The organism is Paenibacillus sp. (genome assembly GCF_048976745.1).
Taxonomy (GTDB): domain Bacteria; phylum Bacillota; class Bacilli; order Paenibacillales; family Paenibacillaceae; genus Paenibacillus.
The window spans coordinates 1-115,343 of the sequence record NZ_JBHGUU010000011.1; the positions used below are offsets into that span (position 1 = coordinate 1).

Below are 115,343 nucleotides of genomic sequence, written 5' to 3' on the forward strand. Positions count from 1 at the left end.
TGCCGCCAGCGTTCGTCCTGAGCCAGGATCAAACTCTCCAATAAAGTATTGAAAAGAGCGATAAGCTCATTTTGAATCTGACGAGATTAAAAATCTCATTTGTGCTCCAGTCGATCCAAGCCAAGGCTTGTTTCAAACTTTCGCGTTCATTCTGCAAGCAGAATGTTTACTCACTCGTTGTTCAGTTTTCAAAGATCAAACTTGTTTTGTTACTGAATGTCGTTCTCTTCAGCAACTCTTATATAATATCATGTCCGAACCAACTTTGCAAGCTCTTTTTTTAAGTTTCTTTCGAAGCTTATTTCATTCGCTTGCCGCACCGTGTATCTCGTGTTTTTTTGGCCGGAAATAGAATATACCATGCATCATAGGCACTTGTAAAGAGTTAATTTCAAAAAAAATATTCATTCAATAAGTTAACCAGATTAAGGACTTTTAATCTACAATGGAATCTAAGATTCCATTGTAATATCCTGCAGCTGATCTCCTCTATTAATCTGTCTTTCTTCTATTATATAAGAAGGTAACCCTCTCAACTCTTTTATTCGAGACGAAAGGGTTACCTTCTATAGTAATCTATATTTATTTACGTTCTACTTTATATCCTTTATCCTCAAGCAGTTTCACGATGCCGTGATCGCCCAGGTAGTGTGCCGCGCCAACAACAATGAAATACTCCTCGCCTTTGCCGCTTTTCAAGTATCCATCGATCTTGTCCGCCATACCAATGTTACGATCAACCAGCATTGCTTTGTTGTACTCCTCGTTAGTGGAGAAGCTGTTTGTCAATTCAAGCAGTTGCTCGTCATTACCCGTTTTCCACATCTCCGCCATCTGATTCACACTGTTATCCAGCACGTCAAAGTTCTCGATTGTCGCTTTCAGTGTTTCCTCTTGTGTTTCTTTGGAGAAGTCGTTAAACATGCCAAGCTGAGATTGATAACTCTCCAACTCAATAACTGGAAGTTTGCGCTCGATCGCTTTCTGGATGAAATACAGATCCACTCCTGCTGACGCTTCGTATCCTGCCGTTGCGGACTTCAAACTTGCGAGTGTACTCTCTACTACCCAAGGCTTAAATGCATCCAAAGCATTAGGTTCCAGACCATTTTTCTTCAATACATCCCCCAGCTTAGTATACGTTTCACCGGAAATATGATCTTTCAATGTTGTTCCATCCTGATACGAACCCAGACTTAGAACCAGCTTTTGCTGCTCTTCATCAGCGGCTTTGCTAATATCAATCTCTACCCCAAGATAGTCAGCTTCCGCAAATGCTTCTTCAAACTCCGGACGTAGTGGATAGAAGCTCTCATCGGCAATATGCATGGAACCTACCAGATATACCGTGTTTCCGTTGCTTTGCACTTCCCACATAAAGCCGCGCCCACCGGTTTGAGCAGTTTCAGTTGCTCCACCTTTGGATACCAACAACACGGTGCGCGTTGCAGCATCCCAGCGTACTTCATAACCCGTAGCATCACCAACGATGCGAATTGGCGCATACGTTACACCGTTGATACGTGTAAGTTTGCTTTTGAGAGTGATAGTTTTGCCATCTACCACTGCAGTAATCGTATCATCTGTCGCAGTTGTTAGCTTCACATCCATAGCATCCAGCGTAGTCCGCAGTGGAACCAATGTCGTACCTTTATCCAGAATTGGTGCTCCAGTAGCATATTGTACAGCCTGGTCATTGACCTTGACGGAAGTCCCTTGTGGAGCTGCCATTGCCGGTACCGCAGATGCGAGCAAACCCACCGAGATTGTAAGAGATAGTAGTGTGCGTTTCCAATTCTTCATATTATGTATTCTCCTTTATTGAATATAGTTGCCAATCATTTTAATAGAACGGACATCTTCAGATACTACGGATAAAGTGGGAATTGGTGCCACTCCACAAACGGAGCAGCACTTAGCCAATCCCTCCCCCTTCAAACACTCGACTTAGATCTTATATGCCTTCATGGCTTTAAACAATTCCTTAAAGGTTGGGCGTTTACCGTACATCAACACACCTGTGCGATAGATTTTCGCTGCAAGCCATCCGAAGATGATAATGGATACGATCAGAATCGCTAAGGACGTTAGAATCTCCCAAGTTGGCGCAACTCCTGCGCCGATTCGTACCAGAATCGCGGTCGGCGACGTGAATGGAATGAAGCTTGCGATTTTCAACAACAGAATGTTCGGCGTAGAAATGCTGAAGATCGCAATATAAAAGGATACAAGCGACAACATCGTAATCGGCAGGACAGCCTGACCGAGTTCTTCCGTACGACTCACCATTGAGCCAATGGCAGCGAACAAGACGGCATACAGGAAGTAACCCAGAATGTAGAATATGAGTCCGTACACAATAACCGCAATATTCACGTCACTCAGATTCATATTGAAATCACCTAACACTGCACGGTTATGCGGCAGCAAGATATTGCCGGCAACCACAGCTCCGAAGATCCCGATTTGCAGCATGCCTACCATGAAAATCCCGATGATTTTACCAAACATCTGACTGAGCGGTGACACACTTGTAATCAGAATCTCCATAATACGTGAGCTCTTCTCGGCCGTGATCTCGGAGGCAATCATGTTACCTGTCATCATGGTCGAGGTGAACAACAGGATGATCAACAAGTACACTACAATATAGTTAATTGGGCTCATGGCACCTTCTGACTCTGCACCGGCCCCATTTTCATCTGTGCTCAGGCTTTGCTCAGTAAGCTTCACAGGTGTTGTAATCAGTTCCTTCTGCTCTGCTGTGAGTACATCCTTCACAACCACATCCAGCTTCACACTCTGCAACGCAGCTTCAATGGATGCAATGATCTGAGGGGATACGTCTTCTGCTGAATATAGAATGGGCTGTGGAAACTCCTGTCCGGCAACAGTCTCAAACTTCAGATAACCATCGGTTAGTCCTGCTTCCGCATCCGCTGCAAGAGCCGCCTCATCTTTGTCTCCACTGGCAATGAATCGATAGGCCTGATCCCCTTGAGCTGCAGAGAAGCTCTCCAGTTTCTGAGAAACTTCAGGCTGTCCTGTACTCAGAAGACCAATATTTACAGGATTACTGCTCGAAGCTCCGCCAATGGAACCTCCATTAAATAAGGTAATGAAATATGGAACATTGAGTCCGATTGAAATTAAGAGTGCAAGTACAATGGTCGTCACCATGAATGATTTCGTTTTGACTTTGTTTTTGAATGTAAAACCCGTAATCGTTCCCATTTTATTCATTCGACTCACCTACCTCACGAATAAAGATTTGATTAAGCGTTGGTTCCTTCAGTTCAAAATGTTCCACTGTCGTCTGGGTCATGGCTGTTCTCAGAATCTCCTGAGCCGCTTCCACCTGACTAATATGTATCAGGTACCCGCGCTCATTCCGCTCGACTTTCTTCACACCAGACAATTGTTCGAGCCCTTCCACACTTCCGATCGTACCCAGGAATACCTGTTCACGCGGATACCGGCTCTTGATCTCCTTGATCTCTCCTTGTACCACCGTGTTGGAACGATGCAGAATGGTGATCTGACGACACAACTCTTCAACGTGCTCCATGCGGTGTGTCGAGAACAGAATAGCCGTGCCCTCGTCACGCAATTCCTTGACGGTGGACTTAAGTAATTCCACGTTCACAGGATCCAGTCCACTGAACGCTTCATCCAGAATAAGAATCTGCGGTCTATGCACTACCGCTGCGATAAAGCCCATTTTCTGCTGATTACCTTTGGATAACTCCTCGATCTTCTTATCGTAATACTCAGGTACCTCAAACCGGTTCAGCCAGTACTTGAGGCTCTGATCTGCGTCCTTGCCATTCATGCCACGAAGTCGTGCCAGGTAATTAATCTGTTCGCTGACTTTCACCTTCGGGTACAATCCGCGCTCTTCCGGAAGATAACCCATAATCTGTTGCAGCTCCGTATTGTAGGGCTTGCCGTTGTACAGGATATTGCCTCCGTCAGGGTGAATCAGTCCGAGCACCATGCGCATTGTTGTTGTTTTACCTGCACCATTGGCTCCGAGCAGTCCGTAAATCTCCCCCTCTTTTACATTGAGCGTGACTCCATTAACGGCTGTTTTGTCTGCATATTGCTTGACGACTTGCTTCAATTCCAATCGGTTCATCATTTATCGTCTCCCTTCGGTTATTTCCACTGTATCGGTGCATACCCGGCAATCCAGAACGCCAGCACTTCATCCAACTCCAGGTTACGGATTTTCAATACCCGGTTGCCTGCCAGTTCCAATCTTTCCTGCGCCTCAGTGACGCGGGTTGTTATCACCCGAATCAAACCACTCTCTTCCAGATGCGACTCTACAATGCCAGGAATACTCTCGGGCCGCAGATCGCCTTCATACCAGATCTCTTTCCACTGATCGAGCACCATATCTTTCTCGGCCATCCCCAGTGACTGACCACGGTGCATCAATACAATGTAATCCGCAAGCCGTTTGACTTCGTCCGCAATATGTGTAGCAATCAGAATCGTGGTGTCTCCCCCCGCCATGTAAGTACGGAACTGCTCCACCATCACTTTCCAGGCAAAGGGGTCAAGTCCCGAGGAAGGCTCATCCAAAAGCAATAGCCTTGGGCGAGCTGCAAGTGCAGCTGCAATCTCAAATTTTCGTCGTTCTCCCTTGGACATCTTGTTCAGCTTCACATCAACAGGTACTTCCATATCATGAATCAGTTGGTCAAACAACTTCATATCCCAACGTGGGTACCAGTACGCCCGGAAATGGGCTGCTTCCTGTGCTGTTATCCGATTCTCTTCCGAACCAGCGTTATCTGCCACAAAACCAATCTGTTGTCTCAGTTCGATGGGAAGAGGACCATCATGTTCCTGACCAAACCATATAATCTGCCCAGCATCTGGAAGAACCACTTGTTGCAACATGTTAAGAAGTGTGCTTTTGCCTGAACCGTTGTGACCGAGAATAGCAACTACATACCCTTCCGGGATGGAGAGATCAATCGGGCCAATAACTCTGCGTTTTCGCATTTTGGATACACCGTTCAACTGAACTGCTATGGGTTCCATGTATGAATCACTCCCTTACTTCGCGTAAATAGCCTTCAGGACTTCCCGGAACAGGCTCTCCATCTCTTCTTCCGTGCACCCTACCGATTTGCCGGACTGCACCGCGGCCTGCATCGCATCCTTTGCGGCCTTCAATCTATAATTTTCTCTATCGCCGGCTTCTACCTGAGCCACAAATGTACCTGTCCCCTGCTTCGTACGAAGCAAACCTTCATTCTCCAGATCCTGATAGACCCGTCTAACCGTAATAACACTGCAATTCAGCGCTCCGGCGAACTCACGAATGGACGGCAAATGTGTTCCCTCTCCCAACTGACCCGTAATTATTAACGATCTTAACTGATTTTCAATTTGGTGGTATAAAGGTTCAGCGCTATTTTCATTAATTTGAATGGGTATTTTCACATCTTGCACCTCGCCCTCCGGTACACTTCAGTCTGTTACCTGACCGCGCCGGTTTCATCCTGTATTCGTACATAAGCTCAATTCTCATATTAATTCAAATCTCGATGAACCAGCTTCTTCAGCGTTAAGCGACTAATCAGCCATAATCCCGCTAAGCCAGCCACCAGAGAAATCCACATGATTGGGGAAAGCAGACCCCCTGATTTACTTTCATCCATCACCATTCGAAAGCCATAACTGCCTGACATTCGAATCAATAAGGATATGCCAACGGCAAATGGTACAAAAAGCGTGCTGAGAAGCAAGTATTTCTTGCCGCTGTTCAGAAACTCTCCATAAATATAGAATCCTGTTACCAACAGTCCATAACCTGTACAGGTCAGGCTAAAGGCCAGATATTGATCCCATCGGAATCCTTCGGTATGAAGGTTAATCACGTATAAGGATCCGTAGAAAAAGATACCATTATACGAGAACGCCAGCAGAGATTGCTGTAACCTGGACCACATCACCGTTTGTTCAGGGATCGGGATTCTGCGATAGTAGGCCAACATCTGCGTATAGGAATCCTCGTGTATGTAACGGAAGGAGCGCCTGCAGAACATGAACCCTTGAAATGGCAACATGATCAAAAAGAAGGCATCCACTACCGGATTAATGTAATCTGTCTGTTGTTGTCCCACTAACATCACACCGCACATGCTGCCAGTGTATATCATGAATAGTGCAGACCATAGCCACTGGAGCTTATCCTTACTCATCTGGTTGCGGGTCAACCACCACGCCTGCTTCCATTCGTTCATCTGTATGCCTGCCTTTCACCTGTCATTCACTCATCTTGCTTACTGTGATCACTGTGTTTACTGTATATATCAATATACACAGTATACAGACCAGATTCTTATCCCGTCAACCCCTAATTTTCCTGAATCAGGAAGACGGATGGGACACAGCTCGAATTTACGTTAAAATAAAGTATAGTAACAAATCAAAGAAAGGAAGGTTACAGCTATGGATTGGTTGGTGGAGATCGGATTTGTCCTCCTTTTCCTTATCGTTGTTATCTGGTTAATCCTACGGGACGAACCTCATCGTCATTCTGCCAAAAAAGGCAGACACCGCATCCGCCGGAACAACGGTTATGCCGACTCTGCTTCGGGGTATCCAGTCATTACAGGGGATGACTCCCATGATCGTCATGCCAGACACACACCAGATCACAAATATCATGATTCGGATTCTTCATCAGATACACACTCTCATCACCACAGTGATAGTGCCAGCAGCAGCGACAGTGGTGGGGATAGCGGCGGCGGAGACAGTGGCGGCGGCGGGGATTAAACAACCTTCCCCAACCACAAAAGAAGGGCTGCACCCGTTATTGTGTAAACACAATTCGGGTACAGCCCTTTGCCGTTCTCTAGCACCTGTTAGAAGAAGAGGCCTTACATTTAAACGAGGGTATAACCACTAGGCAGACTACGGTTGCTGCGGATTGCACGAATCTCGGCCAAAGTCAGCCGCTCATTCGTGGAGATCAAAGATTCCACGTCATTACCACGGATCAGATCATCCAAATCTCTCAAGTTGGTGTTGCCACGGAATACGCGGAACCCACCTTGAAAGTTAGGACGTGTAAACACAACGAGTGTTGCATTGGAACTTGTTGAGAAAAAACGCAGGCTCTCTACCCCGTCCAAAATATTGTCCAGGTTACGAAGACCTGTGTTGCCACGATAGATGCGGCTTCTCCCTCTGTAGTTCTCCTCCGCATACACGGTAAGGCGTGGATACGTTTGACTGACACTGACTGTTTTTTTCAATTTGTTTCCCCCTCTCGAAATCATTCTATGAATGAATGCGAGAGGGGGCGTGGACGAATCATCTGCTAGATTCGTCCATTTTCATATTTTCAGAATATTATTGTGATTCACGCACGATTAACCTGAGGTTGTGTCTCTACTTTTACACGCCGAGGATAGCTTCCCATACCGGACGTGTATGACCACCAGGATATAATATATATAGCAGAACATACACAACAACACCCGTTAGCGCTGATCCGAACCAGATCATGGACGTGAACTTGCCCCAGCGACGATGTTTTCCAAACTTCTTTTTGAACCCCAGCACCAGTGTGGAGATGCCGAATATTGCTGCCACGGTAGCCAGAATAATATGAAAGATCAGAAATATCCGATAAAAGATCTCCAGATCCGGGTCCCCACCCCATGCTGTATTACCTACAAACACTGTACGAGACATGTAGATTACAAAGAAGATTAGAGCTGCAATCGCACCTGCTACCATGGCGGACTGATGGGCCTCACGTTTTCCCCGAATAATCAGTACCCATCCAATCCCCACCAGTACTGCACTAATCACAATGAAAGAAGTACTGATCGTTGGTAGCCAAAAATACATATCCATCGTGTGTTCCCCCTCTTGTCAGAACATTGACTTAATTATTTGGCAGCCGGATTGAGTGGCCCCCCTGCGCCCCCTGCAGGATACGAATCATCATCGTCTTCCTGTTTCTCTTTCCGATACCATTGGAAAAAGACATAAGCCAGCATGGAAGCGAAGATCCCTTCCTGAATAAACTTCATTACAATGCCACCAACCTGCTGATCTTCCTTCGCGGAAGACAGAAAGTTGAAGAAGGCTGGCCCACCAAATGAGCGAAGTAAAGCCGTAGAATCTCCTGACACACAATACCGCATTGCTTCAGCCCATACTGCCGGGTTGCTGTACGTCTGATACAACGGTTCGGACGCAAAAATAATCAATCCACACGCAGGCGTGAGCAGCACCATATTCAGAAAAATAAAACCAATCTTGGATAACCCCGACGCTTGTCTACCCTCTGGTAATGGATTCAGCAATGTCCACCACATGAGCATCGAGGTGATAAACAGTGCAATATAATACAACCGGTGAACGGTAAAATTCAGCATGACATAATCATGTACAATCGGTAGGTGATACAGTGAGAAAAGCCCGTTAAAGATCACGGCCGCAACGATCGGATGAGCCAGGAACGATAGCTGGCGTGTTGGCAACCAGCGTACGATTCTGCGCCATACCCAGATCGGCAAACCTTTCATCATCAGCGGCGGCGCTACCAGGTAGGATAACGCCATGCTCACCATGTGGAAGCTAAACATGACGTGACCGAGCAGATTAAATGGCCCAGCTTGAGCGAGATACAGGACAAACAGCCCTGTGATAAACATGATTTTCTGCCCCGCAGTCGCAGGCTCTGCATCCTTGATTTGCTCGCTTAACGGTCCCACAAGCACCAAATACGCCGCCGCAATGATCAGAAATAAAGCCAATACAAGCGGACTCCATAAGTCGTTGAAGCTAAAATATTGCAACCCGAGCATACGGGAAACCTCCCCGTGACCTATTTTGGTTGTTGCCTTCATTTCTTCGTGAAGATTCTTTCGCTAAAAAGGGGAAAAGACGGCGGCAATGCGCCGCCGCCATCTCTTTTACCACCAGACCCAATAAAGTGCCATAATGATGCACGTAAAGGCTACGAAAAAACCAAAGGCCATGAACAGGATTGGCATCAAGTGCCCTTTATCCTTCATGTGCATCCAGTAACCCAATTGAACGAATACTTGAAGAATAGCCATCACGAGCAAAATAACAATGGTAAAGGTTGTGTTAACCCCTCCGGCAGAAGCAGCCGCAAACGCAATCAGCGTGAGAATAATGGAGAAGATAAACACCACGACGTGTTTCTGTGGCCCTTCCGTCCGGTGACGATGTTTTACAGGCTGTTGGTCTGTCTTATCCTGTGCCGACATGTATTACCCCACCTTTCCGAGCAGGTACACGACCGTAAAGATAAACACCCAGACCACGTCAATAAAGTGCCAGTACATTGCGGAGACGTATACTTTAGGTGCAGTTACGACCGTCAATCCCTTTTTGAACAGCTGCCCAATAATGATTCCGATCCACACAATACCAAAAGCAACGTGGGCTCCGTGGAACCCGACCAGTGTATAAAATGCTGAACTGAAAGCACTGGTGGTCATGCCAAACTCTTTATGTTTCACATACTCATAGAACTCGTATATCTCCAGCGCGAGAAATCCCATACCCAGTACCACTGTGATACCAAGCCACAATGCCAATGCATCCCGCTTGCCCTTATGCATGGCTTGAATGGCAAATACACTCGTCAAACTACTGACCAGGAGAATGAATGTTGCAGCGGCCACGAGTGGCAGGTGAAACAGTTCATTCGCCGTAGGTCCATCATTGGTTTGGCCACGAAGAGCCAGGAAGGTAGCAAAGAGTGTACCGAACAGTACCGTCTCGCCGCCAAGGAACAACCAGAAGGCGATAAGCTTGTTACGTCCTTCCAGCGTTGCTTTCTCCGGTTCATGCGGCAATTTGTCGTTCACCGGTTCGGCATGTGAGGTTGTCATGTTCTAGCCCCCTTCTCATCCTGATCCTCCGGTTCAATATGCCAGCCATGATCATCATAAAGTGAACGCAGTGCCATTGATCCAAATGTGATTACGAGACCAATAATAACTACAATATAATTGTTGAAAATGACATTCATAAACGCATTTCCAAATTCATCCTTGCTGAACATCAAGCCAAGTCCGGCGATAAAGATACCTACGGACATTACAAACGGCAACGGCGTTGCTGAAGGCATATGAATCGAACCTACAGGTTCTGCCGGTGTCATCTCCGTATGTCCTGCCATCTTTTCCTTCCAGTAGGCATCAATTCCACGTACCAGTGGAGTCTGCTTGAAATTGTATTCCGGTGGTGGTGAAGGAATGGACCATTCCAGGGTACGACCGTCTTCCCACGGATCGTTTGGTGCACCAGCCGGTTTTCTCATGGTGATTACGATGTTCGCGAGGAATAGGATAACCCCCACACCCATCAGAAATGCACCGACGGAGCTGACCAGATTGAGCAGATCAAAATCCTGATTCGGTAAATATGTAACGATCCGACGCTGCATTCCCATCAAACCGAGGAAATGCTGTACAAAGAACGTTAATTGGAAACCGATCATAAATGTCCAGAATGTCCATTTCCCAAGTGTTTCACTCAGAATACGTCCGAACATCTTCGGCCACCAGTAATGCAGTCCCGAGAACAAGCCAAGCACCAGTCCCCCTACAATAACGTAGTGAAAGTGGGCTACAACAAAGTACGTATCATGGAACTGGAAATCCGCTGGTGCAGATGCCAGCATAACACCGGTAACACCACCCATAACGAAGGTTGGAACGAATCCAACAGCAAACAGGTTCGCCGCTGTAAAACGGATTTGTCCACCCCACATCGTAAAGAGCCAGTTAAAGATTTTGATCCCGGTAGGTACGGCAATCAACATCGTGGAGATGGAGAAAAGCGCGTTGGCTACATTACCCAGACCTGTTGTAAACATGTGATGCGCCCATACCATGAAGCCCAGGAAGGCAATCAGGATGGTGGCAAATACCATGGAACTGTATCCGAACAACCGTTTACGCGAGAAGGTCGGAATAACCTCCGAGATGATACCAAATGCCGGCAAAATCAGAATGTATACTTCCGGGTGCCCGAAGATCCAGAAGATGTGCTGCCAGAGTACGGGGTTACCGCCACCTGCGACATCGAAGAAATTCGCTCCCAGTATACGGTCAAACGTCAAAAGTACAAGCCCTACCGTGATGGCAGGAAAAGCAAAAAGGATAATGGCAGATGTAATAAATGTCGTCCATGTAAACATCGGCATCCGCATGTAGGACATGCCTGGAGCACGCATTGTAATAATCGTTGCAAGAAAGTTAATGCCCCCGATGAGCGTTCCCAGACCCGCGATCTGAAGGCCGATGGTGTAGAAATCCACACCATGCGTTCCACTGTACTCACTGCCCGAAAGCGGCGTATATGAGGTCCAGCCCGCATCCGGCGCTCCGCCCATAACCCAACTCAGGTTCAGCAGCAGTCCACCAAAAAGGAACGTCCAGAAACCAAGCGCGTTAAGAAACGGAAAAGCAACGTCCCGTGCCCCGATCTGCAAAGGCACAACAGCATTCATAATGGCAAAAATAAGTGGCATGACACCAAGGAAAATCATCGTTGTTCCGTGCATGGTAATCAATTCGTTGAAGACCTGTGCCGATACAAAATCATTCATAGGCTTCATCAGTTGAATTCGAATCAAAATGGCTTCAATGCCGCCGATACCAAAGAAAAATCCACCCGCAACCAAATAAAGAATGGCGATTTTTTTGTGATCGACGGTGGTAATCCAATCCATCAAGCCCCTGTACCTCTTGACGCTATGCGCATGAGCCAAGGTTGTGTACCCCCTTCTTCGTCCTTGCTGTTCTATTCATAGTCCAATTTGTAGTTGGCCAGATATTCGGCAATTCCGTCGATTTCTTCATCCGTCAACCCAAGATCTTTGGGATTCGGCATGGTATTGCCCGGCTTCACGGATTGTGGATCATGGAGCCATTCTTTCATGTTATCCAGTACCGGACTACCTTCTTCCTGGCCCTCACGAGAATTCAGCAGAATGCCTGCGACAGATTCCTTGCCGCCGATTCCCGTCAGGTTAGGTGCAACCGGTCCACCTTGATCACCAACAGCGTGGCAAGAAAGGCAGTTTGTTTTGAATTTCTCGGCCAATTGAGTGTCTTCAGGAAGGACTGCAGGTGCTTTCATCTGATTCACCCATCTGTCAAAAGATTCCTGACTCACTGCTTTTACCTTAAACTCCATGAAAGCATGCGATCTGCCACATAATTCGGCACATTTACCGCGGTAAACGCCTTCATTTGGTGCAGAGAAACTGAACTTGTTAAGTGTTCCATCCGGGTTTGTGTCCATTTTGCCCGCAAGTGACGGCACCCAGAAGGAGTGAAGCACGTCCGCGGTTTTTAATTCGAATGCGATTTTTGTTCCGGTCGGGATGATGAGATCTTGAGCGGTGGTTACGTCATATTGAGGATAAGTGAATTCCCACCAGTACTGATGCGAGGTGACTTGGACCTTAAGTGCATTTTTGTCATTGGACAGATCTTCGCCTTGGGCAAAAATCGTTTGGACCGTCGGTACTGCCAGCACAATTACCAGCAATAACGGAATGGCTGTCCATATTACTTCCAGCTTGAAATTACCTTCAACCTGTTCAGGCATATCAGTCTGCCCGGCTCGTCTACGAAACCGGATCAGAACATAGGCCGCTATGGCAAATACAATGATGAGCACCACGATCATAATCGCGATGGATAACTTCATCAGATCATATTGGCCTTGCGCTACAGGACCCTGAGGTTTCATTACCGACAAGTCTTCCCGCCCGCATGCGGATAGCAGCAAAGAGAACACCGCCAGCAAGGGGAGAATTCGCTTTGCAACCTGCCACTGTTTCATCATTGATCTACCCCACTTTTTTACGTTTTCGTAGATTACCGTTGTCGTTCGGTAGAAAGGCAGCAAAAGATACGTTTCAGCACGATACGCATAATCCTCTTCATCATACAGAATGCTTACAAAAATAACGCTTCCAGTACTCCCGTGATTTCCTGCTCAGGGCATGTCTGCGCATTCTTCCAATTCATTCTATATGCTTCAATCACTTATTAAATATAAGTTGAGGGTATGATTTTGTCAATCTTTGGACACATGTTCACAAATTGTTCACTTTATGTAAAAAACCGCTCTACAACTTGATTTGCAAACGATTTCAGTTAAAAGTATTACACTCTACATTTGAAAATTTTTGCCAAATTTCGGTGATAAAACTTGATTTATTGGCGATTTTTCTCACATTCAAAACATGCGCTATTATGCAAAAAAAAGATCCGATTTTATGGAATCCCTCTTCCATATCCATTCACAAGACACGCCTATCGCTCCATACCGCCACATTCAAGCTGAAAACAGCATGGAGCATTCCTGAGAACGTTCAACTCAAGTCCACATCTTCACCGACTGATTCTTCTCATGTGCCATTGGTCAGAACCAAGGGGCCATCCCCAGTAATCGCAACCGTATGCTCATACTGTACTCCCCAGCTGCCATCTACCGTCCTTACTGTCCATCCGTCTTCATCCCACACAACGGCCCCGGAACTGCCTTTCGTAAAGATGGGTTCAATGGTAATGACCATACCCTCGGTGAGCATTGTGCCCGTTCTGCGTTTACCATAAGGCAACACATTGGGCGGTTCATGAATATATTGTCCAATGCCATGACCAATGAGAGGTTTCACAATACCGTACCGATACAGTCTGGCTGTTCGTTCAATGGCACTTCCAATATCTCCGAGCGTATTCCCTGGAACTGCCTGGGCAATCGCCCGCTCAAGTGCCTTCTCCGTGCGCCTCATCAGCTTGCGAATGGATCTGCTTGGTTCACCTATGCCATATGTCCAGGCCGAGTCAGCAAGCCAGCCGTTTTTGTTTACCACCATATCGATGGTCACTACATCCCCGCTCGCCAGTTTCTCTTCACTCGGAAATCCGTGGCAGACCACTTCATTAACAGAGGCACATGTCGCGTACGGATATCCTTTGTACCCTTTTTGCTCCGGTGTGGCCCCATGTGCTGCCAGAAACTCTTCCACCCGCTCGTTGATCTCCACTGTCGTGATACCAGGTAACATCCACTGCTCAATATGCTGGTGACAACTTCGCAAAATTCGTCCAGCTTCCCGCATGTAGCCAATCTCTTCTTTGGTTTTCAAAATAGGGTCCACATGCATTCATCCTTCCCGCTGTAGGTGTACTCCCATATATATGCAGCAGGAACGCAAAAAAAACCGCCTGCCGGAGCTTATTGCCCGGGAGACGGTTCTATTCATTATCGGAACAGTATAATCAGAGTTGTGTGTTGTTTCAGGACACGGAAGAATCCATCTTGACAAGCTCATGCTCAACCACAGAAGTCAATTCTTCCTCGTATCCACCCGTAATCCGGTATTTTCTCACGTACTCCTTCACGAATTTTTTTGGATCTTTAGGACGGAAAATCCGAGTCATTTCCCTCAAACTTTCTTTGACCTCATTGTGACCTTTCGTTGCCATTGTAATTCCCTCCCAAAACGTTGAAAGTGAATGCTCCGTTTAGAGAATGCCGAATAAGTCTTAAATGCCATCCATGAAGTTGTGTGCGCGGCTTAAAGCAAGCTTTAGGTCGGGAACCTCGCTAGAAAGCAAGTACCTGACACTATAAATACCCGATATGATTCGGAATGAATCATAATCTTATTGTAGCATATTCGGAAGTATCTTACGACTTGACGATTTCCTCTAATAAATATAACGGTTTTCATGCCCAAAAAGTTTAAGTCCGAATCATATGTTATGAATGCCGCCATTCTATACGGAATTAATATATCCAGCATAACACTGAACTATTCGGGGGATATTATCACGGACAACCCATACAGTTAAATTAATGGTATCTAAAAGGAGGCGCCGTTTCATGGAACGCAAAGAACAGGATATGCTGCCCCTTTCTCATGAAAAGGTGGAAGTCGACGGAGTATATATCAACGAAGCCGGACGTGAGGAACATTTGCACCGCGGGCAACACTTCCCGGCAGATCCCGTTCTCGGCAAGTCAGAATGGAAGCTGACGGAGTATGCTTTTGATAATCACCACGATGGACGTACCGATGAACGATTGGTTCCCAAAGAAAACGATACTGATAAAATGGGCAAGATCACAAACCCACGCAGACAGATTGAGGGCGGAAGATAAATTTCGTTTGATTGTTAGTCAGATAAATTAACCGGTTCAGTTCTGTCCACCTCCTTCATAACCTAGTAAAAAAGGTTAAAGGAGGCTGGACCGGATGTCCCCCATGAAATCGTCTAGCGGTCTGGATGAAAATATTGCCGGTATGCTCTGTTACCTGTTTACCTTTGTAGGCGGGATTGTTTTTCTCGCTGTAGAGAAGCGGAGCCGGTTTGTTCTTTTTCACGCTCTTCAATCCGTAACCGTCTTTGGTATCATTATGGTCGGACATGTACTATCCGCTTTTCTTCCATTGTTTGGACCACTGATCGCATCGCTGTTATCTCTGCTCGGTGTGGTGGTCTGGCTCATCATGGTGGTCACCAGCTTGCAGGGAAAATGGATAAAGCTGCCTTGGGTTGGCGATTTTGCAGAGAAACAGATGCGTCATCTGTAACTTTAGGAAGATATGATCCAAAAGAAAAGACGATCCATCCCTTTTCAAACGGGTGTGGATCGTCTTTTTGTAATTATATTTTAGGCTTCAACAGTTCTTCGCTGTTTCACATGTAAAGGTGGCTTGTTCATGGGATTGAACGTTCACAACATAAATGATGTATGTCATAAACCATTCATGCTGTATATCACCATGTATTAACCTGCTTAAATTAAATGTTCATCTTGTTAAAGATGTATTATAAACAGTTAACATAACAATCGTGCTGGATGATAGGTCTAATCCGGTTATTAGGCCGACTTGCCCGTCTCTCCTAGAATGGCATCTGCCTGTTGTTCAGCCATCTTGGCAGCTGTTTCCCTGGTGCCCAGACCATTAAACAGCAGGTTCATGAAGATCGCCGTGAAGCTGCCTGCAATGATGCCGTTGCCGAGCATGATCTGAGCCCAGTCCGGTGCACCGGCGAACAACTCAGGTACGACGGTAACCCCCAGCCCCATACCAACAGAACAAGCAATGACAAAGAGATTCTCATGACGGTTCAGATCGACCTGACTACCGATAATTCGGATACCGGATGATACGACCATGCCAAACAAAGCCACCATGGCTCCGCCAAGAACCGCCCCTGGAACGAGCTGTGCGAGCGCTGCAATCTTCGGTACAAATCCGATGACTACCAGGATCCCACCAGCCACAACAATGACATCACGTGTTTTCACACGTGTCATTTGAACGAGCCCTACATTTTGCGAATACGTTGTATACGGGAACGAGTTAAAAATACCACCTAACACAATGGCCAATCCTTCCGCACGATAACCACGGGCCAAATCCTTGGAAGACAGATCTTTGTCCAGGATTTTGCCCAGAGCCATAAATACACCTGTAGACTCGGCCACGCTGACAATCGCCACCAGAATCATCGTCAGGATTGGGACAATCTCAAATGTCGGTCTGCCAAAATAAAACGGCTGAACAACATGGAACCAGCTTGCATCGCGAATAGGAGCAAAATTAACCTCGCCCATAAATCCGGCCGCCACAGTACCTACGAGCAAACCAATCAGTACCGAGATGGAACGGATGAATCCAGTTGTGAAACGAGTCATCAGGATGATAAAGAGCAGTACACCGAAACCAAGCAACAGGTTCGTTCCACTACCAAAGTCCGGTTGGCCCTGACCGCCACCCAGATCATGGAAAGCAACCGGGATCAGCGTCAGACCAATAATGGTCACAACAGAACCTGTCACGACAGGAGGGAAAAGCCTGATCAGCTTTCCAAAGAGACCCGAGAAGATCAATACAAACAATCCTGAAGCAATAATCGCCCCGTAAATGGCAGATACGCCACTGTTCATCCCGATGAGAATCATCGGAGACACGGCCTGGAATGCACAACCGAGCATAACAGGCAGCCCTACGCCGAAATATTTATTCCCCCATACCTGAAGCAGTGTAGCCACACCACAGGCGAGCAAGTCAATGGCAATGAGATAGGTTAATTGTTCCTGTGTGAAGCCTAATGCGTTACTCACGATCAGTGGAACGACAACGGCTCCTGCATACATGGCAAGCACATGCTGTAGTCCGAGTGAGAAGGTTTTAATTGGATGCCGATGCCGCTGAAAAATACGTTCGCGTGCCATATTAGTTCGTGCCCTCCTCGTCCGCAAATGTAACCTGTCCATCCGACAGTGCCCCAATGCGAACCAGCGATTCTACACGGTATCCTGCTTCTTTCAGCAAGCGACCTCCCGGCTGGAATGCTTTTTCAATCACGATACCGATCCCAACCACTTCAGCTCCAACCTGCTCCACAATGCGAGCCAGACCAAATGCTGCTTCACCGTTTGCCAGAAAATCATCAATGATCAATACACGATCCCCAGGCTTCATAAATTTCTTGGCAACCGTAATTTCATTGGTTTCCTGCTTCGTGAAGGAGTAGACCTTCTCCACCAGAATGTCTTCCGTCAGTGTGAGCGACTTCTGCTTCCGAGCAAAGATCAGCGGTACGTTCAACTCCAACGCGGTCATGATGCCTGGCGCAATCCCGGACGACTCAATCGTTAGCACACGTGTGATGTTCTCTCCTTCAAAGCGGCGAATGAATTCCTTGCCTACTTCCTTCATGAGAACCGGGTCCATCTGGTGGTTCAGGAATGAATCCACTTTGAGTACTTGCTCGGACAGGACAATGCCTTCCTGTCTTACCTTGTCTTTTAACAATTGCATTGCAATTCTTCCCCCTGAATGCCCTCTGCACAGAAACCCACATGCCTCTTCAATCTCATGGTAAAAAACAAAAAGCCCGCCTTTTCACACGCTGCGGAATAACCGGAGACGGGAAAGACGGACTTGTACGTATATGGACAAGCCGTATGGATGCTGCAAGTGTACTAGCAGGAGTTCACTCCTGGCACGTCAAACGCCAAAAAGTCTATCCAGAATCGGAAGTGAAGTTCCTGAACCTGCTTTTCAAGCAAACTGTCTGAGAATAATCTCATGCCAGCCCTACAAAATGTTGCAGCATCTTTCCCGTAGTCCGATCATTCCGGTGATCGGGTAGAGACATGCAGGCCTATTCCTGCACATATACGAGTAACGGCATATTAAATTTTTGGCTCCATGATTCGTTACAATGTATGATCGCGAACCTGAATGTAAAAGGTTAAACATAACTGACAATGTTAGAAGTATACCGAATCGGCGGCGTGAAATAAAGAAGTATTTTCATGGAAGTTGCGGAAACTTGTCTTAATTTGCAAACAGGGGGTGATTGGAATCACTTTTTTATGTACAATATGAGAACGGAAGCGCGGATCTGAACGGAGAATGGATGGAAACGCGGCCTACATTATGAATAAATGATCAAAGGAGATATGCAGACATGAAAGGCGTATTTAAAGAATTTAAGGAATTTGCCGTCCGCGGCAACGTCATCGATCTGGCAGTCGGTGTCATTATTGGAGCTGCTTTTGGTAAAATTGTCACATCCCTTGTGAATGATATCATCATGCCTCCGGTTGGAAAACTGCTGGGTGGAATCGACTTCAGTCAGAAAATCTTCAACCTGGATAGGGACATGAAAACAGCAAACGGACAGGAGATCACCACACTTGCGCAAGCCAACGAAGCTGGGGCTACCGTGATTGCTTATGGTCAGTTCATCAACGTCATGATTGATTTTCTTATCGTTGCGTTCTGTATCTTCATGCTTGTGAAAGGGATCAACTATCTCAAAAGCAAAGAACACAAAAAGCCCGAGCCGCAAAAAACGACCAAGGCTTGCAAGTATTGCCTATCTGAAATCCCAGCCGCGGCTACACGTTGCTCGCACTGCACTTCAGAACTGGAAGCAGAAGGAAGCGGCGTAACAGCGTAAATACAATTAGCGTTTAATCGTACATGGAATTGAATTCCTAGTAACCATACTGATGTGAATGCCGGGAACAACTTCCCGACTTGTTAGGGTTTATGTATGAAAAACGAAGCACAAAGGCTTGATTGATACGATATTTCGTAGCTTGAAGGTTCCACCGTAAAGGTGGGGCCTTTTTTCATGCCTAACATACATGTGTTACATGTGCCGCCCCATGAATTTCGTTCGTCCCCATGTTTATAAACTAGAAACGCCGTGGCAGCAAATGCTCCAGAATCGACTTCAGATCCTTATCTTCCTTGTAAACCTCTTCCCCGGTATCCAGTTCTGTCACGCGAATATATTCAAAGTTTGCCGAAGCATCCACTGGCTTGAACAACAATTGGGCCTCATCTTCCAAACGTACATTAAATCCCATATCCTTAAACATGCTGCTTAACTGACTGTTAGCCGGTTCCTGACCTTGCCCTACAAATATAAGTCCTCTAAGACTTTTACGTTCCTGAGGTTGCGGATAAATCACCTGAAAGTGTACAATGCATTCCATACGATCGTTCCCCTTTCGTTTAAAAACATACTTTGTGAAATTTTGAACTTTAAAAACTGCTATATAAGGAGATACGTTTCATGACCCCAGAACGTTTCGACATTTATGATGATCAGCAACATTGGATCGGTACAGCGCCGCGTAGCGAAGTCCATGCCAAAGGATATTGGCACCGTTCATTCCACTGCTGGATTGTGCGTGACGAAGGCAAGCAGCGACGGGTTCTTTTTCAGCGGCGGCGTGATATGAAGGATACCTTCCCCGGATGTTACGACATTACAGCAGCAGGTCACCTCACTGCAGGTGAACAACTGCAAGATGCCAATCGTGAGCTGGAGGAAGAATTGGGTGTACATGTACCTTTTGATGCACTAACCTATCTACTCACGGCCACACAGCAGCTCCAAGGAGAGGTACGTGGCATTCCATTCGTAGATCGGGAATTCAGTGCGGTCTATGGAGTATGTCTGAACCAGCCGCTCGAAGCCTATGTTCTGCAACCCAGCGAGGTGGATAGCCTTTATGAAGTGGCGCTGGATGATCTACTCGCTATGTTCCGTGGCGAGATCGACGTCATTCAAGCTACTGGAGTTCAGACACAACCGTTGATATCACCACCACATTCCATCGGTCATGAGGGCCCATTAAGCGATCAGGCAGCTTATGAACCTGAGCGTATCGTTCGCGAGATTCGGGCAACGGAATTTGTGCCCCATGGCACAGCTTATTATACAGACGTGCTCGAAGCTCTATATCACGTACCCAAAGAGTGATCATGTACAATCCTGTTCAACCCGATCCAGTTCAATCGAATGTTCATAGCTTCATTTTCTCAAAAATAGCATAACTTCATACCTTTACTATTGACCTGACTGGGAACAGATGCTGTGACGAACATCACTGTCATATCCCCGACCAGCACAAACAGGCGTCTGCCTCTGGGGCAGCGCCTGCTTTATGTACATACGTATTCGATTTACCAAGAAAGATGAAAGATACCTTTGTGCTGGCATGTTCACTCCATCACATGTCGAATAGTCGCCGATCTTTCTGGCTTTATTCACCCTCTTCTGAAGGAGAAGACCAGTAACGTGCTGAGAGTTCTTCGTACCGGTGCCCATAGCGGGACTCCAGTTCCTCACCCATATCCTGTTCCAGTTCATACAACACCAGCTCTTGAGCAAAATGATTCAGCAGCAGTCCGGTCATGACCGGATGCTCCGTCACCACTGCCTGTGTGGCACATGATTCACCACGCATCCCCAGCATGCACCAGCGCCGGTCTACCACCAGAGAGAATTTCCGACCGTTACCTGTGCCATACAAAGGCAATCCCGGCAAAGGAAGCGGCTGGTCAAGCATGCCTTCTCCGCCATCACACGACCATAACAGCCTTACACCGCGAGCCTCAGCCTGCTGTAAGTCATGACGCAGCAGCTCCGCCTCTTCACGCCAAACGTCTACGACAATCTCGTGCTGAGCCTCGGCCAATTCACGGCTCAGATTCTCAAACACATTTTTGTCACCCTCGATGTTATAGAAGACAGGCTTCTCCGGTTCGCTCTTGGGCATGCTGCTCTGGACATAATCCAGAGAGGTACGCATTTGATCGGAGATCATGCGTGTCATCTCCTCAGGCTTCAGTACACTGTACTTCGCGGGCTCCCCCGGACTACACCGCAAAAATCCACGCTGTTCCAGCCGCTGCAGGGTCGCATATACATTGGAACGGGACACGCCAAGACGTTTCGCAACCTCATATCCTGAGGCTGATCCCTGGCGGGCAAGTTCCACCATAATTTTAGATTCCATCTCGGTAAAACCGAGATGACGCAAATGATGCAGCAGTTGGTCCATATTCCCGTCCCCCCATGCTGTCAGCAACCCGCACTGCCTCACACTGATGCGGCAGAGCTTCTACTGCATCAGATCTGTTCGGCACCACAGCGCGGGCACCATTTCGAACCTTTGGGCAGCTCGGCTGCACAAATCTGACAATTCACCATTTCACGTGACACTTCGGTCTGTACGTCCACCGTGTTCACGATGGGGTTATTTTCTTTCCAGTAGCGGATGCGTTCGTCCAGTTCTTGCTGACGCTCACGTTCCCGTTGCATCTCTTCATCTCTGCGACGTTCCCACTCTGCATCGAATGCTTCCTTCTCTTCCTGCGTGAATTCCGTACTGTTATATTCCGATTCCGTCTCCAGATCGGCTATGGACGGAATGACCGTGTGATACGGCTCGTCTTCCTCCAGTTCCAATTCAGGTGGGGCATCGTAGAAGTCCGGCTCCGGATTTTGGGTTTGAGCTACAGCTGCTTCTTGTCTCGCGGCTGTGGTCGCTCCTGCAACTCCTGCAGCTCCTACTGTAGGTGCTGATTTCTTGAGTTCACCCAACTTGCGTCCGCATTTAGGGCAGAAGTTGGCATCCAGGGAAGCGACGTGTCCACACTCGCACAACCGTTCGTTCTTGAGCTGTGCAATCTTGTTGCGCAGACCATCAATCTCGTCCTGCAATTCGTCGCAGAGCTGCGACAGATCCACCATTTCTTTTTCCGCGCGCGTCATATCCTGTGCCCGATAACCCTCATAGAAGATGCGACCCATATCTGTAAAATGGACTTCCTGTTCCTGTTGCAAGCCCACAATCTGGTTGTTCAATTTCCCAATCTCAACGGCGTGCTGGGCACGCTCTGTTGCTTTGTTCGCTCCGTCTTTGATGCGTTGAAGCAGTTTCATGACCATTCCTCCTCTGTCCCGTCAAAACCAATATTATCATTTTGAATTTTAGTAAATTAGCATATTACATCCTTCATGCAAAATGCTCAGGCATATAACTTATACGATATCATGCCAAAAAGTTGCGTAATCTCGTGCAGGTGCCCGTTTTATACCGATACTGGATGAAATCGGGGGCTTTCGTCAAGACCATATGTTCGGGTATAATGAAGCTTTGACCATACTTAACCGCCTGATTAGGCAACTAACTCTATCATACCAATTTACAATGCGATTGTGAAAAGGGCAAATGGTTTACTTTTAGCCGGGATAGTCCTATCCCTGAATGCATACAGAGGTGGATGAAACATGTTAAGTCCGAACTCAACGTTCTACCCCCGTCCGCTTGGGGTTACCCCGGCGGCGTCCCTGCCCCAGTCCCCGTCTGCTCCCCTGGAGACCAGCCGGCAACTCGTGGGCAATGATCAACAGGATGCCTTTTATTTTCGCTCTCTTGAAGAGTCCGGCATCAAGCTGAATGCACCACAAATCTCGGCAGTCCGTCACGGCAGAGGACCTATTCTGACGCTCGCCGGAGCCGGTTGCGGCAAAACCACTGTACTGGCTGCAAGAGCCGGCTACCTCATAGAGGTCAGTGGCGTACATGCTGGCAGTATCCTGCTGGTGACGTTCACCAACAAAGCCGCCACCGAGATGAAAGACCGCATCGCCGCATTGCCAGGCATACGCCCGGCAGCTGCAAGAGCTGTGCAGGCTCGTACCTTTCACTCTTTTGCCCTGACATTGCTGCGTCATTACGGTGTACAGGAAGAGATCTTTGGCGAGTCACGAGCACAACATACGGTGCTGAAGATGCTTTTGCGCCAAAATGGCATGAGTGAAGCCTTCCAACCCGAAAGTCTGCTGGCGATGCTGTCTGCATGGAAGATGCAAGGATCGGAAACAACCGACTTGCCTGAAAAATCGCAGGAAGAACGCGATGCCAAACGTGTTCTGCTTGGTTACGAAGCCTGGAAGCAGGAGCGGGGCAAAATGGACTTTGACGATATTTTGCTGCGTGCAGCCGCTCTGCTTCGTGATCCTGCTGTCCTGGGTCCACTTCAGAAGCGTTTTCAGTACATTATGGTGGATGAGTTCCAGGATACGAATCATCTGCAATATGAAATTGTGCAAAAACTGGCTTCCGCTCACCGCAACCTGATGGTTGTGGGAGACGATGACCAGACGATCTATACCTTTAATGGCGCACGCCAGGAATCGATTTTGGAATTCGATAAAGTATACCCCGGTGCACGTATCGTGACGCTGGATATCAATTATCGCAGTGATGCACGCATTCTCGGACTCGGAAGCGAACTGGTCGCCCGTAATAAACGCAGACGTGACAAACGGCTGCGTGCCGCCGGAAACCGCGGAGATGCGCCCCGTTTCGCCACACCATCCAATGCGGAGGAAGAAGCGGCATGGGTCGTGAATCAACTCTGCCAACAGGTTGAAGAAGGGCAGCACACCTATCGTGATATAGCGATTCTTCACCGAACAGCCAGCAGCAGCCGAGCTGTATTTGAGCAGCTTGTGTTGAAAGACGTGCCTTTTGTACAGCATGGTGCTTCCCCGGTGTTCTATGACCAGTCTCTCATCAGACCCCTGATGGATCATCTGCGTCTGTCCCTTGATCCAAGATCCATGGATGCTCTTCCCAGTGCGCTGGGACCACTCTACGTTTCACGGGATGCTGGCCTGGAATGGATACAGCGCTGCGAACAACAACAAGCCAAGAAATATCCGCTTATCCATCTGGTGAAATGGGACAAGCTGAAACCTTTCCAGCAGGAGCAGGTCAAAGAACGCATCAAGCTGATCAAATCACTGCACAAACTAAAGCCCATCATCGCCATTCAGGAGATGCGCAGGCAGTTCTACGACAAGTATATGGAAAGTGGTGACCCCAGCATCTTCACCCATTATAAGGAAACGATGCTGGAAACGCTGGATGAATTCGAAGCTGCCGTCAAAAAATTCGAAACGGTGGAAGAGTTCATTCAATTCGCGGATGAGCTGTCCCGCAGACACCGTGAGATGGAATCTTTGCGTCGTGCGCAGGACAGTGATGCCGTACAACTGATGACGATCCACCGGGCCAAAGGATTGGAGTTCCCTTGTGTGTACTGGATTGGAGCCAGTGAAGGCATTGTGCCCCACAGTACCGCGTTGCGCCAGGATATCCCTGAGGATCAGAAAGCTGCGCTTGCTGTGCAGCAGACCGATGCGGAGCTGGATATGGCGCTGGAGGAAGAACGTCGGCTGGCCTACGTTGCCATCACACGGGCCAAGCAGTATTTGTATGTCACCTCACCCGCATCTCATCATGGAAAGCCAGCGGATGTGTCCCGTTTCCTGCTTGAAGCCTTCGGCATGGAAGTTCCGGACAAACGCAAACCGCGTGAGGAGAGCCGGACGACTAGCCCATCTTCATATGGCAAAGGAAATGCACCGTATGCCCGCTCAGGCTCAGGTACCCGTTCCGAAGGTCGGGATATGGCACAACGCCGTGCCATTAGCCACAGTGACCGTCGTGACTTCGAGGTTCACAACGAACGTGACGAGGATCGCCTCGGTGAACGGCGGGGCAGTGGTGAGATTCGCAACCATAAGGCGTTCAGTACCACAGGTATAAGTCCGACAGCTGCGAGTTCCTCCCGTTCACAGTCCCACAGTTCAGGTTCAGGCAATGTGGAGCGTACGGAGACCGTTGCGATCTGGAAATGCAGTTCGTCCACCTGCAAAGCGTGGTTAAGACAGAAACCGGCTGTGCCTTCTACAAAAACAAACAAGAAGGCTTCATCCGGTCCACCCGCCTGCCCTCTATGTTCAGGATCGATGGAGGCCGGTACCCGCCAGGTTCCCGTAACGGGGAGATTTGGGAAATAAAATAACACGAGCATAGTCGCTCGTTTCATGGCGCTTTTTGCTGTTTATTAACAGTAGAAGCGTCTTTTTTCCATTTCAGAATGGGGGGTTGGATTATGCAGGACGACAAACAACATCTGTATGTATCGGTAACTCATAACCTGATTGAACGAACCAAGAACGAATCTACACCCTTTGAGGTGTTGGTGGATGATGAACAGTTGGGCCGATTAAAAGATCTGATGAAGGTGCTGGAGGATGACGATGCCTATACCTTGCAACGAGCTCCGGTACCCTACAAATCAGCAGATCATGATGAGGCTACAGAGCAATTTTCGGATGGCATGACCTTGCTCTATACCTTTCTCTATGACCACGGCACGCCTGATTCCCGGCAGGCCATTGAGAGCATGAACGTACTTCCGAGGCTGCAGGATACGGATTACGATGACCCAGGATATGAGAATTCACCACTGAATAAATGACAGGACAGGATGCCAAAAAGCATGCGTAGCCGCAGATCACGCGGAAGACGCATGCTTTTTAATATGATGAAGGACAACTGCCGTGTAAACCGGACTCAATCCAGCCTGATCTCCTGGCCTTTCTCAGCGGATTCGTAGATTCCGCACAGCATGCGTGTGGAAGCCACCCCATCCGCAATTGGACTGATCGGCTCTGTACCGTTCAGGCAACAATCCACGAAGTGGTCGATCTGGTTCTGAAATGCGCTATGAATATGGAGACCCGTATTGTCCGTCTGGGGTTCAATATTCAGGATGGTATTATTTTTCTCCGTGACGATGATTGTCTCCGGCTCCAATTCGAACCCACCACGCTCACCGTATAATTTCACTGAAGATTCATCTCCGCGTGCATGCAGGGTAAAGCTCACATCCACCGCCAATGAAGCCCCATTTTCAAACCGAATGAGCGCATTCGCCATATCTTCCACATCATTCACAGCTGCGCTGTAGTCGGCTGCTTTGTAAAAAGAGAGATGTTCGATATGGGCACGATTGCCCAGCTTCCGATACGTATTACCACTGACCGAAACAGGTTTCGGCCTACCCATCAGATACCAACATTGGTCGATAATATGTACGCCCAGGTCAATCAGAGGACCTCCGCCGGAACGGCTTTTGTCAGCGAACCAACCGCCTGGATTGCCGTGACGCCGCAGAATGGAAGCTTTCGCATAATACAGTTCACCAAATTCCCCGGCATCAATGAATCTGCGCATCATCTGCATATTGTTATCATAACGACGCACAAATCCAACGATAAAGGTACGTCCGCTCTTCTTCACCGCTTCTTCAATCCGCAGCGCATCTTCCACATTGGTTGCCACCGGTTTCTCCAGTAACACATGTTTGCCTGCCTCCAGTGCAGCAATGGCGAATTCCGCGTGTGTATTGTTCCAGGTACAGATACTGACAGCATCCACATGCGGGTCCTCCAGCATCTCCCGATAATCGGTGTACACGGATTGGGCATCATACTTCTGCGCCGCAGCCTTAGCCCGCTCTTCGTTCAGATCACAGATGGCATAGATGACGGCATCCTCGTTTTTGGCATAACACCTCATATGAAGATCCGATATGGATCCTGTACCGATCATTCCGATGTGTAACATTTGTTTTGTGCTCATCATCGTCCTCCCTTCCTTTTCCACAACTTCCAGAACATCATTATCGTCTAGTCTGCCCGCAGCATGCCTTCGTAAATACCCGGCGTTGAATTTTCAATCTTCACTGCACCCAATGTTCGGGCATAGAAATCCACAGGTCCCGCTGATCCGATAATGGCATAACCATACCCATCCGCCTTCATCGCATGCATACAGGCCAGTAACAGGGCTGTACCTACCCCTTTGCCCCGTGCATCCTGGCTCACGCCAGTCGGCCCGAAGAAGTTGCGATATGTCGCTTCGTAACAGGCAAAACCAATCATTTTCCCATGTTCAACCGCAATGTAACAGGACACGGGCTGACGTGCAAAAGCGACCTCACATTCATCCACCCAAGCCTGGCTAAAATGTGACCTCACCCAATCCAGTACAAGCTGCTTCTCTGGTGCAATGGCTCTTCGAATCACAATGGAAGATTCCTCCAATGATCGCAGTCCACTCTCTTGTTCCGGCAAACGATAGAGCGCTACCAACATATCACTCATCTAATCCGTTCCTCCTCGTACTTGAATGTGAAATAGGGAAAGACTTGGCCGCTTACCTGAAATTAACCCGATCCTGCTGCCGATAACCTGCAATACAAGCGATATTTCAAAACTAAACTAACATACCGTTTACATTCATTACATACCAACTGCAACACTGAGACGATTTGTCCCGTCTATTAACTTGAAGCGGCCCTAAGGAAGATTTTACCGCGACAGTCCAAAGATTAGAAGGGATGAATATTGATGAATAACAACATGAAAAAAGTAAGTGCTCTTATGGCCCTATCCATGGCACTCGGCGGTGGAGCCGCTTATGCAGCAACACTGGACAACACACAACCAGGCCATCAAACATCCGTTTCAGCAGATAGTAAGGCAGCTGATGCAATAAACGTATCCGTGAATGGTGCATCCATCTCCGATGGTTATTGGAACAAGGATGGCAAAGTAGCCATGATCCCGCTGCGTGATCTTACCGAAGCACTGGGTATTGAACTGAAATGGAATAAAGAAAATAAAACTGCAGAGCTGACACGAGGTGTACTGTGGACACAGGTAATCACAGGCAAGGATCAGTATTCCGTCAATAAAATGCTGCTCACGCTGGGTACAGCACCCGAAATCACAGGCGGCACATTGTATGTACCGGCTTCTTTTGCCGAAAAGGTACTTCATGGACAAGTGAACACAACAGGAAATCAGGTGACGATCTCCAGTGAAGAGGACGTGAAGACGGTTACTGAACGTGGTGTAATTACCAGCATCTCGAACCAGGACAAATATAAGTCCATTCAGATTGGCGGTGCAGGTACGGATGGTATCGTCCTCAATCTGAGCGATGAGACAAAATTCATCTCCGTTGAGGGAAAAGAGATTGCATTGACTGATCTGGCCATCGGCATGAACGTGGAAGCTGAGCATTCCCTGATCACCACCCGCAGTCTGCCACCACAAACACCGACTTATAAAGTCACTGTACTGGATGCAGCTACAGCATCTGAGGCACAACCTGAAGAGGTACTGGGTACAGCGGGTACAATTGAAAATGTAACAACAGCTGAAGGCAGTATCTCACAGATTGAGATCACAGGTACACGATTAACTGAGACGGCTCCTGACCATGTCGTGCTGAATATTGCTAAAGACACACTGCTCGTGAACCACGAAGGCGAGACGGTGAAAGCTGAAGAACTGACTAAAGGAACTAAAGTCATTGGGTTCTACAGCCCCATGCTGACACGCAGCCTGCCTCCGATCGGAACGGCTTGGAAAGTGGTTGTTGAAGCACCAGCAGCACAACTGGAAGCGAAATAAATCGACCAGATGCGACTTGCCGAGCTGAGGCACATGTTCTATGTTGCAGACCGCGTGCATCTCTTGGCATGGCTTGGTTTGGTGACATGAGTATGGAATATCATAATGACCAGCCATCCGCATGTATGTCCTGGCGCGCGTTGTCATGAGTGTGGCGCATAACGAGCTCAGCCGTGCGGCCAGGTGACGAAGTCAAATTCAAAAAAGACCTTATCCGCTTGTCTTCTGACAAGCATGGATAAGGTTTTTTGGTTTTTTTAGAGTGTGTCTTTACACACTTGCTTCAAACCGAAGCGCACCTGAATTTGTCCGGGGCAGGCACGTACATCGTGCGCTACATACGACATACACTGCATACGACTTGCGTTGCATACGGAATGTAAGAGCAAGCAGAAGTAGCGCTTACGAATCTGAAGCGTCTTATTCTAACGTTTGAAGCGCTTGGTCCTGTGTTCCTTAGAAAGTCTTCTAGTTATCTGTCAGGATCAGACGGCTTGGACTTCGTCTTCAACAATCGCTTCCACTTCGATCTCAACCATCAACAAGGGATCAATGAGTGCGCTAACTTCAACCATCGTGGCTACAGGCTGAATCTGTCCAAAATATTCACCGTGGGCCTTGCCAACTTCCTCCCATCTGGATATATCGGTCACAAACATTCGGGTTCTCACGACATGCGACATGTCAGCCCCCAAGTCTTTCAGTGCATTCTCGATCGTCTGCAAAATAAACTTCGTCTGTGCATACGGATCACCTGCACCCACAACTACACCATCTTGCATCGCAGTTGTACCCGCCACTTCGATTCGGTTCCCTACACGGATGGCACGGCAATATCCCACGAGTGGTTCCCATGGGGAACCGGTAAATACCTGCTGTCTACCCATTCTCTCGTCCCTCGCTTTGGTTATATTTATCTCATCTGATTAAACCTGAATTATATCAGTCCACCTCATCTCGGACAATAGAATAGATTTTAATTCTACCTTAGTGCAGCTCCCGGCACGCGGTGCCCTGCTTTATGACAAGGTGGTCAGCCAACATCATTTTTTGAACAGAAAAAATCCCCTAAATGACTGCTCAAGAGCGGTCTATTCGGGGATTTCAGAAAAATTAGCGTTTTTTATTTAAAGATAAATCATCCGCATTACAACTTGATATTAGCTTCATCGAAGTATTCTTCCAGGGTTAATCCACTTTTCGCCACATCCGGTGCCAAATCGGTACCGATGTACCGGATATGCCAAGGCTCATAGACGTAACCTGTTATATCTTCTTCACCTTGCAGATAACGGATGACGTATCCATATTCTGCAGCGTGTTCAGCCAACCACTGGCCTTCCTTCGATGTGCCAAACACCTCTTCCAGCACATTGCCCACACTTGGACTGGATACATCAATAGCAAGACCGGTCTGATGTTCGCTTCTGCCCGGAACAGAGCTTACACGATCCGTGTATTCCTGACCTTTGGTTTTGACATTATTGTTGTAGATGGACACCTGACGCTGATATGAACGATAGCCTGACACCGCACGAAGCTCAATGCCGTCCGCCTTGGCACCTGCAAACAACTTCTCCAGTGCCTCGGCCGCTTCCTTGCGCATATGTCGCTTCTCGTGAGGTTCGTCGAAGGAGAAAGGTACATTCGGTTCAACCAGATCGTCCGGCTCATACCCTTCAGGCAGACTGCGTTGTTTGTTCACAATGACGGTCATGGATTGGGCATTGGTCACTACGGATTCTGCATCAATCGTTGTTTGCAGTGCGCTGATACTGCGTTTCTCCATCAGAGGATCTTCCGCTGTCGCCCCGTTACCATTGTCTGAAGAACCCTGTTCGCCAGCCGAAGCATTCCCAGACTCGCTATCCGTACCTTCACCGCTGTTGCCCGAAGATGATGTGTCATCCCCGCCAGCATTGTCACCGTCTGTCCCCTTGTCCTCCGTAAAATGAACCGTTGTGCCGTCCGACTCCTGTTGTGTGTTACCTGTTCCACTCGGATTCTGGCTCTCCTCTGTGCCTGAACCGTTCTGGCACGCGGCAAGCAATGCTCCGCATATCATCAATGAGGACAGCATAACCACGATGCGGCGCTGTCTTCCTGTATGTGATTTCATGTAAAAACTCCTATCGCAATAATATAAATGTTGTCTAGTTGTCTGCGTGTAATGTTCCCTGCGACAGTATACCTTAATTGGGAGCGAAGCTCCACCGGTAAAGACGTCCTTTAGAAGAGATCCGAATGAACATATCCGGGCTGTACAGCCTGTATGAACGTTTTTTGGACTTTTAGAGCAACACCCCCGTGCTGTACACAACAGAAATAAAAAGGGCATATGTCCTATCCAAAAAGTGATTATACCGAGATGTACTTTACTAACTTATGAGCATTTTCAATAAAGACAAAGAGCGTCTTGTACCCGGAAATGATATGAATTGAATTGAATAATTCAAAATGCTGCAATACAAACAAGCAGAGGTGATCTGAGATCTCCCCCGCTCTGATTGTATCATTTGGTTGCCGGGCTGTCCGTCTTTTTCCGGACAGCCTGCCACATCCGCGCGGCTACACGCTCGCGGATCAAATCCAGCCCTGCGGTGGCCGGCAAGCCTTGCAGCAACGCCGTCAGCTCCGGCAAGGCCGGCGGCTTGCCCGGCTGCGTAAGGCGCACTTCAACGGCGCCAAAGCCCGGCCCTGGCTGGTGCATGGCGCCGTCCGCGGCTGCCTCGGCGATCCACTCGCCGACGGCCGCGCCGCCTTCGCCGCCCCGCACTTGCGGGCGGCCAGCCGTTTCCGCTGCGCGGCCAGGGCCGCTGGGATCATGGGCGAGTTCCTCCGCCCATGCCCCCAGCACGCCGGCGAGCAGCGCTTCGCGCGGCAGGCCGGCGTGCGCCAGCTGCAGCAGTGGCTCGGCCGCGAGGCGCGCAGCTACGGCGCGCTCAGCGGCCGCGGCATGCGCGCAGCCAGTGCGGCCGCAGGTGCACGCCACGGCCACGCTGGCCGTTGCTGCGCCTGGCAAGCCATCGGGCGCTTGCGCAGCCGGTAGCAGCCCGGCAAGCTCCTCAGGCGCCGGGCCGCCGCGCAGCAAGGCGTACAGCGTCAGCGGGCGCTTGCGCAGCTGAGTCAGCACAGCCTCGCGCTCGGCTTCGCTCAGCCGCGCCGGCGTTCCCGTGACCGTGAACACGCCTGCGGCTGATCGGGTCTTGCCCACAGCAGCGGAAGTGGAAGCAACATGGGCTTCATCCGCTGCTGTATTTACTTCTGCTGTCCATCCACTGGGGGACATATGCAGCTCGATCTTCCATTTTTCGCTCACAACAATCCCCCTTTCTCAACATCTATATTCCCCTGAATGTTCAAGGTCACAGCCACGTCTCACCCTGAAGAGAAATCAAGCCACGCAGCTCATCATCCGACATCTCGGTCAGCCAATTCTCGCCTGAACCAACAACCTGCTCGGAGAGTGCCTTCTTGCTCTCAATCAACTCATCAATCCGTTCCTCCAGTGTTCCCTGACAGATCAACTTATGCACTTGCACGTTCCGATTCTGTCCGATTCGGAATACACGGTCCGTCGCCTGATTCTCAACCGCAGGATTCCACCACCGGTCATAGTGAATGACATGACTCGCCCGTGTCAGATTCAGTCCTACACCTCCGGCACGAAGAGATAGAACAAACATGGACGGACCCTCTCCTTTTTGGAAAGTCTCCACCATATCATCCCTTTGCGCCTTCGACACACCTCCATGCAGGAAATAAGGTTCTTCCTCATATCGCTGTTTCAACCTCGACACCAGCAGATCTCCCATAGCAACATACTGCGTGAAAATCAGGGCCGATTCCCCGTTATCACGGATGGCGTCAAGCAGTTCAAGCAATCGTTCCATCTTACCGGATGCCTCAGCCTTGCCATGGTCTTTCCGATTGCTGTCCGCCAGCACCGGATGATCACAGATCTGCTTGAGCTTGGTCAGGGAGGACAGAACAATCCCCTTCCGGGCAATGCCATTTCTGCCGTCCAGACCACCCATCAGATCATCCACCACACGCTGGTACAACACCGTCTGCTCCGGCGTCAGAGAACAATAGGATTTCAGTTCAAGCTTCTCTGGCAGATCCTTGCGAATATCGGGATCACTTTTCAGCCTGCGCAGCATGAATGGAGATACCAATCGATGAAGCTCACGCAAGGCTGCTGCATTTTCTTCGGATGGCCCCAGTCCCGTATACCGCTGGCGGAACGATGAAGCTGTGCCCAGATACCCCGGATTGAGAAACTGGAAAATCGACCAGAGTTCGCTCAATCGGTTCTCTACAGGTGTTCCCGTCATCGCAATACGATGAAGTGTAGACAGGCGCATCACGCTTTGCGCTTGCTTGGTACGGTAGTTCTTAATATATTGTGCCTCATCCAGCACAATGGTGGACCAGTGCAATGAAGCCAGATCCGGACCATCTCTGCCTGCCAGATGATAGGTCGTCAGTACAATGTCATGCGTCTGCGCTTCTGCCTGAAAATCATTGCCGTGCAACCGTTGTCCGCCATGATGAATGTACAGCGACAGATCCGGGGCAAACCGCTTCAGCTCACGCTGCCAGTTTCCAAGCAGCGAGGTAGGACACACAATAAGTGCAGGCAGATGAACAGGCTGCTCATTCGTGTGCTGATCCGCCGGGAAAGAATCATCTGATCCATCCAGCATCTCATTCTCACGCGCTTCCTCTTCAGCCGCCTGGCGTTCCTCGTGTTTGCGGTCCAGCAGACAGGTAATTACCTGAATGGTCTTCCCAAGTCCCATATCGTCCGCAAGACATACGCCAAAGCCCAGCTCACGCATCGCGGATAACCATTGGTAACCTCTTTCCTGATAAGGTCTTAGTTCACCATGCAATTCTGCCGGAACCTGACGAGGCTCAATGCTGCGAAGCACCTGTCCATCGAGCAGGAAAGCAAGCATCCCATCGGATTCGGCACCGAAGACGGAAAGGCCCTTCCATGCGGAATCCTCCCCTTCATCCGCTGCCAGATGCAGCCATTCGGAGAGAGGCATATATTGTTCTTCTTCTTTTTTCATATAACGCAGGACTTGGCGAATCTCTTTTGTATCCACTTCAATCCATTCACCGCGGAACATGACATAGGGAACTGTGGATTCAGCCAGTGCTGCCAGTTCCTCCGCCGTTACGGGTTTACCGTCCAGCATGGGCTCTGCTTTGAAAGCAACCAATTGTTCCATACCAAGTGCCGATGTAGCTCCAGGCAACCGTTCTGTTCCCCGATTCAACATCTGCAGACGGAGTCCCGCACGACGTTTCCCGGCTCGACTCCACCTTGAAGGCATGAGAACGGTTATCCCAGCCTTCTGCAAACGTGGAACCGCATGCGTGAGAAATTCAAAGAAACCCTGCTGCTCCAGCTTAATTCCCTCTGGACGAGCGGTGAGCAGCGCCGTCTCCAATTCAGGTGCCAGTTCTGCTGCTTGCCCAAGCGCCATCAATAACTGCTCTGCCGCCGAGGTATATAACACTTTCCCTCGGTCCAAATCTCGCTCCGGATGTGCCCAGATGGTCCGCGCAGGCAACCTCAGGCTTGGTTCCTGCTCACTGTCCACCCAAAAGCTGATTCCCCAGATCGTTTCATGCTCGCCCAGCGGTGGCTCCAAGCGGAGCACCAGTTTCAATTGACCTTCGGCAGGCGCCATTTCTTCCGCTCCCACGATTGGCATTGTCGTTCCACCGGCTTCTTGCAATGTATGAATAAACGCTGTCATGTCGTCTGTCGGTCCTTGCACCGTTACGGGACGAAACATCGAGATCAGACTGTTCCACCAGAGTTCGGCTACTGGCGAAGATCCGCGTCGATATGGCGTACGGTAACGGGACAGTTCACTGTCCATACCCTCCAACTCACTTGTCACTACAGCATGAATCATCCCACTCATGAATGAAAATAAAACCGCAGCTCCTGCTTCTTCACGCGTTTCCGGTTCCAATGAAGCATAAGCTCCAGGCGCAGAAAGTCCAATCGGAGGCATCGCTTCAGCAAGATCGCGGAAGCGTTCAATGTCCTCCTCCTGTTCCAAACGTGGCCGCCATACTCCCGTCAATGTCTCTTGCCCGGTCCGTCGCCGTGCTCCGGTCTTTGCTGCGAATTCAGCTGATGGAGCAATTGCTCCCCGCAACAGCAGCTCCTGTGTGAACTGCGCCGCTTTGATCCAGTAACGCATCTCTTCTCCAACCTGAATTCCGGCTGCATTGAACAAACGGTCATCCCATTGCAGCAGCAACCTGAAAGCATCCTTAGGCAAGACTGCCAATCCTTCCAATGTGCGTCCCAGCAGTTGACGCCGCTTCGTGTTCTTGGCTTCAGCCGTGTTCCTCAGCGGATTCGGCCAGCGCAGCTCCGCAAGACGCAGAGCGGCAGGCTGAAACAGACGACCCCCGTCGCCAAAATTCAACCTTCTTACCACGTGGCTCCATGCATCCACACGTGGTTCCGATGTTTCACCGGAAAAACAAAAAAATACGTCACCAAGCCATACTCCATACAGCGATTGCATCATTAAAGTCTCCCGTCATCCCTTCGCATTGTTACTCTCCATCATATACGAAAATGACCGGATTTAAAAACCTTTGCCCACAAAAAGTGGTTATTTCGTTGTTTAGAAAGACAAAAAAATGTCCCTTCTCCCGAAAAGCGGATGAGGAACATTTGGGTCAACCGAAGGATTGTACTGAATATTAAAAAAATTACGGATCGTTATATTACTATGATCTGATCAAGCTGCCCAGCAATACATCCAGGTTCAAAATGCCTGCACGGTGATCTGCACAGAACCCGATTTTGTCAAAAACGCCAAGCATAAAACGGCGGTGTTCCTCAGCAGGTTCCTCGAAACGATCGTAACTTACGACAGAATCAACCATATCGACGATCAGAGGTACAAATCCTCCTTTGTAAGGCACCACAATAATACGTGTAGAAGAGGTATCCTCCTGGTCCGGCATGCCCAACAATACACGAAGACTCACCACCGAAACCACCTTACCGTACAATGAAGCAAAACCTCTGATCTCCGGACTTCCAAACGGAACCGTAGTCACCTGCACCATTCTGATGATCTCATGAACTTCATCAATTCGTAGTGCAAAAATCTGGTCTCCTACCGAAAAATTAATATATTGCATTCCCTCATCCATAGTTATCCCCATACCCTCTCATTCCGTATAATCAGACTACTTTCGTCTCATTAGATGTTACTTTGGTGTATCGGTTATTTTTGGTCAAATGTTTAGGCTTCAGATCAATTTTGCCAACTTCAACAAGATTCGTTTCCTTGTTTTAATATTGAGCGTAAGTAACCTGACATTCGATTGATGATTTTATATTCAAAAAAAGACCAAACATCGGCATAGAGCTGATCTTTGGTCTTTTTTATCCCCAAATATTATGGATCTGTTTCTATGTTTTCAAATACTTGGAACAAAACAACGATATTCCTGTGGATAACTTGTTTTATCACTACAAAACCACTGATTTATTGAATGAAAACATGAGTTATATCTGATTTGTGGATAAGTTGTGCACATATTGCACACATGCTGTGGATATGTTTGGCGTTTCATGTGGATATTCATTATTTTAATGTGGACATGTTGTGTATTTGTTTGTAAATCTGACGTAAAATCTGAATTTCCACTCGACTTATCCATCACTGTGGACACGTTGTGGACATGCCCGCTTCCCTTCAATGCAGATACGCAGTTATTCAGTTATTCCACCAATTCACCCTGACGCATGATCAGCCTGTCGTCGATATATACGTCAGGCTTTTGCACAACTGCATCGATATGAACACCCGCGGCAATCGTTCCACCGAATGTGTTATTGCTGCCAAAGGCTACATGAATTGTGCCATACACTTTCTCATCTTCCAGCACTACACCCGTGATTCGTGCCTTGTTATTGGTACCAATACCGAATTCGCCGAGAAAGCGACCATCGCCCTCACCAAGCGTTGCGAGTAATTGAGCCCCATCTGGTCCTTCGACTGACACCAACCGTCCTTCCTTGACAGTTAATACCATCGGTTCACGAAGTGCCCCAATTCCAGCAACCGAACCATCTACAACAATACTGCCCTCGCCCTTGCCCTCAACGGGAGCAATATAAGCTTCTCCTGACGGCAAGTTGCCCGATTCACCAGGGTTCAAATACATGCCTGTGCTTGGTACGCCGTCACGATTCTCTATAGAAAAGGAAAGACTATGGCCCTGCTTCTCTATTCGCACATGGCGACCTGCGGTTAATAGAGCCGTTACCTTCTCCGTTAATGCCTTTACTTGCGAATATTCAGCAGTAATGGCTCCATTCATAAACATATCCTCTGTCATGCCGGGCATCGTTGCCACTCGGGTCCCTGATGCTGCGGCTTGTTTGCGTGCCTGGGTATGAGTTAATGAAAACTTTGTTACACACACGGCTACATCTGCCCGAATCATGGCCTCTGCAATCGGCGCAGGTGGCTCTTCTCCGGATCTGCTGCGTTCCTCCATAATTAACAGGACCGACTCTGCACCGAGTGCCTTTCCTGCCTCATAGATGGATTGGGCCAAATCCCGTTTCATATCATCTGCGACAACCACCAGATTCTCTCCGCTGCGCAGTCCGAGACATTCGGTTAGCACATTTTTACTGATTTCCACACGTTGTTTGCTCATACATTCATCTCTCCTGTCTAGGTTTCGGCTCTTCACAACTCGACTTGACCCTTTCGACAATTGACCCGGGATTCCTGCATGTCCAAATCTGAACTCACTTCAAGGTATCGGACCATTTGGCGAGAATTGAAGCCGTTTCCTTGTATTGAAACGTTGGAAAGTAATGTCCATAGGGTACATCTATCCGTTGGACCTGTGAGTTCATATCCCGGGGATAGTAATATTCCCGATCTTCCTTGCCCCAAACGACTAAAGTATTCTTGGCGTGGTCATCAGCCCACTCTTTCATCCAGGAAAATGAACGGACGCTTCCCTGCTTGCCAGAGTGGATCCACCGCAACAAATCCGCATTCGCTCCCGCAATTCGAGGGGATTGGAGACTGGAGCGTATTCTTTTGGCAATCGTATGGGTCGTAAAACTGCTGTCGCCCGCACCACTATATGCACTGAACATTTGATTCCAATTCGTCTCCGATCGGAAACGAAGCAAAGATCGCATCACACCTCTTGGCAAACGGGAAAACCATTTTAGCACATTCGGATTCGAATTGTTGGCAACTGGCTGAAGCAAAACTAACCGAATGTCTGTCCGCCCACTACGTATCAGTGCCGTAGCTGCAATAGCAGCCCCAATCGAATGACCCACCAGCTTCGCGGGGCCTTCAAACTCACCAAGCGTCTTGAGTAATGCATCCACCTGACCTTCGAATGCCTCATCTCCCTGATGTACAGGGGACCGTCCGAATCCTGCAAGATCCATTAACCATACCGGGTTCCCTGTCCGTTCCCTAAGTTGTTGTCCCAAAGGTAACATCTCATCCGCAGATTGAAGCAAACCATGCACGATAATCCACGGCTCTCCTTCACCCTCCCAACCAAGCATAGCCATATTCCCGCTCCGTGACCGGATATAATCTGCCGGAACCTCCTCTGGTAACGGCGTATACCGGAGACGATAGTCCAGATCGGCTGTGACTAGAGGTAGCTGTTCCCGGATGTCCGGCCAGGATTGCCCCATACGCGTGAACAGCGCCTCCGTCTCTTCGACCGGGAATGACCTGTCGGTAATAAAAGCAATCGACTCCGCGGGAACACCAGTGAGTCGTGTGCCTCCTGATTTCATAGCCCATTGAATCCAGGGCAGGGGCACAGCCCCTTTGGGTTTGGGTACATCCAAATCATGTGCCAGAAGATGCAGCAGTTCCTTTATATTCGGGCTGTCTTCCTTCCGCGCCAACAGCGGATAGGTTCCTCCGGCTGGATCTGCTTCCCTGGATAGAAAAACAAGTGTCTGTGCAACAACATCATTCTCAACAAGGGGTAACCAGTAGGATGCCCCTCCCGGCACTACGGGCATAAGCCGTTTTTGCATCGCCTGAATGAGCAGCCCAATCCCACCCGTTTGCTCCGTTTCCCCGGTGGGACGCGGCCCAACCACGGTACTCGGATTCACAACGGATAAGGGATAGTTATGCTGTTCTGCATGTTCGCGAATTAGCAGATCGGCATGAAACTTCATCTCTTCATACGCGCTTTCATTGTTATCCACATGCTCAACCTGTAGATAATTCCCCTGTTCATTCCGCTCTCCATAAGGGCTCATATATCCAACAACGTGGATAAAGTGTCTCAGTCCTCGGGTATGGTGGATTTCTTGTGCAATTTGAGCCACTTCTCTGGCCCCGTTCATGAATATCTGCTTGGCTACCTTTCGTTCCAAGGTAACGTCCATCGTTCCCCCGGCATGAATGATCACATCTGCTTCAATAACACGTTCCCGATCTGCCGCGGTAAGTCCAAGACCTGAAATGGACAAATCACCTGTAATAAAGGTAATTTGGTCGAAATTTTTCACGCCATAAGCCTTCAGCACCGTTCTGGCACGCTGTTCCGAACGAACCAATAAGAGCAATTGAGCGTCTCCCTGCGTGAGCTGTTTGACCGTTTCTTTGCCGATAAAACCGGTGCTGCCTGTCATGAAAATGACGGTTGGCTCCATATCAGACTTGCCCATCACCTGATTTAGGTTTGTTGAATTGGATGCTGTGTTTTCTTCATTGGATACTTGGATCTTATGTACGTTCATTCCGTTATCGCCCCTTCTAGTACTATATAGTACTAATCATATTCAAAAAAAGAGCTTCGTTTACCGAAGCATCTGACAAAATGTACGTGCCGATTGTTCAATAATTCCTACATCACGCGCAGTTCCCGCAAGGATCAGTGAACCTTCCAATGCTGCAATAAATAACAACGCAGCCGGTCCCGGTTCGATTTTCTTGCGGAATTCACCACGATCCAAACCTTGCTGAAACAACTTCTCCACCATTGGTCTAAGTTCACAAAAGAATCGTGATATGCTCTCCTTCACTTGGGGTGCACTGTCGGGTGTCTGCATATATAACGTGACAAAAGGGCAACTCCCTTCGTAATTTCGGCCCTCAATGCCTGCCGACAGCAATGCCATGAATGAATAGATACGCTCCTCCACTCCTCGCTCCCGCTGGCTGAGAAGCAGATACAGCTCCGATTCATACTGGGCAATCCAGTACTGTACCACGGCCTGAAGCAGTTCCTCCTTGTTTTTAAAATGATAATAAATATTGGACTTGGATACCCCACTCACTCGCACGACCTCATCCATACTGACGTAACTGTACCCCTGTCGCAGAAATAATTGTGCCGCCACTTCGACTGCCTTGGTCCGGTTCACTGGATTGGAACTCTTGGATTTGGCAGCTCCCGTGTTCATTTTTTGAGTTTTCATATTTAGAACTATACAGTACTAATAAGTTGATAACAAGTATTTCTGTTAACCAAAGATCAACTTTCGCTTAAACCAATCCATACTTGTCCACATTTAGATCATTATACAAACAGGATATCCACATATAGTATTAACTCTGTGTTAAATACATCATGGGATCGTTAAACCGCTTCGGGTTATCCACATCAGGGATAATACCATCTCTCATTTTCCAGCGAGCAGTATAGGCTCCTCGGTAAAACAAAAACAGGCCCACCAGAATGACATTTCTGGTTGACCTGTTTAGACTGACTAATTTACTTATCTGAACACTTCAGAACGTTTATATTAACCTGTGGATACTATTTTTTTGTGGATAAGCTAAGGTTTATTTTTTCAGACTATCCCAGTTCTGTTGCAACGCATCTAGCAATCCGGCTTTATCCGATTTGCCTGCAACGTAAGCTTGAATCGTGCTGCCAAATTCCTGTGGGACACCTTCCGGGAAACGGTTGAAGTTCCAGCTGAGTGTTTTGTTTTCCTGGCTATACTTCATGATCTCTGTGGCAAGGTCACCCAGATCCTCCTCAGATGCCGTGATGGAACTGAACGCCGGGATGAACTTGAATTCTTTGGTCATGTATTGTTTCCCGATATCCGAAGTTACGAGCCACTCCAAAAACTCTTTGGCTTCCGTTTTCACTTGAGAGTTTTTGTTCACAACCCAATAGTTCGGCACACCGACAAACAATTTGTCATTCGGTTCATTGTTAATTGGCATCGGCAGGATACCCAGATTCAGATTCGGATCGATTCCATCAATCTGCACTTGAGTCCAGTTCCCTTGCTGCATCATCGCCGCTTCTCCACTCGCAAACAATGTAACTTGCGTATTGTAGTCGGTTGTCAGCGGGTTTTTGTTGCTGTATTTCAGCGTTAAGTCGAGCAAGTTAATCCAGTCGTTAAACACCTGATTACCAGGAATTTTCTCCTTGCTTTCGTTCAAACCCTGAATGAATTTCACTGGATCTGCCTGATTAGCAAATGCCACGTTTACGTTATGATTGCCCAGCACCCACCACTCCTGATATCCGTTCGAGAATGGGGTAATGCCTGCGGCTTGAAGTTTCTGTGCAGCTTGATCCAATTGTTCCAATGTCGTTGGAATTTCGGTAATACCTGCTTTTTGGAAGAGGTCTTTGTTATAAATGAAACCATAACCCTCCAGTGCCAGCGGCTGTCCATAGAGCTTGCCGTCTTTGGTCATCGGCTCTTTGGCTACTTCGAGCGCATCCTTGGCCCATGATTCTCCAGACAGGTCTTCCAGATATTCAAGCCATGTATCCAGCTCACGATAACCACCTACGTTGAAAATATCCGGTTGTTCGCCAGCGGCAAACTTGGCTTTCAATGCAGCACCGTAGTCACTGCCACCACCTACGGTTTGAATGTCCAGTTTGACGCCTGGATGGGAGGATTCATACTCCGCTTTGAGACGATTGAGCGCTTCCGCAATTTCGACTTTAAATTGGAAGATTTTAATGGTCTTATCTCCTGCAGCAGCCTCGCCACCACCTTGAGCATCCGTATTGACCGGACTGCCACTCTTGTCCCCATTGCCACAACCCGCAAGCATTACCGAAAAAGCAATCAGCATAAGCAACGTCAACTTCGTCATTCTTTTCATACATACACTCTCCCTATAGTAGTTTCAGTATAACAGTTCCACTAATGAATATTTACACTGGCACTCCGATGACAGCGCCCCTTCCCTCGCACACTCCCCTTCTACCTCACCGATCCGATCTTTAAATCTTTTTTTCTTGGTCTTTTCCCTTTATTGCTCTTTTCTCTTTATCGATGCTTTCTCTTCCCCAGGAGTCATGCCCAAGCTATGCGGGCGTGACTCCCCTTTGCACACCTCCATGCGAGGTGGGAGCAAAGGGATCAGGATGCGATGCAGGAGCGGAGCGTTCGCCTTTGATACTCGGTGGCTTCCTTACCCTAATTCATTCAGGCCACCGAGGAGCAACAGCGACCGAAAACGCAACTTGATCCCTGCCGCGACCCTGCCCTCGCACTTACCCTTTAACTGATCCAGCCGTAATCCCCTGAATGATATACTTCTGCATCAGCAGGAAGAAGATAATGATTGGCATAATGCCAAGCACAAGTGCCGGCAAGGCCAGATCCCATTGCTTCGTATATTGACCAAAGAGTGCAAAGGTCGCAATCGGGATCGTACGCAGGTTGGAACTCTGCAGGATCAGGGATGGGAGCAGATAATCATTCCAGATCCAGAGTGTGTTCAAAATGATGACGGTTACATACATCGGTTTCATGAGTGGAAATACGATCCGGAAGAACACTCCGTAAACAGAGCTTCCATCCACCCGAGCGGCTTCCTCAATTTCCAGTGGGACGGATTTCACGAATCCATGGAATAGGAAGATAGACATCGGTGCCCCGAAACCAAGATAACAGATGATGAGTCCACCGAGGCTATCGATCAGTCCCAGATTACTGGTTACAGTAACGAGTGGAATCATGATAGACTGAAACGGAATCACCATGGCGGCAATGAACATGCCGAACAAAATACGGTTGAACCGGGTATTACTGCGAACCATTCGGTACGCGGCCATGGAACTGATCAGCACAAGCAACAGGTTGCTGACTACCGTAACGATAAGCGAGTTCATCAGCGCGGACGGGAAGTTAATTTTCTCCCAGGCGTTTGCATAATTGCCCCATTGGAATACTTCCGGCCATGCAGCCGAATTGGTGAGCAGGTCACCGAAGGTTTTAACGGAATTCACAAACAGGAAGTAAAACGGAACCAGGAATAAAAGTCCAATGAGCACCATGACAATCTCGGTTAAAATGGTACTGAAGCGGTAATTTTTCGTCGTCTCCATTAGGCTTCTACCTCCTTGCTCTTCGTCAGACGCACCTGAATCATGGTGATGATGGCAACGATTACGAAGAACACAAGCGCCTTGGCGGTTCCGATGCCATATCTGTTATTCACAAAGGCTTCATTGTAAATATTGAGTGCAACCGACTCTGTTGATCCGAATGGTCCACCTTTGGTCAGTGACAGATTGAGATCGAACATTTTGAACGACCAGGAGATCGCCAGGAACAGACAGATCGTTACACCCGGCATAATGAGCGGAAGAATGATGCTCCGCAGTACCTGCCAGCGGCTTGCACCATCAATCTCGGCAGCTTCCAGCAGATCAGGGGATACATTGGTCAGAGATGAGATGTAGATGACCATCAGATATCCTGCGGTCTGCCATACAAACACAATCACGATTCCCCAGAAGGCGGTTGGTTCATCTCCCAACCAAGGAAGGTTGAAGAAGGACCATCCTGTTACATCGCCTACTGCTGAAAACCCTTTCACAAATATGAACTGCCAGATAAAGCCGAGCAACAACCCACCGATCACGTTAGGCATGAAAAAGATCGTACGCAGAATGTTTCTCGTCTTAAGCGGTTTGGTCAGGAAATACGCCAGGAAAAAGCCAATCACATTGGTCAGTACCACACCAACCACGGTGAAGCGCACCGTAAACCAAAACGCCGTTTGGAACTTGGGATCATTCGCAAAAACATGCACGAAATTATCAATCCCTACCCAATTAATGTTCTCGGATACCCCGTTCCAATCCGTGAAGGAATATACCATGCCAAGCAGGAAAGGGACCACGATGATGAGAATAAAAAACACGATGGAGGGACCCACGAACACGAGCTGCTGTAACAGCTGTGAAGATTTGCGATGCTTCATATCGTTCTCCCCTTCTGTAGATGGATGAAATTGGTCTCTTTTTCTATTAAACTCCAATATCGCCGAGGGAAACACCGACCCTTGTGAACAGTTGGGGGTAAAATATTGTCCTATCTTAACCTGCAACCAGAAGGGGTGTTCCGATGTCCAAATACTACAGTATACGCACCAAATTGATTGCCTTTATGCTCATCGCTACCACACTTCCGCTGCTTGCGTCGATCAGCATGACGTTTATCCAGACCAAGACGGCCCTGCGGGAACAAGCTGTTGAGGAAAATAAACGCCTGATCTACCAAGCGTCCACGAATCTCAATAACTATGTGGATAATGTGGCCAGAGCGTCGCTTGCTGTGTATAACGACCCGAACTTCCTTCGTAATCTGGCGAAGATTCCTGGGGATTATCGTGCAGTGGCCGAGGTGTATACTACTTTGCAGACAATTCGCGCTGCTGTGCCGGATGTGTTCCAGCTGTATTTGCACTCTTTTGCCGCCAATCAATCGACCCTCATTACCAATCCCTTTCCGAAACGGGAGGAACGCAAACAGGCCTATTCCGGCTCGCTTCATGGAAAAACAGGCGGTGAGAGCCCTGATATCTGGGTGGAATCGGCCCATATGAGTCACACATACGGATTCAAGGCTGCCTCCCCCGATGATCCTGCAAGAACGGTCATTACCCTGCATCGGGTGATCAAGGATATTCCGTCCACCGAGCGTCTGGGTGTCCTCGCCATTGATCTGAATATGAATACCATTGCAGCCATCTGTGGCAGGCTGTATGATCCGGCTAAGGAACAGATCTATGTTGTGGATGGTCAGAATCAGATCATTTACCAGGGACGTTCCAAAGTCAATCATACGGATGCACTGCGAGAGGAAACAGCCAGTGAACTGAATAGCGCACGTTCTGGCGCTGGTACAGCCCAGAATGTCGCAGGACATTTTGAACAGGATCGTTCCATGTATGTATACCAACAACTTGGCAGCACGTACGCCGACTGGACCATCGTCAAACAGATTCCGAATGAGACTTTATATGCGAGAGCCACCACACTCACGTGGAATAACGCGATGATTGCCATCGCAGCACTTGTATTGGTCATTGTTGCAACCTTGTTCATCTCCATCCGAATCACCGGTCCACTCAAACAACTTATGCGGTATATGAACCAGATCCAAGCCGGGCGTCTGCATGTGGATATCCATCTATCCAGCCGAGATGAATTCGGGGTGCTCGCTCGTCATTTCCGAGATATGATGGATACGGTAAATAATCTGATTTTACGGGAATATCGACTCGAAATCGCCAATAAGACGAATCAGCTCAAAGCGCTGCAAGCGCAGATTCATCCGCATTTTCTGTATAATACACTGCAATCCATAGGTACACTTGCCCTTCAACAGCAAGGACAACGGGCGTATACCCTACTCTCTTCCCTGTCCAAAATGCTGCGCTACAGCATGCGGGATCAGACCTCCGTGACCTTACGCGAAGAGGCAGAGCATGCCCGGTTATATCTGGAACTTCAGCAGGAGCGGTTCGGTGACCGTCTTGAGGTAGATTTGGATTTTGCCGAAGATACCCTGTCTGTTGAAATGCCACGAATGACGTTACAACCTTTAATTGAGAATTATTTCAAACATGGGGCAGATATTCAGCCAGGCAAAGGTCACATCTCCCTATCCAGCCGTCGGATCAATGATCATTGGATTGAAATCGAACTGAATAATAACGGACCCTCTATACCTGACGATAAATTACTGGAGATTCGGGGATGGCTCCTTCCAAATCACACATCAACCGGGTTAGCCACACAAGAATCCGATGAGTTCGAGTCCATCGGTCTACGAAATGTGATGCGCAGACTTCAATTGAACTCACATCCCGGTCACTCAGCCAGACTCGAGATCAGCAATCGGGAACCCAATGGTGTGAAGATCAGGGTTAAACTACACGCGGGAGAGTGAACAACATGAAGGCACTGCTTGTAGATGATGAAAAACATGTCCGCGATGCCATAAGATTGCTTGGTCATTGGGAAGACTTTGGTATTGATACATTACTTGAAGCAGCAGATGGGGATGAAGCCATTGCCTCCATCACGGCACATCAGCCTCAAATCATTCTTAGTGACATGCGTATGCCGGGCAAGGACGGTATGGCATTGCTTGAATGGATATCGACTCATGCCCCACACAGCAAGGTGCTGGTTATCAGCGGATATGATGATTTTGAACTTGTGAGGCATGCCATCAGACATGGTGGTATGGACTATCTCCTGAAACCTGTGGAAGCAGATGAGCTGAATGCATCTCTATTAAAGGCCGTTACCGCTTGGGAAGAGGAGGACGCCATTCGAATACAATCGACCAGGCAATCCATTGTTGTTAATCGGATGCGCCCTCACTACCAGGATCGTCTGCTCACCGAACTTGCCGTTGGCAGAGGCAGCAGCCCATCACACATGCAGCGATTGCAGGATGAGTTGAATCTCCCCTGTGATATCCCCGTCTGTAGTGTCGCTGTCACCAGCCTCTCCCATCTGGATGCAGGTTGTCTGGCAAAATATCGCAGTCAACCCGACCTGCTTGTGTTCTCGGTACTTAATATCTGTGCCGAAATGTTATCTACACCAGACGAAGGCGTAATGTTTCGTCAGTTAGACCAGCCAGACGAGATTGTTCTGCTGCATTGGGGTCCCTCCACTTCATTGGAACTTATTCTGGACAAGGTTAATCATGGATTGGAGCAGACGATTCAGCGCCGGCTTCATTATGGCATCTCCACCTGTGAGTCCTACCCTGGCGGAATCTCAGCGGCATATATGGAAGCCAGTTCAAGGCTGTGGAGACGTAATGCTGTGCAAACCAAACAGCGAATCCATGCTTCAGTGGAATCATCAAACGGGAATAAAATCAGGCGTTTAACCGCCCATGAAGAACCTCTGCGAATGGCAGCCATGAGCTGCAGGGCTGCCAGTGTATCTGCTGCGGTCGCTGAATGGCTTGACCCGATTACTGATCTTGAAGTGGTCAGTGCTGAGCAGATCCAACAATGGATTGACGAGCTGGAATGGATGCTGAGTCGCTGGCTTGATGACACGGCAGGTTCGTCACCCCAAGAGGAAGAAGTGACGGAGGAGCAGTCTATTCCCTTTGCCGAGTTACCTTTTGACGCTGAAGGACTGTTATCCGCCCCCCTGCTTCGCTCCTTGTTGGAACAACGACTGCTTGCCGCAGGAAAGGCGCTCACCACTCATCACCACGCCAATCCCGATCCCATGAGTGAGATTGCACGTTATATGGATGCCCATTATCAGGAGGACCTGTCCTTGCAGCAGATTGCCGCGCGTTTCTACCTGAGCCGGGAGTATATTTCCCGTAAATTCAAACAGCAATTTGGCCTAAACTGGTCGGAATATCTGGGTAAACTGCGGATCAACAACGCGAAGCTATTACTTCAAAACCCCTCTCTGCGAGTCGCCAAAATCTCGGAGATGGTTGGATTCCAGGATGAAAAGTATTTCAGCAAAGTGTTCAAAAAAATGGAGGGCATCACGCCAGCGGAATATCGTAAAACATTATTGGAGGCTGGTACGTAACAAGTACCAGTTCCGAATTTAAAAAGAGTACTCCCGGCATGGATCAACGGGAGTACTCTTTTTAAATTTTACTTTTACAAAGAATCGCTTATTTCATGACGACGGTTTCGCTCTTTCTTCTCTAAGATAGATACGATCCGAAGATCATCACATAGATACACCCTAGTCCGCTCACCTATCCCGCAAAATCACCGCAGGTACAAGTCGAATGTAGATAAGCTCCCCAGCAAGCTCCACCAACGTCTGTGTAACAATAACAGCCGCAGCTATGGTTGCCCATTCTGGCGGGAGTGCAAGCGCCAGCGGCAGAACAACCAGTGAATTCCGTGTGGCTGAACTGAAGATCAACGCCCGCCCGGCGCCTGGATTCAATCCAAACCAAGTAGCAATGAGCCGAGATATCCAAGGCATAAGGATTAGAAAAGCAACATAGATCGGGATCACGTTCACGATGGTCGCGATATCATTGTAGACTTTGCCAATCTGGGAAGCGACAACCACGAGTAGCGCAAGTGCCATCATCGGAACCGGGAGCCAAGCCGCCGCATTCATGACTCGCTCACCGCTCGCTTTACCTCTGGAGAGAACTTGTGTAACAACAGCGAGCAGCAGTGGAATAACGATCAGGAACAGAAGCGCCTCCACAAACGGCCCTACCTGCATGACCTGCGCTACCTTAGCACCCATCAATAACCATAAATAAAACGGCAACAGGATCATTTGTATAGCAAATAAAAGGGGGGTTGCGGCCAGCATCAGTTTCTCATTTCCCCTGCCGAGCTGTGTGAACACAATGACGTAATCAATACAGGGCGTTAACAGTACCAGATAAACTCCGATCAGAACCCCTGGTGATTGTGGAAAGACCAGTGTAAGCAACCATACGACTACAGGTACAACGATAAAATTAGCCACCAGTAACGCGCCCATAAATCGAAGATTCGACCAGGACTCTTTTAACTGTAAAAAGGGAATCTGTACAAACATGCTATATAACAGAACGGCAAGTACCGGAGAAACAGTGTAGTGTAAACCATTCCCCCATGACGGATTACTCAGCCCAATCACTGCTCCTAAGAACAGTGCAGCTACATAAAACCAGGTTTGCTGTTTCTCCATCGTTTCTCTTCTGAGCATTCTCCTCCTCCTCTTCTAATGGGACATCGTGGGCATGGACATATTTCTGCTTTGCTTCGCGTACATTGGGACAGAGTACCGTTCCAACGTAGCGGCAGAGCATAAGATCTGAAAGATCAACTTGTGAATTTTTTGCGGCTGTTATTAGAATGTGCAAGAACTGGGTATATTCATTGTAGACTGACCCGTGGTTCATTCATTCGTTAAACCAAGGAGGAAACACAATGTCACGTAACAATCCGTACAAGTGGTTAAACGCCATTGGTTTTATCGCTGTAATTATCGTGAACTACCTTTCCAACGCTCTGCCAATCGGGGGCAGAACCAACAAGGAAGTATCGGATATGTATCCTGTGCTACTCACACCCTCTGGCTATGCCTTCTCTATATGGGGTTTGATCTACTTGCTGCTTGCAGGTTTTGTGATCTATCAGTTCGTGCCTGCTTCGTGGAAAAGGGACTCCATCACCCGTCTCGGGTATTGGTTCCTGGCAAGCTGTGCCTTTAACGTAGCCTGGATTTTTGCTTTTCAAAACTTGCAGACCGGTCTCGCTTTACTGATTATTGTACTGCTTCTGTTGTCTCTGATCGTGCTGTATGTCAAAACACGTACCATTACGGTTCCAACCACTGCTGAGATCTGGCTTGTGAAGCTGCCATTCAGTATTTATCTGGGATGGGTTAGCGTGGCAACGATCGTCAATGCAGCTGTGCTGTTATATAAAATCGGTTGGGATGGTTTTGGTCTCAGCGAACCGACCTGGACGATCATTATGTTGATTGTGGGTATGGTGCTAGCTGTACTCGTTAGCTTCCGTTATCGGGACAGTGTATATCCACTGGTATTCACATGGGCATACATCGCCATCGCTCTTAAACAAAAGGACGTCACTTCCGTATATTATACGGCAATCATCATTGCGATCGTACTGGCAATCTACGCGGTATGGCTGTTCTTCGCCCGTAATCAGGATCGCGATTGAGCGGCTTCCATCATATCGCAAAACCATAAGCAAAAAGCCGATTCTGGTCATTCGACCTGAAATCGGCTTTTTATGTATAACGCAGCGAATGAAGGTTGTCCTATTTCAGGGCAATAACCTCAATCTCCACCAGTGCATCTTTTGGCAAACGCGCAACTTCCACTGCACTGCGTGCAGGATACGGCTGTTCGAAAAACGTGCTATACACTTCATTCACAGGGACAAAGTCGTTCATGTCCTTCAGGAACACCGTCGTTTTCACGATTTTATCCATACTTGTGCCTGCTGCTTCAAGGATAGCCTTCACATTGCTCAAGGACAGACGTGTCTGCTCCTGTACATCTGCACCGAATTCTCCCGTTTGGGGATTCAGGCCGAGCTGTCCGGAAGTGTAGATGAAATCGCCTGCATCAACGGCTTGACTGTATGGACCGATGGCGCCTGGCGCCTGATCGGTAGAGATTGGTTTTTTCATGGACGAGTTCTCCTTCATGTTCGTTATCCTGCTGCCGCAAGGAGTCAGGGTTCGAACTCATTTTTGTTGCCTATTATACCACGATCTACCTCAAGCGAGAAACGCTCCTCACTTACCATATGAAGTAAACAGCTCGTTCAAAGGTGTTTAGCCCCCGTCCACACCAAGGACATGAATGACTTCATTCGAATACACATGGTTTCCCTTGGCTTGCACCAGTGCAATATTTGTCATGGCCTGTGCAATGGTTGCTGCGTGAACCGCCCGGTATTTATCGGCTCTGCCTTTCATCCAGCGATCCAGAAACTTCATGGCATGGGCAGCCATCTGTTCACCGAACCGTTTCTCGTTTCGATCTCCCAGAATTAAGGAAGGGCGGAAGATATGCAATGATCGAAAACCGATATCGGACAATGCATCCTCCATCTCCCCTTTGGTCCGACTGTAAAAGACCCGGGAACCTGCACTCGCTCCCATGGAGGAGATCACCAGCATCTGTAGTACCCCATGTTGCTTCGCAATCGTAGCTGCTCGAACCGGGTAATGATAATCCACCTGACGGAAATTGTCCTGACTGCCTGCTTTTTTGATCGTGGTACCCAAACAACAGTACAGGTCATCTATTCCTTCAAATAAGCGGCCCTGGCTCTCCAGCTGTTCCCAGTCCACTACATGCTGTTCCAGTTTGGGATGTTGCAGCTCAAGCGGACGTCTAACCAGAACGCGAACCAGACTGTATTCCGGGTGTTCCAGCAGTTGATGAACCAGTAATTCGCCTACAAGACCCGTGGCTCCAATCACCATGGCTTTCCGATCGAGACGATTCAAATACATCCCTCCACTTCGCCATCTTTATATTACGTCATGCGATATCATATCTATTTTAACAGTACACGACGCCCAAGGGTAAATGTAAGAATCAACATCACGACACCAACCCCCACCTGAAATCCATAGGCTGAGATCCAGGCCAGCGCATCGGACCAAGTCTCCATCTTTTCATACAACCAGCCGCCCAACAGCGGCCCAAGAAACGAAGTTACTCCGGTCAGCGCCGAATACACGGCGACAAACATAGGTCTTTCACTTTTGGGTGTGTCTCCGATGGTAAAGTTAAATGCCAGCTGATTGAATCCACCTACACCGATCCCAAGGAAGATATGCGATAGAAATAGTGCGATCAACACGGGCATGAACGACATTAACCCCCACGACAGACAGGAGAGTGCAATGACGGGCAATGTCCAGAATAGGAGGGTTTTGTTGCTGAATCTGGCATTCAGATTGCCCCAGACATAGAAACCGGCCATCATAACCAGCGTCTGAACTACCGTGATCAGGGATACCGTCTGATAATTAATATTCAATAGATCCAACATAACATAGGAATAGAGCGGAACAATCAAGGTCTGGATCAATAACCAGACAGCCAGGAACAGCGTTGCTTTCAGGAAAGAACGATCCTGGAACGGCTTGATGAACATCCGCCAGAAAACCTTTTCGGTAGAACGTTCAAATGGAACATCCGGATAGAAGAAGTAGATGACGGTGTTGGCAATGGCACAGATCCAAACCGGAATAAACAGGATCAGAAAACCCATTTCTCCGGGGTAACGGTCCAAAACAATACCACCTGCGAATAAGCATACGCTTCCAAGCGCATTCAGAATCGTATTTCGAATTCCAAAATAACGCCCTCTCACCTTGGCAGGTACGATGTCGCCAATTAGTGAAGTCCAGATCATGCCGCCAATGGTATTTGAGATGAAAGCAACCGTATACACGACAATATATACACTTACCCACCACTCTTTGGGAAATATAAACGGGATCAGTCCCGTCGCACTCCACAAGATACGATGTGTGCCCACAAATAACAGCAGCATGCGTTTTCGACTGCGAATACGCTGCATCCAGTAAGCTGCTCCGATCTGGGCAATGTTTACGAATGTCGTAATCGCGAGCACAAAGCCGATATGTCTCGACCCGGCCCCAAGGTACAGCAGAAATCCGGTTAAAAACGGGCCTCCCAGCAATGTCTGTAAAATAATTGCCGGTACACCCTCCCATGTTGCAATCGATAAATTCGTGCGTTGTGTCGAACCCTTGCGCCGTGGTTTGCTTGCTGACGGGAGAGGGTTAACGTTGACCGTCTTCTGTATGGGGATACACTCCTTAGACCGGGTCTCAAAAGCCGGTCGATGCTAGTTGTCATCCCAAATTCTACTCACGGCGCGAAGGTTGTCAACTCATTTTTTCACGGTTCAACGGAAGATAAAGATGGAAGGTGCTTCCCTCGCCTTCAATGCTCTCAAGTTCAATCGATCCTCCCAGTAATCTCGCCAAATCCCGACTGATCGACAGGCCAAGTCCAGTACCGCCAAATTTTCGACTAATCGACCCATCCGCCTGCTGAAAAGCTTCAAATATGGAATGATGCTTGTCCTCAGCAATACCAATGCCTGTGTCCTGAACGGAGAAAACAAGCCATCGATTCTGAATACCTGCATTCTTCATCTGCTTGGTGCTTACGGTCAGCGTGACCTTCCCCCGGTGAGTGAACTTGATGGCATTGGACATCAGATTCCGCAAAATCTGTTGAACCCGTTGGGGATCAGACCAGAGCGTGTCGGGCAGTCCCGGTTTTTTATCCATTCGCAACTGAATACCTTTTTTCTCGGCAACCAGTTGAAAGTGATTCATGGCATCTTCTGTAAGTTGTGCCACACTGATATCCTCCAGTACAATATCCAGCCGACCTGCTTCCACTTTGGACAGATCCAGAATATCGTTAATGAGCGTGAGCAGTTCCTGCCCGGAGTGGTCGATCATGGTGGCGAAACGTACAATATCCTCCTGATCCATCGTGTCAGCGTTCTCACTGATCATCTGGGCAAAGTTAATGACACTGTTCAATGGTGTCCGCAGCTCATGTGACATATTGGCGAGAAATTCGGATTTGTACTGTGAGGCAATCATCAATTGTTTTGCTCGATCCTCCAGTACAATTTGGGCTTTCTGTAACTCTTCCTTTTGCACAGATAATAACCGGTTTGTACTTTGGATAAGCAAAATTCGATTCTGTTCATTCTGAAAATCACGTAAAATAAATGCAAAAATAAGACTTAACAAAATGCCTGTAGGAAGTGTGTAAGGCATAATATGGGAAAAGAAATATGTAGCCGGGATAACACCAACGATTGCGATGTTTATACTGTTGACGACATTGACAATAACTGTAACAAGTATGCCTTTAATAATCAGCCTGTAGTTGCTGCGTCTCATCCATATATTCAAACCTGCACATATCACACCCAGAATAGACATGTTAAGCACTGCCGCCAATGTAGCATCCGTGATGCCAAAAGTCAGCCTCGACAGCCCAATTCCAATACCCACGATAATTACGCTATAGGGTTGTCTATACGTTAGAACGGCAACAATTAAAGGAACATAACGCAGATCAAAGACCACTTCATCGGTGAGTTGAAACCCAAAAACGGTGCTGATCCAACCTGCAAATATAAGGACAAGCACTGAACTGATCTGCTTCACTCGGGAAGAGGTACGTATTACGACATATTTATAGAACACACTAGCAAGATATGCAATGGTAATAAGCATCCCCATATTCAATACGAACATTTTTGAAAATTGCATTCACTCACTCCTGTTGTCCCGACTTTACTGGCCAAATTACCTTCGTCCGTATATGTTTCTATCATATCATGCCCTTTGAAACTTCTGCATTCCTTCTTCGCCAAAAAAATACACAAATTGGGATTCAATTTGTGCGCTGAACGTAGTAAAATATATTGTTGTTTAAATTTGAACTACTATATAGATTGAACTAAAGAATAATTACACTTGCTACTCCGATGACAGAACAACCTTCTGACCGCTGTTATCCCAGATTTTTCCGATTCCCTTTTCTGAAAGGGAAAATCCGTGGATAAGGCGAAGCGTATGCTTTCGATGCAGCTTTCTTTCAGAAAGCTTTTAGCTCCGCTTCTTCAGGTCATTTCTGTCCTCAGTTCTCGTGAAAATGAATGTATAGTGCAACTTATATAGATATTTGCTGGGGGCATGTTCGTCGGAACATGAATGAAAGGAGAAAGATGTTGTGCAATTGTTAAAAAGTAAATCCTATTGGCTGTCATTAAGTCTGATGCTGTCTTTGGCCGTCATGGGGCTCTTCTATGATATTCTTAATAGTCCGGAACGCGGGTTCGTCATACTTGATTCCTCGCTTGACCGGATCATCCCCTATGTACCTGCCATGTCCATTCCATATTTGGGTTGGTACCCGTTTGTATTCGGTGTGCTCGCCTACCTGTGTGCCAAAGACCGGCTGACGTATTACCGCGTGTTGTTATCCATGAATATCTGTGTCTGGATCTGTTATCTCATCTACTTCAATTTTCAGACCATGGTACCGCGCCCGGAACTAACGGGTACAGGCCTTGGAGCATCTGTTCTCGGATGGCTTTACAGCCAGGACCGCCCTTATAATTGTTTTCCAAGTATTCATTCTCTTCACTCTTATCTCGTGATGCGTGCCGTTCTCTCGGTTCCAAGCATCCGCAAACCCATTAAGATTTTGGTGGTTGCCGGTGCCGCAACCATTATTGTATCCACGCTAATGATCAAACAACATGTGATCTATGATGCCTTGGGTGCAGTTATACTGGGCGAATGTGTTCTTACCATCATAACAGGGCTCGCTCTACATCGGAGACGCAGAAAAGAATCGAAGTGGACAGAGGGGATCAACTGATCCCTCACTTCGATCTTTTCTGAAGATGATGTTGTCGTCTCCATTCATCAATAAACAAACCTGCAAAATAGGGGTCCCATTGGGTCCCTTTTCCTTCTTCCAAAATCGTTAGTGCTTTCTCGTGACTCATCCCATTCCGATATGGTCGATCCGACGTCATGGCATCAAAGGCATCCGCTACCGCAATGATGCGGCCAAAAAGAGGGATATCCTCACCAGCCATCCCATCCGGGTATCCTTTGCCATCATATCTCTCATGGTGAGAACGTACACCTGGCAGAAAGTCCGCCATGGCATCAATAGGCTCTATCTGTAACAAAATACTCTCTCCCTGCACGGGATGTGTGCGAATAATCGCGAATTCTTCTTCGCTTAATTTTCCATCCTTCAGCAGTACCTCATCAGGTATGCCGATTTTCCCGATATCGTGAAGCAGAGCTGATTTGTACAACAAATCCGCCTGTTCCTCATTCATTCCGCTTAACTTGCCAATCATCAGCGAATACTCTGCCACCCGCATGGAATGCCCTGCTGTGTATTTATCTCGGGCGTCCAATGCAGCAGCCAGCGTAGAAAAATAACTTTGCAACAACTGCCGATTGCGTTCCTGTCTCATCTCCAGCCGATTAATCATCATATTGAAACCAGAGATGAGTGCCGAAAATTCATCCGCATACAGATCCGGAGCTCGTCTGCCAAGATCTCCCCCCTGAATTCGGTTCATCTCATGCGTCAGTTCAGCAACGGGATCACGAACATCACGAATCAACAGCCAGCTTCCCACCAGTGCAAACCCCGCGCCCAGAAACACGATGAGAATTCCCCAAAGAATGTACTCTTTCGCAAATTCACTGTCCAAATACTGAAGCCGAATGTATGTAGCCAGGAAAAATAGAAATAGAGGAAATAAGCCGATCAGTGCCGTACTTAGCTGAAATTTACGTTGAATCGATACCAGAATACGTCCACCCAGTGAAGGTTCCATCCCATATTGAGTTTTGCCTCGTTGACGAATCTCTAGTAACAGGGGTCTAATCGCCCTCACCGCTAGGTAATACTCAATCAACGCATGCATGGTAGCAATCAGAAAAGCACATGCCGCGGCCACAATAATATACAAGTAAGGGAATTCAAGTCCCCCTGTGGATATCATCCATATTGTTAATCCAGCTGCCGGAAGCGAAAAACCAAGCATGTGCGGACACATAATCCGATATATGGTCTGTCCAGGGAAACGATGAATTTTCTCATACATGATGTTCAATTCGTCTCTCTCGTGATGCTCGGAAGCGAAAAATTGTCTTATGGGTCCTAACTGCACCCACAGTGTAATTAATTCTGCAACCAGCATGAACAAAAGTGAAATCAGTACAATGAAGATGAGTCGAACGAATTGAATATTGGGTATTTGCAGGGTAGATACCATAACCACTGTACCGACAACAAAAACAGCCGCCAGTGAACCGATCAGATAATTGCGTATCAGGCGAAAGATAAATGAACGGTATGCTTCCAACTGAACCCCTCACTCTCTTGTGTGCAACCAGTTCTCCCTTGAGACACGGGGAGATTAAGGGTATTGTCTTCTATTTGTTTATCGGTTGCTCCGACCAAAAAAATTAACCCTGTACCGATCTCTGGTAATAATCTGCAAAGCACAAAAAGGCTGCTCCACAACGGAGCAACCTTTGGTGATATATCCTATATTTATCCTTTAATTTTGGCAGCCAGAATCATTGTACCCCGCGGCTCATCTCCCATTGCATCCGGTTCAAGCGTGATGGCGACCGTATCATAGTCGTTGGCCGAATCCAATGTGTAGTATACCGCTCCCGTCCCATCACGACTAAGGAACGTACCGGCATTCTGAGGGGTATCTCCTTTGATCAACCACACCTGAAAAGCCTCGTTGCCTTCCAGGTTCGGCAGGTTCTCCGCCTGCACAACCAGGTGAGTGCCTTTGCTGTCAATCACGATGGTTGCGAGACCCTGAGCTACAATATCCTGCGTTGCAGGATTTAGCTTCACTGCCTCGCCGGTCTGCATGCCCTGTGCAGGTTCCAGAGCTGATGCCAGCTGCTCTTGCAGCTGCGCATTCTGCGCCTGTGCCTGCACCAATTGCTCTTGCGCAGCCGACGAGCTCGCCGCTTGCTGTGTCAGCGAGTCGATCTGGCGCTGCAGCTGCGCCGTGTACACGCCAAGCAATAGCGCTGCTGCCGCAAGGCCTGCACTGGCTATGCGCCAGGCGCTGCTGATGCCTGCACGCGCGTGCGCTTGTGGCTGCCATGGCTGTGCCTGGGCAGCCTCTTCCACCCGGGCCGCAGGCACCGCCGTTACCGGCGGCAAGCCTGGCCCGGGCTGCGCCGCACGTTCGTGCTGCGGCGCAAGGTCCTCCTGAAGCACCACGGGTGCTTCAGGCTCTGCAGGAGCCGCCGCCAGCTTCGCCTTGGCGCTCTCCTGCACATGTCCGAGCACGTTGCCCAGCACACGTGCTCGCATGCCTTGCGGCGGTGCTACAGGTTCCGCCGCAAGTGGCAGGAAGCCAGTCACTTCCTGCAATTCCCTCACCTCCTGGCGACAAGGTTCGCATGTTGCCATATGCGCTTCAAACGCCGCCACTTCCTCTGCTTCCAGTCCGCCCAGCACATACATCGGTGCCAGATCAGACCACTCCTCATGTCGTTCTATCATGGATGTATGCCCTCCCTTCCCGCGTCCGGATGCAATTCAGCATCGGCCAGCAACTTTTGGAGCTGTCGCATGGCAAGCCTGACACGGCTCTTTACTGTACCCAACGGAATCCCGAATCGGCTGGATACTTCCTGCTGGGTTAATCCCGCATAATAAATCGATTCTATAACTTGTTGCTGATCACCGTTCAATTGGGACAACGCCTCTTTAATTCGGGTGCCTTCCCATTTACGCTGCACTTCTTCTTCCGTATTCGTATGCTCATCGGCATAGGCCGCCAGTGTCTCGTGTTCAACTGAAGTAGCCGCTGCCCCTTTCGATTTCCGCCTCAGCATGTCCACTGCTATGTTACGCGTGATCGCAAACATCCATGTGGTCAGCTTCCCCTGTGAGGCATCGTATCGTTCAGCATTATTCCAGACCCGCATAAAAAGCTCCTGAACGGTTTCTTCTGCCGTCATGGGATCGCCAACGATCCGATAGGCAAAAGAATACACCGCTCGCTCATAACGGTCATATAAAAGCTCCAGTGCGGAGGAATCACGTTCCGCAATCTGCCGCATTAACCTGCTGTCCTCCATCGATTCAGTCATGCGAGGGCCCCTTTCTGTTTCTTCCCTCTTATTATAACCTACGCAGAATCTTTTGAAGAGGATTACCTCCATGAAGAAATAAACTGAAAATTTTCTGTCTTTTTTCAACACAAACATTCACCTACGGAAAGAAAAATTACTCCCATAACATATTATTCTGGTCGTGCTTTCCTTTTTATTGCAGAAAATTACAACCTGTGGTATACTATAAAAGTTGTATTAACAACCTCATATGATTTCTGTCTTCTTTAAACCCCGGAATATTTTCTTCATGCTGCGACCGCAGCGAATAAGTACAATCAACCTATGAAGATTGAAGAACCTGAATCACAATAACCCGGTATTACAGAGTTTCACAAGATGTTCCCATTCACACTGGCGCGGTCATCGGAGCCGCAAGGACAAAAGAGAGGTAGGGCTTTTGTTGTTTTGGATATCACTTATTCTTGAGAAGATTGAAAACATACACAAGCACCCGGAATTGGGTTCCGGGTGCTTATTCATGTCTACATACACATTTCAGCACCATCAACAGACTGTCGGGACACCATTCATTCATGGAGCCAAAACCCCTGGCTTCTAAAGCAACTGTTTACGTTCACCAGACGCTAACGAATCCTGCACACCCCACAGATGCCCGATCCAGATAATAGGACATCTACGATTCCTTAAACTTTTGAAATGGCAGAAATTCATGGAATAGGGGCTGTGGAGTTCGTTAAAATACCATCCCAAAACAAAAAAAGGAACAACGCAGGATAATTCCCTACGCTGCCCCGCTCTGTATCATAGATCCGTTATGCCTCAACATGGAACTCCGTGTTTATTTAGAGCACCAATCGTAACGCTCCACGACCAGCAAATTCTCCTTGCATCCACAAATGCTTAGATAAACATTGTTTTGGAGATAATCACCAGCAGGATGAACAGCACAAGAATGGTGCCCATGGAGCCCCAGCTTCCGCCGCCATAACCATAAGATACTCCACAACCCTTTTGATAACCATAACCATGCATCATCGGAGCTTGATTTGGCTGGTGTCCGTAACCGTAGCCCATCGGCATTGTTCCACAACCATATCCATACCCATGCATTTCATGACCTGTGTATTGGTATCCTTGCATATGATCATAACCTCCCATATGTCCGTATACATGCCCCTGTCCGTTCGGTGAGTTTGGTTTTACTTCGCTCATTGTTCATTCCTCCTTAACATTTGCCTACACCCCTAAGCTATGTATTTAGCCTACCTCTGGACCGGGCTATTGCCCTCATTTTGACAAAATGGGCGTTTAGCCGTTAGGTAACCTTCCCTATTTTCGAACGATACGCCGCCCTTTCATTTCTTGAAATCCATCCAAATCTTCCGTTCACCGTAAGCTATTCGCTCTCCCTGACTCTCCCCCATGCTTGTCCTCTAGAAAAAAAACCCCACCGGTTGCCCGGCAGAGTTCGCCATATTATACCCAGAATGATTTAGTGATGATTACGAGAAGAATGAACAGAACCAGGATTGCTCCAGTTGATGTCCAGCCGCCGTATCCTACGCCTTCAACTACTTTGCTCATGCAGAACCCTCCTTTACGAATATGTTAGGGTCCAAGCGGTGTATTAGATCAAGAATGCTTTAGAGATGATGACCAACAAGATAAAGAGAACCAAGATCGCGCCAGTCGATGTCCATGCGCCGCCGTATCCACCTACTACTCCACTCATGTAAACCCCTCCTTTGATTTGAGGTACAGTTCACTATATGCACCAATCACACATGGGACCGGGCTCAGGTCGAAAATGGGCTGTTTTTCCCACCAACTATTCTCTAATTGCAAATCCAAACAGGTTAGTTCTTAAGCCTGACGGTTATGTTCACATACGTTTAAGTCATAAAAGATCTAACGGTTACATCAACCAAATGTATGTACTATCGTTCAAAATGGATACCAATACGGTGTATTATTAGACTTCAACTTGTTAAATACAGATAAATTACCTTTTAGTAATTATGAATACTGAAAACTTTATTTATGTTATTATTTTACTAATAAAGCAGAAAGGAGTTTCCATGCCCACCACCTAAACTAGATTATCCCAAACGAATTGATGACCTTAGAAAAAATCCCAACCGATGGGAAGCATATTAGGAGACATTAGACATAATGAAGAAACTTATTACGATTTTGGCACTAGCCGCATTGCTTAGCGCGTGTGGTAATTCAGAAACCAACTCTACAGCCGATAGCCAAACTTCAGAAGCAACCAAGGTTACCGAAACTGTCTCAACAGAAGCAAACACTACGAAATACACTACATATAGTGGAGAAGGATTTTCCTTTGCATATCCTGAATCCTGGAAAAGCGTCGATACAAGTCAAATGAACGTTCCGTCCATTAAAGCTGCTTTTTCAAACCAATCTTCATCAGCCACATTTGCAGATAATATGAATCTGTCGATTGAGGCCAACTCAACCGGTTCAATCAATCCTGAAGAATACGCCAATAATGTGGTTGATTATTACACACAAAACGGTTCAAGTATCGGCATTACCGATTATAAAAAAACCAGCTACACAAGCAAGCCTTATAAAGAATATAGTGCAGGTGTATTGGAGGGTACGTATAAGCACTCCTCGGATACAGCAGTTGTCCTTGTCCAATATCTGATTCCAACTAATACAGAACTTTATACCATGACGTTGACCTACGCCAAGGATACGTATAATCAGGATGAGATCAAAGATATCTTGGATTCCCTAAGCATTACTGTTCCTCTGGAGCAAACAGCAACAACCGCAACGACTGGAAATACATCTGCCACAGCATCAGCTGCGGATTTCTTTAATGAGTTAACTCCCTACATTACAGAAGACACAGCCTTTATGGAGCAGGCATCTTATGATTTCTTTGGCAAGCATAGCGATGTATTCCCTGCCAGCACGGCAGAACTCCGCAAAAAGGCGAAGGAGCTCGTGGACACCAATGTAACGACTCGTCATCTGAATAAAAATGTGGCTAACTATTATGATCAATTCGTACAAGTCAGCGGTGAAGTCATTTCCGTTGAAGAAGATAGCTCTCTCGGAGCAACTTTCTCTATCGTTCATGTCATGGATGAGAACGGAAACGATATTATAGCGTTATATCCTGCCACGACTGGAGATTTGCTTGACGGTGATTATGCTACTGTTATCGGTGCACCAATTACCAACTTCTCTTTTGAAAATGTTGGTGGTGGTTACACCAACGCTACTTTGATTGGAGCCTCATTGGTAGTTGCAGATTAAACAGTTAAATAAGCATTACAAAAAGGCCAGTTCTTTAAAAGACTGGTCTTTTTGACATTCGATTTAGGGATGTAGAGTATTTACATTAGGAATTAATTAGGTCTTGCCTGAAGGGACGTCAGTTTATCCTGAACCGATTGTAACTTCTGTATACTTGAGGCATCCGGTTTATCACGACGGTCGTCAATTTTGACGGATGTGGAAACACGCTGAGCTCCTGACAAAAACGGTGCTTCATGCAGAGCCGCAATTGCTGTAAAGATCTCGTTAAGCGGTCCCTCAATAATGGTGCTCATGGAAGTTAACTGATATGTAATGCCCCGTTGATGTTCCAATACCTTTTGCATCTCTGCCACATAACTGCTTAGACTTGTTGTACCCGTTCCGATTGGAATCACAGTCACTTCTGCTATTGCCATTTTTCTCCGCCTCCTCTGGGCCCCGTGAACAACCGCTGCCGCTTAATTTAGTTGATTTTTGACTACTTTTATTCTACCAGTTGAATACGTTACAATTCAAACTGACGTGAAGACGTCATTCAAATTGGTCAAAATTTTTTTTTGATAATTCTTCAAATCTTCCAGTCCTTTTCCTTTGCGGATTCCTGGCTTAAATGGTATACTCGGAATTACGTTTTACTGGTTCTGCCCACTTTACAAACACAATATGTTGGGTTACAGTATGTTGACAGCTACAAAATGTAGTAACACTAGATTTCTCCGCTTCTATTAGTCACCTTCTGCATTCTCGCGAAAAACAGGATGAAATCACCTCCAAAGGCACGTCCCTGTAGGTGTAAATCGCTTTCTCGAAACAGAGTTGACACGGAGGTTAACGGGGCTGTTTGGACTGCATCCGGTATCCTCAAACTACAGGCACATCTGCATATAGACAAAAGCTTACATAAGCACCCTTCTCTGTCGATATTCTGAACCTCTAAGACAGTAAGGAAGCCAGAGCATCCATGGGCATTTTCAGCCGCGAGGCGGGAGAATGCTTTTTATATGAGCATGTTCTGCAATGTGCTGCTTTGTGCTCTCTAATTGAGCGATCTAAGACATGATCTGTCGCCGCCGTTTCAGTCCACAAAATGCAATCCTATTTCTTTTTCTCACCGTAAGAAAGACACTCAATTCTTTATATAAAGAATTTCTCCAATTTATCTCTTAAACATGCGAAAGCGAGGAATATTCATGCCACAAGTTGTGACCAAGCCGAACAACCGCCAGCTTGCCTTTGATGATATGCGCATCTCGGTATATGCCGACCGTATTCTGGAAGGACTGGACATGCTCGACAAGGAACGTCTGGTACGCGGGGTAAACAGCAAGCTCCGCCGTGATGAAGTTACCGGAGACGAAATCAGCAACGCTTTTATGATGAGCGCACTGGAACTGGTAACCAAAGAGGAGCCTAACTGGAAATTTGCAGCGGCACGCTCCCTGCTCACATCCCTGTACAAAAAAGCGGCTACCAACCGCAGATACAAGTCTTACCCGGACGAGCCTTATGGCGCATTCCACCCTCTTCTTGTGGATCTCGTGAAAAAAGGCATCTACCGTGAAGAACTGCTGGAATATTACACTAAAGAACAGATCGACGAACTTGCTGAGTGCATTGACTACCGCAACGATCTGCTCTTCGATTACATCGGCTTGCTCACACTGGCAGAACGTTACCTTGCTCACGATTTTGACGGAAAAGTGATGGAGTTGCCTCAAGAGCGTTACATGGTTATCGCGATGTACCTGATGCATCAGGAGCCTGCTGAGAAACGTATGGACCTTGTCAAGGAAGCATACTGGGCAATGAGCAACATGTATATGACAGCAGCTACACCTACGATGTCCAATGCGGGTAAAAAAGTGGCTGGACAACTCTCAAGCTGCTTCATTGATACCGTGGACGATTCACTGGAAGGTATCTTCGATTCCAATACGGATGTAGCTCGTCTGAGCAAAATGGGCGGCGGTATCGGCGTGTATCTCGGTAAAGTCAGAGCACGTGGATCGGATATCCGTGGACACAAAAACACAAGCTCTGGAGTAATCCCTTGGATTCGCCAACTGAACAATACAGCGGTCAGCGTAGACCAGCTTGGTACACGTAAAGGTGCCATTGCCGTATATCTGGATGTATTCCACAAAGACATTCTGGCCTTCCTTGATCTGAAGCTGAACAACGGTGACGAGCGGATGCGCGCACATGACGTATTCCACGGCATCTGTCTGCCTGACTTGTTCATGGAGCGGGTATCCAACCGCGGCGAGTGGAGCTTGTTCTGCCCGCACGAAACGAAGAAAGTGATGGGCTGGAAAGACGAGAATGGTCGTCCACTCGGACTGGAAGATTTCTATGATGAGTCCTTTGGTGCAGGTGCGTTCCGTGAAAAATACGAAGAAGCAGTTAATCACCCGCTGTTGTCCCGTATCACCGTTCAGGCGATTGATATTATGAAACGTGTAATGAAGTCCCAGCTGGAAACAGGTACGCCGTACATGTTCTACCGGGATACCGTCAACCGTGCGAACCCGAACCGTGCACACGGTATGGTCTACTCTTCCAACCTTTGTACCGAGATCATGCAGAACCAATCTGCTACTGTAGTAGAAAAAGAAGAACTCGTAACCAAAGATGGACAAACTCGCATCGTGATTTCCAAAGTACCTGGCGACTTCGTTGTCTGCAACCTGAACTCCATTCACTTGGCACGTGCCGTGCCTCACAATGTACTGGAGCGTCTGGTACCGATTCAGGTACGTATGCTGGACAACGTTATCGACATTAACAACATTGAAGTGCTGCAGGCCCAATACACCAATAGCCAATATCGTGCAGTTGGCCTGGGAACGTTCGGACTTCACCACTTGCTTGCCCTCGAAGGCATTCGTTGGGAGTCCGAAGAAGCGGTAACGTATAACGATAATCTGTACGAGAAAATTAACTACCTGCTCGTGAAAGCCAGCATGGAGCTGTCCAAGGAAAAAGGACATTATCCGAAGTTCAAAGGTTCCGATTGGGAAAGTGGTCACTACTTCGATCAGCGCGAGTACACGTCAGGTGAGCGCGTAGGGGAGTTCGTGACAACGGAACAGTGGAAAGAACTGCAAGCCCAAGTACAGCAAAACGGTGTGCGTAATGCTTGGTTGTTCGCCATTGCACCAAACGGTTCCACGTCCATCATTGCCGGCTCTACAGCCAGCATTGATCCGCTCTATGAGCTGTTGTCTTATGAAGAGAAAACAACATACAAAATTGCCAACCCGGCACCGGACCTGTCCGAAAAAACGATCTGGTATTACAAAACAGCATTCATGGTTGATCAACATGCTTCCATCAATATGGCCGCTGCCCGTCAGCGCCACGTCGATCAGGGACAGAGCTTCAACCTGTATGTTCGTCCGGATATCAAAGCAACGGAATTCCTGGAACTGCACTTGCACGCCTGGAGAGCCGGCATGAAATCGACGTATTACGTCCGTAGCCGGGCATTAACCATTGAAGAATGTGATTCTTGCGCAAGCTAAGTTTTATCCGTGATAGAGAAAGCTGACTAGATTCACGATGACCACCAGGGCATCCTGTTTTGATTGCAAAATGGCGTTGCCCTGGTTCTTTTTTGCCTAAAACACGATCACAGCATCGCAAGATGTTGATATAGATGCCACAGTATAGAACCCTAATATATAAAAGAATTAATGATTACACGATAACAAAGAGGACAGTCGTTATACAGTGTAAATTCATTCAAGGAGTGAACGGATTATGCAAGTACAGAAAATTTTCAACACCGAAGCCCCTAACCAATCAACCCGTATTATTGAAGGTGAATGCTCGGGTATCCTGAACTGGAACGACATTCGCATGCCTCATATGTACAAATTGTACAAAGTACTGCTGCTCAACCACTGGATCGCAGACGAGATTCCAATGTCCAAAGATGCTTCCCAATTTGCTCAACTGGACGAGGAAGAGCAACGTACATTCAAAATCAACATCTCCCTGCTCGCGGTACTTGATTCCATGCAGACGATGTTTGTGGGTGACGTAAAACGTTACTTTACCGACTCTTCACTCGAGGCGATCTCGGCCATTATCGGACAACAGGAAGTTGTTCATAACCAATCGTATTCCTACGTCCTCTCTTCCATCGTATCGGATCGGGAGCAAAAGGAAATTTTCGAATACTGGAAACATGATCCAGTCCTGCTTGACCGTAACCGATTCATCGCTGATATCTATCAGAACTTCCGGGACGAGCCGTCTCCACAGACGTTCTTCCAGGCGATGGTAGCCGATCTGGTACTCGAAGGTATCTTCTTCTATAGTACGTTTGCCTTCTTCTATAATCTGGCCCGTGACCAGAAAATGATGGCAACCAGCCAGATGATCTCATATATCCAGCGGGATGAAAACCAACACTGTTATTTCTTCGCTGAAGTGTACAAACAGTTGCTGGTAGACTTCCCTGAACTGAACACACCTGAGAACATGGACTACGTATACCAAACAATCCATCGTGCGGTTGAGCTTGAAACCAACTGGGCACATTACACACTCAGCAACGTACGTGGGATTGACCTGAACGAGTTGGAAGACTACATCAAGTACATCGCCAACAAACGTCTGCGTCTGATGGGTATGGAAAAAGCATATGAAGGTGTGGATGTAAACTGCATGCCTTGGATCAAACCATTCTCTGATGAAGCACTGAATGCAACCAAAACCGACTTCTTCGAAGCCAAATCCCGTAACTACGGTAAAGTTGGCGACGATAACGGATTTGACGATTTGTAAAATCTTCTGATCAGGTATTTCGATATAAATAAGCACATATTAAAGCACTCCCTTTGATAGAATGCCTTCATGGCTATCTGCATGCGGGAGTGTTTTTTTGTCTCTTAACCTTGTAAAATAGTTTGAAAGAGATTCACATCCCTTCTAACGAAGTGAGGTCTATTCATGGAAAGAGAACTGCTGGAACAAATCAACTTGTGGCATGAGCAGGACCAATTCAGACTCATTATTGAACGTATTGAACGTATCCCCGTCTCAGAGCGGGATTATGATCTGATTGGTCAACTCGCCAGAGCCTACAACAATGACGCACGTTACCGCGAAGCCATCCAACAACTGTTGTCTGTCAAGGAGCAAGGGGTAAACGACCCGCTCTGGCAATATCGCTTAGGGTACGCGTACTGTTATATCGCCAACTATGAACAAGCACTATTGGCGTTTGAGAGAGCTGACGAACTTCAGCCACATGATGAATCAACCCTTGAATTTCTAAGTCAGATTCGACCTTTCGCCGAGAAGATGCGGCGGGATCAACAACGCCATGAAGAACAAGTGAGAGAATGGGAGCAGCGTGGCACGTTGAACCATCTTCGTGCTGCATCAGGAACGTACGACCCAGCGACATTCTGGAAGCAGAGTGATTATGCACGGGACAACCATGTGTCGGCTCCCTTTGACGAAGACATGATTGTATCGCTTGAACACGAATTTGGTTACAAGCTCCCTGCCTCCTATATTCAGCTTATGCATACCCAAAATGGTGGAATCCCTACACGAACGGTGTTCCCAACCGAAGAAGCAACCTCCTGGGCTGTGGACCATATTGAGATTTCAAGTATTTTGGGGATCGGCCGGGACAAGATGTATTCCCTTGGAGGAGAGTTTGGAAGTCGGTTCATGATCGAAGATTGGGGATACCCTGACCTGGGGATTGTGATCTGTGATTGTCCATCCGCTGGCCATGATGTCGTTATGTTGGATTATCGCTTCTGTGGTCCTGAAGGCGAACCCTGTGTCGTTCATGTGGATCAGGAAAATGATTATGAGATTACATATCTTGCGCCGAATTTTGAAGCTTTCATCCGTGGATTGGTCGATGAGGATTGGTATGACCTGTCTGACGAAGAGAATGAGGACTAAACTTCAGGAGGGTCCGGCCATATGACAACCCGTATCTATTTTGGTTCCAATCAACTTGGCGAAGTGGCTGCCATTTCATTGCAGGACGCGCTGAATGAACTTGAACTGGGAACCCTTGAAGACTATCAACGAACGGATAAAGGGGTTATGGGGCAGACCTTGCTCATTCGAACTTCCCGTGGAGAGTATATTCTGAAAGGCAATCCTTTATATACAGGACAGTTACAGGAAGAAAAGTTCTTTGTAGAACAACTGGCGAAACATACGTCCATTCCTGTCCCTAACCCCTATTTATTACAGGAAGATACCGAACTTCTAGGCTGGAGTTATGCCATCATGCCGCGCCTGCCCGGAAATCACCTGTATGATCCGGCATTCCAGGCTTCACTGTCACAGCAGGATCAGGAAGAGATTGCCTGTATGCTTGCCCATACTTTGGCTGAGCTGCACCGTTGGAAGGTGCCTGATGCCGGGGAATATGATCCTGTAGCGCAGCAGATTGTTTCCTTTGCAGGAGATTACCTGGACTGGTTGTACGGAACCATTCGCCACTGGCTACATGATGCCGAACAGTACTCGGTGATTACGGATGAAGATGTCCAGTGGGTGGACGAGCAATTCAAGAATGCTGAACCTGCCTTTCGTTCCAAAGCTGTTCCGGGTTTTGTCATGGGAGACTTCAAAGTCGAGAATATACTGATTCAAAATGTGGACGACCGTTCTTCAGGTTGGCAGATTAGTGGCCTGTTCGATTTTACAACCGCCTATTTCGGAGACGGCACAGCCGACCTAACCAAAATATCCACCAGGTATGTTCGTGAGGGTCAACCAGAGCTGGCTACACAGTTCCTTCGCTGCTACCGGGATCTGATCTGTGCAGCAGATGAGGAGAAATGCCAACACTTCCGTACACGTCTCAGCATACATCTGCTCTATCAACGTATCTTGTGGTGGGGCGAAGCCAAAGCGACAGGACAAGTGACGTGGGCAGCCGACCTGCCTTTTGCACAGTGGGCTCAGCAGTCCATCGATTCAATTCTCGCATTGCTGGATAAGTAGATTGGGACAGATTGCTCAAGGATAGCAGCCTTCCAAACTAACGTATGTATCACTCCATATATGCCGCCCAACATCTGGACGCACGAATATAACCGCCAAAGATCAAGAATGATCTCTGGCGGTTTTCGTAATACCACGATATATTTCGATCAACGATGAACCCCCGCTCAACTTAAGCCTGTGCGACGGGTGACTCCTGATGTTTCTGCAAAAACTCCAACATCCGGCGATATACGAGAATCTCATTTGTCTTTCTGGAGAAGCCATGGCCCTCATCATCGAGAACGATGTATTCCACATCAAGTCCCTTCGACTGGAGCGCAGCCACGATCTGATCGGATTCGGCCTTCACGACCCTTGGATCATTGGCACCCTGAATGACCAGCATCGGGTTAACCATCTGATCGAGATACGTAATCGGTGAATCCTTCGTTAAGCGTTCACGGTCACGGACCGGGTCACCAAGCCACTTGTCCATCATTGGCTTCCAGTCTTCCGGGACGGATTCCAGGAATGTGAACAGATTGCTTGGTCCAAAAATATCGACCGCAGCCCGGAACAGCTCCGGATGGCGCCCTGCCAATAACAGGGTCATATATCCACCATAACTTCCACCTACCACGAACAACCGCTCTGGTGAGGTGATTCCCTGATCAAACAGCCAGTGGATCCCGGCAACACAGTCCAGCCTTGGCCCTTCTCCCCAATCTCGCTCCACCAATTTGACGAATTCCGCACCATATCCGGTACTGCCACGGAAGTTCGGTGCAAAGATATGATATCCCTGAGCAAGCATCATCTGAAACATCGGCCGGAAAAACTTCGCTTCCGATGCTTGCGGTCCACCATGAGGCCAAAATACGGTGTAACCATTGGCCTGCTCCGGCTTTGCTTTGAACAAGAGAGCTTCGATCTCCAGTCCATCGTAGGAGTTATACCGAATAACGTCAGGGTACACGAGATCACTTGGGTCAAGTCCTGTTACCCGATTGGCGGTCAGCGGCTCCCATGACTCAGTACCTGCGATTTGGCGATAAATGTTATGCGGTTGGATCGCCCCACGTCCGAGGACATACACATTACCAGCCTTCGTAACGTTGACTTGCTCTATCGTATCCAGCGGCATCTCTACGCGCCGAGGTTCATCGGCATTTTTGCCCAATACGTACATACGATTCTCGGGCCCTGTAAGGGTCCAGAAATATAAGGTCTCGGAAGCCTTATGCCAGCGGATAAACTCTACATCTTCCCCTGCGATATGGCACAATAGACGGAATTCACGGGTATCGATGCGATACTCAGCCACATAGGAATATGCCGAGTCATCATTGGTAATGAACAGAAGGCGATTATCATCTGCAAAAATCAGATCAGATACCTGACTATGACGTTCTGAGGCCGGCAGAATTACCATTTCTTCATCGTTACGATACAGATGTGCCGTCTGATACGTATTGGAGTACATTTTGAGAATGACATAACTTTTCTCGTCAGGACTTACAGCAACCAGGCTGCTCGTAACCTCTTCTCCACTATATAACAGTTCATCTTCCCCTGTATCCAGATCGATGCGGCGTGAATTCAGATAGTTCGGATTGCCCGCGCTGGTGACATAATAGAGGCGCTGTCCATCTTCGGACAACTCAGAGAAATAACAACGATCATTCGGATCGGCTGGAACCACAGGCAGTGGAACACCACCCTCGGGTGGAAGTGCATACAGATGGTAGTTCTCATCTCCATCCCGATCAAACGCGGTAAGCAGATGACGTCCTTGCGGGTCTGCTTTGATAAATTGACTGCTCTGATTCAGGTACGTTAAAGGATACGGGTATCCTCCAGGCAAATCCATCGCCCAAATATTCGGCTGACCATTCAGATTGCTGTCCATGAACAAACGTTTCTCGTCTGCCGATACGGCAAAATGTGAAATGCGGTACGTCTGAAAATATTGTTCAACATCCGGTTTAGGGAACTGAATCATGACAAACCTCCTTGGAATTGAACCAACGAATTTAACATTGGTAAATTAAGGTACCATTTGTCTATATTATAGGTAATGCCAATGTTTAGACAATAGATATGTTAGTTATACTTTCTAATTTAACCTTGGCTTCGTTTATCATCAGCAACTTTCAACCACCGTATTAGTGGTCTTGTCTTCCCCGTAGTGCATAGAGTGGCGGAATAATTCGGACCTACGTTCAAAGACTGCAAATGATAATATTGCCCTTCCCGTTCCACAACGGGATACCCGTCTCCCCCTTCTCCCCTCGTATTCAGATTTCGCCACTGTCCGCACAAAGATTGACCACATGCCTTAATCCAGGCCTCTTTGTGTGTAAGAACTTGCCAAACACGCCGGATCGTTACCTGTTCTTCCTCCTGGTGATCCAGTACATAACACTGCTCCTCTTCTGTCATAAATCGCCTGATCACTGCACTCATCCGCAGCAACGGACGTACATGCTCAAGATCAATTCCCAGCTCTGTATGAGCTGCTAAAGCCAGTACACAACAGCCTTCCGTATGAGAAAGGTTAAACTGTGGTCCGCTCTGAACATAGGGTTTGCCTGAAGTCCCATATTCAATATGAATATCTGACGCTGATTGACCCGTGTACATGGCCAGTACTTCTCTGAGAAATGTACGCGACATAACCAGCTTCTGAGCATCATGCATGGATTGTTTCTGTTTTCTCTGTACACGTTCACGTTCATCCTGGCTCAGTATGCAGGTGTCTATATCCAACCTTGACAAAAAATCCTCTCCCTTGTTTGGAAGAGGCTGTGTCCAGATATGTACTTCATTTGCCGCAAACTGAACCGTAGGGGATTCCTTCCATCCTGTGACGGATGTGAAGTCCTTACTTTTCAAGATTGAAGATTCCACAAACTGCTCACTCCTCTCCCTATCCTTTCTTGCTCAACGAACAACGGACATCCTTAGATCACCCGGTTTCGCTATACGTTTAAGGTGGATTTCGATCTCCTCAACTGTCAGTTTCATAGCACATTCACCCATTTGCATATAATCCAGCCCGATAACGCCATATTCAGACATATGCATGCAACGTTTTCTCAATGAATCCATATTTGCATAATGATTACCGATCCACTTCATCCGCGCATAGTGTATATCTTCGGAAGAGAGCATACGGTCCTGAATGCGACTACATTCTTCTTTCACTCGTTGGTGTAATTGAACGGGATCAGCGGAATACCCACAGACATTGGAGAAAGCAAATTCCTGCCTGTAATAGTGATCCCAATGACTCCCCTTCCCCAGCAAACCTGCCTTCATACTCTCTGTGTAGAATGTTGAAGTCTCTCCTAGAAGGGCTTCGATACCAATCATGGTTGCAACCTGAGTCTCCAATTGCGTAACCGGCCTTTCTTCCTTAAAGCCAAACCGGACAAGAGGTATTGACGATCCACCATTCATTTCCTTATACGTCTCGTCCTGTTCCTGCAACGGCTGAATGAATGGATCAGGGGACATGATCTTGGCTTGAGTCATTGAATAGTTCTCCAACCATTCGAATATCTCCGTTGGTTCAACAGGACCCACTACAGCGACAGACATTCGAGAAGCCGTATAATGACTTGTATAGGCATTATTCAGCCACTCTACGGTAATATCGGCAATACTCTCTGGTGTGCCTGCTACATCCAGAATGATTGGGTGGTCGTTACCATACATCATCTGTAACAATTGCTGGAGTGCAAGCCAGGAGGGTTGATCCTTGTACATCTCCAGTTCCTGATGAATCGCCGCCCGCTCATGTTCAATGTTTTTTTTCGTGAAGTAGGGAGTTGCAATCATATGCATAAAAAGTTGGAGGCTGCTCCTTAGATTGCCTGTACAAGCAAGTTGATACGTCGTTACATCATAACGCGTCAGCGCCGACGTTGAAGCCCCTTCGGCATGAAGAAGTGATTTGACCGACTGACCATCGGGATTGTAAAACATCATGTGTTCGAGAAAATGTGCCGTACCCGCAAGCGTAATATCGTGAATGGACCCATAGGGCACAGAACAGGATACAAACGTGTGATTATACTGGGGTTGTGGCAGTATAATCACGTTCAGGCCGTTGGATAAACGCTTGCAGACATAGGAATGCTCTGTTGTACTATTCATGATATTCACCTCCTGTAACTATGCGGAATATTCACTCTCAGGGTACAAAATCCATGTGACCTCTTTCCTCAACCTGGTAGCAACGAAAGCTACTTCTTCAGGAGTCACTCTCGCTATCTCTTCAAGGAATTGTGCAGTAGTCATCTGACTTCCGCTCAACATCTGATCCATATGATTTGTAATGACCTGATGTGGCAGATCGAATCCGACCTGAACATAATGCATCACATTCTGCACAGCGGTATATAACTCTCTCTCGGATACATCTCCGTCACAGATTCTCTTCCATTCCGTATCGATGCCTTCGAGGACATCCGTCACGTTAGCACTACTGGTGCCCGTTGTAATGTGAAGGGTTTCCCGAAAATCATCCAGTGTGGTGGTAACCTGATATACCAACGGGGAACGTTCACGTAATCCAACCTGCAACCGGGATGCGGGTGTCGCTCCAAATAAGGTATGGAATACAAACAAAGCCGGATACCAAGCAGAGCCATATCGAATACCTGTACGATAAGTAACATTGATTTTGCACTGGTGAATTTCCAACAGTTCCATCATCATGGCTCCAGCCTCACGCTGCTCTCCAGGATCACCTTGTCGTTCCTCCACTTCTTCCTCTCTCGGATATGGTGTGTTTACACATCCAAATTGTTCCCAAATCAGGTCCTTAATTCGTCCGGGATGAATATCACCAAGAACATGAATATGGATCGGATTATGAATTAAAGTCTGATAGTGCTGATACAGCTCATAAGATCCTACAGAATGCTGCAGTTCTTCCAGAGCAAATTGACGGTTCTGCCCTTCATATCCCATCCATTCCAGACAACGGCTTTGGACTACCTTGTCCCAATCCGTTCCATCATGCGCAATATGATGTTCGGTCCAAGCCATTTCCTCCTGTACTTGCATCTCTTCGAACATGCCATGATCATCAACCGCTGGGTCATACAACAAGCCTGCGAGCAACTGCAAAGCGCTATGTATGGCTTCAATCTGTGTTCCGGTTATTAACTTATCATCTGTTATATGAGGTATGCGCATCGTGATCGATGCAATCTGAGTATCGCCTTTGTAATCAAAACGACAGGTCAGTTCTGCACCATACAGAGACCATAACTGTTGCTGAAGCAGCCTGTTCGATGGAAAGCGACGACAGCTGTTCATTAACAAACGGACTATCATGACAAATATTGCAGAGGGTATGGTTTGCTGTGTATTGATCAGATTGATCTGTACGTAATGATTGGCATATTGTTGTGTTGGCAGCATATGCACCGACAGATTGTTCCGCCGCTCAGTTGTAAAAGATTGCATCCCCACTCCTCCTCTCACCTCAATCTACGAACCGATATTATAGATTGCTCCACTGTCCGTGTTCAGACCAAGCTGTCCAAAACCATCAAGTGGCTTGGATATCCAATCCACCCGACTGTCCGCTTCAGCACCAATAGTTACTTCATCATCTCGCCAACGAATGACCTGCTGGTGATGCCTGTCCCAGAAACGCCACAATGCTGGCTGGCTTAACAGTTGCTCGCGAAATGGCTCATATATCCTATTAGCAGAAGCCTGAATATCCTGATCCAATACAACCGGTGGCAGGAAAACGATCTTGGAACGAAAATCCTCCGTGAGGGTCATAAAGTACACACATACCGGCTTCTGCGTTTTGGCTAAAATACGAAAAATACCACTTCGAGTGCGAATTTTCGAACTTAGAAAAGGCAGTTCAACAGCATGGTTATCCGTATTGAATCCGGTCTGTCCATCTACAAACAGACTGAATGATCCACCTTTTCGCAAATGGGAATACAACCTGATGCCAATCATCTCATCCTCTGCATTGAGCAGTTCCGCACCTGCATACTTGCGGATGGCCTCCCAACCGGACAGTTTCTTCTCTTGTTCCACTGTTTCCTGCTCGGCAATCAGATAGAATGGAAGCTTGGCAGACATATGACCTGCACGTATTTCCTGTCCGATCGTAATCATATTGTGCCTCACAAAACCATAATGCCAGGTTAATAATGCACCACCTTCACGCAATGTTGCCTGCAGATGTTCCCGCCCCTCTACCTCATCCCACTCCATAAACGAATAGGGGCTTTTCTTGTGTTCGTTAATCGTACGAAGAAATGCGAGATAGTCCATCCAGATGGACTCAGCAGACTGCTTCGGCTTGAGCGGAGCCATCTCCTTGATAATGTTCATTAGTGCATAAAAGGACCCCAAATGAATGCCATCCTTCCGCTCCTTATGAAGTTCATCTCTGACCTGTTCACGGTACATATCATATAAAGATCTAAAGTTCGTCATCTATGTGTCCCCTCCAAGGCTTGAGATACTCTAAGAGCACCCTTTCCGTGTCGCAGGTAATTTCGGTGCATGCCATCCATCATATACGTAAGCATTCGGAGGGCCATCTCATATTGCCCCGGAATGCATTCTTCCAATTCTGCTTCCTGCCCTTCCACCATATCAAAGCCCACATAGGGCAAGGAAGATTCCAGTGCTGCGATCACACAGTTTCGAGTGTTAAACCATGAGGGGCCTCCACTGATAGGAAAATCAACATAAGGGAAACTTCCAGGATCAAGGCAGTCCAGGTCAAACGATAAATAGGCCGCTTCCGCCTGAAACTTGTGCTGTACTTCAAGCAGAGCTGTCGTTACTCGTTCCGGGGTCATCTGTTCTGCAGGAATCTGAACCAATTTGGGATGTTTGTACATCTGATCTACAGAACGCAGGCCGCGCAGGCCAATCTGCACAACTGCGGCGATACCGTCCTCCTTCAGTAGATGCCTTACAAAATTGGCATGATGCATCTCATCCTGATGAATGGCATCCACCCCACAATCATGGTGGGCATCGAACTGGACAAGTATGATTCTTGCATTGGATCGACTCAATATGGATTTCAGAACGGAATACGTAATGGAATGATCACCACCAATGCAGCACAGTAGCGCCTCTTCCCTTTCGGTATATACCAGAGCTGAGTTAAGACCCTGGGCGTAGGATAAATCCGTATCATCTGTTTGGCAAGTACCCAAATCCTGCATCATTACAGATTCAAGTAATCTCTGGCCACTGCCAATGTCATATAGTCCTGATGTGCGGGATTGCGTCAGAGCTGGATACATTACCTTTTTCCATGATTCTGCCCGAAGCGATTGCTCAAATCCCGCGACTTTTGATCCCTCCATACCTGATCCTCCGGAATAGGGGATACCCAGCATATAGAGATGCGGTGAATCTTGACCTACAAGAGGTTCAAATGAAAAAAAAGGGACATCCGTAGGGTTAACGCCATCTAGCTGGGGGACCGGACGTGTCTCCAACTCTGCAGCGGGTTCAATCTGATAGAACTGGCTGAACATCTCATCGGCTGCAATCAATGTATCACCGATGCGGCGTACCAGGTAGGCAGGTTCCGGAGCTTGCATAAAGAGACCTCCTTTATTTGATATGGGTTATATCTAGGTCGAATAACTCTGAGCAGCCAGACCCTCCTGCTCCTCCACGTCAGTTGATTTGTTCCCGGATGAATCTGTATAGTCCTTTTTGAACATCCTGATCACGGGTAAAATGCATAATAAACTCGCTGCATTAACAAAAGCAATGACACCGTAGAAGTATCCCACATGATCAAAGATTCGTGTCAGCCCCCAGCCTGCAACAATAATAAGCAGAAAATACGCAGCATTCATAAGCAGGGCCTGATAGCCGCGTCCGCTCTGTTCCATGGTAAGCAGCGTTGTCATCATAGGTCCCATGGTCAGATAGGAAAGGGCAACCACTGCCAGATATCGGGCCGCTTCTGCACGGGATACGGGGTCCGCAATCAGGAAAGCTGTCAGCGGTTCCCGCCATACCCAGATGGATACGGCAATTACGATATAAAGAATGAATGACTGTATCAGACCTCTGCGATAGCTTTCATATGCACGTGGTCGATGAGCCTCCTTGAGATTATGATTAATCATGATTCCAATAGCCGATCCAATAACAATTCCGGGCAGTATGGCCATCGTCTGAATTCGGTATCCAACTCCAAATCCAGCAACAACCCCTTCGCCAAAGCGACTGACGATTTTGTTGAAAAAGAAGGTACTCAAAAAGATAAGACAATACGAAATAAATACGGGAATACCTACCTGCTGAAGTGCAATGAGATGTTTCCACACCAATGTTATCCGTTCATACACAAATTCCTTCCGTAATATCAGTATCAGGAGGCTTATGAGTAAAGAGAGTGTAGAAGAAATAAGATTGGCGTACACAATTCCCTTCAATTCCATTCCAGCCACTGAAACGAACCAGTACACCAGCATAATGTTGAGCAATGCCGTACCTACGGAATTCCACGCTGCCGCTTGAGCCCGGCCCAACCCACGCAATGCGGCACCACCCACCGCTGCGAGCACAGCGGGTACACCCGCTGCCATCATGCCTGCTACATACATGGTAAACAAGGGCCTTACATCAATAGGAACAGCATAGAACCAGGAAAGAAGTGGTGACACGAGCATAACTACACCGCCAGCAACAATCGAAAAAATAGCTGCGCTGCCAAGCATATGTCCCAGTAGCGAGGTAAAAGCCCGAGAGCCCTCCCCTCTGCTCCGGGAGACAGCAACCTGAACCGACAATTGCATGGCTTCCACAAGCGCAATCATGATAAAGGAAATGGGAATATACAGTGATAGCACATATAACACGGTCTGACTGGTATGACCCATAAAAAAAACATTGACCAGCTGCGTCGTTACGTTAACTAAAGAAGCAAGCAGCATCGGGATTGCAGTGCGGATTAACAGCCGGTTAACCGATCCCGAAGTGTAATCCAGACCTTTCAAATTCAATCCCCTCCTCCATTCATGATGTCTTCACTTCCTGATGTAGTGTGAGACGACTTAGGACAGGCAGATGTACTACGTGTACACAGCACGCTGATAACAGCCGTTCGCCATCCCAGGATATCAATAGAACATGATCATCTACCTTGATGTTTCCGTTCTGTAATTGTACAGCGAGCTGTATCCACACATCGCCACTCTGGTAATCGATGGTCTCAGGTATATGGTAGACTGGCTTACTGAAGGACATGCCTGGCTTCAAATAAGAGATTATGTGTCTACGCAATCGGGATTGAAGAACAATATTCTCCGTCTGACCAGCACCCATGAACTCATCTATAATGGATATCATCTCTGAAGCCACAGCATTCCCTTCGATATCATCAACCGTTCTCTTTCCTATATAATTCACGGCAAGAGCACCGGACTGACCGTTTAACTCCAAGGCAACAGCCATATCGGACAGATCGTTGGGAGAGTTGTGCTCTTCAATCACACGTTGTTCGGACAGAACAAACATCCCGCGTTCCTTTCTCCCTAGTGTCCATGCCGCAACCTGCATGCCTTCCGTAGCAGCGAGTGGTCCCATATGGGAAAGTGCCAGTGGATAATTCACCTTCCAGGAAGGAGACTCCAGAATTCGGGCCAAAGGTGGATTCATGGCGTAACGTTCAGGATAGGTCTGGGCAAGAATCAGCAGATCCCAGTGCTCACTTGTACCCGAAGCCAAAGGTTCCATGACAACCATGGCAAGATCACCGGCAGTTATCTGTTGATCACCGGATCGCAAAGATCGGGTTCGCACAGTGAATCTGTCATAATAGTTCTCTTCCATATATATATGTGGAGATAAGTAATAGTAATCTTCCACATCGAGCATGTCTGTGGTGTACAAGTGATCTTCAGCCGTAACCCAACAGATATGATTAACATAGACGGACATCGCGCGAGGGTTATTCAGCGTATCAGGCATGCTTCATTTTTCCATTGGCATAGGCTTGGAAAACGTTGATCTTCTGAATGGAGGTCGTTCCTTCCATGAATTCGAAGGCACGCGCATCCCGATACCATTTATTCAACAAAGGATGGTCAATCATGGAACCAGGTCCCATCAGGTCAAGCGCCAGTTCCGTGGCCTCCTCGGCCAATGCTCCGGCACGAATTTTACTCAAGGAAGCGAGATAGCCTTTCTGCACATCCGCATCAATCTCCGCCGCTGCGCTGCGAATCATGTTACGGAGTGAATGCAAGCGCATCTCCAGTCGCTCCAGCTCCATCTTCTCCCTCTCCGAGAAAACAGACCTCTGCTCCTTCACATAATCATATGCTGCCCGTGCCACGCCAAGCGCAAGTGCAGCGACACCAGGCCGCATGCGATGAAAGGTCTGAAGCGCACCCCATAATCCACGCTTGGTTGGACTGAGATGACGCCCGATGATATCTTCCTCAGCCAGCGGAAAACCATCGAACGTGAGGTGACTTAATTGCACACCTCTAACCCCCATCGTATCCAGAGGTGTAGCACTGAATCCCTGCACAGACGTGTCTACCAGCGCAATCTGGATGCCGAGAGGTGTACGATTGGTCTGAGCAAATACCAGTCCGATGCTGGCACGACTGCCATTACCAATATAGAACTTCTGTCCGTCAAGGTTCAGTCTGCCTTCTCCATTCCGCGAAATTCGTGTGCCAATTCCGGTAGCATCCGAGCCTTTTTCCGGTTCAGTAAGTGCGAAGAATGACCACGCAGGTCCCTTGAGAAAATGGGAATAGTACCTCTCCTTCTGCTTTGAATCAGCCAGGGCTGATATGATTACACTGGACATCGATGGACCCGGACTCCCGAGGAATACACCGGCATCTCCTGCCGACAGCTCCTCAATCGCGATAACTCTTTCCAGACAGGAAAGACCATAATATCGTTCCTGACCTACCGTAACGATCGGTTCACCGCCATATTCCGGCGGGATCATCATGCGATTGATGGCTCGCAGAGATGCCAGATGTGTAAACTCAGCTATACGCTCAGGTTCACGGTCAATGACCAGGCCAATATCACGTAATTCCGTGGCATATTGTTTCATTTCCTGCTCAAAAACAGCAATGGTGGATCGTGTAATCATCAGAAGGCCTCCTTCGGAATGAGCAGCATATTTTTGACCATTTGACCTACATACACGTAGGCCGAGATCGCATGGCGCAAATATCCAAACCCTCCTCCAAGACGCTGCAATTGGCGGAAGGCCTCATCCAGTTCTTGATGAACCCATGTACTTGTACGAGCCTCGGAAATGCCTGATTGCTCTAATACGAATTCATCCGACTGAATGGTCTCCGCCATATAGAGTACAGTCAAAACATCAGCAATCATACCCTTGACCAATTGATGCTGAAGAGTGGATTGCCCGCCTGAGTTGCGACTGGATAGATGATGACGCACTTGCTCCAACCCCGCGCTGCACAGTTCAGTACGGAAATAAAGCATGCGGTTTCGGAGATCAGCTATATCGGCTGTTACTTCATCTTGTCTTTCAACACATGCCACATCTTCATTCCCAAGTTCCGATATTCGATAGAGTACCAGACCAGATGGCTCCAACATCCGATCTTCCACCCGATCCGCACGTACCTGTTTCCATTCGTAGATCCGGCCTGTCTCTGCATGACATATCCATGGCTCACTTTTCACGAGTTCAGGTGTCGCCAGTATTATCCCTCCTTGGCAAAGCAAGACGGGACGTGTATCCAAACGCAACATCGCTGCTTCCAGCAGATCTGTTACAGCCGGAACTGGACGACCTGCCGCCTCTGTACCCATCGGCACAGTGCCTACCGCATCAGAATTCAAGACTGACATATGCACTCCTCCTATTGACTCAAGATCAACAATCTCCATGCTCGATTAACGCAAAACCAAAAAAACTGCCCAGCCCAATGCTGACCAGTACGGACCTTTCGCCCTTATGCACCCATTCATTGTCTAGCCCGGAGCTTAGATTGATGAACGCATCCGTGGAGAAGGTATGTCCAATCTGCGGGATATTATCCAGGTAAATTTGTTTTTGATCCATGCCTGTACGCTTTGAAAATTCCTTCCAAGTAGTCCAATTCACATTGTGGGGAAAGATATGATCTACATCATGAAGTGTCAGGCCCTCTGCTGACAGCAGCTCTTCCATGCCTCGAATGATATGATCCACATACAGCTTGTTAAATGACGTCATCTCTTCCACTTCCGCATAGTATCCAGTATGAAACCTCGTATCCCGAAGAACATGCGCTGCCTGTAAGACGTGCTGACCATGATTTCTGGATAGAAGCATGGCAACAGCCGCGTCACCCAGAATCGTAGACTTTCGAATATATCTCCAGTCGGGAGGCATGAAATTAAACTGATCGGCACATACCAATAAAACATTACAAATATCAGGCTGTGTACGGGAGATTCGTTCAAGCCATTGAAGAGCGGCTATCGAGGACGCACAATTCATCTGTGAAATACTATAAAAGGGGATATGCTCAAGCCCATATTCACTCAGAGCCCGCTGCAAGGGCCTATAATCCCCTGGTGCTTGTACATGTGCAGAATGGGCATAGATCACAAGGTCAATGGCAGGCAAGGGTTGTCTGTCAACAAGCTGTCCGATCGCGCGAACGATAGAATGATCCAGGTGCTGACCTGGAGGGGTAACGGGAACACCGTTCAGACGATGATATTTGCGCAGCAACTGCAGCTCCCCTTTACCCAATCCCAAGGATTCGAGGATAACCTCGGGCTCTTCGATCTGATCAGGTAAATACACACCAATATTGACTATACCCAGCCCCATCACGTTTCCCTCCTCTCGATTACAACTCTTCGTACCCACCTGTATGAATGAGAAGTGCATAAATAAACTTGTCATCTGGTTCCAGATGCATCAGACATATGTATTCATCTGTGCACCGTTCTTCAAGAAGTTGCTTCAGACCAAAGAATGGTGCAGCGCTCCAGTGGGCAGGATCGTAACTTCCTTGCCAGCCTGTAGCATGGAACCACTCGGTGCCGGACACTTCCTGCTCCAACAACGGATGAACAAGAAGCCTGATCTGAGACAGATTAACGGATACCTGCACGCAAAGCCTGTCCAGCAGTAATTCTGCTGTCTCGGCAATCGAACTCTCAGCATATTGTATTTCCACACCAACAAGGGATGACCCGCCTTCTGCCAACCGATCCAGAACCAGTACAGCTCCCGTGTCGGGTTCTACAATCTCGCCCACTCCTTCCGCCTCGTAGGGAAGAGACGTCTGATCAAGCACAAGCAGCATACCTCGATCGTAGTTACCACTGTTCAGATAATGCTGGAGCATGTGGAGTGCCGCGAACGGTGCCCCAAATCCCATATCGTTCACAGCAAAGCTCAGGAACCGTGCCTGATAACGGTCCATCAGGTAGTTAACGATGGATATATCCGGTCGAATATTGGGAAAATGATAGGCCAGCAGGAGAACATCCACGTCTCCCATGATCTGATCCAGCCCCGACTCTTCGAGCAGTAGTACACTCATATCATGATAGGCATTGTTGTAACGACCCTCCAACAGATGAAACCGGGGTACAACGGGGGAGCCAGCCAACAAATCATTGTGAAATCTTAACAACTCCGGATGTTCGAACGGAGGCTGCTTGTCCGTAAACAGCCTGACCTTCATGTCCCGGATGGTAACAGGCGCCGCCATCAGGCAGCAACGAGTTGCTTTTCGATATATACGGCCAGTGAACCCACGGTATTAAATACATCCGGCTCCAATTCATCTGGGTCGATCTCCAGGCCATCAATACGGTCTTCCAACGTCATCAATAGTTCCAGAACAGACGTTGAATCCAGATGAAGTTCATCAAATAAGGATGTGTCCCATGTAACAGCTTGGTTCTCTTCCATATTCAGCACTTCGGCAAGGGCACCTTTGATTTCTTCAAGCAATACTGCATCTGTCATGATTATCATCTCTCCTCATCTGTTAATTACTGCGGAATGTGAAACAGGGATCAAACGCTGTTTGCCCAGTAGATCTTCGGGAGTATCCCTTTCCCGAATCAGATGGGCTTCTCCACCACTAATCATCACTTCAGCAGGACTTCCATGACTGAGGAAGTGGGTTGGTGAAGCAGTAGGACCGTAGGCACCGGAATGAAATACACCAATCAAATCCCCTTGCTCAACGGGAGGCAGGTTTACTTTTTTGCCAATGACATCATTCGGAGTACACAAGGGGCCAGTAACATTAAACTCTGCAACCGGGGATTCTCCGTAACGTGACAGCGATGCGATTGGGAAATTGCGCTTCACATACGAGCCAATTCCGACCGCAGCCATATGACAATTGGTACCCCCATCGGTCACGACAAACGTCTCTCCATACGACTCCTTGACATATAAGGCTCGACTGACCAGCATCCCACTGGTTCCCACCAGATACCTTCCCAGTTCCATGAACAGTCTGATGTCAGGGTGCTTCTCCTTGAATTGCTCAAACAACGGGTTCAATTGTGCAGTCAGGGCACTCACAGACAATGGCTGCTCCCCCTCGTAATAAGGAACTCCGAGACCACCGCCCACATCCACCATCTGCAGCTGAATGCCCAGTTGCTCCTCCAGTCGTTCCGCCAGTTCCAGAATGTGACGTGTGTTCTCCACAATAGGTTCCACATCAAGCATACGGGTTCCCATGTATACATGCAGACCGATAATATTCACATGTGAGCATCGTTCCAATTGCTGTCGCCCCTGCATCACAGTATCCTCATCCATGCCGAACTGGCGTGGTTTGCCACCCATCGTAAGCCGTGATCCCTTCACGGCAAACGAAGGATTGATTCTCAATGCCACGGGGACAATCCGTCCCTCTTCCGCTGCAATGGCTTCAATGCGGTCAAGCTCCTGAAACGATTCACAGACGATCGCATAGATGCCATGACGAACGCACGCGGTTATCTCCGCGTCGGTCTTGCCTGGTCCGAGGAAGATTATACGCTCCGGCTTCGTGCCCGCCTGTAGTGCGGTATGTAATTCGGCCATGGAACAGACCTCTGCCTGTGCTCCAAGCCCCTGAAGCAGGTGAACAATTGAAATATTGGGATTGGCCTTTAATGAGTAGAACAGTTCCACCTTGGGAGTCAGCAGGCTACGAAGTTCTTCATATACTCGCTCTAATACCTCCGCGTCATAGACGTATAACGGTGTACCGAATCGTGCAGCGATGGCCGAAATTGCAAGCCCTTGAATGTGATAATCTCCAGACATCTACTTCACCTCGTTTATGAATGATAGCTTGGCTTCAACCGCAGCATCCGTCGCCCGCAGCTGCTCAGCCGAATGAGCAATAATGACACCATAGAGACGACCAGAGAACACAAGATCTTCACCTTTGAAAGCCGCATTGACCGTTGCAAAATTGTTGATAAGGATCCCCTCGCCCTTCAGTGGATCAAATAACAGAGGACCTAGTGCTGACCTTAACTTTGCATAATCCAGGCGGCGATTCAAACGAAGTGTATATTTTTTGGCCAAAGCTAACATCCCCTCAGGAATCCACCGGTTCTGGATCTCGGTCTGATACGTCGACATGTTAAACCTTGCATTAATCTCCAGATTAGGCCACACACTTCCGTCCTTATCCAGAATGGCATCGATCCCGGCTACACCGTAGTATCCGTCCCGATGGAGCGCAGCACCTATCTGTAACGCAGCATCCCGAATTACCGCGATCTGCGAATCACCAAGGTGTGGTGGCATGAGATGCCCCTGATGAACGCCCTGTTCGACCAATGATTCCTTCACACCAAGAAATTCAACTTCGCCGCTTCGATGAATCAAAATCTGATAATTCAGATCACATGTCTTGTTCATCCACTGTTCGAGCACATAATTCACGGCTCTTGTCCCATTCTTGCTTGCCTGTTTCTCCAGTAATTTCATACATTTGTGGAAACGGGCTTCATCTGCAATAACGGTGATGCCTTTGCCCGAGACGCCCATCGAATCCTTCAAGACAATACGCCCGCCCTGTTCCAACACGGATTTCATATGTTCAAATCCGGACGAAAGTTCCTCCAGAGAGTAACACTCGCATCCAGGAATCTGACGGATACCCAGTTCGGCATTAAGCCTTCGGGAGTAGCCCTTATCATTGACTTTGCGGAAAATGTCAGCCGACGGTACGGCAAGGGGAATACCTGTGCGTTGGGATAGTTCTTCTTCCTGATCCGAAGCTCCGAAGGGAACCAGATAAGCCTGTATATCCTGTCTATTTGCCAGTTCGCGCAGCCTGTCCAGCGTAGGCTGACAATGCAGAATGTTAGCTGTAATGTTCATTACCGGTTCATTATATTCAGTAGCAATTAAATGTGATCTACCGAAACCGATGGCCTGTGCATCTGCGATAAACTCGGAATCCGGCAGTTCCTTGAGCAGTACGACATCCTGTTCACCTGCCAGGAAAATCCCCAGCTCCTCCATCCGGTTTACAACATCAGCAGCGGAACCAACACTCAGGGAAGGCAACTTCAGTACCCCCTGCTCATTCCAGTATTCTTCGACCTCAAAATTGTTTATATAAATAAATACAGCTTCATCATGACCTGTAAGCGCCCGCTTCAGCCTTCTCGAAAACCCGGTCAACAGTGTGGTCAATCTCATCACCTCGTTCTTCTGCGAACTGCATCACTGCCACGCTGAATGTTGCTCCCAGCCCAACCGTGACAAGCAAATAGTAGTCGTTCTTCTGCAAAAGCCCCTGATCTGAAATCTCTTTCAGATTAATATAGGGATCGGAACAGAAGCAGTGCCCGATTTCTCCCACATTGGATGTATACACCTGATCCAATGGATAGGACAATCGTGCAGCAACCTTTTTCCATGAAGACAGATTCACATTGTGCGGGACAATATAACGGATATCCTCCAACGTCAGGCCTGCCCCATCGATTGCCTCCTGAATGACATCACAGAGCTGGGGGGTGTAGATCTCCTGAAATTCCCGGAGCGTCCCGGGATCCCCTGTCAGCACGTTGCAGAATTGTCCAAGGGTTACATTCGTAAGCCCCATCATCCTGCTTCCCGGGCCGGATTTACCAACCAGTATGGCGGCCGCGGCTTCGCCCATAACGGTTGTATTGGGGATGAGCTGTACAATCGGACTGAATGTTTTTTCACCTGTTAAGATTAAAATATGATCATCCTCTTCCAAAGAGGCCAGCAATGTTGCAGCAACATCCAGCGCAATCAGACCTGAAGCACAGTTCTGCTGTGTCAGTGAAAACGCAATGGCATGTTGCATGCTGTAAGCCTGCTTTAGCCCTTGCAATACCTTCATTGGAAAGGGGAAATTTTCCTGAATTGTGTGGCAATAAATGATATACTTGATCGAAGATGGAACAAGTGTCGGACTGTTTACCACCTGGGCAAGCACACGTCCTAACAGTGTCGTCAGATCACCGTCTTTGTCTTGCGGAACCTGTTTCAGACCATGGATTTTCTCCAACACTTTGGTCTGGGCTTGTTTGAGCCCCAGATGTTCGTTCAACTCCCGGACAGGAACGACGAACTTGGGAATGTATGACCATATTTGCTTGATATGCATCGGTTTAGGACACCTCGTTATACCCATCATACGGAGCACTCTCAATATAGGGAGAGAGCTTCATCCGAAGCTCTCATCTATTGGACTAACCATAATGCCATAGTAAATACAAGGGATTATGCACGAGCCGCTGCTGCACGGGCAGATACCGCACGAGCTGCTGCTGCGCGAGCCGATACAGCGCGAGCTGCCGCCGAACGGGCTGCTACTGCACGAGCCGATACTGCACGAGCACTAACTTCACGTGTTTCGCCCAGTACGTTCACTTCGGATTGTACTGCTTCCAACTCTTTGTTCTTCAATTGTTCCAATGTAATGGGAGTCGCTTTAATGACCATTGATTTATTCCTCCTTTCGTCTTGGATACTATCATTCTATAATCTCCCAATTTGGAATGAAACTGTAAAAGGAGGTAAATGGGTCTCTCGCACGCCTTACCCCTTGCTAATATCAACTCCAAGCGTTCAATACACAACTCACATTTCAATACGTAATTACAAACTAAATCAAGGGACGGTGAATGATCATGATCGGACCCAAAATTCGGGAAATCCGGGAGCAACTTGGACTGTCTCAGAAGCAACTGGCAGGGGAGGATATGACACGCTCTTACATCAGCCTCATCGAAAAAGGCAGAGCCGTTCCTTCTCAGCGTATGTTGAAAATCATCGCTCGAAGACTCAATACACCGATGGAGTACTTCTTGGGAGGAAATGCAACAACGGACACTGATATCGGTGAAGCTGTCCTGGACAAAGCCAAAGCCTACTATGCTGAGCAGAATGATCCTGCCTGTATCCGTATGGCTCACAAAGTGCTGACTCTGACGGAAGATGCACTGGATCAAACGGAAGCCTATCTGCTCATCATGCGAAGCCACAATAGGCTTGGCGATTACCGCCAAGCTCTGGATGATGGGGAAACTGCTGCTTTTACAGTCACCCGAACAGGAGACCGGGAGCACATTGTCGACTATTACCTGGAAATGGGAAGAGCTGCATTTCATGCAGAACTGTTTCACGCTGCCCGAAAATACTACGAACAGTCCTACACGTACAGTAGCAAGCTCAAACATCTGCAAGATAAACATATCCATTCGTTAACCTTTCTCGGAACAACCCATTTGCGGCTGGGTAACGTGGATCAGGGACTGGAGTATTATCTCAAGGCCGAAAAAGAAGCCCAAATGACCGGGCAACCGGAGTTATATGGCGAAATTACACTGGGTTTGGGCAAGGCCTATTATATGTCTGAATTGGACGGACACTTGCTCTTAAGTTATGACTGGACCAAGAAATCGGTAGATTCATATAAACAGGCAAATAGTAAATCCTATGTACTCGCTCTTCACAATCTGGCTGTCATTCAACTTCATATGGGACAAAAAAAAGAAGCCCTTCCCTTGCTGTCAGAATGCGCCGATATTTACGACCAACGCAATCTGCCTCACAAGAAGGCTTCTATATTAGAGGAAATCAGCAAAATCTATCTTGAAGAACAGCAACCTTTACTGGCTGAAACAGCCATCAAGGAAGCCCTTCAGCTACTTGATCAACGAGATGAAGGCATGCTGCGCGCCAAACTATATCGTCTTCTCGGCATTGTATTTCATGAGAAAGACAATACCAATGAAAGCTATTACTTCCTTCGAATGAGTTACGACATGCTTAAACGAATCCATGCAGATCGTGAAGCAGACATTAGCCACAAACTTCTAGTGCTTAGCAGACAAGAACAGAAGATGAACTATGACGAATATAAATCCTATATCAAATAAAACGGCCCCCATCTTCTCCTAACAACTATTCAGGAATAGGATCATTCAGATCAAGCGGGTGCACCGTTATTTGCTTATATGACGAGTGGCCCAGGGATACATGGGACTTAAGAGCTTCCCCTGAATTTTGAAGATGTCCGTTATACAATGAAAACAACATGACAATGGCCACAGACAACCCGCTCGCAACAATCCGAAGCTTGAATCTTTTATTATCCACGTCCATCTCTCCTTGTGCATATGGTTTGGCAGCCGAACATACCGTGCACTTCGGCGAACCTAAGATGTATTGTACGGATTATTGCAATGACTTTAAATACGTTAATTACCATTTACCTCCATTTGCATATGAACTCACGTATAAAAGGTCATATGAGCCTTGTCTTCGCGATAATAATCCAGTCGTTGTTTCATCGTACCTGTATGCAGTTCAAACAGATGACCATCCGGATCGGTAAAATATACAGATAATGCGTCCCGCGGATCTCTTGGCCTTCCGGGAAGAATGTCCGCTCCAGCAGCTCGCAGCTGCTGCACAGACGCGTCGAACTCCTCTTCTGTAACAGTAAATGCAATATGGGTATAGGTTCGTTCCGTATAGTTGCGAATGACATCCTCCTGATTCAGGGCAATCCACAGACCGGCAAGTTCAAAATAAGCCAGTTTGCGTCCTTTCACCTGAATCCGGGCACCGAGAGCCTGCTCATAAAAGGTAATGGACCGCTCCAGGTTGGATACGGAAAAGCACAAATGATTAATTCCCTGAATATTCATGTGGCTCCTGACACCTCCATTGATTTAAGGACCTATCCTTATTATGGTATATTCTGTGCAAAAAACAACAGCCTGACTGTCTCCTCTCGCACCTTCTTCTGGGCGAATGCATAGGTTATCCGTATCAATGAACGTTCGAGGAGGATGTAAAGCGAATGAATCCTGTCTATCCTTTTTATGGTGAGAAAACGGTGTGCAAGGAGCAAAAGCTGGCATTTCCACCGCAACATCAGAACCAGCAACCCGGTCTGGAAACCCTGATGGTTCCTGAACCGATTAGTGAAGATCCTGCATATATCGGCAGCTGCAAACTCGAAGGCAAAGTAGCCATTATTACGGGTGGTGATAGCGGAATCGGTCGGGCAGCAGCCATAGCTTTTGCCAAGGAAGGTGCGGATATCGTCATCGCTTATCTATATGAACGGACAGATGCGGAAAGGACTCGTGAACGGATCGAAGAGCTGGGACAGCGCTGTCTCTTAATCGAGATTGACCTGCGCTTAAAGAAAAACTGTGAAACCGTCATCCGCTCGACGATGGAGACCTATGGGAAGATCGACATTCTGGTCAACAACCATGGCGTGCAGTATGTGCAGCCAAGCATTGTTGATATTACGGAAGAGCAGTTGTACCATACCTTTCAGACAAACGTGTTCGCTTATTTCTTTCTGATCCAGGCTGCGCTCCCGCATCTGTGCAAAGGTGCCTCCATCATCAATACGGCTTCCATTACGGCATACAAAGGCAACACCCAACTGATCGACTATTCCTCCACCAAAGGAGCTGTCGTATCACTGACTCGGGTACTCGCCCAATCGCTCGCCGCACAGGGGATTCGCGTGAATTCTGTTGCCCCTGGCCCCATCTGGACACCGCTCATCCCTGCCAGCTTCTCCGCGGAGGATGTACAGGTATTTGGAACGGAGACGCCCATGGGTCGGGCTGGTCAGCCATACGAATTGGCGGCAGCTTACGTCTATCTCGCCTCCCGCGATTCATCCTACGTCACAGGTGAATGCATTCATGTCAATGGCGGCGATATGGTAACGACATAGGCTAGTGTGAAATGTGGGTGATATCGCTAATTGATGTTACTCCACTTGGTAAAGACAAAACATGTAGATGATTAGCTATTCGGGTCGGGTCGGAGCGTATTTCTGAACGATGTGCTGCTGATGTCAGGTTGGATTTGGCAAGTGTGGCAGGATATCGGTTGTCCGGTTGCGAAGAGGGTTAAGAGTAACTGATCCGGTCAAGCCGGAACCTGACATCTTGCGACAAGGAGCTGAACAACCTGATGAACTTCGATCCACTCTACCAACCGTATCCCTCTTACCGCGTGCCTGTGTATGCGAAACAAGGCATGGTCGCCACGTCACAGCCACTGGCTGCACAAGCCGGTCTGGATGTATTGAAAAAAGGCGGCAATGCCATTGATGCCGCCATTGCAACTGCGGCAGCACTCACCGTGCTGGAGCCTACGTCCAATGGCATTGGAGGCGATGCTTTTGCCCTCGTCTGGACCGAGGGCAAACTGCATGGCCTGAATGCCAGCGGCCCTGCGCCTCAGGGCATATCCATTGAGGCGCTTCAAGCGGCAGGCTATACGGAGATGCCGAAGCTTGGGGTTGTGCCGGTGACGGTGCCTGGCGCACCGGCGGGTTGGGCTGAGCTGAGCCGCCGTTTTGGGCGGCTCACGCTGGCGGAAGCGCTGGAACCGGCCATCCGCTACGCGGAGGAAGGTTACCCGCTTGCGCCTGGGCTGGCCCGCCACTGGGCAAGGGCAGCCGAGATCTATGCACGCCAGGGGGATGCGGAGGCAGGGCGTGCGTGGTTTGAGACATTTGCTCCAGGCGGGCGTGTTCCCGCAGCTGGAGAGATGTGGCGCTCGCCGGATCATGCGGCGACTTTGCGCCAGATTGGCGAGAGCGAAGCGCGAGACTTTTACGAAGGAGAACTGGCAGAGCGCATTCATTCTTTTATGGCGGAGCACGGCGGTTATCTGACTCGCGAAGATCTGGCGGCATTCCAGCCCGAGTGGGTTGATCCCATCTCCGTCTCCTACCGTGGATACGATGTATGGGAGATCCCGCCGAATGGACAAGGCTTAATTGCTCTGGCGGCGCTTAATCTGCTGAAAGGTTACGAATTCGACGAGAAAGAGTCCGTTCTGGCGTATCATCAGCAGCTCGAAGCCATGAAGCTGGCTTTTGCCGATGGGGAGAAATACATTACGGAAGAACGCAAAATGGGCGTATCGGTTGAGGAACTGCTATCCGAGGCCTACGCGGAAGAACGGCGCAAACTCATTGGGGATACCGCACGTGCACCCGAGGCAGGTGATCCACGAGCAAGTGGAACGGTTTATCTGGCTACGGCGGATGGTGAAGGCAACATGGTCTCCTTTATCCAAAGTAACTACATGGGCTTTGGTTCCGGACTTGTTGTTCCGGGGACAGGCATTGCTCTGCAAAACCGCGGACATAATTTCTCACTGGACCCGAATCATGCAAACGCCCTGGAGCCGGGTAAACGGACGTATCACACGATCATTCCAGGGTTCCTCACCCGCGGCAGCGAAGCGGTTGGACCATTCGGTGTCATGGGTGGTTTCATGCAGCCACAGGGTCATGTGCAGGTGGTCATGAATACGATCGATTATCATCTGAACCCGCAGGCTGCCTTAGATTCTCCCCGCTGGCAGTGGATGAAGGGCAAAACGATTCTCCTGGAAGCGGGTTTCCCGCAGCACATTGCACAGGCACTCGCCCGCAAGGGACATGATATTCAAGTGGCGCTTGATCCATCCCAGTTTGGACGCGGTCAAATCATCTGGCGCAACCCGGACAATGGCGTATTATGCGGAGGTACGGAAACCCGAGCGGATGGCTCGATTGCGGCTTGGTAAACTCATGAAATTTCATTTATAAGGACAAGTACAGATATCACAACCCGCTTCTCATATCGGATAGTTCATGTCGAAGACACAACAGAGATAATTCATGTGATCTCTGTTGTGTCTTTTTTTTGCCTTTGTAGACTTTGAACATCAGCAAACAACAGACTGTAGTTATTCAAGCTCCCCTTTTAACCAGAGAAATGTAAAACTATTGTATAATTCATGAAATATTTTTATATTTACGTAAATTTTCACTACATACCATAAATCACAGTGCCTTGTTGACCGATATAGATAAAGGGAAATCCGCAAAAAGTGACTATAGAAATGAGGGTACCACACATGAAAACAAACAAGAACAGACGCGCAGGTCTAGGTCTCACCTTAATGATGATTCTTACGGTACTGATCCTGGGGGCATGTTCAGCTGATAATACAACAACGGCAACCGACACAAGAACAAAGGTCGGGATTGTGCTTACGGAAGTAGGTCTGGGTGACCGCTCTTTTAATGATGCTGCTTTTGATGGACTGGTTCAGGCCAGAAATGAGAAAAGCATTGTTTTTGACTATCGTGAACCGGGCGAGAATGGATCTTTTGAAGCTGCATTTGAGGAGTTGGCAGCAGCCAAATTCGACCTGATTATTGGTCTGAGTGATACGGTACAGCCCGACATGGAGAAGATCGCTACCAAGTATCCGGATCAGCAATTCCTGTTGATTGACAGTCAATCCGAACTGCCTAACATTGCCTCCATTTCATTCCGGGCGGAAGAAGGAAGTTATATGGCAGGTGTTATTGCCGCTATGGCCACAACGGAAAATCATGTCGGGTTCCTTGGTGGGATGGAGATACCGGTCCTTCGTGATTTTGAACAGGGTTTTAAGCAAGGTGTTCTGGCTGTCAAGCCGGATGCAACCGTTGATGCCATTTACGCAGGGGACTTCGGTAATGCCGATCTGGGTGAACAACTCGCTGCACAGATGATTCAGGACAAGGGCGCTGATGTAATCTATGTGGCTGCCGGTCTCACAGGCGTGGGCGCACTAACGGAGATTCAGAAATTAGGGAAATACGCCATCGGTGTAGATACCGATCAATTCTTTTTGGCGGAAAAAGCCATTCTGACGTCCATGCTGAAAAATGTGGATGTCTCCATCTATAACGCCGTGAACACGTTTATTCAAAACAATCATACCTTCCCTCAAAAAGAAATCGTGGAGGGGCTGGCGGAGAACGCCGTGGGTCTGACTGCTCTACATAATATCACGCTCAGTGATGAACAACAGCAAACCTTCGAAGATCTGAAAGCAAAGATCTCTTCCGGTCAAATCAAAATAAAGCTTGATCAATAACCCATCGGATACAAGGAGGTACGCACATGAAACTACAGGGAAAACTGATACTTAATGCTCTAATTTCACTACTTTTAAGCCTTGTGCTGGTCGCTTATATCATCATGCAACTGCTCGGTATGAATGCCAAAAATCAAAATCTGGTACCCGCCATGCTCAAGGTTAGTGAACTGAATGCCAATCAGATTCAGACCCAGCAGGCACTGGATGTCTATTCGTTCTCCATGACAGCAGGAAATCAGGACGCCGTACTCCGCTTGCTGGATGAAGGCCAAACGATGATTCAGGAGCTCACGGACGGATTGCTTGAAACCGACCAGCAGTTACAACTTATACAGTCCATCGAGACAAAATTACAAGCTCTCAACCAGGGAGCCACCGAAGCGATGAGCGCAATGAACAGTGCGGAAGCAAAACGTTACAGCACTCGGGTTCGGGGCATACAGAATGATATCTATTCGTTAAATGAGATGACTCGGGATCGTTATGATCAGTATACCGTCGATTTGGAACATGACATTCAGCAAACGTGGCAAGCCGCTCTGGTAGGAGCCATCGTATTGCTCGTCTCCGTCATGTTGTTCAATATGTATACTTCACGTCAAATCGCCCGGCGTATTCGTACACTCAAAGACGCCGCGGGACAAATTGCGGATGGTGACCTGACCGGACAATTACCGGAAGCACGGGGCAAAGATGAACTCGATGACCTGAGTCGATCCTTCGGTATCATGACCCATAATATCCGCGGCATTATTCAATCCATCGGTGCAGCAGGTCATCGTGTTGATCTGATGGCGCAGGACATTGACCGTGGGAATGATACGTCTCAAGCGATTGTACAGCAAGTATCCCGTACAACCGAGGAACTGGCGATCGGCAGTCAGAAGATTGCCGAGGATCTGAGTGAAACGGTGATCGTTGTGGACAAAATGCAGTCTACCTTCAATAACAATCTGGAGGCCACTTCCCAATCGGTGATCGATGGTCGTGAAGTATTAACTACCGTTGAGGAAGGCAATAAGGCTGTAGCGGAGCAACTCCGGCTGGCCGAAGTGAATCGTCTGGCGATGTCCGAGGTGGAACAAACGGTACAGGAACTGGAAGAAAGCGCGGTTCGAATCACCACGATGACTGCATATGTATCGGAGATTGCCAAACAAACGACCATGCTCTCGTTAAATGCCTCCATAGAGGCTGCTCGTGCCGGAGAAGCCGGACGTGGCTTCGCTGTTGTTGCGGGTGAGGTCAACAAACTCGCCGAACAATCTGCGCAATCGGTCAAACATATCTATGCGGCTGTGGGTGAGATCACAACCTCCATGGACAAGGTGAAAAACTCGGTAGCGCAGAGCATGCAGTTATTCGGCGAACAGGAACAAGCCACCAGCCAGACTCGTGAATCCTTCTCTGCCATTCGTGAAAGTGTGGAGCGTATTAGCACGGGTATCCACCAGCTTGCTAAGGACATGCAACATTCCAATGAACTCAGTACACAGGTGCAACAGGCCATCGAAAACATCAGTGCCATCACCGAGCAGTCGGCTGCCAGCAGTGAAGAGATTACCGCCTCCACGTCGGAACAACAACGTTCCTTCGCTGATGCAAGTATCAAGGTGAAATCATTGCGTGATATCAGTGCGGAGATGCATCAGGAACTACTTCGATTCCGACTGTAAGCAGGATACCGGGAGAATTCGGAACGGACGTAGGTCGGATGTAGTTTAGATGCAGGTTATAGGCAGGTTATATGCGAGCCAGGAACAGGCAGCAGCGTGAACATACAAACAAATAAAGGGGAGCCTCCGTCATTGAATCATGACAGGGCTCCCCTTTTCAGTAGCTAATCGTTGTTTCATCTAAAAAATAAATTCGTTTCAAAGATATGAAAGTATATCAATTGAATTAAACATTAACACGTCACGGAGAAGACAGCAAGAAGCCAAGAAGCGGGCTACAAGTTTTCTATAGGAAAACTAGATCGGAAGCATACGCTACGCCTGAGAGCATTCTGAAAGAGAGCTACTTCGGGAGCATACGCTATCCCCGGACTCTAACGAGTCTCAGGCACTCTATAAATAACGTGGATGAGATTCGCTAGCTTTTAATTCTCCATGTAAAACCGTGGTAATGGATAGTGAGTAATATGCACTCGTCTACTTTTAGTGTGCTGGGTGCTGGTTCGTTGGATCACTTGCAGTTTGGGAATGGGTCGTCATAGGCAGTAGCCCATAACCGTGAGCTTCCCCCACTGACCCATCCTCACAGTGCGTCGATGATGTCCCCGGCCAGCAGGGACGATGGGTCACCGCGCAGCAATGCTGCTCGTTCGGCGGCCTGCCCGTGGAGATATACGCCGAACGTGGCGGCTTGCTCCGCGCTGAGCCCTTGGGCAAGCAGACCGGCGATGATGCCGGTCAATACGTCCCCGGCACCGCCAGTTGCCATGCCGGCGTGCCCTGTAGTGTTGATGTACGCCTCGCCGGATGGCGTTGCGATGACCGTTCGTGCTCCTTTGAGCACAAGGGTCACGTCCTGCTCGCGGGCGTATTTTGCAGCGTATCCAATGCGGTCACGCTGCACTTCCGGGGTCGACATGCCCAGCAGTCGGCCCATCTCGCCAGGGTGCGGCGTCAGGATTGTCGCCGCACTTCGCTGGCCCCAGTCGCGAGGCCCATGTGGGCCGGCGTCTGCCAGCATGTTGAGGGCGTCCGCATCAATGACGAGCGGACGATCCGTTTGTTGCCACAGATGGCGCAGCCAGTCTGTGTCGCCATGGAAGCGGCCGAGGCCTGGGCCGGTCGCGAGCACGTCGCGGCTCTCCGCCAGACGCAGCACGGCGGAGGCGGAAGCCGCGTTCCATTCGCCGCTGTCGCCATCGGCGGCGGCAGCAAGCATGAGCTCGGGCACGGTGCCGATGACATGCGGCAGCAGTGCCGCGGGCAGCGCCCATGTGGCGAGCCCGCAGCCTGCGCGCAGCGCGGCCTTGGCGGAGAGCAGGCCTGCGCCGCTCATCGGCAGACTTCCTGCGGCCAGCAATACGTGGCCGTAGGTGCCCTTGTGGCCGTCCGGTGCCCGGAGGCGGCCTGTATCCACGCGCAGCGCACGGCGCAGCACCTCGTCCGTCAGCAGACGGACCGATGGACCATGCTCTGGCGCAAGCCGCGAGGGAATGCCGATGGCGCGCACCACAATGCGCCCCGCGGCAGAAGCGCCCGGGTACTGCACCAGCCCACGCTTGAGCAGCGCGAGGCATACGGTTACCCGGGCTTGAATGCAGGGCTCATACACCTCTCCGGTATCGGCGTCCAGCCCGCTTGGCACATCGGCGGACACGACCGGCTTACCGCTGTCGTTCGCCGCCTTAATCAGCGCCGCGTAAGCTCCCCGCGGCGCCCCCCGCGAGCCGGTGCCCAGCAGCGCATCCACGATGCCTGTGCACCGGCTGAAGTCCACGGCTTCGCGCCCGTGGACAAGAGCGGGGATGCCAAGCTGCGCGGCGGCATCCCGTTGCACTGCGGCTTCGCCCCGCAGTGCCTCAGGGGCATCGGCGTAGACCAATGTCACGCCAAGCCCTGCTTCAACCAAATGGCGCGCGGCAACCAGCCCATCGCCGCCATTATTGCCCTTGCCGATCAGCATGTACCACTGCTGATCTCCCGGGCGCTCCATCACCAGCGCCGGATCGGCGATGATGTCGCCACCATAACCTTGCCGATCGCCGGGCCCGGTGTGTGCCCGCCTCGCACCTGTCTGGCTGCTATAGCCAAGCTGCCCTGAATCCGCAAGCCGGCCTTCTGCCTGCCCTTCCCGGCACAGCTTGATGACTTCCTCAGCTATGGCGCGGCCTGCATTCTCCATCAGACTTGCTGCCGGAATACCGAGCTGATGAATAGTATACTCATCTACAGCCCGCATCTGTTCAGCGGTTACGATAAACAACGTTCATCCCTCCCCGTGACAAGCTCATCTCTTACCTACATTATTTCCCCTTACCTCATCCAGTTACCATAATCCAATCGATACATCATCAGAAACTCTATCGATTCCGTGTACGAGACCCTCAGATCAAATTATCCATTCCAAAACCTCTCTACGCTTAATAACCTACGGTAAACCGTGCCTGGATAAACTGCGGATCATCCAGTTCGTCCACCAAAGCCGCTGCAAAATCGCCGACGGAAATCGAGCTTTCCCCGATATCATCTGTAATCACACGGGTCATACCAACTCGGAACTGGCCAGTCCGACGTCCTGTTGTGATTGTTGCAGCAGGGCTCATGTAGGTCCAGTGAATACCTGACGCTTCAATCAGGTCATATGCTTCTGCATGGGCTTTCGCAAGTGGCTTAACTTCTTCCGGGAATCCCGGCGTATCCATCAGCATCTCTCCGGAATCGGTCAGCAAACTTCCCGCTCCACCAACTACAACCAGACGTCCTGCTTTTGCCCGGCGCACCCCCTCGATTAACGAACGTGTCACTTCCAGCATCTCTTCTTCTCCACCAAACTTCGGTCCATATGCACTCACAACCGCTTCCTGACCCGCTGCAAAATCTGCCACCTGATCCGGGTTAAGCAGATCTCCCTGTTCTACACGCAAACGCTCATGCACCATCTCAATTTTGGACGGGTCACGCACCACCGCTGTCACTTCATGCCCACGATCCATCAGCTCCCACAGTATCGTCTTGCCAATCGCTCCGGTTGCTCCAAAAATGGCTACTTTCATATGAATTCCCTCTTTTCTGTAGATATCATCTCAACAACTTACCGTTATTTTAATACTTAATCCTATTGTTATATACCTTAAACGGCTCACGCCATCTTAAACCGGATGTGAGATCTTGTAAACGTTAATGTTCATCCGCTTAACCTCTCAAACTATGCACCAGACCACGAACAACACTTCCCCAACTGCTTTCCTTTCCATATCATTACCTTAAACATCGCCAAAAAAGCCGCATTTGCGGCTTCAACATCATGTATTTATCTTACGTGGATACTCTACTGTTGGTTAGAAAATCAACAGCCGTCTGTGCCCAGATTCGCTCCGAATAAGCCTCATGCGCCATATCCTGTACAATATGAAGCTCAATCCTGCCTGCAGCTCCAGACATCTGCTTGTTTTTCATGATGTCCAGATACAACCTCTCCGTCTGCTCTACGGGACACAATTGATCAGCCTGACCGTGAATGAGTTGAATATCCACCTCACTGAGCCCGGATACATATGCTGTTGGGCTTCTATCCCGCAGGGCAGATTGATCATGCAGAAGCTCACCGATTTCAGTTTCCAAGAATGATTTCAGCTTCACTCCTCCACCTGCGTACAGTCCTTCCAGATCTGTAAACGGTGCACAGGCAACCACAGTACTCCATAGCGCCGGACTTTTACCTGCTACCAGCAATGCAAGATAAGCCCCATAGCTCACCCCATAGAGAGAGACGTTTGAATAGGAAGATAACATCTGCTCCCGCATGAACTGGATGACATCTGCATCCACGCCGCCCCAGTCGTTCTGAATGAGCATCTTGTAATCCGCGCCAAACCCTGAGCTGCCGGGATAGTTCAGCCCAATGACACGCACTCCTGCCTGATATAATCCGCTGATAACGGGACTAAAGCTGTCAAACAGGCAATTATGAGGCCCCCCATGAAGATAGATAACCACCTGTTCTGCGCCCTCCGGATGCATGTCCATGTACGGGATCATGTGATGCCCATAACGAATCCATCGATAGATTACCTCGGGTTCTGCATCGGGATGGTTAACAATTCTCTTATTTTGTTCAACCGGGAAACGGATAATCGTACGCGTTTGTTCTGAAAATCGGTATATCCCCGGCGCTGGAATACGTACGATAGATTCATATTTTCCGATCAATCCCTGCCTGTCCCTACTGAGCACAGCCTGTGTCAAGATTCCCGGATAATCATACAGCTCAAACCTCTTCTCTCTGTCCAATGTATATTGAACATATCGCCACCTGCCGCAGGTTATCCCTTCACAGAGGACTAACTTTTGATGTGGATCGAGTTGAATTCTAATCAGTTCAGAGAAGGGTTGGCTATCCCTTGAACATTCATGCACCATATCCTCTCCTTGCCTGATCCATCCGGGCTGGAAGCCATCTTTTACAGGAATAGAAACGGCTATCAGATCCCCCTGCTTATCCATCACAGGGTAGGCATACTCCCTATAGAGTATTTCGGATGATGGAAGGATATCTTCGGGATACGAATACACTCTTCCGAATCCACCAACGTTTACACCAATTTCTTGTGTTGACGCAGACCAGAATACAAATTGCGGATTATCCAGATCAGGAGTAACCCATCGCGCCTCATCCTTCTCAGGATCGTAAAGACCTATACGGACAGCTCCTGAACGATGTCTAATGGAAAATAGCAGGAGTAATTGCTCCTCTTGCCAAGCGGCCTGCATCACTGGAAACGGAAACTTCACAAATAGGCTCTGAACCAGAATTGCTTGCTGCTCATCCTCGTATAGATAAAGCCATTTCCCCACCTTGTCCTGTGTAATCACCAGAACCTGATTCCTGCCTATAAACTGAATATGCTGCGTATGCTGCTCTGACTCTGTCCCATGTTCTGAAAGGTTCTGCCGGCTATCAATGCGGCCTGTATCATCAAGACTGCACCATTCACATGTATTGTCATCATAGCCCAAGAGCATACTCGTTCGTTCCTTATTCACACTCATTCGTGTCAAGAATGGATAGCCCAACCGGATTTCCTCCTCTCATTCCAGTGCTTTAACTGCTCCCATCCCTCCAACTGCAATTCTAGTTTATTGATATACTGCTCCTGTGTGTATGCATCTATAGGCGTAACTGTCCCCAGTCTGCCTAATGTTTCCCCAATCAACCTGATCTGTGGCAGACTGGCAACCGGCAGCCCCATCATCAATAGACGGTACACCTGGGATGCCCGTTCCTCTGACCCTTGAGTAATCAGCGCGCCAGCGATTTCCACCGCACGACCAAGCAGTTGGGGATGGATAGTGTTTGTGTTCATGCGTAACAATTGAATCAATAGTTCATATTCCTGCTCCTGCTCTCCAAGCTGTTGATGCAGTACCATTTTTAATTGCAGTACATGCCCCAGCCAATCCTCATATGCATCAACACATAGCTTCTCCGCAGCCAGCAACGTCATACCCGCCTCTGCATAGTGACCTGCCCGGAGCTGCAACCCCGCAATGTTTAGTAACGTCTGAATCTGAAAAACTCGCTGATCGGGTCCATCAGGAAGCTGACGTATACGCTGTCCCGCCTGTCGCTCCAACGTAATTGCACGTTCTACATTGCCCTCCTGCATCTCAATTAATGCTTCACCATTATCAAGCGCAGCCCATTTCCCAGTACGATACGTTTCCGTTAGTTCATCATGGGCAATGATTTCCCGAGCTTTCGAATAACAGTGTCGCGCTTCGGCATACTGCTTCCCTTTTTTGGTCAACAGCTGACCCAACTCAAACCAGAGTACTGCCTGCTGTGTCGCCGACAAACGTTGAAATAACGAATTATGATCGAAAAAATGAAAACAGGACCTGTAGCGGGCCGGATCAGTCGATTTGGACAACAAAACCCAGGCCAGCCTATTATAGAGCGCCAATGCTGCCTCTTCATCCTTCCCTTTATCCTTTTTTACCTTTTGTAGATGTTCTTCCAACAAAAGTCGAGTCTGATCGGGCGTATCCCTGACAAGAGATACTGGAATTTTGGGCATTTCCTCAGGATTACTCGCTATGGTTGGATATCGATGAAAAAAAAGCACTACACTTACTCCCCTTAGTTTCTGTCGATGCAGGATATAGTGGATGGCTCCCAGATCCGCGGGATGAAGGTAGGAAGATACTTCCACCAGAACCCATTTCCTATTTCCAGGCGTCCATCCTGATCTTTGAAATCTCAATAACGCATTTTTACATGCCACAAGATCATCTATTGGCTGAATTGGACTTAATTGATAGATCAGCGGGAGAGTAGCATACGGATCACCAACCGTGATTTGTATAACCTTATCCTGCCAATGCGTTCTCAGTTTGTGAATTTCATGCTTCACCGCATCCGATGTCCCTTCAACGACAAACAATCCAGGTTCATGACTCACGCGAAGCCATTTACTCCTCAAATCATGATAATCCGTACTTTCCAGTGAGATAGGCATCATGAAAGCTCACTCTCTTTCGTGATTCGGCATACGTGTATAATTTCAGGTACCTGTTGTAAATTCAGTGCATCCATCAATTGATAACTGCCCCGGTTGTTTGCATCAAGTGAAGCTTTAATCCGCTGATCCGGATCTGGACTGCACCGATGGAGGCCATATGCAGCAAGCCAACGGGCCCAACCTTGACGTTTCGCTTCAGGTATCGTGAAGATATGAGCAAGGAGTATACTGCCGAACTCATCGCTTAACAGGCAGCCCCCAATCTTCCTTCCCTCCAGTTCCACAAGCCCGGAACCATTTAGCAGCTTGCCATATCCCCCCTCATAAATATCTCCGATAGCTTGACGAGCAGCTTCCCAACCTGGACAGGTAAGATCACTGGCCTGGAGCAATCGAGCAAGGGAGTCCTCCTGACCCTCCGCAGGCCTCCAAACCGCGTCTTCATTTGGCATAGCAGGCACGGGAACGTCCTTCAAATTGCCGAAAAATCGATACCGATGGGCAAGAACATCCGCCCGGTATCCAAGCTTCTCCCACGGAAATGAGGCAGGAGCAGTTGCATATAGAGAGGACCATGTGATTTTATCCAAAACGGATGACATCCGATCTTCCCAATAAAGATTGGAATGTGCTTCACTCCATAAATCCAATGTATACTGCCCTTCACCCTGATCAATTATCATGAACGAAGATAGGGTTTTGTCTTTTCCAGGTTCAACTGCATAATAGCGATCCCCCGCCTTCCCCGATTCGTGCTGGCATTGCGGCAGGATATTAGATATGGATGTTAGCATCATACGCTTTTCCCTCCCTGTTATAATCGAAACCTGAATAAACCAGTGGTTCGGATGTAACAGACGGATAAAACCGGCGTAGCAAGAATGTATAGATCCCCATATAACCAGTCATATAATCAGGGGAGAAGGACTCCATGTCCTCCAGAGGCCACATCCATATGTCTTCCTGTTGATCACTTCGCAAGACATACAAGCTCTGTGTATACTCCGCTAGTTTGGTTTCATATCTGCCTGGGAACTTGCGGTTAGCCAAGAGTAGAAAATCTCCATTGCCTGCAATTCCGTGACACTGCCCAAAAGAAGCAAATACCGTTGCCTGTGCCACTGCATCCGCTGCTTGAAGTCCAAGTCTGGTACAAAGGGGATCTTGTAAAATATCAGCTGCTGCCATCAAAAATCGACCAATACCCGCCGATCCATTACACCAATGCACCCAGAGTGTATCCGGTTTTTCCGGCGATGCAGGCCAGAGGCTTACGCCATTCTGTGCTCCATGACTCGTACGATCGAGTGTATCTACAATTCGCTTCACAGCAGAATAGTACGCTTCCTTTCCTGTACGCTCCGCCAAGGCAAGCAGATAATACCCGATACCTGCGATGCCATGAGAAAATCCAAGGGAATGATGACCTTTTTGGTCCGATTTATCTTTCACTTTCCACAAACTCAATGATTCGTCTGTCTGCTCTTCTTGTTCCAAAATATAGACACCCAGTTCCTCTGCTCTGGTCAGAAGTTCAGGGCGGCCGCCAATACGGTATATTTCAAGCAGCATCAGTCCCAAACCCGCAGCTCCATGACTAATATTGGTCTGCACCGGATCATGTAAGGTGATTTCCAATGCCAGATCCTCTGCACGTTGAAGCAGCGATGGATCATTTATTCGTTCAGCCGTCTCTGCCATTGCCCAGGGTACAGCGCCATATCCAAAGTATAATGCTACAGGTGTCTCATCTGGAACGTAAGGGTGATTCGTCAAAATCCATTCCAACACTTCATACGCATATTGATGGTATTGTCTGTTCTCTGTAATCTGACCAAGCTGATTAAAACCAAAAATCATCCCTGTCCAGCCAAAGTTAAAATTCGCCGGGTGAAACATCTTGCTCATGCTGTTTTCGGGGAACAGTTGATGGGGACTATTGAAATCAAGAGAAGTATACAGTGTGTTTACCATACGCTCCGCCTGACGGAGCACTTCTTCTGGCTCCATATTGCATTCATCCTTCTCTATTACATCCCTGCTTCCTCCTGAATGGACCTCTTGCTGCTCCAGTAATGCAACCAACGTTTCACGAATTTCTGATAACTTCACATATCCGCCAGACATGATCTCAATACCCAGACTTCCCAAGCCACGAAGTTGTGTATTACTTTGATGATCCAGATAAGCTTGTGCAGCTTCCAGATGAGATTGCCGATATTTCAGATAGGGGTCGATGGATGAAGCCATGTAATAGAAGACGGCTCCCAGTGCATACAGATCATCCGCATAACTGGAGCGCCTGCTGTGCTCACGCCCTCGTGGCACATAACCCGGAGTATGCCCGGTCAATGGATCGGCCTGGTTCTCATCACTTCTAACATAAGCCAGTTCAAGATCAATCAGGCGTACACTTCCGTCCGTCAGCACAACAATATTGTTGGGCGTCAGATCATTAATCACAATCCCTTTATCGTGACATTGCTGCACCATATCGAGAATATGTATACCCATCCGATGCATATCCGCCCGGTTGTAATCTGAGGCTACATGTCTGCGATGGATATATTCACGCAGGCTGATGCTTTCAAAATACTCCAGGATCAGATAGCGGTTATTTTCAACACTAAACAGATCAAGCGGCCTTGGGGTAACCCCCGTATCCTTCATCAAATCAAGCACGCGATATTCATTATCCAAATAGTTATGAGCAGAGCGCCCACCACCGTCTACACGCATGCGGTAGACCGCTTCTTTCATGACAGCCTGTTCATAGGATGTGCCAGAGATGAGAAATACTCCTCCCTTGCCGGATTTCTTGAGCACACGTCTCACACGAATATTTCGTATACCAAACTCATTGTTATTGGAATCGGAATGACGAGAAGTCACCTGATTTGTCTCCATGTCCTGAATCCGCAGCAATTCCTCGGGTTCATTCACCCAATCTGGCTTATATCTGCCGGGCGTTCTTCGATCCTCCTCCAGCTCACCTTCAGGATTCTGGATGGCATACACTTTTGCACCCGAGTAACGGTCATAGTAGAAACGATCCGTGAATGCACCATAACGGTAAAATACACACTGGCTGCCGAGGTATGCCCGATCTGTCGGAATAGCTGGTCCTTCCAGATCACCTGTACATGAATGCATGAGCTCAAGTAACTTCAAGAACTGCTCTTCGTCTCGTGCGTAGATGGTGACACACTTCCCCGTCTGAGGGAGAGGTATGGAACCGTTAGATGTTTCAATCAGTTTCAGCCCACTGCTCACTACTTTCCATTGCACTTCATTTTCTGTGAGAACAGGTGCAATACGGCGCAGCAATTCAGCTCCTTCCACAGGAATAACCGATATATGGATTTTCCATCCCTGCGCGGGAAGCCTTAATTCCTTCGGTCTAAAACAAATCCAATGGCCGTCATTCGACCATTGGATGGATTGGGGAAGTTCCCGGATTATATGTTCCAAAGCGTTCTCAAAGGCGTCCTTCTTGGGGGTTACACTTGCGAATTTCAATGAGAATCACTCCTTTTTGGATAAAGTAAGAGGGGGAGGTACAATTATTTTAGTAATGCGCGAAAACCAAAGACTTATCTTTCAAATGATTCAGTGAATAGAGCTTGTAAAGAAGTTCCTAGTTCTCAACAACGATTGTTTGTGAGCTAGTCCAGCTGCACACTGTACACAAGCTTGTTTCCTCAAACATGTTGTTATCCTCTTCAACCTCTAGTGCCATCAAATCCTGTACAGATAAAATTTCCTTGTTTTCCATGATAAATTACCTCCCATTTGTCTCCCCCTCTTATAAACCAAATTCTACATAAATTTTGAATTTCCTTCTTTTTAATTGAATTATTTTACATAAATTATTCATACAATCCATTTATATTTTCTGATCATGCCAAATTACTTGTTTCCTCGGACTAAAAAGAGGCACAATATGACATCAAATTCCAGACTACATGGAGGTCATTTGTTGTTGGGTACGCTTGCTCCGTTCTTCACGGAAAGGTCGGACAAACAGGCTTGCCAAGCCCATACAAATAACAAATGAACCAATCCCCATGTATACCCATGAAGGATTGTACGTTTCAATGAACCAGCCACCCAATAACAACCCGAGCGGATTACTAATGCCACTCATCAAGACCCCCATACTGTTCATGACACGCCCTCTTTTTTCTTCCGGGGTGGATAAAAGAATGGAGGTAACTAGTGGAACATTCACAAGGGCAAGTCCCATCATCAACAAAAATGAACACGCAATAGCAATGTACAGGTTAGGAAACATCGGCATGAGCAGCAAACTTGTGCCTGAGATGAGATAACTGATCAAAAACCAGTGAGCCAGCGAGAGTCGTTTGGCATATTTACCACTGAGCAGAGAGCCTGCAATACTGCCCGCGGCAAAGGCCGACTGAAGAAGACCGTAGCCTTGTGGTCCAGCTTGGAGCACCATATTGGCAAAAATCGGTGTGAAAATATGCAATGGCGCACCTGCAAAATTGATAATGGCTCCAAAGATAATGCAGCAGGCCAAAATTTTACGGGAAAACAGGAATGTAATCCCCTGCATGCTATCTTTAAGAAAACCGGAGACTCCTTTTTGTTTCACGACTTTGGTTACAGGAATGCGGATAAAGAAAATGGATATGGCGGACAGCAGAAACGTAACGGCATAGATGAACAGGATGGACTGAACGGAGATGAGCGCGATCAATATGCCCCCCAAGGCGTATCCAAGCAATTCAATCGTTTTGGAGGAAGAGTTCAGTAAGGCATTGGCTGGAGCTAATTGTTTTGTAGGTTCTGGCAAAATAGCGGGGATGACTGTCTGGGTTGCCGGATTGAACAAGAAACCAAGGATTGCAATGAGCAGATTGGCTGCGTAAATATGCCACGGAAGCATGGATCCTGTCATGAACAAAAGAGCCAATATGCAAGCTATACCTGCACGCAATATATCTGTCCAGATCAAAAGTTGCTTTTTGGGGAGGCGATCGCTGATCGTAGCCAGGGGAATACCCAAAAATGCATAGATCAAGTACGGCAACATCGGAATCAGTGCGGCAGCGAGTGCTGACTCCGTTAATTGGAGGATATACCACATCGTCGCCATCGAAAATAAAATCTGACCTGCGCCAGAAACCAATCTGCCAACAAGAAGCACAACAAAAGAAGGAAGGCGCAAAACCGCTCGATAGCTGTCACCGTGAATTTCATTTTTCATCTTTTTCACGCACCTCTCCCTCGTACGTAACAGATTCATCATCACTACTACGGTGCAGACGTGTAACTAAACCTGAATCTCGAATGGTCTGTTGTATCTTGGCTTTTACCCGTTCCAGTTCAGCCGTATACTCGCGTATCTCGTTCAATAAGGTCTGATGTGTTCGTATGCCTTCCCTAATCAGCATTGCAGTTGCGTCAGAACGGTTTTTGGCTAACTCAAGAAATACAAGCTGATCAATAATATCAATCTCTTCCTGACTTAATCGAACGGAAACTACCCCCTTGGTTCCCGAAAGGTTTTTGTTCGCCTGCTCCACAGATCGTTCCACCATCTGGTTAAACTGAGCTTTCTGGTCATTGTACATATTCATTTCCTCCATTCTTTACAATTTCTTTACAAGGAATCTGTATATTGTATTTTGTAAATCGTAAATTGGTTATAATTTACATTATACTTGTAAATAAATGGTTGTAAAGCAAAAAACCTTTGGATATCCAAAGGTTCGCTGAATATGTTTTTTAACTAGTTCACTACTCTCCCTGTCTCCACCACATACCCTCCGATTTCGGACTGGTATACTCAAATCCAAATTGGGCATACAGGCGATCCGCTGGAACATCCGCCAGCAAACTGACCAAACCGCGAGCAGGCACGACGTCACGCAGATAATTCATGATCTCGCTCATGATCAGCTTTCCATAACCCATTCCCTGAACATCCGGGTGTACAGCAATATCGACGACCTGAAAGAAGCAACCTCCATCTCCAATCACTCGCCCCATACCTACCAGTACATCTTCTTCACGCAGACATACGGCAAACAGGCTATTCGGTAGTCCAATCTCCGCCCCTTCCCTGCTCATTGGACTAAGGCCCGCGATCTGCCGCAGGGCAAGATACTCCACTGCTGCGGGTGGTGTGTGTTCAATATTCACTTGATCCATGAATTGTGCCCCTCCCTAACAAAATAAATTATTCTTTTATTCTGTCAACCACATGCCAAGACTTCAACAACAATACCGGCGGAATATATGCCGGCATAAGCCACTGATAAGACAAATCTTTAAGCAATTGACCCAACCATAACTGTCTCTGGTCATCCAGTCGCATCTTCCACGGACCGCTGGACATAGTTTCTCCTTGATCTACAAGTTCACGGGCAGCGTCATAAGTATACTCTTGGCCTTTATTTCGTTCAATCTCTTCGAGAACAGCATCATATAGTTGCTGCTGCTCTTCTTCCTTCTCCTCTGTAAAGTCAGAATCATATACCACGGAGAAGTTTAAGCCCTTGAATTTATGTTCATCGACAACTTCTTTAAATAAATCTGTCACAAACACTTCCACCGTAGCCGTCTCTTTTATTTTAAACATATATGTGTTATTCGGTATTTTGGAGAAGTCAAATACCAATTTATTAAAACCTGCGAAGTCCCCATCACTATAGCTTCTTACATCTGAGCGGTTCCAATCCACACATTCCAGAATATTCGTAACATTTACTACATACAACTCTAATTCATCATGAATTAAAGGTAATAATTCAACCTCTTTTGAGATATGATCTTCAAATACTTCTTTCACATTTTTTTTCATAATTGGCTTCCCTATTATTAACCTAGGAAAATCACTATACTTTTTTTTATACAATGTTTTTACTTTAGTCGGGGTCCATATTTTCCCCTTAGAATTTCCATTAAAGTCTGAACCCAACTCATGGTCCCAATCCATAGTATTTAAATCCATGCAGCTATCGTTATATTTTAGTTCATAGACTTTCATATTTTAACTCCTATCCTTGGATTGCTCATCTAACAAACCTTAGCTAAACTTTGTGCCCCTTTCTGCTTGAATTCATCTACTTCCTGTGTAATAGTGAGAGAAAGCTTACGTGAAGCGTGTTTCAAGATACGTGAAGTTGGTGCAAAGGAGGAACAAGTGTGTTTCAACGTTGGATTGAAGATCTAACATCTCGCCCAGGTGCTGTGGCTGTGCTACTTGGCGTCATGGCTGTGCTTCTGGGGATATACATATGGTCTGCCACCGAAGTTCGCCGCAGCCACGAAAGGCGAATGAGAAGGATACGAGATACATTATACATAAGTACAGCCCTCTTGGGACAACTTACCATCCAGGAAAATCGGAATGATGAACGGTCGGAACACGAACATAACGATCTGATCACGGCAATGTTAGCCTGCAAAGCGGCATCTTACCTTTCCCCTCAACTACAGGATCAGATTCGTGACTGTATTAAGGAACATGATCCTGCCAGACTCGGCCTGATGCACAGAGCACTGGAACGGGAATGCACCGTATTATCGGATGAACTCAGCCGGGATACGCATGCAGATCATTGGGGCACAGCGCTCTGGACCATCCTTCGGCCCCTAGCCGAACCAGCCGCACTGGCGGCTACAGGGTTTCTCGTTACGGATCTGGTATTTCGTCAGCAGATGTTGGACGTGTCTGCGGACTCATGGGACAGCATCTTGCCGTGGATTCGCGCGATTTCCCTAATGATCACCATCATATATGGTTACCTGCTCTGGGCCAGCCCACGCCGGGATACTCCAGGTACAATAACCAAAATGCTCTCCTTGCTGATCGCGCTATGCTCCTTGCTTCATCTGATTGGACTTGTGGCTGCGCCCTACGCCCTTGGATTACAGTTGATCTTGTTCACTTCAGGCTTCGGTCTGACCGGAACACGCTCTCGCAGTGATCGCCCCTACGCAGGACATACGGACCTGGAACCAACGAAGCAAGTCTCTACGGAGATGGAAGTGCATACACGTCGTACATCGGGTACCCACACCGGCGAATAACTAACGTATGGACTCCTTCCATAGCATTGATCTTAGAGATCCACCCCTTGGTGATACAAGACGCGTCCTTCCCTCGACTGGATTTTCATCAATCAGGGCATGTCTTCAAACTCAGGCAAATTATACGATGATGGATATCAGCATCCGATAATTATCGAGCTCCTGTCTGGCTGTTCCTATTGAATAGCCAGATTATTTTGTAAGGAACTCAGGACGTCTTATTCGGCCTCTACAGCTGTCTCAGATTCGTTAGCGCGCACTCCATGTTCATGCTCTGAATCGCAAGTCTATAAGCAAAGAGGGCTGAAACTACAATGTAGTTTCAGCCCTTTTCTATATACTACTCATGTCTTGCGAAATTTAATCGGAAGGTTATATCATCAAAGTGACATGTGTAACATGCTTTAGTTCACTTTATATAACGGATAATTACTTCACTTATTTGGCTACAACATGTGCAATGATACGACCTTTTTCGTATGTGACCGTAACGTTATAACCATCTGCCGTTACACTGTCGAATTCACCTGTAATTCCATTAGCGGTGATTAACGTAATATCTTTGGAACCTTCAATCTTATGGTTGGACAAGTCGAGCTTGAGGCTTCCTCCATCAATGTAGAGCTTTCTGCCGACATTCAGTTGACTGTTGTCACCATCTACAACCAATTCCAGCGTACCTTTATCCATGGTGAAGTTTCTATTCAAGGTTAATGCTCCATCGACATTCACAACCACTGTTCCATTTTCCACATACAGATCACCTGTACCAAAAGCCGTTGCGGATTCGGCTACCAGCGTTCCTGCTTGCAGCAAGGTACCGCCTGTGTAGTTATTTTTCCCTGTCAATGTCAGGGTTCCTGTTCCCTTTTTCGTGAGCATTCCACTGCCGGTGATATCATTTCTCCACCAGTCTTCTGCATTAAACCGTCCTTTGGAAGCATCCATATCTACGGTTACATTGTTCAAGAATGCACCGTATCCATCTGAGGCTGTTACCAGATCAATTCTTCCCCAGCCCTTGGATTCATCCAGTACAGGATATCCAGAGTCAATGGATGTTGTATACAATACTTGTCTGCGTTGCTCATCTGTTAGATACGGTTGACGCGTTTCTAGCAAAACTTCTGCTCCTTGCGGTACAACGGGAGCCAAACCTTTGGTTCCTGTTTGTGGCAGACCGTAAGTCATCTTCTCTCTATAGAAGGCTTTATTGGCATCATGATCTTCCCATTTGTGCTCATCGTATGCACTCTTGAACGTGTAATCTTCGGTTACGGTGTGTGCATAATCATACAGACTCATGTTTTTTTCCTTGGCTGCAGCTCCAAATACTTCTCCTGCATTCTCATAACCTTTCGCTAACACATCTTTGTTCTCAGCTTTATTAAGTGCATATGCAGCCATGGCTGTGGATTGTATTCTTCCTCCTATAACATCAAGCGGTGAGTGCATGCCCGTTACGACTCGATTCTCGCCCAACTGAGCTGCTCTCGTTAACAATTCAGAGAATCGTTCCGGTGTAGCGTATGCCAGAGGAAATACGGATAAGTAAGCTGCGCTGGTATGTCCACTCGGAAATCCGCCATCTTTCCCTCTTCCATCCTCAGCGATTCGTTTGACATAAGTTAACGCAGGAATAAGCTTAACGTTGGTTTCGTATTGCTGGTAATGTTTTTCTCCGGTTGATTTGGTGCCGCCTGAAGCCAGAGGCACTTCTTTTTTCTCACCTTCGCCCAAGGTTTCCCATACAGGCAGTCCCTTGCTGTCAACCACTTCTTTCACTTCTCCATTGGAATTCATTCTCCACGGTCTAGGGGAAGAGTAGAAATATTTAGAGGGATTGGATGAGGCAGGAATTTTGAATCGAACCAGATCAACCAGATGGACCAAGTCTGAAAGTTCCGTTTGTGCTTCCCAATCTCCAATACCTTGGCTTTCATCTTCCACGGTTTCTTCGGTCAATACCACATTCATCTCGTCCACTGTTCGTTCAACGTTTGTCTTTGGCTTGATGATATCTACATACGTGTTAGCCAACGGACCAAAGCCTTCCATCACGCTATAGATCTTATCTCTTTGGTCATCATAATAGGCTGCCAAAGCCTCTTCACCCGTGCGGTTTTGCGTGACCTTTTCTACATATCGGATATTGGCTTCCCAAGTCGCTTTGTTTCGGATCTCTTCATTTGCATATGTTTTCTGATCAGCGACAGCTATGGTTGGATCATTCTTAAAGCCGTCATAATATGGGGACGGTCCATCTCCATACTTTGCATTCTTCCCGTCAGCCCCAATTTTGGTTGCCGCTGTTCCGTCTCTCCAATCTGCTTGATTCATGGACCATACTTGATCAAAACCGTCCAAAATATCAATAAACGGATTGGTTTCCGCAATATTTTTCAAGGTGTCGTCTCCAGCATTGGCCCCGTCCTTCACGGCGGACAACCGGGCTTCATCTGCTGGAGGATTAACATTCAGTACGGCTGCCGTTCCTTTTGGCTTAGCTGGTTTGGCAGCCGTAGTCGCATCTGCTTCTACCGCCTTAACGAGTGCTGACACGGCTTCGGCACGAGTAATGGAATCAAGCGGTTTGAAGCTTCCATCTGCATATCCGGCAATAATTTTCGCTGCAGCAGCTCCACCTACTGCTCCCTTGCTCCACGCCGCAATAGAAGATGAATCGCTAAAGACATTTGCTGCTGTTTCATTTGGTTCCAAATTTAGAATACCAGCAATGACTTTAGCTGCTTCCTGACGTGTAATCGGATCTTGCGGCTTCATGGTACCATCGGTGTATCCATCTATATATCCATTTGCATTTGCAATAGAAATGGCTTCATAATACCATGCACTCTCAGACACATCGTTGAAGGTAATTTGAGCTTGTCCGGAATATCCAAAAGCACCGTTTACCAAATTCATAAATTCGGCTCTGGTAATATACGTGTTCGGTTTGAATGAATGATCCAGATAGCCTCGAATTAAACCTTGATCACCCCATGCTTGAATATTCGCTTCCGCCCAGTGTCCCTTGATATCAGAGAACCGAATCTTCTGATCGGCTGCAAAACTCTTCTCTGCAAATGTCGGACCTACCATAGACAACATTAGAAGTAATGCCAGTGACTTTTTAAGTGGTTTTCTCATGGCTTGCAAATACACGCTCCCATTATGGTAAATTATTTTTTTGCTCCTGCATCTGCAAATGAGTAAGAAAGTCTCTATACAGATGTCTGATCTGCCGTTACTGTAGCATTAGAGAGCGTTTCGCATCTATAGAACATATTCCGTTTTATATCAATATCGTACGTTCCGATGATTTCTGCCCTAAAAAACTAGAGTAGAACCTACTTTCGTTAATTATGATATGTTTTTATGTAAACGCTTTATTAAATGGGTGTAAAATGTAAAGGGGGAGTTTGTTAAATTTCGGTCAACATGATTTCTAGTCCTCGGCCTGCTATATAATGATGAAGTTGTTTAGAAATAAGGAATGAAGGGGGATAAAGAATGCGTAAGCCATTTCAGTCTGTGAGATCCAGAATGGTTCTTTCCTACCTCGCTGTTGTTCTTGTCATTGCGCTTCTTTTCGGCTCAATTTTCTATCTCTTCTTCTCCCATCAATACAGCAAAGAGATCCGCATCAATAATCAATTGTCGCTGAAAAGCACGGTCAATACTATTGAGAGCTCCGTGATCCAGAAGGTGAATCAGATCTATCTGTCCCTGGCACTCGGTAACGCTGCAAATATCAATTTAGATAGCTTACAAGGAAACCACAGCAAAATTCTGGACATCGAACAGTCTCTCAAAAATATGGTGCAAAATTATTCCGATCTCATTGAAGCCATTCATGTGTACGATACGAAGAACCACTTCATCGTCTCATCTGTATATGGTCTATTGCTCTATGAGGACACACCTTCGAGTGTGGATCATACGACGGATTGGATTGCTGCGATGAAAGAGACTCCAGAAAGTTCCTTATGGATGAAGACTCGCATGGTTCCTCAGGATGCATATATCGAATCACGGGAACAGAGCAACATGAGTCCTCTCATTTCCTATGTCCATAGTTACCCGTTTCAATCAACAGGACAAGATAGCAAAGCCCTGATTGCGATTGACATCAAAGAGTCAGCGATTAGTCAGATCATTCAAAACATGCTCCCTGCTGACTATGCAAATACATTAATCATCGATCAGGATGGAACCGTCATCTCTGCCACAGACAAAACGTTGATAGGCACCTCCACGGAGGAGAATTTAACGCAGTCGCTGCTTTCTTTTCATTCATCAGAAGAGAGCTTTACGCCTGTATTTAACTATGACTCGCAAGTTGTAACTCAAGATCAATTTAAAGGAAGTGCCTGGAGAATCTACACAACCACGCCTAATGACAGCTTCTATTATAAGTTGGATAGCTTGAAGGAAATTTCAGTTCTTCTCGGCTTATTGGCTGTTGCCGTTGGGATCGCAATGTCGTCCATCTTCACTAGAGCCAACTATAGTCCGCTAAAACGAATCCTGAATAACATCAAGAGCCGGATGGACAGCCCAATCAGCTCAAAGCAGGACGAATACCGATTTATCGATACAACCATTAACAGTCTGTCCAATAAAGTCGATAGTCTGGAAGAAACACTCCAGGTCAATCATAAGATGATTAAACATAGTATCATGCTGAACATGTTAAATAACCGGTTTACACCCGAGGAGCTTACGCAGCAACTGCAATCTGTTCATATTTCAATGGCGTATACTCGCTTCCGCTGCATCGTCATTGACCCGGTCAATGAGAAGTGGAAGGATCTGCAGCCACGACAGTTGCAGCATACGTTGTACACGATGATCCAGCAACTGGAGATGGCAGAATTGGAAGGAACGCAACTGCTGGCAGAGGAATTGCAGGATCACAAAATAGCAGTAATCATCTGTACCAACCAATCCGAAGAACCTCTCTCTGATCTGATTGTGGACTTTATTCACACGGAGGCAAGAACGAGATTCGGTCTGGATTTTGTCCTATCACTGGGCGGATGGGTACAGCATTTCACGGAGATTCACACAAGCTATCATCAGGCGAATACCTTGATTCGATACAGCTATTTCTTTCCCGATCAGTCCGCCATTCAGGATCTTGATCTTCTGAACAGGGAAACCAGCAGCTTGGAAATTTCGGACTCATACCTCGTAAATTTGGAGAAGAAATTACAAACTCGGGATGTGCACGGCGCAGTTCAAGCTATTCAAGAGTTGGTCACTCAGATTAAAGAAGGCATGTATTCAGCCGAATACAGTCGGATCCTATTACTTAAAACGGTCTCCATATACTCTGAATGTATTCATCAGGTACGTTGGCAGCCCGCCGAGGCGAGTTCATTGAGTTTGTACAAGCAATTTTCATTGTTCTACAATATCAACCGCTATTCGGAATGGATGATTCATCTCGTCACCGAATTTGTGATGCATATGGAGAAGCGAAGCGAGGAACGGAGTGTGGATACCATCTCGGCTGTCAAAACCTATATTCAAGAGAACTTATCAGGCGATCTCACGCTCGACCATGTCTCAGAGCAAGTGTTCATCAGCCCCAAATATCTCAGTAAACTCTTCAAGGAAGAAACCGGGATTGTCTATTCGGAGTATGTTACGAACCAGAGGATGGAACGCGCACGAGAACTGATGACGCAACGCGAAATTACGGTTGAGCAGATCGCAAATACCGTCGGTTACCGTACCCCTGCTTATTTCATCAAGAAGTTCAAGGAGATTCACGGCTGTACACCCAAAAACTTCATGCGCAGTCTAATGGAACAGGGATCTATATAGGTTCAATTTAACATTTACACAATAACGGAGAGGACAGAAAGAACCTGAAGAAGCGAAGCTAAAAGCTTTCTGAAAGAAAGCTGCATCGTAAGCATACGCCTCGCCTTTATTCCCGGATTTCCCCCTTAGAAGAGGAATTGAAAGAAATCTGGGAATAACAGCGATCGGAAGGTTGTTCTGTCATCGGAGTGCCCGTGTAAATATTCTTTATTTGAACCTATATAGAATTTTAAAATTAAAAAAGGAGCTGCTATGAAATTTAATCTTTCAA

Annotated in this window: 101 protein-coding genes and 1 riboswitch (1 of these 102 running past the window's edge); of the genes, 25 read left to right on the forward strand and 76 right to left on the reverse strand. The window is 47.8% G+C overall.

Annotated elements, in window-relative coordinates:
• Positions 1 to 582: 582 nt before the first annotated feature.
• The 6 genes from ACE3K2_RS17835 to ACE3K2_RS17860 form a co-directional block, all read right to left on the reverse strand.
• On the reverse strand, positions 583 to 1,803 hold the full coding sequence (locus tag ACE3K2_RS17835) for a TraB/GumN family protein (protein WP_421893008.1): 1,221 nt from the start codon (positions 1,801 to 1,803) through the stop codon (positions 583 to 585).
• A gap of 144 nt (positions 1,804 to 1,947) precedes the next feature.
• Entirely contained in the window at positions 1,948 to 3,243 is a 1,296-nt protein-coding gene (locus tag ACE3K2_RS17840; RefSeq protein WP_421893011.1) for an ABC transporter permease, read from the reverse strand.
• The gene (locus tag ACE3K2_RS17845; protein WP_036668607.1) at positions 3,236 to 4,138 is read right to left on the reverse strand and encodes an ABC transporter ATP-binding protein; all 903 of its coding nucleotides are present in this window, start codon (positions 4,136 to 4,138) and stop codon (positions 3,236 to 3,238) included. Before ACE3K2_RS17845 ends, ACE3K2_RS17840 begins: the two co-directional genes overlap by 8 nt.
• Positions 4,139 to 4,158: 20 nt before the next feature.
• The gene (locus ACE3K2_RS17850) at positions 4,159 to 5,055 is read right to left on the reverse strand and encodes an ATP-binding cassette domain-containing protein (RefSeq protein WP_421893014.1); all 897 of its coding nucleotides are present in this window, start codon (positions 5,053 to 5,055) and stop codon (positions 4,159 to 4,161) included.
• Positions 5,056 to 5,070: 15 nt separating this feature from the next.
• The gene (locus ACE3K2_RS17855; protein ID WP_421893658.1) at positions 5,071 to 5,460 is read right to left on the reverse strand and encodes a GntR family transcriptional regulator; all 390 of its coding nucleotides are present in this window, start codon (positions 5,458 to 5,460) and stop codon (positions 5,071 to 5,073) included.
• Positions 5,461 to 5,549: 89 nt separating this feature from the next.
• Complete coding sequence (locus ACE3K2_RS17860) at positions 5,550 to 6,263, reverse strand: hypothetical protein (RefSeq protein ID WP_421893018.1); 714 nt, start codon at positions 6,261 to 6,263, stop codon at positions 5,550 to 5,552.
• Between the two features lie 208 nt (positions 6,264 to 6,471).
• Here ACE3K2_RS17860 and ACE3K2_RS17865 point away from each other — a divergent pair, with 208 nt between their 5' ends.
• Complete coding sequence (locus tag ACE3K2_RS17865; protein WP_421893021.1) at positions 6,472 to 6,801, forward strand: hypothetical protein; 330 nt, start codon at positions 6,472 to 6,474, stop codon at positions 6,799 to 6,801.
• A gap of 110 nt (positions 6,802 to 6,911) precedes the next feature.
• Here the strand turns inward: ACE3K2_RS17865 and ACE3K2_RS17870 are convergent, their stop codons facing one another.
• The 9 genes from ACE3K2_RS17870 to ACE3K2_RS17910 form a co-directional block, all read right to left on the reverse strand.
• A complete protein-coding gene (locus ACE3K2_RS17870; RefSeq protein ID WP_421893024.1) occupies positions 6,912 to 7,283 on the reverse strand; it encodes a hypothetical protein in 372 nt (123 codons plus the stop codon).
• Between the two features lie 142 nt (positions 7,284 to 7,425).
• Positions 7,426 to 7,890, reverse strand: coding sequence for a DUF420 domain-containing protein (locus ACE3K2_RS17875; protein WP_253429728.1), 465 nt, complete (start codon positions 7,888 to 7,890; stop codon positions 7,426 to 7,428).
• 35 nt (positions 7,891 to 7,925) lie between these two features.
• A complete protein-coding gene (gene ctaG, locus ACE3K2_RS17880; RefSeq protein ID WP_421893027.1) occupies positions 7,926 to 8,849 on the reverse strand; it encodes a cytochrome c oxidase assembly factor CtaG in 924 nt (307 codons plus the stop codon).
• A gap of 108 nt (positions 8,850 to 8,957) precedes the next feature.
• On the reverse strand, positions 8,958 to 9,278 hold the full coding sequence (locus tag ACE3K2_RS17885; RefSeq protein WP_421893030.1) for a cytochrome C oxidase subunit IV family protein: 321 nt from the start codon (positions 9,276 to 9,278) through the stop codon (positions 8,958 to 8,960).
• 3 nt (positions 9,279 to 9,281) lie between these two features.
• Positions 9,282 to 9,908: a cytochrome c oxidase subunit 3 gene (locus ACE3K2_RS17890; RefSeq protein ID WP_047840264.1), complete on the reverse strand. Its 627-nt coding sequence runs from the start codon at positions 9,906 to 9,908 to the stop codon at positions 9,282 to 9,284.
• The gene (gene ctaD / locus ACE3K2_RS17895; RefSeq protein WP_421893661.1) at positions 9,905 to 11,755 is read right to left on the reverse strand and encodes a cytochrome c oxidase subunit I; all 1,851 of its coding nucleotides are present in this window, start codon (positions 11,753 to 11,755) and stop codon (positions 9,905 to 9,907) included. The genes ACE3K2_RS17890 and ctaD overlap by 4 nt, the downstream gene beginning before the upstream one ends.
• Before the next feature lie 71 nt (positions 11,756 to 11,826).
• Entirely contained in the window at positions 11,827 to 12,879 is a 1,053-nt protein-coding gene (gene coxB, locus ACE3K2_RS17900) for a cytochrome c oxidase subunit II (RefSeq protein WP_421893034.1), read from the reverse strand.
• Positions 12,880 to 13,447: 568 nt separating this feature from the next.
• Positions 13,448 to 14,209 carry a type I methionyl aminopeptidase gene (gene map / locus ACE3K2_RS17905; protein WP_421893038.1) on the reverse strand — a complete coding sequence of 254 codons (762 nt, stop codon included), beginning with the start codon at positions 14,207 to 14,209 and terminating at the stop codon, positions 13,448 to 13,450.
• Between the two features lie 133 nt (positions 14,210 to 14,342).
• Positions 14,343 to 14,531, reverse strand: coding sequence for a hypothetical protein (locus tag ACE3K2_RS17910; protein ID WP_017690840.1), 189 nt, complete (start codon positions 14,529 to 14,531; stop codon positions 14,343 to 14,345).
• A 400-nt stretch (positions 14,532 to 14,931) separates the two neighbouring features.
• Here ACE3K2_RS17910 and ACE3K2_RS17915 point away from each other — a divergent pair, with 400 nt between their 5' ends.
• Together ACE3K2_RS17915 and ACE3K2_RS17920 are read left to right on the forward strand one after the other, a co-directional pair.
• Positions 14,932 to 15,210: a transposase gene (locus ACE3K2_RS17915; protein WP_150364055.1), complete on the forward strand. Its 279-nt coding sequence runs from the start codon at positions 14,932 to 14,934 to the stop codon at positions 15,208 to 15,210.
• 94 nt (positions 15,211 to 15,304) lie between these two features.
• Positions 15,305 to 15,643 carry a DUF4870 domain-containing protein gene (locus ACE3K2_RS17920; protein ID WP_421893043.1) on the forward strand — a complete coding sequence of 113 codons (339 nt, stop codon included), beginning with the start codon at positions 15,305 to 15,307 and terminating at the stop codon, positions 15,641 to 15,643.
• 290 nt (positions 15,644 to 15,933) lie between these two features.
• Here ACE3K2_RS17920 and ACE3K2_RS17925 read toward each other — a convergent pair whose 3' ends face one another.
• Entirely contained in the window at positions 15,934 to 17,295 is a 1,362-nt protein-coding gene (locus ACE3K2_RS17925) for a nucleobase:cation symporter-2 family protein (protein ID WP_421893046.1), read from the reverse strand.
• A gap of 1 nt (position 17,296) precedes the next feature.
• Positions 17,297 to 17,884 carry a xanthine phosphoribosyltransferase gene (locus tag ACE3K2_RS17930; protein ID WP_036613196.1) on the reverse strand — a complete coding sequence of 196 codons (588 nt, stop codon included), beginning with the start codon at positions 17,882 to 17,884 and terminating at the stop codon, positions 17,297 to 17,299.
• A 286-nt stretch (positions 17,885 to 18,170) separates the two neighbouring features.
• Positions 18,171 to 18,270, reverse strand: a riboswitch (purine riboswitch).
• Between the two features lie 269 nt (positions 18,271 to 18,539).
• Here ACE3K2_RS17930 and mscL point away from each other — a divergent pair.
• Positions 18,540 to 19,034 (forward strand): large conductance mechanosensitive channel protein MscL, encoded by a 495-nt coding sequence (gene mscL, locus ACE3K2_RS17935; RefSeq protein ID WP_421893050.1) that lies wholly within the window; start codon positions 18,540 to 18,542, stop codon positions 19,032 to 19,034.
• Between the two features lie 241 nt (positions 19,035 to 19,275).
• Here the strand turns inward: mscL and ACE3K2_RS17940 are convergent, their stop codons facing one another.
• Positions 19,276 to 19,578 (reverse strand): hypothetical protein, encoded by a 303-nt coding sequence (locus ACE3K2_RS17940; protein ID WP_017690846.1) that lies wholly within the window; start codon positions 19,576 to 19,578, stop codon positions 19,276 to 19,278.
• An 80-nt stretch (positions 19,579 to 19,658) separates the two neighbouring features.
• Here ACE3K2_RS17940 and ACE3K2_RS17945 point away from each other — a divergent pair, with 80 nt between their 5' ends.
• A complete protein-coding gene (locus ACE3K2_RS17945; RefSeq protein ID WP_421893054.1) occupies positions 19,659 to 20,351 on the forward strand; it encodes an NUDIX hydrolase in 693 nt (230 codons plus the stop codon).
• 283 nt (positions 20,352 to 20,634) lie between these two features.
• Here ACE3K2_RS17945 and ACE3K2_RS17950 read toward each other — a convergent pair whose 3' ends face one another.
• Positions 20,635 to 21,435 carry a TrmB family transcriptional regulator gene (locus ACE3K2_RS17950; protein ID WP_421893058.1) on the reverse strand — a complete coding sequence of 267 codons (801 nt, stop codon included), beginning with the start codon at positions 21,433 to 21,435 and terminating at the stop codon, positions 20,635 to 20,637.
• A gap of 68 nt (positions 21,436 to 21,503) precedes the next feature.
• A complete protein-coding gene (locus ACE3K2_RS17955; RefSeq protein WP_421893060.1) occupies positions 21,504 to 22,319 on the reverse strand; it encodes a zinc ribbon domain-containing protein in 816 nt (271 codons plus the stop codon).
• Between the two features lie 348 nt (positions 22,320 to 22,667).
• Between ACE3K2_RS17955 and ACE3K2_RS17960 the strand changes: the two genes are divergently transcribed.
• Both ACE3K2_RS17960 and ACE3K2_RS17965 read left to right on the forward strand, forming a co-directional pair.
• Complete coding sequence (locus ACE3K2_RS17960; protein WP_421893063.1) at positions 22,668 to 25,250, forward strand: UvrD-helicase domain-containing protein; 2,583 nt, start codon at positions 22,668 to 22,670, stop codon at positions 25,248 to 25,250.
• A 95-nt stretch (positions 25,251 to 25,345) separates the two neighbouring features.
• Positions 25,346 to 25,714 carry a hypothetical protein gene (locus tag ACE3K2_RS17965; RefSeq protein WP_421893066.1) on the forward strand — a complete coding sequence of 123 codons (369 nt, stop codon included), beginning with the start codon at positions 25,346 to 25,348 and terminating at the stop codon, positions 25,712 to 25,714.
• A 95-nt stretch (positions 25,715 to 25,809) separates the two neighbouring features.
• On the opposite strand, the gene ACE3K2_RS17970 is transcribed toward ACE3K2_RS17965, so the two are convergent.
• Together ACE3K2_RS17970 and ACE3K2_RS17975 are read right to left on the reverse strand one after the other, a co-directional pair.
• Positions 25,810 to 26,880: a Gfo/Idh/MocA family protein gene (locus ACE3K2_RS17970; RefSeq protein WP_421893664.1), complete on the reverse strand. Its 1,071-nt coding sequence runs from the start codon at positions 26,878 to 26,880 to the stop codon at positions 25,810 to 25,812.
• Between the two features lie 47 nt (positions 26,881 to 26,927).
• The gene (locus ACE3K2_RS17975) at positions 26,928 to 27,404 is read right to left on the reverse strand and encodes a GNAT family N-acetyltransferase (protein WP_421893069.1); all 477 of its coding nucleotides are present in this window, start codon (positions 27,402 to 27,404) and stop codon (positions 26,928 to 26,930) included.
• A gap of 246 nt (positions 27,405 to 27,650) precedes the next feature.
• Between ACE3K2_RS17975 and ACE3K2_RS17980 the strand changes: the two genes are divergently transcribed.
• The gene (locus tag ACE3K2_RS17980) at positions 27,651 to 28,721 is read left to right on the forward strand and encodes a copper amine oxidase N-terminal domain-containing protein (RefSeq protein ID WP_421893072.1); all 1,071 of its coding nucleotides are present in this window, start codon (positions 27,651 to 27,653) and stop codon (positions 28,719 to 28,721) included.
• Positions 28,722 to 29,206: 485 nt separating this feature from the next.
• Here the strand turns inward: ACE3K2_RS17980 and ACE3K2_RS17985 are convergent, their stop codons facing one another.
• The 11 genes from ACE3K2_RS17985 to ACE3K2_RS18035 all read right to left on the reverse strand — a co-directional run bounded on the left by ACE3K2_RS17985 (position 29,207) and on the right by ACE3K2_RS18035 (position 43,993).
• Complete coding sequence (locus ACE3K2_RS17985; protein ID WP_421893075.1) at positions 29,207 to 29,608, reverse strand: RidA family protein; 402 nt, start codon at positions 29,606 to 29,608, stop codon at positions 29,207 to 29,209.
• 260 nt (positions 29,609 to 29,868) lie between these two features.
• Complete coding sequence (locus tag ACE3K2_RS17990; RefSeq protein ID WP_421893078.1) at positions 29,869 to 30,840, reverse strand: D-alanyl-D-alanine carboxypeptidase family protein; 972 nt, start codon at positions 30,838 to 30,840, stop codon at positions 29,869 to 29,871.
• Between the two features lie 393 nt (positions 30,841 to 31,233).
• Positions 31,234 to 32,040, reverse strand: coding sequence for a hypothetical protein (locus ACE3K2_RS17995; protein WP_421893081.1), 807 nt, complete (start codon positions 32,038 to 32,040; stop codon positions 31,234 to 31,236).
• Between the two features lie 46 nt (positions 32,041 to 32,086).
• Positions 32,087 to 35,290 (reverse strand): DEAD/DEAH box helicase, encoded by a 3,204-nt coding sequence (locus ACE3K2_RS18000; protein WP_421893084.1) that lies wholly within the window; start codon positions 35,288 to 35,290, stop codon positions 32,087 to 32,089.
• 205 nt (positions 35,291 to 35,495) lie between these two features.
• Entirely contained in the window at positions 35,496 to 35,915 is a 420-nt protein-coding gene (locus ACE3K2_RS18005) for a chemotaxis protein CheW (RefSeq protein WP_249913036.1), read from the reverse strand.
• Between the two features lie 585 nt (positions 35,916 to 36,500).
• Complete coding sequence (locus ACE3K2_RS18010; RefSeq protein ID WP_421893087.1) at positions 36,501 to 37,448, reverse strand: aminopeptidase; 948 nt, start codon at positions 37,446 to 37,448, stop codon at positions 36,501 to 36,503.
• 94 nt (positions 37,449 to 37,542) lie between these two features.
• Positions 37,543 to 39,534 carry an alpha/beta fold hydrolase gene (locus ACE3K2_RS18015; RefSeq protein WP_421893089.1) on the reverse strand — a complete coding sequence of 664 codons (1,992 nt, stop codon included), beginning with the start codon at positions 39,532 to 39,534 and terminating at the stop codon, positions 37,543 to 37,545.
• A gap of 60 nt (positions 39,535 to 39,594) precedes the next feature.
• Positions 39,595 to 40,161, reverse strand: coding sequence for a TetR/AcrR family transcriptional regulator (locus ACE3K2_RS18020; RefSeq protein WP_421893667.1), 567 nt, complete (start codon positions 40,159 to 40,161; stop codon positions 39,595 to 39,597).
• Positions 40,162 to 40,582: 421 nt separating this feature from the next.
• Entirely contained in the window at positions 40,583 to 41,881 is a 1,299-nt protein-coding gene (locus ACE3K2_RS18025) for an ABC transporter substrate-binding protein (RefSeq protein WP_421893092.1), read from the reverse strand.
• Positions 41,882 to 42,275: 394 nt separating this feature from the next.
• On the reverse strand, positions 42,276 to 43,112 hold the full coding sequence (locus ACE3K2_RS18030) for a carbohydrate ABC transporter permease (protein WP_421893095.1): 837 nt from the start codon (positions 43,110 to 43,112) through the stop codon (positions 42,276 to 42,278).
• Positions 43,112 to 43,993, reverse strand: a complete 882-nt coding sequence (locus ACE3K2_RS18035; RefSeq protein ID WP_421893098.1) for a carbohydrate ABC transporter permease — start codon at positions 43,991 to 43,993, stop codon at positions 43,112 to 43,114. The genes ACE3K2_RS18030 and ACE3K2_RS18035 overlap by 1 nt, the downstream gene beginning before the upstream one ends.
• Positions 43,994 to 44,136: 143 nt before the next feature.
• Between ACE3K2_RS18035 and ACE3K2_RS18040 the strand changes: the two genes are divergently transcribed.
• Both ACE3K2_RS18040 and ACE3K2_RS18045 read left to right on the forward strand, forming a co-directional pair.
• Complete coding sequence (locus ACE3K2_RS18040; protein WP_421893101.1) at positions 44,137 to 45,966, forward strand: cache domain-containing sensor histidine kinase; 1,830 nt, start codon at positions 44,137 to 44,139, stop codon at positions 45,964 to 45,966.
• Positions 45,967 to 45,971: 5 nt separating this feature from the next.
• Positions 45,972 to 47,600, forward strand: a complete 1,629-nt coding sequence (locus tag ACE3K2_RS18045) for a response regulator transcription factor (RefSeq protein WP_421893104.1) — start codon at positions 45,972 to 45,974, stop codon at positions 47,598 to 47,600.
• A 171-nt stretch (positions 47,601 to 47,771) separates the two neighbouring features.
• On the opposite strand, the gene ACE3K2_RS18050 is transcribed toward ACE3K2_RS18045, so the two are convergent.
• Positions 47,772 to 48,737, reverse strand: coding sequence for an arsenic resistance protein (locus ACE3K2_RS18050; protein ID WP_421893107.1), 966 nt, complete (start codon positions 48,735 to 48,737; stop codon positions 47,772 to 47,774).
• A gap of 224 nt (positions 48,738 to 48,961) precedes the next feature.
• Between ACE3K2_RS18050 and ACE3K2_RS18055 the strand changes: the two genes are divergently transcribed.
• On the forward strand, positions 48,962 to 49,720 hold the full coding sequence (locus tag ACE3K2_RS18055) for a tryptophan-rich sensory protein (protein ID WP_421893111.1): 759 nt from the start codon (positions 48,962 to 48,964) through the stop codon (positions 49,718 to 49,720).
• 100 nt (positions 49,721 to 49,820) lie between these two features.
• Here ACE3K2_RS18055 and ACE3K2_RS18060 read toward each other — a convergent pair whose 3' ends face one another.
• The 4 genes from ACE3K2_RS18060 to ACE3K2_RS18075 all read right to left on the reverse strand — a co-directional run bounded on the left by ACE3K2_RS18060 (position 49,821) and on the right by ACE3K2_RS18075 (position 53,855).
• Entirely contained in the window at positions 49,821 to 50,195 is a 375-nt protein-coding gene (locus ACE3K2_RS18060; protein ID WP_017690870.1) for a RidA family protein, read from the reverse strand.
• A 147-nt stretch (positions 50,196 to 50,342) separates the two neighbouring features.
• A complete protein-coding gene (locus ACE3K2_RS18065) occupies positions 50,343 to 50,999 on the reverse strand; it encodes an oxidoreductase (RefSeq protein WP_421893670.1) in 657 nt (218 codons plus the stop codon).
• Between the two features lie 74 nt (positions 51,000 to 51,073).
• Positions 51,074 to 52,231: an MFS transporter gene (locus tag ACE3K2_RS18070; protein WP_421893114.1), complete on the reverse strand. Its 1,158-nt coding sequence runs from the start codon at positions 52,229 to 52,231 to the stop codon at positions 51,074 to 51,076.
• 208 nt (positions 52,232 to 52,439) lie between these two features.
• Positions 52,440 to 53,855 carry a sensor histidine kinase gene (locus ACE3K2_RS18075; RefSeq protein ID WP_421893117.1) on the reverse strand — a complete coding sequence of 472 codons (1,416 nt, stop codon included), beginning with the start codon at positions 53,853 to 53,855 and terminating at the stop codon, positions 52,440 to 52,442.
• Positions 53,856 to 54,318: 463 nt separating this feature from the next.
• On the opposite strand from ACE3K2_RS18075, the gene ACE3K2_RS18080 reads away from it, so the two are divergent.
• Positions 54,319 to 54,972 carry a phosphatase PAP2 family protein gene (locus ACE3K2_RS18080; RefSeq protein ID WP_421893120.1) on the forward strand — a complete coding sequence of 218 codons (654 nt, stop codon included), beginning with the start codon at positions 54,319 to 54,321 and terminating at the stop codon, positions 54,970 to 54,972.
• A 4-nt stretch (positions 54,973 to 54,976) separates the two neighbouring features.
• Here ACE3K2_RS18080 and ACE3K2_RS18085 read toward each other — a convergent pair whose 3' ends face one another.
• From ACE3K2_RS18085 to ACE3K2_RS18110, 6 genes are all read right to left on the reverse strand, one after another.
• Positions 54,977 to 56,488 (reverse strand): HD domain-containing phosphohydrolase, encoded by a 1,512-nt coding sequence (locus ACE3K2_RS18085; protein ID WP_421893123.1) that lies wholly within the window; start codon positions 56,486 to 56,488, stop codon positions 54,977 to 54,979.
• A gap of 191 nt (positions 56,489 to 56,679) precedes the next feature.
• Entirely contained in the window at positions 56,680 to 57,663 is a 984-nt protein-coding gene (locus ACE3K2_RS18090; RefSeq protein WP_421893127.1) for an anti-sigma factor domain-containing protein, read from the reverse strand.
• Complete coding sequence (locus ACE3K2_RS18095) at positions 57,660 to 58,256, reverse strand: RNA polymerase sigma factor (RefSeq protein ID WP_421893130.1); 597 nt, start codon at positions 58,254 to 58,256, stop codon at positions 57,660 to 57,662. Before ACE3K2_RS18095 ends, ACE3K2_RS18090 begins: the two co-directional genes overlap by 4 nt.
• Before the next feature lie 885 nt (positions 58,257 to 59,141).
• Positions 59,142 to 59,453 carry a hypothetical protein gene (locus ACE3K2_RS18100; RefSeq protein WP_421893132.1) on the reverse strand — a complete coding sequence of 104 codons (312 nt, stop codon included), beginning with the start codon at positions 59,451 to 59,453 and terminating at the stop codon, positions 59,142 to 59,144.
• Between the two features lie 264 nt (positions 59,454 to 59,717).
• Positions 59,718 to 59,825, reverse strand: a complete 108-nt coding sequence (locus ACE3K2_RS18105) for a sporulation protein YjcZ (protein WP_201028111.1) — start codon at positions 59,823 to 59,825, stop codon at positions 59,718 to 59,720.
• A 43-nt stretch (positions 59,826 to 59,868) separates the two neighbouring features.
• Positions 59,869 to 59,973, reverse strand: coding sequence for a hypothetical protein (locus tag ACE3K2_RS18110; RefSeq protein WP_017690880.1), 105 nt, complete (start codon positions 59,971 to 59,973; stop codon positions 59,869 to 59,871).
• Positions 59,974 to 60,413: 440 nt separating this feature from the next.
• Between ACE3K2_RS18110 and ACE3K2_RS18115 the strand changes: the two genes are divergently transcribed.
• Positions 60,414 to 61,538, forward strand: a complete 1,125-nt coding sequence (locus ACE3K2_RS18115; protein WP_421893135.1) for a PsbP-related protein — start codon at positions 60,414 to 60,416, stop codon at positions 61,536 to 61,538.
• 92 nt (positions 61,539 to 61,630) lie between these two features.
• Here ACE3K2_RS18115 and ACE3K2_RS18120 read toward each other — a convergent pair whose 3' ends face one another.
• Positions 61,631 to 61,957 carry an MTH1187 family thiamine-binding protein gene (locus ACE3K2_RS18120; RefSeq protein ID WP_421893138.1) on the reverse strand — a complete coding sequence of 109 codons (327 nt, stop codon included), beginning with the start codon at positions 61,955 to 61,957 and terminating at the stop codon, positions 61,631 to 61,633.
• 774 nt (positions 61,958 to 62,731) lie between these two features.
• Between ACE3K2_RS18120 and ACE3K2_RS18125 the strand changes: the two genes are divergently transcribed.
• The 4 genes from ACE3K2_RS18125 (at position 62,732) to ACE3K2_RS18140 (ending at position 68,534) form a co-directional block, all read left to right on the forward strand.
• Positions 62,732 to 65,065, forward strand: coding sequence for a ribonucleoside-diphosphate reductase subunit alpha (locus tag ACE3K2_RS18125; RefSeq protein ID WP_421893140.1), 2,334 nt, complete (start codon positions 62,732 to 62,734; stop codon positions 65,063 to 65,065).
• A gap of 238 nt (positions 65,066 to 65,303) precedes the next feature.
• Positions 65,304 to 66,335 carry a ribonucleotide-diphosphate reductase subunit beta gene (locus ACE3K2_RS18130; RefSeq protein WP_421893142.1) on the forward strand — a complete coding sequence of 344 codons (1,032 nt, stop codon included), beginning with the start codon at positions 65,304 to 65,306 and terminating at the stop codon, positions 66,333 to 66,335.
• A 165-nt stretch (positions 66,336 to 66,500) separates the two neighbouring features.
• A complete protein-coding gene (locus ACE3K2_RS18135) occupies positions 66,501 to 67,475 on the forward strand; it encodes an SMI1/KNR4 family protein (protein ID WP_421893145.1) in 975 nt (324 codons plus the stop codon).
• A gap of 21 nt (positions 67,476 to 67,496) precedes the next feature.
• Positions 67,497 to 68,534 (forward strand): phosphotransferase family protein, encoded by a 1,038-nt coding sequence (locus ACE3K2_RS18140; RefSeq protein WP_421893147.1) that lies wholly within the window; start codon positions 67,497 to 67,499, stop codon positions 68,532 to 68,534.
• A 172-nt stretch (positions 68,535 to 68,706) separates the two neighbouring features.
• Here the strand turns inward: ACE3K2_RS18140 and ACE3K2_RS18145 are convergent, their stop codons facing one another.
• The 17 genes from ACE3K2_RS18145 to ACE3K2_RS18225 form a co-directional block, all read right to left on the reverse strand.
• Positions 68,707 to 70,518: a S9 family peptidase gene (locus ACE3K2_RS18145; protein WP_421893150.1), complete on the reverse strand. Its 1,812-nt coding sequence runs from the start codon at positions 70,516 to 70,518 to the stop codon at positions 68,707 to 68,709.
• A gap of 119 nt (positions 70,519 to 70,637) precedes the next feature.
• Entirely contained in the window at positions 70,638 to 71,426 is a 789-nt protein-coding gene (locus ACE3K2_RS18150; RefSeq protein WP_421893153.1) for a 4'-phosphopantetheinyl transferase family protein, read from the reverse strand.
• 33 nt (positions 71,427 to 71,459) lie between these two features.
• Complete coding sequence (locus ACE3K2_RS18155) at positions 71,460 to 72,677, reverse strand: M16 family metallopeptidase (protein WP_421893156.1); 1,218 nt, start codon at positions 72,675 to 72,677, stop codon at positions 71,460 to 71,462.
• An 18-nt stretch (positions 72,678 to 72,695) separates the two neighbouring features.
• Positions 72,696 to 73,997, reverse strand: coding sequence for a M16 family metallopeptidase (locus ACE3K2_RS18160; protein ID WP_421893159.1), 1,302 nt, complete (start codon positions 73,995 to 73,997; stop codon positions 72,696 to 72,698).
• A gap of 24 nt (positions 73,998 to 74,021) precedes the next feature.
• Complete coding sequence (locus ACE3K2_RS18165) at positions 74,022 to 74,999, reverse strand: hypothetical protein (protein WP_421893162.1); 978 nt, start codon at positions 74,997 to 74,999, stop codon at positions 74,022 to 74,024.
• Positions 74,996 to 76,129 (reverse strand): arginase family protein, encoded by a 1,134-nt coding sequence (locus ACE3K2_RS18170; RefSeq protein ID WP_421893165.1) that lies wholly within the window; start codon positions 76,127 to 76,129, stop codon positions 74,996 to 74,998. The genes ACE3K2_RS18165 and ACE3K2_RS18170 overlap by 4 nt, the downstream gene beginning before the upstream one ends.
• Positions 76,130 to 76,162: 33 nt before the next feature.
• On the reverse strand, positions 76,163 to 77,548 hold the full coding sequence (locus ACE3K2_RS18175; RefSeq protein WP_421893168.1) for an MATE family efflux transporter: 1,386 nt from the start codon (positions 77,546 to 77,548) through the stop codon (positions 76,163 to 76,165).
• 13 nt (positions 77,549 to 77,561) lie between these two features.
• Positions 77,562 to 78,515 (reverse strand): hypothetical protein, encoded by a 954-nt coding sequence (locus ACE3K2_RS18180; RefSeq protein WP_421893171.1) that lies wholly within the window; start codon positions 78,513 to 78,515, stop codon positions 77,562 to 77,564.
• Entirely contained in the window at positions 78,508 to 79,665 is a 1,158-nt protein-coding gene (locus tag ACE3K2_RS18185; RefSeq protein WP_421893174.1) for an acyl-CoA dehydrogenase family protein, read from the reverse strand. Before ACE3K2_RS18185 ends, ACE3K2_RS18180 begins: the two co-directional genes overlap by 8 nt.
• A complete protein-coding gene (locus tag ACE3K2_RS18190) occupies positions 79,665 to 80,399 on the reverse strand; it encodes a hypothetical protein (protein WP_421893177.1) in 735 nt (244 codons plus the stop codon). The genes ACE3K2_RS18185 and ACE3K2_RS18190 overlap by 1 nt, the downstream gene beginning before the upstream one ends.
• 25 nt (positions 80,400 to 80,424) lie before the next feature.
• Positions 80,425 to 81,372 (reverse strand): 3-oxoacyl-[acyl-carrier-protein] synthase III C-terminal domain-containing protein, encoded by a 948-nt coding sequence (locus ACE3K2_RS18195; protein ID WP_421893180.1) that lies wholly within the window; start codon positions 81,370 to 81,372, stop codon positions 80,425 to 80,427.
• A 19-nt stretch (positions 81,373 to 81,391) separates the two neighbouring features.
• Entirely contained in the window at positions 81,392 to 82,264 is an 873-nt protein-coding gene (locus ACE3K2_RS18200) for a hypothetical protein (RefSeq protein WP_421893183.1), read from the reverse strand.
• Positions 82,264 to 82,524 (reverse strand): acyl carrier protein, encoded by a 261-nt coding sequence (locus tag ACE3K2_RS18205; RefSeq protein ID WP_421893186.1) that lies wholly within the window; start codon positions 82,522 to 82,524, stop codon positions 82,264 to 82,266. Before ACE3K2_RS18205 ends, ACE3K2_RS18200 begins: the two co-directional genes overlap by 1 nt.
• A 15-nt stretch (positions 82,525 to 82,539) precedes the next feature.
• Positions 82,540 to 83,829 (reverse strand): diaminopimelate decarboxylase, encoded by a 1,290-nt coding sequence (lysA, locus tag ACE3K2_RS18210; RefSeq protein ID WP_421893189.1) that lies wholly within the window; start codon positions 83,827 to 83,829, stop codon positions 82,540 to 82,542.
• A complete protein-coding gene (locus tag ACE3K2_RS18215; RefSeq protein WP_421893192.1) occupies positions 83,830 to 85,224 on the reverse strand; it encodes an ATP-grasp domain-containing protein in 1,395 nt (464 codons plus the stop codon).
• Positions 85,160 to 86,167, reverse strand: coding sequence for a 3-oxoacyl-[acyl-carrier-protein] synthase III C-terminal domain-containing protein (locus ACE3K2_RS18220; protein ID WP_421893195.1), 1,008 nt, complete (start codon positions 86,165 to 86,167; stop codon positions 85,160 to 85,162). Before ACE3K2_RS18220 ends, ACE3K2_RS18215 begins: the two co-directional genes overlap by 65 nt.
• Positions 86,168 to 86,283: 116 nt before the next feature.
• On the reverse strand, positions 86,284 to 86,505 hold the full coding sequence (locus ACE3K2_RS18225; RefSeq protein ID WP_421893198.1) for a hypothetical protein: 222 nt from the start codon (positions 86,503 to 86,505) through the stop codon (positions 86,284 to 86,286).
• A gap of 188 nt (positions 86,506 to 86,693) precedes the next feature.
• Here ACE3K2_RS18225 and ACE3K2_RS18230 point away from each other — a divergent pair, with 188 nt between their 5' ends.
• Positions 86,694 to 87,944, forward strand: coding sequence for a helix-turn-helix domain-containing protein (locus tag ACE3K2_RS18230; protein ID WP_421893201.1), 1,251 nt, complete (start codon positions 86,694 to 86,696; stop codon positions 87,942 to 87,944).
• Between the two features lie 25 nt (positions 87,945 to 87,969).
• Here ACE3K2_RS18230 and ACE3K2_RS18235 read toward each other — a convergent pair whose 3' ends face one another.
• Complete coding sequence (locus ACE3K2_RS18235) at positions 87,970 to 88,164, reverse strand: hypothetical protein (protein WP_421893204.1); 195 nt, start codon at positions 88,162 to 88,164, stop codon at positions 87,970 to 87,972.
• Positions 88,165 to 88,298: 134 nt separating this feature from the next.
• Positions 88,299 to 88,718, reverse strand: a complete 420-nt coding sequence (fosB, locus tag ACE3K2_RS18240) for a metallothiol transferase FosB (protein WP_421893206.1) — start codon at positions 88,716 to 88,718, stop codon at positions 88,299 to 88,301.
• 155 nt (positions 88,719 to 88,873) lie between these two features.
• Here fosB and ACE3K2_RS18245 point away from each other — a divergent pair, with 155 nt between their 5' ends.
• The 4 genes from ACE3K2_RS18245 to ACE3K2_RS18260 all read left to right on the forward strand — a co-directional run bounded on the left by ACE3K2_RS18245 (position 88,874) and on the right by ACE3K2_RS18260 (position 94,652).
• Positions 88,874 to 89,773 carry a glucose 1-dehydrogenase gene (locus ACE3K2_RS18245; protein WP_421893209.1) on the forward strand — a complete coding sequence of 300 codons (900 nt, stop codon included), beginning with the start codon at positions 88,874 to 88,876 and terminating at the stop codon, positions 89,771 to 89,773.
• 242 nt (positions 89,774 to 90,015) lie between these two features.
• Positions 90,016 to 91,626 carry a gamma-glutamyltransferase family protein gene (locus ACE3K2_RS18250; protein ID WP_421893212.1) on the forward strand — a complete coding sequence of 537 codons (1,611 nt, stop codon included), beginning with the start codon at positions 90,016 to 90,018 and terminating at the stop codon, positions 91,624 to 91,626.
• 333 nt (positions 91,627 to 91,959) lie between these two features.
• The gene (locus ACE3K2_RS18255; protein ID WP_421893215.1) at positions 91,960 to 92,973 is read left to right on the forward strand and encodes a BMP family lipoprotein; all 1,014 of its coding nucleotides are present in this window, start codon (positions 91,960 to 91,962) and stop codon (positions 92,971 to 92,973) included.
• Between the two features lie 26 nt (positions 92,974 to 92,999).
• A complete protein-coding gene (locus ACE3K2_RS18260; RefSeq protein ID WP_421893218.1) occupies positions 93,000 to 94,652 on the forward strand; it encodes a methyl-accepting chemotaxis protein in 1,653 nt (550 codons plus the stop codon).
• Between the two features lie 583 nt (positions 94,653 to 95,235).
• Here ACE3K2_RS18260 and ACE3K2_RS18265 read toward each other — a convergent pair.
• The 11 genes from ACE3K2_RS18265 to ACE3K2_RS18315 form a co-directional block, all read right to left on the reverse strand.
• The gene (locus tag ACE3K2_RS18265; RefSeq protein ID WP_421893221.1) at positions 95,236 to 96,915 is read right to left on the reverse strand and encodes an NAD(P)H-hydrate dehydratase; all 1,680 of its coding nucleotides are present in this window, start codon (positions 96,913 to 96,915) and stop codon (positions 95,236 to 95,238) included.
• 157 nt (positions 96,916 to 97,072) lie between these two features.
• Entirely contained in the window at positions 97,073 to 97,705 is a 633-nt protein-coding gene (locus ACE3K2_RS18270; RefSeq protein WP_091038252.1) for an NAD(P)-dependent oxidoreductase, read from the reverse strand.
• Between the two features lie 262 nt (positions 97,706 to 97,967).
• Positions 97,968 to 99,725: an alpha/beta hydrolase family protein gene (locus tag ACE3K2_RS18275; protein ID WP_421893225.1), complete on the reverse strand. Its 1,758-nt coding sequence runs from the start codon at positions 99,723 to 99,725 to the stop codon at positions 97,968 to 97,970.
• The gene (locus tag ACE3K2_RS18280; RefSeq protein WP_421893228.1) at positions 99,707 to 101,113 is read right to left on the reverse strand and encodes a tetratricopeptide repeat protein; all 1,407 of its coding nucleotides are present in this window, start codon (positions 101,111 to 101,113) and stop codon (positions 99,707 to 99,709) included. The genes ACE3K2_RS18275 and ACE3K2_RS18280 overlap by 19 nt, the downstream gene beginning before the upstream one ends.
• A 56-nt stretch (positions 101,114 to 101,169) precedes the next feature.
• On the reverse strand, positions 101,170 to 101,970 hold the full coding sequence (locus ACE3K2_RS18285; RefSeq protein WP_421893231.1) for a hypothetical protein: 801 nt from the start codon (positions 101,968 to 101,970) through the stop codon (positions 101,170 to 101,172).
• Complete coding sequence (locus tag ACE3K2_RS18290) at positions 101,948 to 104,692, reverse strand: lanthionine synthetase LanC family protein (RefSeq protein ID WP_421893235.1); 2,745 nt, start codon at positions 104,690 to 104,692, stop codon at positions 101,948 to 101,950. The genes ACE3K2_RS18285 and ACE3K2_RS18290 overlap by 23 nt, the downstream gene beginning before the upstream one ends.
• A gap of 118 nt (positions 104,693 to 104,810) precedes the next feature.
• Positions 104,811 to 104,948, reverse strand: a complete 138-nt coding sequence (locus ACE3K2_RS18295) for a hypothetical protein (RefSeq protein WP_307540224.1) — start codon at positions 104,946 to 104,948, stop codon at positions 104,811 to 104,813.
• A 186-nt stretch (positions 104,949 to 105,134) separates the two neighbouring features.
• The gene (locus ACE3K2_RS18300; RefSeq protein ID WP_421893673.1) at positions 105,135 to 106,406 is read right to left on the reverse strand and encodes an MFS transporter; all 1,272 of its coding nucleotides are present in this window, start codon (positions 106,404 to 106,406) and stop codon (positions 105,135 to 105,137) included.
• The gene (locus tag ACE3K2_RS18305) at positions 106,396 to 106,773 is read right to left on the reverse strand and encodes a hypothetical protein (RefSeq protein WP_421893239.1); all 378 of its coding nucleotides are present in this window, start codon (positions 106,771 to 106,773) and stop codon (positions 106,396 to 106,398) included. Before ACE3K2_RS18305 ends, ACE3K2_RS18300 begins: the two co-directional genes overlap by 11 nt.
• Before the next feature lie 166 nt (positions 106,774 to 106,939).
• Positions 106,940 to 107,353, reverse strand: a complete 414-nt coding sequence (locus tag ACE3K2_RS18310) for a GNAT family N-acetyltransferase (RefSeq protein ID WP_421893242.1) — start codon at positions 107,351 to 107,353, stop codon at positions 106,940 to 106,942.
• A 28-nt stretch (positions 107,354 to 107,381) separates the two neighbouring features.
• Positions 107,382 to 108,191, reverse strand: a complete 810-nt coding sequence (locus ACE3K2_RS18315) for an imm11 family protein (protein ID WP_421893245.1) — start codon at positions 108,189 to 108,191, stop codon at positions 107,382 to 107,384.
• Between the two features lie 158 nt (positions 108,192 to 108,349).
• Here ACE3K2_RS18315 and ACE3K2_RS18320 point away from each other — a divergent pair, with 158 nt between their 5' ends.
• Positions 108,350 to 109,237, forward strand: a complete 888-nt coding sequence (locus tag ACE3K2_RS18320; RefSeq protein ID WP_421893247.1) for a hypothetical protein — start codon at positions 108,350 to 108,352, stop codon at positions 109,235 to 109,237.
• A gap of 438 nt (positions 109,238 to 109,675) precedes the next feature.
• On the opposite strand, the gene ACE3K2_RS18325 is transcribed toward ACE3K2_RS18320, so the two are convergent.
• Positions 109,676 to 112,387, reverse strand: a complete 2,712-nt coding sequence (locus tag ACE3K2_RS18325; protein WP_421893676.1) for an S-layer homology domain-containing protein — start codon at positions 112,385 to 112,387, stop codon at positions 109,676 to 109,678.
• Between the two features lie 363 nt (positions 112,388 to 112,750).
• On the opposite strand from ACE3K2_RS18325, the gene ACE3K2_RS18330 reads away from it, so the two are divergent.
• Positions 112,751 to 115,072 carry a helix-turn-helix domain-containing protein gene (locus ACE3K2_RS18330; protein WP_421893250.1) on the forward strand — a complete coding sequence of 774 codons (2,322 nt, stop codon included), beginning with the start codon at positions 112,751 to 112,753 and terminating at the stop codon, positions 115,070 to 115,072.
• A gap of 252 nt (positions 115,073 to 115,324) precedes the next feature.
• On the forward strand, positions 115,325 to 115,343 hold the 5' portion of the coding sequence (locus tag ACE3K2_RS18335) for an extracellular solute-binding protein (RefSeq protein ID WP_421893253.1). It continues 1,625 nt past the right edge of the window; only the first 19 of its 1,644 coding nucleotides appear in the window; it begins with the start codon at positions 115,325 to 115,327; its stop codon lies off the right edge, out of view.

Excerpts from the sequence above, each read along its gene's own strand:
- ACE3K2_RS17835 (WP_421893008.1), bottom strand. The coding sequence starts at position 1,803 with ATGAAGAATTGGAAACGCACACTACTATCTCTTACAATCTCGGTGGGT.
- ACE3K2_RS17840 (WP_421893011.1), bottom strand. The coding sequence starts at position 3,243 with ATGAATAAAATGGGAACGATTACGGGTTTTACATTCAAAAACAAAGTC.
- ACE3K2_RS17845 (WP_036668607.1), bottom strand. The coding sequence starts at position 4,138 with ATGAACCGATTGGAATTGAAGCAAGTCGTCAAGCAATATGCAGACAAA.
- ACE3K2_RS17850 (WP_421893014.1), bottom strand. The coding sequence starts at position 5,055 with ATGGAACCCATAGCAGTTCAGTTGAACGGTGTATCCAAAATGCGAAAA.
- ACE3K2_RS17860 (WP_421893018.1), bottom strand. The coding sequence starts at position 6,263 with ATGAACGAATGGAAGCAGGCGTGGTGGTTGACCCGCAACCAGATGAGT.
- ACE3K2_RS17865 (WP_421893021.1), top strand. The coding sequence starts at position 6,472 with ATGGATTGGTTGGTGGAGATCGGATTTGTCCTCCTTTTCCTTATCGTT.
- ACE3K2_RS17875 (WP_253429728.1), bottom strand. The coding sequence starts at position 7,890 with ATGGATATGTATTTTTGGCTACCAACGATCAGTACTTCTTTCATTGTG.
- ctaG (WP_421893027.1), bottom strand. The coding sequence starts at position 8,849 with ATGCTCGGGTTGCAATATTTTAGCTTCAACGACTTATGGAGTCCGCTT.
- ACE3K2_RS17885 (WP_421893030.1), bottom strand. The coding sequence starts at position 9,278 with ATGTCGGCACAGGATAAGACAGACCAACAGCCTGTAAAACATCGTCAC.
- ACE3K2_RS17890 (WP_047840264.1), bottom strand. The coding sequence starts at position 9,908 with ATGACAACCTCACATGCCGAACCGGTGAACGACAAATTGCCGCATGAA.
- ctaD (WP_421893661.1), bottom strand. The coding sequence starts at position 11,755 with ATGGATTGGATTACCACCGTCGATCACAAAAAAATCGCCATTCTTTAT.
- coxB (WP_421893034.1), bottom strand. The coding sequence starts at position 12,879 with ATGATGAAACAGTGGCAGGTTGCAAAGCGAATTCTCCCCTTGCTGGCG.
- map (WP_421893038.1), bottom strand. The coding sequence starts at position 14,209 with ATGCATGTGGACCCTATTTTGAAAACCAAAGAAGAGATTGGCTACATG.
- ACE3K2_RS17910 (WP_017690840.1), bottom strand. The coding sequence starts at position 14,531 with ATGGCAACGAAAGGTCACAATGAGGTCAAAGAAAGTTTGAGGGAAATG.
- ACE3K2_RS17915 (WP_150364055.1), top strand. The coding sequence starts at position 14,932 with ATGGAACGCAAAGAACAGGATATGCTGCCCCTTTCTCATGAAAAGGTG.
- ACE3K2_RS17920 (WP_421893043.1), top strand. The coding sequence starts at position 15,305 with ATGTCCCCCATGAAATCGTCTAGCGGTCTGGATGAAAATATTGCCGGT.
- ACE3K2_RS17925 (WP_421893046.1), bottom strand. The coding sequence starts at position 17,295 with ATGGCACGCGAACGTATTTTTCAGCGGCATCGGCATCCAATTAAAACC.
- ACE3K2_RS17930 (WP_036613196.1), bottom strand. The coding sequence starts at position 17,884 with ATGCAATTGTTAAAAGACAAGGTAAGACAGGAAGGCATTGTCCTGTCC.
- mscL (WP_421893050.1), top strand. The coding sequence starts at position 18,540 with ATGAAAGGCGTATTTAAAGAATTTAAGGAATTTGCCGTCCGCGGCAAC.
- ACE3K2_RS17940 (WP_017690846.1), bottom strand. The coding sequence starts at position 19,578 with ATGGAATGCATTGTACACTTTCAGGTGATTTATCCGCAACCTCAGGAA.
- ACE3K2_RS17945 (WP_421893054.1), top strand. The coding sequence starts at position 19,659 with ATGACCCCAGAACGTTTCGACATTTATGATGATCAGCAACATTGGATC.
- ACE3K2_RS17950 (WP_421893058.1), bottom strand. The coding sequence starts at position 21,435 with ATGGACCAACTGCTGCATCATTTGCGTCATCTCGGTTTTACCGAGATG.
- ACE3K2_RS17955 (WP_421893060.1), bottom strand. The coding sequence starts at position 22,319 with ATGAAACTGCTTCAACGCATCAAAGACGGAGCGAACAAAGCAACAGAG.
- ACE3K2_RS17960 (WP_421893063.1), top strand. The coding sequence starts at position 22,668 with ATGTTAAGTCCGAACTCAACGTTCTACCCCCGTCCGCTTGGGGTTACC.
- ACE3K2_RS17965 (WP_421893066.1), top strand. The coding sequence starts at position 25,346 with ATGCAGGACGACAAACAACATCTGTATGTATCGGTAACTCATAACCTG.
- ACE3K2_RS17970 (WP_421893664.1), bottom strand. The coding sequence starts at position 26,880 with ATGAGCACAAAACAAATGTTACACATCGGAATGATCGGTACAGGATCC.
- ACE3K2_RS17975 (WP_421893069.1), bottom strand. The coding sequence starts at position 27,404 with ATGAGTGATATGTTGGTAGCGCTCTATCGTTTGCCGGAACAAGAGAGT.
- ACE3K2_RS17980 (WP_421893072.1), top strand. The coding sequence starts at position 27,651 with ATGAATAACAACATGAAAAAAGTAAGTGCTCTTATGGCCCTATCCATG.
- ACE3K2_RS17985 (WP_421893075.1), bottom strand. The coding sequence starts at position 29,608 with ATGGGTAGACAGCAGGTATTTACCGGTTCCCCATGGGAACCACTCGTG.
- ACE3K2_RS17990 (WP_421893078.1), bottom strand. The coding sequence starts at position 30,840 with ATGAAATCACATACAGGAAGACAGCGCCGCATCGTGGTTATGCTGTCC.
- ACE3K2_RS18000 (WP_421893084.1), bottom strand. The coding sequence starts at position 35,290 with ATGATGCAATCGCTGTATGGAGTATGGCTTGGTGACGTATTTTTTTGT.
- ACE3K2_RS18005 (WP_249913036.1), bottom strand. The coding sequence starts at position 35,915 with ATGCAATATATTAATTTTTCGGTAGGAGACCAGATTTTTGCACTACGA.
- ACE3K2_RS18010 (WP_421893087.1), bottom strand. The coding sequence starts at position 37,448 with ATGAGCAAACAACGTGTGGAAATCAGTAAAAATGTGCTAACCGAATGT.
- ACE3K2_RS18015 (WP_421893089.1), bottom strand. The coding sequence starts at position 39,534 with ATGAACGTACATAAGATCCAAGTATCCAATGAAGAAAACACAGCATCC.
- ACE3K2_RS18025 (WP_421893092.1), bottom strand. The coding sequence starts at position 41,881 with ATGAAAAGAATGACGAAGTTGACGTTGCTTATGCTGATTGCTTTTTCG.
- ACE3K2_RS18030 (WP_421893095.1), bottom strand. The coding sequence starts at position 43,112 with ATGGAGACGACGAAAAATTACCGCTTCAGTACCATTTTAACCGAGATT.
- ACE3K2_RS18035 (WP_421893098.1), bottom strand. The coding sequence starts at position 43,993 with ATGAAGCATCGCAAATCTTCACAGCTGTTACAGCAGCTCGTGTTCGTG.
- ACE3K2_RS18040 (WP_421893101.1), top strand. The coding sequence starts at position 44,137 with ATGTCCAAATACTACAGTATACGCACCAAATTGATTGCCTTTATGCTC.
- ACE3K2_RS18045 (WP_421893104.1), top strand. The coding sequence starts at position 45,972 with ATGAAGGCACTGCTTGTAGATGATGAAAAACATGTCCGCGATGCCATA.
- ACE3K2_RS18050 (WP_421893107.1), bottom strand. The coding sequence starts at position 48,737 with ATGCTCAGAAGAGAAACGATGGAGAAACAGCAAACCTGGTTTTATGTA.
- ACE3K2_RS18055 (WP_421893111.1), top strand. The coding sequence starts at position 48,962 with ATGTCACGTAACAATCCGTACAAGTGGTTAAACGCCATTGGTTTTATC.
- ACE3K2_RS18060 (WP_017690870.1), bottom strand. The coding sequence starts at position 50,195 with ATGAAAAAACCAATCTCTACCGATCAGGCGCCAGGCGCCATCGGTCCA.
- ACE3K2_RS18065 (WP_421893670.1), bottom strand. The coding sequence starts at position 50,999 with ATGGTGATTGGAGCCACGGGTCTTGTAGGCGAATTACTGGTTCATCAA.
- ACE3K2_RS18075 (WP_421893117.1), bottom strand. The coding sequence starts at position 53,855 with ATGCAATTTTCAAAAATGTTCGTATTGAATATGGGGATGCTTATTACC.
- ACE3K2_RS18090 (WP_421893127.1), bottom strand. The coding sequence starts at position 57,663 with ATGATAGAACGACATGAGGAGTGGTCTGATCTGGCACCGATGTATGTG.
- ACE3K2_RS18095 (WP_421893130.1), bottom strand. The coding sequence starts at position 58,256 with ATGACTGAATCGATGGAGGACAGCAGGTTAATGCGGCAGATTGCGGAA.
- ACE3K2_RS18100 (WP_421893132.1), bottom strand. The coding sequence starts at position 59,453 with ATGAGCGAAGTAAAACCAAACTCACCGAACGGACAGGGGCATGTATAC.
- ACE3K2_RS18105 (WP_201028111.1), bottom strand. The coding sequence starts at position 59,825 with ATGAGCAAAGTAGTTGAAGGCGTAGGATACGGCGGCTGGACATCAACT.
- ACE3K2_RS18110 (WP_017690880.1), bottom strand. The coding sequence starts at position 59,973 with ATGAGTGGAGTAGTAGGTGGATACGGCGGCGCATGGACATCGACTGGC.
- ACE3K2_RS18115 (WP_421893135.1), top strand. The coding sequence starts at position 60,414 with ATGAAGAAACTTATTACGATTTTGGCACTAGCCGCATTGCTTAGCGCG.
- ACE3K2_RS18120 (WP_421893138.1), bottom strand. The coding sequence starts at position 61,957 with ATGGCAATAGCAGAAGTGACTGTGATTCCAATCGGAACGGGTACAACA.
- ACE3K2_RS18125 (WP_421893140.1), top strand. The coding sequence starts at position 62,732 with ATGCCACAAGTTGTGACCAAGCCGAACAACCGCCAGCTTGCCTTTGAT.
- ACE3K2_RS18130 (WP_421893142.1), top strand. The coding sequence starts at position 65,304 with ATGCAAGTACAGAAAATTTTCAACACCGAAGCCCCTAACCAATCAACC.
- ACE3K2_RS18135 (WP_421893145.1), top strand. The coding sequence starts at position 66,501 with ATGGAAAGAGAACTGCTGGAACAAATCAACTTGTGGCATGAGCAGGAC.
- ACE3K2_RS18140 (WP_421893147.1), top strand. The coding sequence starts at position 67,497 with ATGACAACCCGTATCTATTTTGGTTCCAATCAACTTGGCGAAGTGGCT.
- ACE3K2_RS18145 (WP_421893150.1), bottom strand. The coding sequence starts at position 70,518 with ATGATTCAGTTCCCTAAACCGGATGTTGAACAATATTTTCAGACGTAC.
- ACE3K2_RS18155 (WP_421893156.1), bottom strand. The coding sequence starts at position 72,677 with ATGAATAGTACAACAGAGCATTCCTATGTCTGCAAGCGTTTATCCAAC.
- ACE3K2_RS18160 (WP_421893159.1), bottom strand. The coding sequence starts at position 73,997 with ATGCAATCTTTTACAACTGAGCGGCGGAACAATCTGTCGGTGCATATG.
- ACE3K2_RS18165 (WP_421893162.1), bottom strand. The coding sequence starts at position 74,999 with ATGACGAACTTTAGATCTTTATATGATATGTACCGTGAACAGGTCAGA.
- ACE3K2_RS18170 (WP_421893165.1), bottom strand. The coding sequence starts at position 76,129 with ATGCAAGCTCCGGAACCTGCCTACCTGGTACGCCGCATCGGTGATACA.
- ACE3K2_RS18180 (WP_421893171.1), bottom strand. The coding sequence starts at position 78,515 with ATGCCTGATACGCTGAATAACCCTCGCGCGATGTCCGTCTATGTTAAT.
- ACE3K2_RS18185 (WP_421893174.1), bottom strand. The coding sequence starts at position 79,665 with ATGATTACACGATCCACCATTGCTGTTTTTGAGCAGGAAATGAAACAA.
- ACE3K2_RS18190 (WP_421893177.1), bottom strand. The coding sequence starts at position 80,399 with ATGTCAGTCTTGAATTCTGATGCGGTAGGCACTGTGCCGATGGGTACA.
- ACE3K2_RS18195 (WP_421893180.1), bottom strand. The coding sequence starts at position 81,372 with ATGGGGCTGGGTATAGTCAATATTGGTGTGTATTTACCTGATCAGATC.
- ACE3K2_RS18200 (WP_421893183.1), bottom strand. The coding sequence starts at position 82,264 with ATGGCGGCGCCTGTTACCATCCGGGACATGAAGGTCAGGCTGTTTACG.
- ACE3K2_RS18205 (WP_421893186.1), bottom strand. The coding sequence starts at position 82,524 with ATGACAGATGCAGTATTGCTTGAAGAAATCAAAGGTGCCCTTGCCGAA.
- lysA (WP_421893189.1), bottom strand. The coding sequence starts at position 83,829 with ATGTCTGGAGATTATCACATTCAAGGGCTTGCAATTTCGGCCATCGCT.
- ACE3K2_RS18215 (WP_421893192.1), bottom strand. The coding sequence starts at position 85,224 with ATGAGATTGACCACACTGTTGACCGGGTTTTCGAGAAGGCTGAAGCGG.
- ACE3K2_RS18220 (WP_421893195.1), bottom strand. The coding sequence starts at position 86,167 with ATGCATATCAAGCAAATATGGTCATACATTCCCAAGTTCGTCGTTCCT.
- ACE3K2_RS18225 (WP_421893198.1), bottom strand. The coding sequence starts at position 86,505 with ATGGTCATTAAAGCGACTCCCATTACATTGGAACAATTGAAGAACAAA.
- ACE3K2_RS18230 (WP_421893201.1), top strand. The coding sequence starts at position 86,694 with ATGATCGGACCCAAAATTCGGGAAATCCGGGAGCAACTTGGACTGTCT.
- fosB (WP_421893206.1), bottom strand. The coding sequence starts at position 88,718 with ATGAATATTCAGGGAATTAATCATTTGTGCTTTTCCGTATCCAACCTG.
- ACE3K2_RS18245 (WP_421893209.1), top strand. The coding sequence starts at position 88,874 with ATGAATCCTGTCTATCCTTTTTATGGTGAGAAAACGGTGTGCAAGGAG.
- ACE3K2_RS18250 (WP_421893212.1), top strand. The coding sequence starts at position 90,016 with ATGAACTTCGATCCACTCTACCAACCGTATCCCTCTTACCGCGTGCCT.
- ACE3K2_RS18255 (WP_421893215.1), top strand. The coding sequence starts at position 91,960 with ATGAAAACAAACAAGAACAGACGCGCAGGTCTAGGTCTCACCTTAATG.
- ACE3K2_RS18260 (WP_421893218.1), top strand. The coding sequence starts at position 93,000 with ATGAAACTACAGGGAAAACTGATACTTAATGCTCTAATTTCACTACTT.
- ACE3K2_RS18270 (WP_091038252.1), bottom strand. The coding sequence starts at position 97,705 with ATGAAAGTAGCCATTTTTGGAGCAACCGGAGCGATTGGCAAGACGATA.
- ACE3K2_RS18285 (WP_421893231.1), bottom strand. The coding sequence starts at position 101,970 with ATGATGCTAACATCCATATCTAATATCCTGCCGCAATGCCAGCACGAA.
- ACE3K2_RS18295 (WP_307540224.1), bottom strand. The coding sequence starts at position 104,948 with ATGGAAAACAAGGAAATTTTATCTGTACAGGATTTGATGGCACTAGAG.
- ACE3K2_RS18300 (WP_421893673.1), bottom strand. The coding sequence starts at position 106,406 with ATGAAAAATGAAATTCACGGTGACAGCTATCGAGCGGTTTTGCGCCTT.
- ACE3K2_RS18305 (WP_421893239.1), bottom strand. The coding sequence starts at position 106,773 with ATGTACAATGACCAGAAAGCTCAGTTTAACCAGATGGTGGAACGATCT.
- ACE3K2_RS18310 (WP_421893242.1), bottom strand. The coding sequence starts at position 107,353 with ATGGATCAAGTGAATATTGAACACACACCACCCGCAGCAGTGGAGTAT.
- ACE3K2_RS18315 (WP_421893245.1), bottom strand. The coding sequence starts at position 108,191 with ATGAAAGTCTATGAACTAAAATATAACGATAGCTGCATGGATTTAAAT.
- ACE3K2_RS18325 (WP_421893676.1), bottom strand. The coding sequence starts at position 112,387 with ATGAGAAAACCACTTAAAAAGTCACTGGCATTACTTCTAATGTTGTCT.
- ACE3K2_RS18330 (WP_421893250.1), top strand. The coding sequence starts at position 112,751 with ATGCGTAAGCCATTTCAGTCTGTGAGATCCAGAATGGTTCTTTCCTAC.